The organism is Rhodobacteraceae bacterium D3-12, assembly GCA_025916135.1.
Lineage (GTDB): Bacteria > Pseudomonadota > Alphaproteobacteria > Rhodobacterales > Rhodobacteraceae > JAKGBX01.
On record CP104793.1, the window covers coordinates 1543225 to 1657664 of the forward strand.

The window sequence follows — 114440 nt, forward strand, 5'->3', positions numbered from 1 at the left end:
GGGGGCCTTCGGTTTGCCGATCCTCAAGCGCGCGGGCAAGGCTGCGCGGGCGATCCTGTTTGAGCCTAACCCTGTGATGCTCGAGCGTTTGCAGGTCAATGTTGAGTTGAACGCGTTCACAAACGTGCGGATTTTCGACTGTGCGGTGAGCGATAGCGAAGGCACGTCGGCGATGTTTTTCCCTGCCAATGGCAACCTTGGGCAAGGGCGTGTTGAGCTGACCTATGGTGACGGCGCGCCGGACAACGCGGTTGAAGTGGCGTTGAGACCGCTGCCTGCCTGTTTGAAAAGCGCACGGGTGCGGCGGGTTGATTTTTTGAAGGTTGATGTTGAGGGATTGGAAGACAAGGTGATCGTGCCGCTGCTTGACGCGGATGAGGCGCTTTGGCCGAAGATGATCTATTTCGAGATCGAGCATCAGGATGTTTGGTCGCTTCCTCTTATGGAGCGGCTTGAGGCGTGTGGGTACGTTGAGATTGAAAGTTTCGGCAAGAACCGTTTGATGCGGCGAGGCGGGTGAATTCAGATGAAACTTGCTTTTCTCACAATGGTTTGGCGTGATTACTGGCTGTTGGACAAATGGGTTCGCCACAATGAAAAGAATGTGCCGCGCCGCCAGCTTTATGTGATCAATCATGGCGGCGACCCTGAGGTTGACCGGATCGCGGAGGGCTGTAACGTGATCCATGTCCCCCGCGAGGAGGTGACACCGGATTTGACGCGCCGCCGCTGGGATCTTAAAGGGGCGATGACCAACGGGTTGCTGGCATTTCACGATGTGGTGATCACCACGGATGTTGATGAGCTGTTGGTGTATGTCGGCGAAGAGGACAGCTTGGCGGCGCATCTTGAAAGCGCGGAGCGTGTTGGCAATGCCACGGCGCCTGTGGGGCTGAACCTTATTCCGACGCCGGAGGACAGCACCGATCAAAGCCTGTCGGTTCTGGAACAACATCCCAACGCAATGGTTCACGGCAAATACACCAAGCCCTGTATCGCCCATGACCGGGTGGTTTACACCACCGGCGGGCACGGGCTTCAGCGCGGAGATTTTCGCATCGATCCCGAGATCCTGTTGTTCCATCTGCATTATGTGACGCCGGACTACCAAGAGCGGATGGCGGCGCGTCAGGAGATTGTGCAGCAATCAAAAGAGCACGCCGAGGCGACAGGCGAAGGCGGCAACCAGCCGGGGCGCTTTTGGATCAACTGGGCCAAGCCGGATCAGATTCGCGACAAGGATTTTGGCAATTTTGCCAAGGCCGAGGAAATGGATGTCTCTCACGGCTATGACGCCTGTGCCGAGGTTCTGAGGGCTGCGAAGGCGACCAAGGACCGCAAGACCGTGGTTGATCCGCGGATCGTCAACAAAGCGCCGCGTCGGGTGGTTGTGCCACCGGCGCTGCGCGGTGTGATCTGACACGAAAAAAGGGCGCCCCGAGGGGAGCGCCCTTTCCTTGTCTGGTCAAGCCGGGCTCGGCTTAGCCGTCGAAATCGACCTCTTCGATCAGCTTCAGCGCGTCAGGGCGCAGGCGGGCGAGATCCATCAAGTTGGTTTCGTCCGGGGTGAAGCTGCCCCAGCCGGCAACCAGCGGTGCGGGCGACGAACCGGGCGCGATCGGGTATTCGAAATTGGCTTCGGCATAGATTTCCTGAGCCTTGGGAGAGGTCAGGAATTCCATCATCTTGAGCGCATTGTCGCGGTTGGGGGCGGCTTTGGTCATGGCCACGCCGGAAATGTTCACATGCACGCCTTTGCCTTCGAACGTGGGGAAGACGATGCGCACGGAATCGGCCCAGGCCTTCTGCTCTTCGTTGGCGAGCATTTTGCCCATGTAATACGTGTTGCCGATCGAGATATCGCATTCGCCGGCCCAGATCGCTTTGACCTGAGCGCGGTCGTTACCTTGAGGCTTGCGCGCGAGGTTGGCTTTCACGCCTTCCAGCCAAGTCTTGGTGGCCTCGGCGCCGTGATGGTGCAAATAGGCCGATACCAGTGCTACGTTATAGGCATGGGTGCCCGAGCGGGTGCAGATGCGCCCTTTCCACTTGGGATCAGCCAAGTCTTCATATGTGGTGACGTCACCTTCGGCAACGCGCTCCTTGCTGGCATAGATGATGCGCGCGCGGGTGGTCAGACCCCACCAGTGCCCATCGGGATCGTGATAGTTCGCAGGGACATTCGCGCTCAGCTTATCGCTTTTAACCGGCTGGCTGAGGCCCGCGCCGACAACGGCGCTAAGGCGCGAAATATCAACGGTAAAGACGAGATCCGCAGGAGAGCGGTCGCCCTCGGCTTGAAGGCGCTCGACCATGCCCTTGCTCATATGCGCGACGTTAACTTTGATGCCGGTTTCAGCAGTGAAAGCATCGGTCAGCGGCTTGATCAGCTCAGGCTGCCGATAGGAATAGACGTTAACCTCTTCCGCCAGCGCCGGTGTGGCGGCGAGCATGGCAACAAGGCTTAGGCGCGTAAACATATCGTATCCTCCAGAAAGGGTTAAATTCCGCGTCGTTAAACCTGACAGATTTACTCGGGTCAATCCCCGAATGGTAAATCACTGCGAAAGAAGCAGCCACAACGCGCAAATTACAAAAACGCGCGCTGCTTCATCTGACTAAAAATATCCCGCAAAGAGCGGGGGCTGGCCCCCCGCTCTTTGCGGGTAACGCCGCGCTAGCGGTTGGCTTTTTCTTCGGCTTTGGCGCGGTCCCAAAGGGCGTCCATCTCGGCAAGATCACTGTCGGATGGGGTTTTACCGCGGTCTGCCAGAAAGGCTTCGACGCGTTCGAAACGGCGGGTGAATTTGGCGTTGGCGGCGCGCAGGGCGGCTTCGGGGTCTAACCCGAGGTGGCGGCCGAGATTGGCGATAACAAAAAGGAGATCGCCATATTCTTCGAAAACGTCGGCCTCGGTCAGGGTGTCTTTGGCCTCGTTCAACTCTGCGGCCTCTTCGACGATTTTTTCGATCACCTGATCCGTCGAGGGCCAGTCAAACCCGACGCGAGCGGCCCGTTTTTGCAATTTCAATGCGCGCAGGAGTGCGGGCAGGCCGATGGCGACGCCGTCCAGCGTGCCTTGTTGCGCCTTTTGGGCGCGCTCGGCCGCTTTGATGGTTTCCCAGTCGCGGGTTTGCTGTTCCGCCGATTTGTCGCGGGTCTCGTTGCCAAAGACATGCGGGTGCCGCGCGACCATTTTGTCAGACATGGTGTCCGCCACCTGATCGAAGGTGAAGAGGTTCGCTTCCTCGGCCATTTGCGCATGGAACACCGATTGGAAGAGCAAGTCGCCCAACTCGCCTTTCAGCTCGTCCCAGGCCTCGCGTTCGATGGTGTCGGCAACTTCATAGGCTTCTTCGATGGTATAGGGGGCGATGCTGGCGAAGCTCTGCTCGATGTCCCAGGGGCAGCCGGTGTCGGGATCACGCAGGCGGCGCATGATTTCAAGCAGGCGCGGCATGCCGCCGGTCGGGTTGTGGATCAGATCGTCGCTTTCGGCCATTGCGGTGCTCCTGTTTCTGGGATTGAGTTGTGCAAGCTGTGCGAAAAGGTCCAGAGATGGCTGTGATCAACCGGATTGCCGGGTTTGCCGATGAAATGACCGAATGGCGCAGACATTTGCACCAGCACCCCGAGCTTGGGCTGGAGTGTCACGAGACGGCGGCGTTTGTGGCGTCGCGATTGCGCGACTTTGGTGTGGACGAAATTCACGAAGGCATCGCCACGAGCGGGATTGTTGCGATTATCAACGGCAAGGGGCCGGGGCCGGTGACGGGCTTGCGCGCGGATATGGATGCCTTGCCGATGAGTGAAGAGACCGGGGCGGACTGGGCCAGCACGGTGCCGGGGCGGATGCATGCCTGTGGCCATGACGGGCATACGACCATGCTGTTGGGGGCGGCGAAATACCTTGCTGAGACGCGCAATTTCACCGGGCGGGCGGTTTTGATTTTCCAGCCAGCGGAAGAGACCATCGGCGGCGGGCGGATCATGGTGGAGGAGGGCATCATGGACCGGTTCGGGGTTGAAGAGGTCTATGCGCTGCACACCGATTCCTTTGCCGGATTGGGAGAGTTCCGCACCACGCCGGGGCCGATCATGGCGGCGGTGGATGATTTCGAGGTGCATTTTACCGGCAAGGGCGGGCATGCGGCCTATCCCGACACTTGCGTTGATCCCTTGCCCGCCGCTGCGGCGACCCTGCAGGCGATGCAGACCATCGTGAGCCGCAATCGCCCGCCATTGGAGGCGTTGGTTGTGTCGGTGACGCAGATCCACGGCGGCAGCGCGATGAATATCATCCCCGAGACGGCATATCTTGCCGGAACAGTGCGCAGCTTTGCCCCGGCGATGCGGGACATGGCAGAGCGGCGGATCGGCGAGATCGTCAAGGCGCAGGCCGAAGTCTATGGCGTCGAGGCGGAGCTGGACTATCAGCGCAACTACCCGTCGACGGTGAACCACGCCGCGCAGACCGAAAAAGCCGCCGAGATCGCCCGCGAGGTGGCGGGGGACGACAATGTGCTGACCGCGCTGCCGCCGGAAATGGGGGCGGAGGATTTCTCGTATATGCTTGAGGCGCGACCCGGAGCGTTTCTGTTCCTTGGGCAGGGGGTGGGGCCATCGGTGCATCACCCGGAGTTTGATTTCAACGATGCGGCGGCGCCGATTGGGGCGTCCTTCTTTGCCCGGCTGATCGAGCGGCATCATCCGGCGTGAGGTGCATTGCAAGTGCTGGCGGATTGGGATTGAGTGGGCGCAATTCATGAATCCCAAGGAGTGACCCCATGGCCGTGATCAACCGTATCGCCAGCTTTGCCGAAGACATGACGGCGTGGCGCAGGCATATCCACATGAACCCCGAGTTGGGACGCGACTGTCACCAGACGGCGGCCTTCGTGGTCGAGCGTTTGAAGGAATTCGGGATCACCGAGATTTCGACCGGCTGGGCCGAGAGCGGGGTTGTTGCGGTGATCGAGGGGCAGGGCGAGGGGCCGACGATCGGGTTGCGCGCCGATATGGATGCGCTGCCTATGGATGAAATCACTGGCCTCGAGTATGCCAGCAAAACCCCCGGAAAGATGCACGCCTGTGGCCATGACGGGCATACGGCGATGCTTTTGGGCGCCGCGAAATACCTTGCGGAGACGCGGAATTTCAAAGGGCGCGCCGTGTTGCTGTTTCAGCCCGATGAAGAAGGCGGCGGCGGCGGTGAGGCCATGGTCGAAGAGGGCGTGATGGAAAAATACGCCATCGACGAGGTTTACGCGATTCACAACGGACCCGGTATCGAAACCGGCACGATTGCTTTGCGGGCGGGGCCGGTGATGGCGGCGGTCGACAGCTTTTACATCGACATTCAAGGCAAGGGCGGCCATGGCGCGATGCCGCAGGATTGCGTTGATCCCGTGGTGGCCGCGGTGGCAATGGTGCAGGCGATCCAGACCATTGTGAGCCGCAACAACGACGCGCAAAAGCGGCTGGTTGTGTCGGTGACACAGATCGACACGGGCAGTGCCAGCAACATCGTGCCGGACACGGCATTTATTTGCGGCACGGTGCGCACGTTTGACCCCGAGGTGCGCGACATGGTTGAGCGCCGGATGGGTGAGATCGTCGCCGGGCAGGCGGCCAGTTTCGGTGTCGAGGCGCGGCTGAACTATGACCGGGGCTATCCCGCGACGGTGAATGACGACGCAAAGACCGGCTTTGCCGCCGAGGTGGCACGGGATGTGGTTGGTGGGGCAATGGTGGATGACGAGGCGACACCTTTGATGGCCGCCGAGGATTTCTCTTACATGCTGGAAGCGCGGCCGGGGGCCTATGCGTTTGTTGGCAATGGCGTCGATGGGGCGATGGTGCATCACCCGAAATATGACTTTAACGACGAGATCGCGCCGGTTGGGGCGTCGTTCCTTGCGCGGCTGGTGGAAAAGGCGGCGCCTCTCTAAGAGGGCGCGTTTTTTCTGACTTGGTTGTGGCCTTGCTTGTGAGCTGTCTTCGGGGCGGCTTGATGGCGGGCTTGTTGGACTGTTTGCGGGCCTGCCTTTCGGTGCGTTCCCGCCCACCCACCCCACGCCCCAAAAGGCAGGGGCAGATGTTGGAGGTGCTTTGATGGCGCTGGAAGATTCGAAGAACTTTGTGGATGAGGCCTTTACCCGCACCACGGACCGTGGGGTGAGTTTTGAAAACACGTTTGGCGGGGCGACCTCGTTTTTGCGCCGACGTTACACCAAGGATCTAAGCGGTGTGGATGTGGCCGTGACCGGTGTGCCGTTTGATCAGGCGGTGACGAATCGGCCCGGAACGAGGCTTGGGCCGCGCGCCATACGAGAAGCGAGCGCGTTACAGAGCCCGGATGCGCCTTATGGCTGGGGGTTTAACCCGCTGGATGAGGTCAATGTGGTGGACTACGGCGATCTGGCGTTTGATTACGCCAATGTCGCCGCCTTTCCGGGGACGTTGCAGGCGCATATCAAGGGCATACTTGATGCCGGTGCCGCGAGCATCACCTTGGGGGGGATCACTATATTTCCTTCCCGATTCTAAAGGCTTATGCGGAGAAGTTCGGGCCGATTTCTTTGATCCAAGTGGATGCGCATACCGATACATGGCCAGATGACGACATGAGCCGGGTCGATCATGGCACGATGTTTTACAAGGCGGTAAAATCCGGTGTTGTTGATCCGAAAACGTCGGTTCAGATCGGGATCAGAACGGTGAACGAGCACCCTTTGGGTGTGACCATCATTGATGCGCGCGAGGTCCATGAAAAGGGGGCGGCGGCGGCGGCGGCGAAAGCGCGCGCGATTGTGGGCGACCGGCCTTGCTATCTGAGCTTTGACATTGACGGGCTGGACCCGGCCTTTGCGCCGGGCACGGGCACGCCGGTTTGGGGCGGGTTAAGCTCGGCTCAGGCGGCGGTGTTGTTGCGCGATCTGGCGGGGATCAATTTGGTTGGGGGGGATGTTGTTGAAGTGTCGCCGCCCTTTGACACCACCGGGGCGACGGCGATTGCAGGGGCGCATGTGGCGATGGAGATCCTGTCGCTGTGGGCATGGACGCGGCGCGAGCGCTGAGGCGCTGGTGCTTTGGTCCGGCCAAAAGATCGAGTATTTTTTCCAACAATGAGAGCAGGTTCGAAGATGATCTTCACGTGGATTTTTATCGCGGCATTGGTCGCTTTGGTCGCCTATATCCGGTTTGCACCGAGCGATCCGGGCTATTGGCATGTGATGCCAGAAGAAGTGGTGCACAAGGCGTTTGATGCGGGTGTGATCCGGGTGGTTGAGACCGGATCAGACGGGCTTGCGCGGTTGGACCCGGTCGCGCGGGGTTGGCCGAGAACGCGTGTTCTGGCCGGGTCGGTTGAAGAGGGGATGATCACCTATGTGACGCGGACCGCGCTTTGGGGGTTTCCCGACTATACAACCGTGCGGCAAGCAGGCGGGCAGATGCAGATTTATGCGCGGCTACGATTTGGCCGGAAGGATTTTGGAGTAAACCGGGCGCGGGTTGAGGCGTGGCTTGAGGCGTTGTGAGCTGAGGCAGCCGTCTTCGATCTTGCGCCACATGGGCACGTTGAGCGACATCTGGCATTGCGCCATGAACATTTTGCCATCGACCTGTAGGCAGATTTTCTCGCCCAGCTCGATCCGGCCACCGGATGTGTCGGTGCAATAACAGTCGATGGTTTTGCCGTTATGTTGAATATCGGCAAAGGTGGGCGCGGGCAAAACCGCGAGGGCAAGGCACACGGACAGCTGTTTCATGCGCCGACTCTAACATGTTTTCCGCGTGATTTGTAGCGCGGCGATAGGCAAGGCTCTTGACGCTATGCGGGCAATCGGGGAGAGACAGGCATGGTTCCCATAGACAAACTTGAGCAGATCACCGGGCGATTTCAATTTCTTGAGGCCAAAATGGCCGAGGGCGATGGCGATATTTCGGCGCTCGCCAAGGAGTATTCCGATCTGCGTCCGGTGGTGGAGCAGATTGCGGCCTATCGCCAGTTGCTCGCCGATCTGGGTGACGCCGAGGACATGTTGAGCGATCCCGAGATGAAGGCCTTGGCGGAGGAAGAACTGCCGACCCTCAAGGCGCGTCTGCCGGAGGCGGAGGCGGCGTTGCAGCTGGCGTTATTGCCCAAGGATAAGGCCGATGCGCGGCCTGCTTTGATCGAGATACGCCCCGGAACGGGGGGCGATGAGGCGGCGCTTTTTGCGGCGGATTTGCTGCGGATGTATCAGCGCTATGCCGAAGGGAAGGGCTGGCGGTTTGAGATCATGGAAGAGGCGGCGACCGAGCTTGGCGGGATCAAGGAGGTTGTGGCGCGGATTTCGGGGCGCGATGTGTTTGCGCGGCTGAAGTTCGAGAGCGGCGTGCATCGGGTGCAGCGGGTGCCGGAAACGGAATCGGGCGGGCGTATTCATACCTCGGCGGCGACTGTGGCGGTGCTGCCGGAAGCGGAGGACGTGGATATTGAGGTCGACCCGAACGACATTCGCATTGATACGATGCGGGCGTCCGGTTCGGGCGGGCAGCATGTGAACACAACCGATTCGGCGGTGCGTATCACGCATATTCCCAGCGGAATTGTCGTGACCAGTTCTGAAAAATCTCAGCACCAGAACCGCGCGAATGCGATGCAGGTGCTCAAGACGCGGCTCTATGATCTTGAACGGCAGCGGGCCGATGATGCGCGCGCCGCCGACCGGAAGGCGCAGGTCGGGTCGGGCGACCGGAGCGAGCGGATTCGGACCTATAACTTCCCCCAAGGGCGGATGACCGAGCACCGGATCAACCTGACGCTTTACAAGCTGGACGCGGTGATGGCCGGGGATCTGGACGAGATTATTGACGCGCTGACGGCGGATCATCAGGCGGCCTTGCTGGCGGAGATGGAGGGGTGACGCCTGCCACTTTGCAGATCACCAATGCGGCGCGGGAGTTGAGCAAAGAGGGCGTGCCGGATGCCGGACGCGATGCCCAGAAGCTTATGGCGGTGGCCTTGGGGATCGAGCCGTCGCGGATGGTGCTGCACATGAGTGATGTGCTGACGCTGGAGCAATACGAGGCGTTCTGGATCATGGTGGCACGGCGTCTGGCGAGAGAGCCTTTGTCGCATATCCTCGGGGAGCGAGTTTTTTTCAAGCATCGCTTTAAGGTTGGCCCGCAAGTTCTTGATCCAAGGCCAGAAACCGAAGTTTTAGTCGAGGCGGCTTTGAAGGTGAAAGCCGCGCATATTCTTGACCTTGGCACCGGCTCGGGGGCGATCCTGTTGTCGCTTCTGGCGGAGCGGTCGGGCGTGCGCGGAACCGGCACGGATGTCTCACCCGAGGCGATTGCCTTGGCGCAGGAGAATGCCGAGGCGTTGGCTGTATCCGAGCGGGCAGTTTTTGTGCAGAGCGATTGGTTTGATGCGGTTACCGGTCGATTTGATCTGATCGTGTCAAACCCGCCCTATATCGCCGCAGAGGAAATGGACGGGCTTGCGCCGGAATTGAGCCATGAGCCGCGCGGGGCGTTGACGGATGAGGGCGATGGGCTGAGCGCCTATCGTGCGATCACCGAGGGGGGCAGCGCGCATCTGGAGCCCGGCGGGTGGTTGATGGTCGAGATCGGGCCAACACAGGGTGCGGCGGTGGCCGAGATGTTTTCGCGTGCGGGGCTTGAATCCGTGGCCGTTCACCCCGATCTTGATGGGAGAGACCGCGTGGTTATGGGTAAAATGCCGCGCGAAACCGGCTGAAATGCCACGCGATAAGGTAAAAACTGCACCCTGTCGCGCAGTTAGGTCTTGTTAAACTCTCTGAGGCATGGTTACTCATGCATATCAAGCTGGTGGATGCCAAATTCTGGCGGTCCCGCTTGATGCCAAGCCAGACATAATGCAACCCGGCCAATTCAGGCGCGCAGCGCATCGGTCAGGTAAGCTAAGGGCCCGTTCAACAAGCTGAACCAAGGACAACATGAGATCATCTAAAAACCGCTCGCGGTCGAACAAAAACCGCAACCGCTCGGTCGGCAATATCGTCAATCGTGTTTTTGACAGCTCTGGCCCCGAGGGCAAGGTGCGCGGCACGCCGCAACAGATCATCGACAAATACAACCAGCTGGCGCGGGATGCGCTTCTGGCGGGGGATCGGGTTGCGACCGAGAATTTCCAGCAGCATGCAGAGCATTACATGCGCATGTTGGCCGAAGCGCAGCGCGAGCAGGATGCCAAGCGCGAGCAGCAGGAACAGCAAAACCAGCAGCGTCAGGCCGATCGCGACCGTGAGCGTGATCGTGATCGGGATCGCGCCCAGCGTCAGGAACGCGAATCCAATGGCGGCGGGCAGCAGCAACAGCCGCGTGCCAAGGTTGATCCGGGCGCGTCGCCGCAGCCCGATGTGATTGAGCCCGAGGCGAGCGACGGTGATAGCGGGCTGGTGGAGACACCCGAAGCCGCTGCACCCAAGAAGCCCAAGCCGCGCCGTCCACGCAAGCCCAAGGCACTTGCGCCAGAGGCTGTGGCCGCTGAGACAGCGGCACCAGAGGCAGCAGCACCTAAGGCTGCACCAGCTAAGGCGGCAGCACCTGAGGCGAAGCCACAGAGCGCGCCTAGCGAGACCGACGCCGCGGAGTAAGGGCTGCTTTTAGGGCGGGGTGCTGAGGGCGGCTTGTAAGAGCCGGTTCAGACGGACCGCGCCCTAGGAAACCCCGGTTAAACTCCGGTCAGGCATAATCCGAACAGGATAAAGTGCTTAGGCGCTGGCGACAGAGCGTGCCAGCGCGCAAAACCGCTCAAGCTCGATCGTTTCGGCGCGGGCGGTTGGCGGGATGCCTGCGGCGTTGAGGTGGTCTTCGATATCCGGCGTCAGGCCCTTTAGCGCGGCGCGCATCATTTTGCGCCGCTGGTTGAAGGCCTTGGCAACCACCCGTTCCAGAACCTTGGGATTTGCCGGGTAGCGTGGCTCGGCCAAGGCTTTGAGATGCACCACGGCAGAGGAGACTTTGGGCGGCGGTGTAAAGGCCTGTGGCGGCAGGGAAAGCACGATCTGTGCATCCGAGCGCCAGGCCGCCAGCAAGGCCAGACGACCGTAGGCTTTGGACCCCGGCTGGGCCACGATCCGCTCGGCGACCTCGCGCTGGAACATCAGCGTCAGGCTTTGCCAGTAGGGCGGCCAAGTCGGCGGAGTCAGCCATCTGACCAGCAGCTCTGTACCGACGTTATAAGGCAGGTTCGCAGCCACCCTGATGGGGGGCGTGAGGTGGCTTAACGGGTCGATTTCAAGCGCGTCACCTTCGATCACCTCAAGCTGACCCGGATAGGCGGCAGCGATTTCGGCCAGCGCAGGCAGGCAGCGCGCGTCTTTTTCGATGGCGAGCACTTTGCGCGCGCCTTCGGACAAGAGCCCACGGGTCAGCCCGCCGGGACCGGGGCCGATTTCAAGCACGTCACAGGCAGAAAGATCACCCGCCGCGCGGGCAATTTTGGCCGTGAGGTTGAGATCGAGCAAAAAGTTCTGGCCCAGCGATTTGCGGGCAGAAAGCTCGTGATTGGCGATGACCTCGCGAAGCGGGGGAGGGTGTCGATTGCGCTCATGTCGGTTTCAATTCAGCATCAGGGGCGTGATGGCAAGGGCAGAAATGCGCTGACGGGGGGCTGACGGGTGGCCGACGGGTGCCTGAGCGGGAAGGTCAGGCAGGCGGTCATGCCCGTTTGCTGGCCATAGTGCTGGCCAGTTTGAGCGCCTCGACGGTTGAGGTTTCGCTGGCGATCCCTTGGCCAGCGATGTCAAAGGCGGTGCCATGATCGGGCGAGGTGCGCACAAAAGGCAGGCCGAGCGTGACATTGACGCCGCGATCCATGTCGAGCGTCTTGATCGGGATCAGCGCCTGATCGTGATAGGCGCAGATCGCCACGTCATAGCGCGCCCGCGCGGCAGGGTGGAACATCGTGTCCGAGGGCAGGGGGCCGGTGAGGTCAAACCCTTCGCCGCGCATATCGGCGATGAGGGGGACCATCCAGTCAAGCTCTTCTTGGCCCATCGCGCCGCCTTCGCCCGCGTGGGGGTTTAGCCCGGCGATGGCGATACGCGGCGCTGGAATGGCGAATTGGTCGCTGAGCGCATGTGCGGTGATGGTGATCGTTTCGCGCAGAAGCGCCGGGGTGAAGGCGTCCGGCACATCGCGCAGGGCAATGTGGATTGTGGCCGGCACCACGCGCAGTTGCTCGGAGGCGAGCATCATCACCACGCGGTCAACCCCGCCGAGGTCGGCGAGGAATTCGGTATGGCCGGGATAGGCGAAATTCGCCCCGTCGATCAGCGCCTTTTTGTGGATCGGCAGGGTGCAGATGGCCCCGGCCTGACCGTTCTGAACCAGCGAAACCGCGCGGCGGACCGCGTCGATCACGCCTTGGGCATTGGCCGGGGCGGGCTGTCCGGGTGTGGCGGGGGCTGCAAAGCCGTGGGGCAACACCGGCAGGCCATGAGCCATGGCAAGCGGGGCTTCGGACGGGCTGTTGATGAGCTTGATCGGCGCACCATCGGGCAGATGCGCAGGATCACCGATCCAGAAGAAATCAATCTGGCATTCCAGCGCCTGCCACGCCTTGATTGCCAGTTCGGGCCCGATGCCCGCAGGCTCCCCGCAGGTTAGCGCAATAGGGGCAACGGGGTTCGCCATGGTGTCATTTCTCGATGATACGCGCCTCGGCACGCAGTTGTGAGAGATAGCCGTTGGCAAAGCTTTGCAGGCGGCGGTTTTGAATGCCGAGGGCGACGTTATCGCGCGACAGGTCCTCGGGCAGCACAGGGGTGCGGCCACAGAGCATCAGGAACACCAGCGTTTGCCCGTTCGCACGGGTCAGGTTGGTCGAGACCTCGTGCTTGTCGAGTTTGGCCAGTTCAATCGCGATGTCATTGGGGATTTCACCGGGTTTCTTCGACCCGCGATCCAGCACGCTTTCGGGTTGGCCTTTGGCCACGCCATAAAGATCATCGCAGGTGTCGACGCGGTTGCGCAGCTTTTTGGCGGCGGCAAGCGCAGAGTCGCTACGCCCGCCGTCAATGTAATAGGCGGCGTATTCGATCGCGGCATAGTCGGGCTCTTTGTATTTGCCCTCTTCGATGGCACGCAGTTGGAACAGGGCGATGGCCCCGGGGATCGGCAACGGCTGGGTCACTTGACCGGGCGCGAGGCCGAGGATCTGACCGCGCACGGCCGGGGGCAATTGCGTGATCGGGATCCAGTTGACCTTGCCTCCGCGGCCCCGGCTTCCGGCGGCGGAGTATTTGCGCGCGGCGCGGGCGAAGGCGGTGATCGAGGTGATCTTCGAGATTTCCTCGGCACGTGCTTGGGCTTGTGCTTCGCGGCCTTGGGCCGTGGGCAAATAGATCTCGGACAAGAGCACACGCACGTTCGACGTGGCATTGGCTGCAAGGGCGCGTTCGACGTCGGCGTCACCCACTTCTACGCGCGCGCCGAACTTCGCACGCACCAAGGTGCGCCAGCTTACCCCGGCGATGATGAAATCGCGGTAGGTTTGTTCCGAGACGCCAGCCCCGGCCAGTGCCTTGATGAATTGCTCGGTGGTCATATTGGCGCGACCGGCGAATTCTTCCATCCCGGCTTTGATCTCGTCTTCGGACACGCGCAACCCGAGGGATTCTGCCGCGTCCAGTTTCAGGCGCTCTTCGACAAGCTGTGTGCGGGCCAGCTCTTCGGGGTTGCCGGGTTGGCGGAAGAGTTTGAGCATCCGCGCGCGTTGCTGCAGTTCATAGCGGGTGATGACCTTGTCGTTAACCTTGATCGCCGGGGCGAAGAGGTTTTGCGCCGAGGCGGTTTCCACGCCCGATGCGACAAGGATCAGCAAGGCGCTGACGAAGGTAATCATGTGAAAAAGCGGTGTGGCCTTACGGTTCATTCTGCCTGTCCTGCCCTGTCATTGGTTGGAACGGTTCGGGTTTGCTTGCGACCATATCTGGAATTTTGCGCAGGTGCATCACCGATTCTTGTGCCAAGGCGCGAATTCCTTTGGCGTGGCGATGTCGGGTGAGACGCGGTCACTGGTTGCATTTGCGGGTATAGCTTTTGTCGCCGGCATTGGCCGAGAAGCCGCGCAGGCCGACTGTGAAGCTGAAATCGGTCGAGGGGGTGAGGACGATCGAGGATGTGAAGCTTCGAGAGAGCGACAGTTCGATGTCGATACATTCGTTGGTGTATTGCAGTCCGATCCCGGCTTCGGCGGCGGTTTTGGAGGCCACGTCATAGCGCACATTGGCGCTGCCGCTCCAATGGCGGTTAAAGCGGTAGAGACCGTCGATGGACCATTCCGAAACCGTTGAGGTGCGGTCCTCAAGCGGGTCGGGGCCAAGCCAGACATAGCTTGCTCCCAACCCGTAGCGCGAGGTTTGCCAGCTGCCGCGGGCCTCGGTTTTGGCGAGGTTGAAGCTGGCGTCGATCAGGGCGCGCCCGGTCAGAGACAGGCCATTGTCGGTTTTGATTTGCCCGGCAACGAGGAGATCGGAGCTGATGCCGCGCAGGCCGGAAGTGGGCGAGAAATTGTTGTCTGCCGTCTCGCGCGTGATCTGGCCCAAGGTTAGAGAGGTTTGCATTCCCTTGGGGCCCAGCCGGGTCCAATTGACGCCATAGGCCGCCGACAGCCCACGCTCGCGGCGGTCATAGGCGGGATAGCGCGACAGGGATAGAAGGTTGCCTTCGTCAAATTCAACCCGCGTGCTTTCGTCATTGGCGACATTGGCGGAGGTGCCTCCGGACCAAGCGAGTTGCACCATCGGTTCGATCACATGGATTGCGCCATTGGCCGTGGTCTTTTGCCAAGGCCAGCGCAGGCTGAACGCGGCCATGGGCGTGATGGAGGACGCTTGGCTGGGCAGAGACAAATCATCGCTCGTATAGAATTGATCCATGGCGACACCGAATTGCGCTCCGGCGCGTATCCCCGGACCGACGGTCCAGTTGCGCAGCCACATCGCCTCGGCGTTGAGACGGCTGACATCGCGGCCATCAACGATCAGGTCGGTGTCCACCCCGTCGATCCCGAGGGTCGAATAGCGGTAATGCGAATGCAGCCCCGCCGAGAACCGCAATTCGCCGCCGATGGCGCGCGGAAAGAAGCGGCGTTCATAGGTGATGTCACCGATGACCGAAGGCAGCGTTGCGCTGTCTTCGCCGACGCGCAGGGTATGATAATGCACGATCGCCGCGCTAATGTATTCGTCGCGCCGGGCGCGTGTGATGGCGAGTTCGCTGTCGAGCCTGTCCTTGTCGGAATAGCCGTAATCGTTGAGGTAGGCCTTGTCCGAGACGAGTTCTAGATCGAAGCTGAGCTTGAAATCCCGTTTCAGGTCGAACTGGCCTTCGCCAAAGAGGTAGCCGCGAAACTTGGACGTGGTGAGCGCGTCGTGGCTTCCTGCGCCGGTAAAGGTGATGCGGCCTTTTTTGAACGCCTGCCGATAGCGCAGTTCAAGCGTGCGGGTATTCTGGGCGAGAAACGGGGTGAGCGTCAGGTCGCGGTGATCGCCCATACGAATAAAATAGGGGATCTTGATCCCGGCGCCGGTTTCGGAATTGCCCGAAAACGACGGGATCAGAAAGCCGGTGGCCCGCGCCAGAGTGGGGTCAGGCAAGCGCAGACGCGGCAGGTAGAAGATCGGCACGTCCATCACGCGGATCTGGGCGTTTTCAAAGTAGAGCTGCTTTTCCTGCTGGTCATGGATCACCTGCCGGGCGCGGATTTGCCAGAGCGGCGGGCGGTCGCTGTTGCAGACACGACAGGAGGTGACGGCGGCTTTGTAGAGTTGGGAATAGCGGCCATTGACGCGCGAAAGCTGATGAGCGGCCAATTGCACCTGTTGATTGAGCACCATGCGCGCGCCGATCAGCAGGCCGTTTTGATAGTCGGCATCCATTTCGGCCTGATTGGCAAGGACAACGACGTTGTCGCCTTGGGTTATGGTGATCGGCCCTTGGATGATCATGCGGTCGGCGGTGCGATCATAGCTGATTTCGCGCGCCTTGATGCGCACATCGCCATAGAGCGCCTCGACGTTGCCGGAGGCGACGAGGCGGGTTTTGCCTTCGACCCAGACCTGATCCGCCACCAGCGCGGCGGCGTTGGCTTCGCTTTGTGTGCTCGGGGTGGTTTGGGTCACGGAACTTGTCGGCGCGTTTTGGGCGGTGGCGGGCGCGGTCGCGCACAGAAAGCTGGCCGCGAGGCTTGCGGTGAGCTGGGCGGTGAGCCGGGTCAGCAGAGCTGAGGAGGGGGAGGGCGCGCGCATCATCCGTCCTCGGTATGTAACAAGAGGCCGATGCCCAAGAGGGCGGCCGCGAATGGCGGTGCCCAAGCGGCGAGCATTACTGGAATTTGGCCGTTTTCGCCGAGAATTTGGGCAAAGTTGCGGATGTAATACAGGCTGAACCCCAATAGCAGAGAGGTCAGCACCGCAACCCCGGTGCCGCCTGAGCGCACATGGCGCATGGTAAAGGCGGCCCCGATCAGCACCATCGCGATCAGAAACATCGGGCGGGCCAGCTCCATCTGGAGCCAGACGGAATGGCGCCGAGCGGAAAAGCCTGCCTGCTCCAATTGCCGGATGAAGCGCGGCAAATCCCAGATGGAAATTGCGCCGGGCTTGCCAAAGCTGTCGCGGATACGGTCATTGGTCAGGTTGGTGGGCAGCCGGTATTCGGCGTGCTCGCTTGCGGCCCCTTCGGGGTTGGTGCCGGTTTCGAGCGGCCAGACCTTGGCGCCGCGCAGCACCCATGCGCCGCTGTCGAGTTGGGCCTCGCGGGCTTCGACCCGTTGCAGCGGGCCGCCGGTGGGCGCATAGGACAGGAAGGTCACGTCATAAAACACCGTTGCCTCGGGGTTGGCAGAGGTGGCGCGGATCACGGTTTGACCCTCGGCGCCGCCTTGACGCAGCCAGAGGCCTTCGGCGGAGATCGAGAGCACCTCACCGCCTTCGGATTTGAACCCTTGATAGAGCTCGTTATAGCGCTTGCCGGTGGCCGCGACGATGGGGTTGAACATAGAGACCGCCAGCACCCCAATGGTGAGCGCGACCATGACCGGCGCGATCAGCGCCTTGAGGCCAGAACGCCCGACGGCGCGCACCACAACCAGTTCAGAGCTTCGCGCGAGGCCGAGAAAGAGCGCGACGGTCGACAGGATCATGACCAACGCCAATATCTGGTTCATGCCATCTGGTGCATTCAGCAGGGCCAGCACCATCATGTCGGAAAAGCCAGCCGTGGTTCCATCAAGGCGGCGCACCTGTTCGATGAGGTCGATCAACGCCTGCAGGAGGAAAAAGACCGACAGCAGCCCCATGAAAATCCAGAAGAATTTGCGTGCGAAATAGAAGTGTAGCCTCATGCCGGTGCCACCTTCTGTACCAGCTTGCGCCGGGTGCCTTGGGTGCGTCCTGACCAAGCGAGAAGGGCGGCTGCCGTGGCTATGCCGATCAGCGATGGCAGATAGATCAGCGGCCAGAGCGTTGGGTCGTCACGCACCGGGTCGGCCACGACGCCTTCGATCAGTTTGAGCAGAACGAGGATGATGATCGCGCCGACGATTTGTTTCCAGACGCCAAAGCGGCTGAACCCGCCGACCAGCAGCGACGCAAATCCGATCAGCGCAGCCGCGATGCAGAGAAGCGGTTGTTCGAAACGGCCGTGCAGCTCTTCGGTCAGCGCGCCTTCGCTGCTTCCTGAACGTGCTATCACCCCGGCGCGGTCGGTGAGGATTTCGGGCGTAAAGGCATGCGAGGCGTGGAAGGTGTTGACGTCTTCGACCCCAATGAGCGCGCTGATGTCATAGGAGAAATCCGAGAAGTGCGTGGTAAAGAGCTGCCCGGTTTGACGGTCGTAGCGTTGGCTCAACCCATCGACCATCACCAGTTTCGACGCATCCCCATCGCGCACGATAAAGGCGGTGTCGGCGGTATAGGTCAGGCTTTCGCCCTGACCACGGCGATCGGAGAGGAATACGTCCTCAAGCGCGCCTTGTGGCGTGATTTCGCGGATGTAGAACGTGACACCCGCCGAGGGGTGTAGGAAGGTGCCTTCGGTCAGCAGCTTGGCCGTGACATTGCGCGAAATTTCGATCTCGCGCTCTTTGAGTTGGGCGAGAGACGCGGGCACGAGGAAATGGGTCAGCGCCGCCATCATCGCCGCAACAATCAGCCCGAACACAAACACTGGTCGCGCCAGCCGCCAAGGTGAGAACCCCGTGGCCTGCATCACGGTGAGTTCGCTTTCAGAGCTGAGCCGGTTGGTGACATAAACGGTTGCCGCAAACCCCGCCACAGGCAGAACCAGCGCGATCACATTGGGCAGGAGCAGGGCGGTGAATTCGGCAAAGACCCAAGCCGTTTGACCATCGCCGATGAGGGTGTCGAAAATCTTGACCGCGCGGTTGAGCCAATACACCGAGACCAGCACGAGCGAGAAGAATCCGAACAGAACCATGAGTTGGGACAGCATGTATCTGTCGAACCTTGCCAAACTGCATCCCCCCGGAGCTTCTGAACGCCACGCATTATGGCCGCGTGTTACGGCGACTACATGTTGTGCGCAATCTACTGATTTGTACAAGCGCGGTAAATGGCTAATGCGCCGGGTGGGGCGGGCGCGCCGGTGCGGTGGCGGAGCGCCGCGCACCGGCGGTGTGGCGGTGTGGCGGTGCGGGGACGCAACGCAACGTCTGGTCTTATCGGCGAGGCCGCGCTAGGTCTGTGACAAGCAACATCTCAGGAGCGCAGAACATGACCGCATTGGTGCCTTTTTCCTTTTCCGAAACCGATATCGACAAGCTGTCCGAGGCCACGGGCCGCGTGGCGGTTTTCATTGGCACCGATGCCAAGTTGGATATAGCGGCGCGGCGGGTGAACCGGCTAACCAAAGGGGCGATTGCGCGGCTGATCGAGACGGAAAGCTGGGAAAAAGCCAGTGCCGGAGACGCCACGGCATTGGCCTATCCCGCAGGGATGAAGGCCGAGGCGGTGGATGTGGTCAAGCTCGACAAGCGTCCAAGCGTGAGCGAGGCGCGCAAGGCGGGCGCGACATTGGGCAAGGCGTTGGGCAAGGCGGGCGCGCTTGTGCTGGCCGGGAACAATGCCAAGGCGGCGGAGATCGTGACCGGGATTGCGCTTCGCTCTTACACGTTTGAGACCCATAAAACCGGCGAAGCGACCACAGTGGGCGCGGTCGAGGTGATGGCGTCAAAACCCGATGATTTGAAAGCCGCGAGCGAGGCTGCGCTGGCGGTGGCCGAGGGCGTGCATTTCACCCGCGATCTGGTGAATGAACCGGCCAACCATCTGACCACGACCAGCTTTGCCGAGCGGATTGCCGAGATGAAGAGCCTTGGCCTCAAGGTGGAAGTTCTGGAGGAAAAGGACCTTGAAAAGCTGGGCATGGGCAGCCTGATTTCGGTTGGGCAAGGTAGCGATAGCCCGTCGAAAGTTGTTGTTGCACAATGGCTTGGTGGCAAGAAGGGCGACGCGCCGCTGGCATTGGTCGGCAAGGGCGTGGTGTTTGACACAGGTGGTATATCGCTGAAGCCCGCCGGAGGCATGGAAGAGATGACCATGGATATGGGCGGCGCGGGCGTTGTGGCGGGCACGATGCGCGCGCTGGCGCTGCGCAAGGCGAAGGCCAATGTTGTTGGCCTTGTCGGCTTGGTGGAAAACATGCCTTCGGGCAATGCGACGCGGCCCGGCGATGTTGTGACCTCGATGAAGGGTGACACGATCGAGGTCATCAACACGGATGCCGAGGGGCGGCTCGTTCTGGCGGATGTGATGTGGTATGCGCAGGACCGGTTCAAACCGGCGGCGATGGTTGATCTGGCCACGCTCACCGGCGCGATCATTATCGGGCTGGGGCATGACAAGGCCGGGGTGTTCGCAAATGACGATGATTTCTGCAAGGCGTTCATGAAGGCCGCAGATGCCGAGGGCGAGGGCGCGTGGCGGATGCCGCTGGACCCGGCCTATGACAAGCAGTTGAAATCGCGGATTGCCGATATGAAGAATGTCGGCGGCCGGCCCGCCGGGTCGATCACTGCGGCGCAGTTTTTGCAACGCTTCGTCAAGGACGGCTGCCCATGGATTCACCTTGATATTGCAGGGGTGGCTTTGGTCAAAGGCGGCACCGTGACCGCGCCGGATGGGGCGACGGGATGGGGTGTTATGGCGCTGAACCGCTTGGTCGCGGATTCCTACGAAAGCTGAGCGGGGCCAATGGGCGCGATCTTTTTCTATCACCTGACGCACCGCCCGCTTGAGGCGGTGCTGCCCGATCTGTTGGAGCGCTCGCGCGGGCGGGGATGGAAGGTTCTTGTGCGCGGAGGCGACGCGAGGCTGCTGGACTGGTTGGATCAGAAGCTGTGGACCGGTGCCGAGGACAGCTTCCTTCCGCATGGGATTGCGGGGGGCGCATGATGCGTTGCAGCCTGTTTTGCTGACCACGGGTGTCGAGAATGCGAACAATGCGGCGTGTCTGATGCTGGTTGGGGGCGCAGAGGTGAGCGCAGAGGAGATTCGCGCGTTCGAGCGGTCGTGTTTGTTTTTTGACGGCAACGATCATGCGGCGTTGACGCAGGCGCGGGGCCAGTGGAAGGCGCTGACCAGTGCCGGGGTCGAGGCGCAGTATTGGTCCGAGGAAAGCGGGCGCTGGGAGATGAAGGCGCAGGCGGGCGGCTAGGGCACAGCGCCGTGCTGTGAGAGGCTAGATCCCTAGCCGGTCCCGCGTGGCATACCATGTCATGGCGAGCGCCAGAAGCGGCGTGCGCAGGGACGGGCCACCGGGGAAAGGTCGCGTTGGGATGCGGGCCATTGTGTCAAACCCAGACGCGTCGCCCTCAATCGCTTTGGCCATGAGCATGCCCGCATGGGTGGCGGTGCCGACGCCATGTCCGGAATAGCCCGAAGCGGACAGAATATTCTTGCCCACGCGCGCGAGGTAAGGCAGGCGGCGCAGGGTAATCGCGAGGGTGCCGCCCCATGTGTAGTCAAAGCCTATGTCTTTGAGATGCGGGAAGATTTCCACCATCGGCTTGCGCACGGTGCGGTCGATATCGGGAAAGCGGTAGCCATAGCTTTCGCCGCCACCAAAGAGCAGGCGCTTGTCGGCGGAGAGCCGGAAGTAGTTGACCACGAATTTGCTGTCCGCAACGGCAATATCCTGCGTGAGAACGCGTGCGGCATCTTCGCCGAGGGGTTCTGTGGCGGCGATAAAGTTGTTGATCGGCATAACGCGCGCCGCGACCTTGCGGTTGAGCCCACCGAGATAGCCGTTGGCAGCAAGGATCACATGCGTTGCGTGAAGTTGCCCGGCGTCGGTGCGGATCACGTGGGGCGCACCTTCGTCAATAGTATGCACGTGGCTGCGTTCGTAGATTTTGACGCCTGCTTTGACGGCGGCGGTGGCGAGGCCGAGCGCGTAGTTCAGCGGATGCAAATGGCCCGCGCCCATGTCGAGCGTGCCCCCTTGATAGCGCGGCGAGGGGCAGATCGCCTGCATTTGTGCGGCGTCAAGTGGGGCGATTTGATCATATTTGTAAGCGGTTTGAAGGTGTTCGCCATAGCGGTGCTCATGGGCCGCCTCGCTTTTGGAGAAACAGGCATGGGCCACGCCGGGCTTGAGGGCGCAATCGATATTGTGCCGCGCAATCAATGACTTGACGAGGTCTTTGGCCTCTTCTGCGAGGGTCCAGAGGTGGCGGGCATCATCAAGGCCCATCAGGCGCTCAATCTCGGTTTGCTCCTGTCGCTGACCGCTGCCGAGTTGACCGCCGTTGCGACCAGACGCACCGAAACCGACGCGATGCGCGTCGAGCAAGGTCACATCAAAGCCCGCTTCGGCCAGATGGAGCGCGGCGGAGAGGCCGGTAAAGCCGCCGCCGATCACCGCGACATCGGTGCGTTCCTTGCCCTTGAGTATGGGGTGAGACGGGGCGTCATGCGCCGTCGCCGCATACCAGCTGGGCGCGTGTTGGCCGCGTTTATCGTTTGAAAACAGAAGGTTCATACGTTTAACAGAAGGTGTTCGCGCTCCCACGGGCTGATCACGTGGAGGAACTCTTCGTATTCGGTGCGCTTGACGATGGAGTAAACGCGGGCAAAGTCGGGGCCGATGACCTCATGGAAGGCTTTGGCGGCATCAAACAGGTCGAGGGCGGCGCCCATTTCGCGGGGCACGTCCTCTTCGCCTTCATAGGCGTCGCCTTTGTATTGTTTGTCGGGGCGCAGCTCTTCCTTGAGGCCGAGATAGCCGCAGGCGAGGCTGGCGGCGATGCCGAGGTAGGGGTTGCAGTCCATGCCCGCCAGACGGTTTTCGACACGGCGAGAGTTAGGCCCGGAGAGAGGCACGCGAATGCCCGTTGTGCGGTTGTCACGCCCCCATTCGAGATTGATCGGCGCGGCGTTGTCGCGCACGTAACGGCGATAGGAATTCACATACGGCGCAATCATCGCAATGGCCGAGGACATGTGGTTTTGCAGCCCGGCGATAAAGTGAAAAAATGCATCAGTTTCACCACCTTGCGGGCCGGAGAAGATGTTTTGCCCGGTCTCGGTGTCGAGCACGGAATGGTGCACATGCATCGCGGATCCCGGCTCTTCGGCGATGGGTTTGGCCATGAAAGTTGCATAGCAATTATGGCGCAAAGCGGCTTCGCGAATGAGACGTTTGAAGTAGAAAACTTCGTCGGCCAGTTTGACCGGATCGCCATGCACGAGGTTGATTTCCAACTGGCCGGCGCCGCCCTCTTGGGTGATGCCGTCGATCTCGAATCCTTGGGCCTCGGCGAAGTCGTAGATGTCGTCGATGACGGGGCCGAATTCGTCGACGGCGGTCATGGAATAGGCTTGCCGGGCGGCGGCGGGGCGGCCGGAGCGGCCCATCATCGGTTCGATCGCCTTGGCGGGGTCGGTGTTGCGGGCGACGAGATAGAACTCCATCTCGGGCGCAACGACCGGCTCCCAACCGGCCTCACGATAGAGATTTACCACGCGTTTCAATACGTTACGGGGGGCATATTCAATCGGTTCTTCGTTGCGATCATAGGCGTCATGGATCACTTGAAGGGTCCAGTCGCCAGTCCAGGGGGCGGCGGTGGTGGTGGCCATGTCGGGCTTGAGGATCATATCACGTTCGATAAAGCCTTCCTCGCCAGCGGCTTCGCCCCAATCCCCTGTAATCGTTTGATAAAAAACGGAATCGGGGAGGTGGAAATAGTCTTGGCGTGCGAATTTCGAGGCCGGGACGGCCTTGCCGCGGGCGATGCCGGGCAGGTCGGAAATGATGCACTCAACCTCATCGAGGCGACGCCCCTCAAGGTAGTCTTTCGCCGGTTGAGGAATGCCGTCCAGCCAATTGGATTTGTTGGGTTTTTTCATGTTTGATTCTCCGCCATGCGGGCGCTGAAAAACTGGGCCATCATCGTGGCGAACGCGTGATTATCAAGGGGGGTGGTGAGGGCGGCTTGGGCTTGGTCGAGTTGGGCATCGGGCAGGGTGCCGCGGCCGCGTTTTTCGATCAAACCGCCGACAAAATCGGCCTCAAACTCGGGATGTGGTTGAATTGTAAGGATATTTTCGCCGATCACCAAGGCAGCGTTGGCGCAGAAATCGTTGGAGCCGATGACGCGCGAATCGGGGGGGAGTGTGGTGACCTGATCCTGATGCCATGCCATGAGGGTCATGGGGGTGCCGTTAATCTCATAGGTCTGGGGACCGACCGCCCAACCGCCGGAGAATTTTTCTACTTTGCCGCCAAGGGCTTGGGCGATGATTTGATGGCCAAAGCAGATGCCGACCATGGGCCGGCCAGAGGCTTGGATGTCGCGGATCAGATCTTCGAGAGGGGGATCCAAGCGTGATCCTCATAGGCGCCGTGCCGCGATCCGGTGATGAGCCATGCGTCGCAAGCCATTGCATTTGCAGGGAAAACACCATCCACCACTGCGAAGGTTTCAAAGCTGAACCCGTGGCCGGACAGCAGTTTGGCGAACATTTCATCGTAGTCGCCGCTCTCGGGGGGGAGCATGTTGGGGGCGTGGCCGGTAAGAAGGATGCCGATTTTCATTTTTTCGCTCGGTTTGATCAAATTTCGGGTGGAGGAAGCGCGCCGGGGCGGCGCGGCTCAGACCGTTTCAAGATAGGTTTTCCATTGCTCGTCAGGCGCAATCGTGGCGATCTGTTCTATTTCCTGCCGCTTGGTATAGCACATGTTGCGGATCAGGTCTTGGGGCAAGAGGCGGGCAATAAAGGCGCTGTTTTCAAACGCATCGACAGCGGCGGCCCAATCGGGGGCGAGCTGGGGCAGGTCGAGGGCATAGGCGTTGCCGGTGATCGGTTCCGGCGGTTCTTGGGCGTCTTCGATCCCGGCGAGAGCCGCGCCGAGAATGACCGCGAGCGTGAGGTATGGGTTGTTGTCGCCCCCCGACACGCGATGTTCGATACGGCGCGCAACGGGCGCGCCACCGGGGACGCGAACGGCGGCGGTGCGGTTGTCATAGGCCCAGCAAATGCCGGTGGGGGCATGCGCCTCGGGGACCATCCGCTCGTAGGAGTTTGCGTGCGGCGCAAAGAGCAGCGTGGAGGGGTGCAGCCCCTTGAGACAGCCCGCAATCGCGTGGCGCAAGGTGTCGGTGCCGCGCGCGGTGCCATCGTTGAAGATATTGTTGCCATCCGCATCAAGCACCGAGAAATGCACATGCATGCCGCTGCCGGAATCTTGGGCGAAGGGTTTGGCCATGAAGGTGGCGGCGAAATCGTGACGCCGCGCGAGCCCCTTGACCAACGCTTTGAAAAGCCACGCGTTATCGGCGGCTTCCATGGCGTCGCAATGGGTCAGGTCGATTTCGAACTGGCCAAGGCCTGCTTCGGAGATCGCGCTTTGAGCGGGGATGCCCATTTCGGCGCAGCCATCGTAGAGATCGGTGAAGAACTCATCAAAGGCGTCGAGCTGGCGCAAGGAGAGGATTGCCTGTCCGTGCAAGGGACGCCCGGACAGCGGGTTGATCGGCGGGGCCGGGGATTGGCCGCTGTCATCAACAAGGTAGAATTCCATCTCGGCGGCGGCTTTTACGGTGAGACCACGGTCGGCATAGCGTTTCAAAACGGCGGCGAGCGCATGGCGCGGGTCGCCTTCAAAGGGGCGGCCATCGTCGTGAAACATCCACATGGGTTGCAGCGCCGAGGCATTTTTGAGCCACGGCATCGGCATCGCGGCGCGTTCGGTGGGCCGCAGGGTGGCGTCGGCGTCGCCGGTGGCAAAGACCAGCGGGCTGTTGTCGATGTCGGCGCCCCAGATATCGACGTTGAGCACCGAATAGGGCATGCGCACCGCGCCTGTATCAAGCTTGGAGAAGCTGGAGATTGGCAGGCGTTTGCCGCGCATCTGTCCGTTGAGATCACAGGCGACAGCGCGGAAGGTATGTAAATGTGAATGGTCCATGACGGGCTCTGTGGTTCGGAAATTTGATCAAATTATCAGGGTCGGCTGTCCGAATGTCCAGTCTTTTCGCAGGTCTAAAGGTTAATAGCGCTGTTGGTGCCTAAAAGATGGGGGTGACTCCCGGCTGACATCCGGCTGACTCCCGGCTGCCGGGGGCGCGGGAATGGTTAGCGCGCCGTTAAGGTTTACGGGGCGTTCGGTGGGGGGCGGGAGGCAGGGCATGGGGAGCGGCCCCGGGTTAGCGGGTGAGGGTGAGCGCCCCGTTGGTGATTTCGATCTTGGAGTAGCGTTGCAGATAGCTCATCCCCAAGAGCGACCCGTCCATCGCGCCTTCGTTGACGAAGGCGCGCAGGCGGCGGTCTTCGATCCCTCCGACTGCGAAGCTGTCGAGGCGGATCGGGGCGGTGCGGACCTCGCCATTGGCGGTATAGGCGCGGCCGATATAGGCGAGGTTTTCGGTGTCGATCCCGGCGGAGCGGGCGTCTGCCGCGCTAAGCACGATTTCGGAGGCGCCGGTATCGACGGTGAAGGTGATGGGCGTGCCGTTAACCTCGGCTGTGAGGTAGTAGTGACCATCGCGGGCGCGGGGCAATTCGATGCGCCCTTCGGTGGCAAAGACCGATTGCTGTGCCGTGCTTTGGCCGACCTCGCTCCAGAGACCATAAAGCCCGAGCGCGCCGGTCGCGACGAGCGCCCATGTCAGCGCGGTTTGCGCCAACTGGCCGAGCCGGTCGCGTTTTTGACCCAGCAGCCACGCAAAGGCGGCGCAGGCGAGCAAAAGGGGAAAGGCGAGTTGGCTGAGATCTTGATCCATGCTCAAGATATAGGGTGCGACGCCTTAGCCCGCAAACCCGAAAGCGGTGAGCCCGTCGAGGATGAACTGCACCGCGAGGGCGGCGAGCAGCATGCCGAGCAGGCGGGTGGCGATGTTGATGCCGGTTTTGCCCATCATGCGTTCAAGCAGGCCGGAGGCAAGGAAGAAGGCAAACACCATCAGGATCACGGCGAAGGCAACGCCGATCACCGCCGCAAGGCCGAGCCATTCGTTTTGTTGCGAGGCGAGCAGGATCACCGTGGCGATGGAGCCGGGGCCGGCGATCAGCGGCAGGGCAAGGGGGAAGACGGAAGGGTCGGGGCGGTCGTCTTCGGCCTGCCCCTCGCGGCGGGGGGCGCGGCGTTCAAACAGCATGTCGAGCGCGGTGAGGAACAACAGCGCCCCACCGGCGACGCGGAAGGCGGGCATGGAGATGCCGATAAAGCCGAGCACCGCCTCGCCAAAAATCGCAAACATGGCGAGCAGAACGAAGGCAACGAGGCAGGCGCGAAAGCCGATGGCGCGGCGTTGCTGGGCGTTCATCCCTTGGGTGAGGGTGACGAAAAGAGGGGTCAGCCCGACCGGGTCGATCACCACGAAGAGGGCGACGAAAGAGGTGATGAGGAAGGCAGATTCGATCATGCCTCGGCTTTCTCCAGCTTTTCGAGCGCCCCCATCCAGAGGGCTTCTGCGCGGGTCAGGGCCTCGCGCAGTTCGGCGTATTTCTTTTGCCAGACGGCGGCTTCGTTGGCGTCGTCATAAAGCGCGGGGTCGGCGAGTTTCTTGGCCAGTTTATCGCCCATCGTGTTGAGTTTATCAACGCGCTCTTCGCATTTTCGCACCTCGGCGCGCAGGGCGAGGAGGGTATCGCGGGAGGCGCGTTTGGCTTTGGCGGCTGGCTTGGCTTTGGCCTTGTCTTTGTCCTTGGGGCTGGGTTTGTCACGCGACAAAAGCAGGGCGCGGTAGCTTTCGAGATCGCCCTCATAGGGGGCGACGCCGCCGTTTTTGACCAGCCAGAGCCGGTCGGCGACCAGCGACAGCAGGTGCATGTCGTGAGAGACAAGGATGACCGCGCCGGTATAGGCGGTGAGCGCCTCGACCAGAGCCTCGCGGGATTCGATGTCGAGGTGGTTGGTCGGTTCATCGAGGATCAAGAGGTGCGGCGCGTCGATGGTGGCGAGCATCAGCGAGAGGCGGGCCTTTTGGCCGCCGGAGAGGGCGCTGACCAGCGTGTCGGCCTGCTCGGCGCCGATGCCGAAGGTGCCAAGGCGCGCCCGCAGGCGCGGCGGCGTTTCGGTGGGGCGCAGACGGCGGATGTGGTCGAGCGGGGTTTCATCGGTGTGAAGCTCGTCCACCTGATGCTGGGCAAAGAAGCCGACGCGCAGTTTGGAAGAGGTGGTCATGCGCCCGTCGATCAGATTAAGTCTGCCGGATAACAGTTTGGAAAGAGTGGATTTTCCTTCGCCGTTGCGACCAAGGAGCGCGATGCGGTCGTCTTGGTCAATGCGCAGGTCGAGGCGGTTCAACACCGGTTCACCATCATAGCCGACAGAGCCGTTTTCGACCCGGATGATGGGCGGGGAAAGCTCTTCGGGCGAGGGGAAGGTGAAGGCGCGCAGGGCGGCCTCTTGCGGGGTGGTGATCGGCTTGAGTTTGGCGATCATCTTGAGGCGGGACTGGGCCTGCACCGCTTTTGAGGCCTTGGCGCGGAAGCGGTCGACGAAGCTTTGCAAATGGGCGCGGCGGGCGTCTTGTTTCTTGGCCTCGGATTGGGCGACCAAGAGGCGGGCGGCGCGGGTTTCGGCGAATTTGTCGTAATTGCCCTGATAGAGCGTCAGCTTGCGGTCTTCGAGGTGCAGGATCGCGCCGACGGCGCGGTTCAGGAGGCCGCGGTCGTGGCTGACGATCAGCACGGTGTGGGGATATTTCGCAAGGTAGCTTTCGAGCCACAACGCGCCTTCGAGGTCGAGATAGTTGGTCGGTTCGTCAAGCAGCAAAAGATCGGGTGCGGAGAACAGCACCGCCGCCAGCGCCACGCGCATCCGCCAGCCGCCGGAAAAGGCGGAGCAGGGCATCAGCATTTCTTCGGCGGTAAAGCCAAGGCCGCGCAGGATGGAGGAGGCGCGGGCCTCGGCGCCCCAAGCGTCGATGTCGGCAAGGCGGGTCTGAACCTCGGCGATGCGGTCGGGGTCGGTCGGCTCTTCTGCCATGAGGGCGGCGCGTTCGGTATCGGCGGCAAGCACCGTATCAACGAGCGAGACCTCATTGCCTGGCACCTCTTGGGCGACGCCGCCAATGCGGGCGCGGGAGGGCAGCGAGATCGTGCCGCTTTCCAGCGCGAGTTCCTGCCGGATGAGGCGGAACAGCGTGGTTTTGCCGGTGCCATTACGCCCGACGACGCCGACCTTGTGGCCGGTTGGAATATTGGCTGAGGCGTGCTCGATCAAGAGCCGCCCTGCCACCGAATAGGATATATCATCAAGCCTGAGCATGAGGGGCGGAGTGCCAGAGGGGGCGGGGGGTGTCAATTGGGGCTGATGGGGGACAGGAGGATCGGTTGCGGGCTTGTGCATAATTGCGGCCCGTTGGGCTGGCGCGTGCGGGGGTAATGCGGGGGCAATGCAGGGGGGCAATGCCGGGGGAGTATCTGAAAGCCGCGCTGCGCCGTAACGTCCAGACTTGTTCATCCGTCTGTTGCAGGATACCGATAGACCGTTAGCATGATAACGGATTTCCCGATGGCCCCCGCCCGCACGCCGCCGCACATCACCACGCTGATTCTTTTGACAGCGGTGAGTGTGCTGACGCTGAATATGTTTCTGCCGTCGATGGAGCGCATGGCGCGCGATTTCGAGGTTGATTACGCTCTGATCTCGGTTGCGTTGGGCGGGTTTCTGGCGGTTTCGGCGGTTTTACAGCTTTTCCTAGGGCCAATCAGCGACCGGATCGGGCGACGCCCGGTGATGTTGGGCGGGCTGATGGTGTATACGCTGGCCTCGGTCGGATGTGCGCTGTCGACCGACATTTACGTGTTTCTGGCGTTTCGGATGCTGCAATGCGGGGTCAGCGCGGGGATGGTTTTGAGCCGGGCCATTGTGCGCGACACCTCGCCCCCCGAAGAGGCGGCGCGGCGGTTGGCGGTGATGGGCACGGCGTTTGCGCTGGCGCCTTTGCTGGCACCGGTTGTTGGCGGTTTGCTGGATGAGGCGCTTGGCTGGCGCTCGATTTTCTGGGTGTTTGCGGCGTTGGGTCTTGGGCTGACCATTGTGACGTGGGCGGACCTTGGCGAGACGAACCTGACCCCATCGACGAGCTATCTGGCGCAGTTTCGCGCCTATCCCGACCTTGTGAAATCAGGGCTGTTTTGGGCGTATTGCGTGCTTTTGGTGTGTTCCATCGGCGGGTTTTACGTGTTTTTGGGCGGCGCGCCACAGGTGGGGGCGACGATGTTCGGGCTGACGCCTGGCTGGCTTGGGGTTGGGATGGGATCAACCAGTGGCGGGTTCTTGTTGGGCAATGTTTTCAACCGGGTGATGTCAAAGCGGTTGGGCATGATGCGGATGATGGTTTACGGGCGCGTCGTGGCGTTGGTGGGGCCATTGTTGGCGATGGCGGTGTTTGCGTTTGGCGGTGGCAATGCGGTGGTGTTGTTTGGCGGCGCGTTGTTCATCGGCTTTGGCAATGGCATGACCTTGCCGGGCGCGAATGCCGGGGTGATGTCGGTCGCACCACGCCTTGCGGGGAGCGCATCGGGCTTGGCGGGGGCGTTGACCCTGGCGGGCGGGGCGGCGTCGTCAACATTGATTGGCGCGCTCGTTTCAGGCCCGTATGGGTCGTATATATTGCTGGGCGCGCTGGCAATGATGAGCGGGATCGGTCTTTGCGCGGCGATTGTCGTGGGGCGGTTGGAGGCGGCGCGGGGGGCGCTCTGAAAGAGCCGCTTTTCAAAGCCGTTGGCGCGTGGTAGCAGGGCGCAAATTCTGGACCCAACCAACGCATAGGAGCCTTTAGACATGGCACTTGAACGCACTTTCAGCATTGTTAAACCCGACGCCACCAAACGCAACCTGACCGGCAAGATCGTTGCCAAATTCGAAGAAGGCGGGCTTCGGGTTGTGGCGCAGAAGCGTATCCAACTGACGCTGGCGCAGGCGCAGCAGTTTTACGGTGTTCACAAAGAGCGCCCGTTCTTTGACGAACTTTGCGAATTCATGATTTCCGAGCCGATTGTTGTTCAGGTTCTGGAAGGCGAGAACGCCATCGCGCGCAACCGCGAGATCATGGGCGCAACCAACCCGGCGGACGCCGCAGAGGGCACCATCCGCAAGGAATTCGCGCTGTCGATCGGCGAAAACTCGGTTCACGGTTCGGACGCACCGGAAACGGCCAAGGAAGAGATCGCATATTTCTTCTCGGGTCTTGAGCTGGTCGGCTAAGCCGGTTTCTCGATCACACCGATGGCATTCAGGGCCGCTTCGAGATCGGAGCGGCCCTTGTCATGTCTGCTGGCTTTCATGGCGTCGAAGGTTTTGCGCAGGGCGGCTTTTTCAGCGCCTTTGCAATCGTTCCATGGCCGTCCCTGTAGCCCCATGACAAGCACGTAATATCCAATGAAATGAGGGCGGTGGCCGTTTTCGAGCAGCCGCGCATAGGCCTCATCCGCGCCGAGCGCGCGCAAGCTTTCTGCGCTGGTGATACCGACGCGGGCGAAGGCGGCCTCCATTGCGGGGCCGAGGTTGCGGATGGATGAGATTGGCGTGGTCATGGCGCAAGCGTAGCGCGCTCGCGCAGATCGTACCAGTCCCGAAGCGGCGGCAATAAAGCCGGCTTAGAGGGAGGCGTAGTCCGTGATGATCGGTTTGGAACCGATGATCGGGGGGAGCCCTCTTTGCGGGGTTTAACGGGCGCGGCTTTGACGGGTTTGGGCGGTTGTGCCTTGGCCATTGGTCTGCTCCTTCACACTCAACATCTTTTGCGCTCTTTTTGGGGACCTCTTGGGTCGGGCGGCGCGATGGATACTCGATAAGACAGCAGGATTTGCGCGAAATCGGGTGAGGAGGGGGCGAGAATGTGGCGGAAATGGGGCAGAGGGGGTGGCGTGGCTTATTGGTCACGGGCGGGGCGCGCGACAGGCGTGGGGTGCGGGGTGCAGATTTTCTTGGCCAAGTGGCGAACGGGTGCTTGACCCGCCTCGTGGCCTTGCCTAAATACGGGCGCATCGCGTCGGGCATTGCCCGGCATGCGGCAGTGAGCGGTTGTAGCTCAGATGGTTAGAGTACCGGCCTGTCACGCCGGGGGTCGCGGGTTCGAGCCCCGTCAACCGCGCCACCGCTGCCCGAGATAAAAGCGCCCACCGGCAACGGGGGCGCTTTTTTCGTTGTGGGGCTGTGGGGGGGACCGGCGCAGTTTTATGTTGTGTTCGCCGCGCTGAGCCGCATTGTTGGGCTTATCCACATTGAGGAGGCCGCGAACATGACGGCGAACATGACGGCGCGAAAGCTCTACCTTGGGCCGCTGACGGACAGTCGGCGATGGGATAAAGTGAAAATCCGGCCCGATGATGTGATCGTCGTGACCCCGCCGAAAAGCGGCACCACATGGATGCAGACGATTGTTGCGCTGTTGCTGACCGGTGATCCGTGGGTCGCGCCGGACTTGTCGATTGAGATGCCATGGGTCGATATTCGCATGCGCGATATGGACGAGGTGGGCGACCGGTTGGAGGCGATGCACCATCGCCGGTCGATGAAAAGTCACACGCCGCTGGACGGATTGCCGGTGGGGGGTCGGGCGCAGTATCTGTGCGTGATGCGTCATCCGCTGGATATTCACATCTCGTTTCGCAACCATGTGCGCAACATTCCGATGGGGTGGTTTGATGCGTGGTATCCCGAGGATGACACCGATGGGATTGCGTTCCGCCGGTTTCTGGATGGTGGACCCGAGGGGTTTGACGGCGATTTCGCCCCGCTGGCGCATATCCTGCGCCATTACAAAGCCGCCAAGGCGCAGAGCGACCGGCGCAACGTGTCGCTGTTTCATTACGCGGATATGAAGCGCGATTTGCCGGGCACGTTTGCGCGGGTGGCCGAGCTGTTGGGCGTGTCGCATTCCGCGGCGGTGATGGAGGATCTGATCGCGGCGGCAACTTTTGACAACATGAAAGAGAATGCCGAGCGGTTTTGCCCGTCGGGAGGCAAGGGGTTTTTCAAATCCGACGCGGGGTTCTTTCACGGCGGCAAAAACGGCAGTTGGCGCGCGATTTTGAGCGATGAGGAGGTGGCGGCCTATGACGCGGTGATGGCGGAGGCCTTGCCCACAGAGGCGCGTGAATGGCTGGAAAACGGGGCTTTGGGCGGGGCAGGCGGGTGAAAGCGCGGTGCGAATTTGGATTGCGTGCATTTCCCCCGTATTTCGCGACTTTTCCCCATTGACGCCACGCGATGGCTGCACTATCCAGCCCCTCACGCGCGGTTGTAGCTCAGCTGGTTAGAGTACCGGCCTGTCACGCCGGGGGTCGCGGGTTCGAGCCCCGTCAACCGCGCCACTTTCCCTTATATGTTTGCAGTATCAGGTTCGCTTGGGGCCGGAGTTTGTGGCCGGGGTGCGGTTTGTGTCGTGGGACGTGCTGTTGGCGCAGGCAAGCGCGTCAGGCACGCGCCTTAGACACGCCCGTCAGACACGCTCGTTAACTAGGCGCGTAGTCATAGCCAAGCGCCGCTTCGGCGTCGAGATCTAGCATTTGCATCATATAGGCGTGGTCATCGGCAGAAAGCTCGGACGGGGTTTCGACCGGCACTGAACGGTTGAAGCGATTGCCGAGGCGGTTTGTCACCGGCTTGATCCGCAACCCGTTGAGCGGCAGATCAAGGGTTTCAATCATCCAGGCGGCAAAGCCGACTTGATCGAGCTGCACCAATTCCGCCTTGACGATCAATACGTTACAATCGCGGTTGAGCATGCCGAGATGCCCGGCCATTTTCACATTGCGCAGATCGAACAGGTTGGCAAAGCGTTTCCCGGTGATCGGGTGGCGATCATATTGCAGCTCGGCTCCGGCGATGATCGGGGCGAATTCGGGGTGGATTTCCTCAAAATCACTGGGGCGGTCGACGATGCCGCGCCATTCGGCACGGATGAAATCGGAGAATTCAAGCGCCTGAAGATCGGGGTGGGCGTGCCACGGGCGCTTGTGCATCGACAGCGCCCAATTGACGGCATTGCGAACCACAATGATGGTCAGCACCTGATCCGGGATCGCCACCATATGGGGGGCCGTGTTTCCACCCCAGCCCTTCAGAGCGGTAGATATCGACGTTTTTCTCGATCACCTTGCGCACCATATTGGTGGCGCTGGCGCGTTCGCCGAGCACCTGAAACTGGGTCAGGGGGGCGTCGTTGGCGCGGTGGAAATACCAGCCCTGCGCGGCCATTGCGTCTGAGAATGCCTGATCGGTCATAACACTGCCTTTTGTTGTGGAAGCATTGTGCCCCGAAACACAGGCGCGACAAAAGCCGTTTTTTGGATGTCAGGGCGGTGCAAACCCGTTAAGTTGGCGCGAAAGCCCCGGGGGAATGCGGGGCGGCACGGGCAAGACAAAGGGCAGGGCACGCGATGCAGTCAAAAGTAGCGGCGGTCACCATGGTGCGCGACGATTTGTTTTTCCTGCGCGCATGGTTGCACCACTATGGCGAGGTGCTGGGCCGCGAGAATTGTTACATCGTCAACCACGGGCGCGGCGAGGCGGTGGCCGACCTTGCCACGGGGTGCAATATCATCGGCATTCCGGGCGATCCGCACAAGAATTTCGACATGAAACGCTGGCGGTTTTTGAACAACGTGGTGATGGGGCTTAGGTCGTATTATGACCATGTGGTTGTCGGCGATGTGGATGAATTGGTGGTGGTTGATCCGGCCAGCGGCAAGAGCCTGCTGGAGTATCTCTGGGACGCGCCGATCCGGCGGGTTTTGACGCCGCTGGGATTGGAAGTGATCCACCGGATTGATGTGGAGCCGGAGGCGGTGGAGGGCCGGATTTTGGGGCCACGGCGGCATGTGCGGCTGGCGCCGCATTATTCCAAGCCCTGCGTCGTATCGGTGGGCACCAAGATCGCGCGGGGCGGGCATTACACGCAATATGGCAAGCTGTTTGCGCCGGATGATTTATACCTGTTTCATCTGAAATTCTGTGATTTCCCCGAATATGTGGCGGCGATGAACCGGCGCAATGCAGTGACCCAAGAGATCGGCGGCGGGGTCAAGGAAACCGCCATCGGGCGCCATTGGTTTGCCGAGGCACGGGGCGAGGACCGCGCCGAGTTCGAGGCATTTGCCGAGCTGGATTTCATCGAAGGCTTTGACATGGAGCCTTACCGCGCGCGGATGCGCGACACGTTCGGCAAGCGCGGCGACACCGGGTTTTTCGAGTTCGACCGGCCGGAATACGGCTTGCAATTCGAGCTGCCCGAACGGTTTTACGGTGTGTTCTGAGGGGGGCGGTTTTTCGTGACGAAAAACAGGCCGAAATCCGTGACGGATTTCGGTTGCGCTAGTTCTGACGGACCGGGGCAGGGGCGAGCGGTGTGACCGCGATGTCGGGGGCAAAGCCGAGCTGTCGGGTGAGCGGCGGGCTGTCGAGCGAGAGGTGCAGCATGGCCGCGCCAAGAAAGCCCAATGCGCCGAAGGTGGCGAGCGTGATGAAGAGCGTTTTCATGTGTCTGTCCCTTGCGTGATCGGTTGAGCCGATTTGGGGGACAGGGGCCGTGCAAAACAATAACAGCCCGCGCGTGGCGGGCTGTTATTCGATATCAGGATGCGTAAGGCGCTGATTTACATTGGTTAATCAGGCGAGCATCAGCATCGGATTTTCAAGGTTATCGACGATGGATTGCAACAGTCGCGCGCCCAATGCGCCGTCGATGACGCGGTGATCGACGCTGAGCGTGACGGACATGACCGTGGCAATCGCCAATTCGCCGTCTTCGCCGACGATCGGTTTTTTCACGCCTGCGCCAACGGCGAGGATTGCGCCGTGGGGCGGGTTGATGACCGCGTCGAAATTGTCGATGCCGAACATGCCCAAGTTGGAGATCGCGAAGCTGCCGCCTTGGTATTCATGCGGCGCGAGTTTGCGGTCGCGCGCACGGGTGGCGAGGTCTTTCATCTCGGCGGAGAGGGCCGAGAGGGACTTCATCTCGGCGTCTTTCAGAACCGGTGTGAACAGCCCGCCGTCGATGGCGACGGCCACGGCCACATCCGAGGGTTTGAGTTTGAACATCCGGTCGCCGGCCCAGACGGCGTTGGCGTCTGGCACCTCTTGCAGGGCCAGCGCGGAGGCCTTGATGATGAAGTCATTGACCGAGAGTTTCACGCCGCGCGACTCGAGCTGTTTGTTGAGCTGCGAGCGGAATTTCAGCAGCGCGTCGAGCTTGATGTCGCGGCGCAGGTAGAAATGCGGGATGGTTTGCTTGGCTTCGGTCAGGCGAGCGGCGATGGTTTTGCGCATGCCGTCGAGGGGGATTTCTTCGTACTCGCGGTCGCCATACATCTTGGCCACGGCATCGGCGCTGGCCGATTGGGGCGCGGCGGCGGGGGCCAGTCCTGTGGGCGCGGTGGATTTGGCGGGCGCCGGAGCGTCGCTTGCTTTGGCGCTTTCCACGTCGGCTTTGACGATGCGGCCTTTGGGGCCGGAGCCGGTGATCTGGCTCAGGTCGAGGCCCTTGTCGGCGGCGATGCGGCGTGCCAGTGGCGAGGCGAAGATGCGCGTGCCATCGGCGGATTTCGGGGCTGCGGGGGCTGGCGTGTCGGATTTGGCGGGGGCCGGTGCGGCCTCGGCTGTTTCCTCGTCGTCAGAGGCGCTGTTACTGGCGGGGGCAGCGGCGGGGCTGCTTGTCTCGCCAATGTCATCAGCGCTTTCGCCGTCTTCGAGCAGAACGGCGATGACGGTGTTGACCTTGACGTTCTCAGAGCCTTCGGAAACGAGGATCTTGCCGATCACCCCTTCGTCGACCGCTTCGAATTCCATCGTGGCCTTGTCGGTTTCGATCTCGGCCAGAAGGTCGCCGGATTGCACTGTGTCGCCTTCCTTGACCAACCATTTGGCGAGGGTGCCTTCCTCCATCGTGGGGGAGAGGGCGGGCATGAGGATTTCTGTGGGCATGGCCTTGGTCTCCTTAGCGATAGGTCACTTGTTTCACGGCGGCGATAACCTCGTCCGTGGTGACAAGCGCGTGTTTTTCGAGGTTGGCGGCATAGGGCATTGGCACGTCCGCCACAGCAGTTGATCACCGGCGCGTCGAGGTAGTCAAACGCGCGTTCCATGATCGTGGCCGAGAGGTGGTTGCCGATGGAGGCGACGGGCCAGCCCTCTTCGACGGTGACGCAGCGGTTGGTTTTCATCACGCTGGCGAGCACCGTGTCGTAATCGAGCGGGCGCAGGGTGCGCAGGTCGATGACCTCGGCCGAGATGCCGTCTTCGGCGAGCTTGTCGGCGGCTTCGAGCGCGTATTGCATGCCGATGCCGAAGCTGACGATGGTGACGTCTGAGCCCTCGCGCCAGATGCGGGCCTTGCCGAAGGGCACGGTGAAATCATCCATCACAGGCACGTCGAAGGAACGGCCATAGAGGATTTCGTTTTCAAGGAAAATCACCGGGTTCGGGTCACGGATGGCGGTTTTCATCAGGCCCTTATAGTCGGAGGCCGAATAGGGCATGACCACCTTGAGGCCGGGCACCTGCGCATACCACGCGGCGTAGTCTTGGGAGTGCTGCGCACCGACGCGGGCGGCGGCACCGTTGGGGCCGCGGAACACCATGGGCGCGCCCATCTGGCCGCCGGACATATAGAGCGTCTTGGCGGCGGAGTTGATGATCTGGTCAATCGCCTGCATGGCGAAGTTGAAGGTCATAAACTCGACAATCGGCTTCAACCCGCCAAAGGCCGCGCCGACGCCGATCCCGGCAAATCCGTGTTCGGTGATCGGCGTGTCGATCACGCGTTTGGGGCCGAATTCATCGAGCATCCCTTGGCTGATCTTGTAGGCGCCTTGGTATTCGGCGACTTCCTCGCCCATGATAAAGACGGTGTCGTCGCGGCGCATTTCCTCGGACATGCCATCGCGCAGGGCCTCGCGGACGGTTTGCTGTTTGACCTCGGTGCCTTCGGGCCAGTCGGGTTCGACCGGCTTGGATTCGATCTTGGCGGGAGCGGCGGGGGCCGATGAGGCCGGGGCAGCATCCGCCGCAGGCGCGGGGGCCGAGGCGGGGGCTGCACCGCTGCTGGCGCTGTCGATCGCGGAGGCGTCTTCGCCCTCTTCCAGAAGGATGGCGATGGCGGTGTTCACCTTGACGTTTTCACTGCCTTCTTCGATGAGGATTTTGCCGATGACGCCTTCGTCAACGGCTTCGAATTCCATCGTGGCCTTGTCGGTTTCGATCTCGGCCATGATGTCACCAGAGGCGACGGTGTCACCTTCTTTGACCAGCCATTTGGCGAGCGTGCCTTCTTCCATTGTGGGCGAGAGGGCGGGCATGAGAATTTCGGTTGCCATGGATCAAGCCTCCTGCGGAATTTCGGTTGCGTAAATGTCGGTCCAAAGCACATCAAGATGCGGCTCGGGGCTTTCTTTGGCGAACTCGGCGCTGTCGTTGACGACGCTTTTGATCTCTTTGTCGATCGCCTTGAGGTCGTCTTCGGTGGCGTGTTTGCCGGCCAGAAGCATCTCGCGGACATGTTCGATACAGTCGGATTTCTCGCGGATTTTCTGCACCTCTTCGCGGGTGCGGTATTTGGCCGGGTCCGACATCGAGTGGCCGCGATAGCGGTAGGTCATGACTTCGAGGATGTAGGGGCCTTTGCCGGCGCGGCAATGCGCCACCGCCTTTTCGCCCGCCGCCTTGACCGCCAGCACATCCATGCCGTCAACCGCTTCGCCGGGGATGCCAAAGGCAATGCCGCGGGTGTGGATGTCGGGCGAGGAGGTGGAGCGCTGTTGCGAGGTGCCCATGGCGTATTTGTTGTTCTCGATCACAAAGATCACCGGCAGATCCCAAAGCGCGGCCATGTTGAAGGTTTCATAAACCTGGCCCTGATTGGCAGCGCCATCGCCGAAATAGGTGAAGGTCACGCGCTTGTTGTCGTTATACTTGTCAGCAAAGGCGAGGCCCGCGCCGAGCGGCACCTGTGCGGCGACAATGCCGTGGCCACCGTAGAAATGCTTCTCTTTGCTGAACATATGCATCGAGCCGCCTTTGCCCTTGGAATAGCCCCCCTCACGCCCGGTGAGTTCGGCCATGACGCCGTTCGGGTCCATGCCACAGGCCAGCATATGGCCGTGATCGCGGTAGGAGGTGACGCGTTTGTCGCCCTCTTCGGCGCAGGCTTCGAGGCCGACGACGACCGCTTCCTGACCGATGTAGAGGTGGCAGAACCCGCCGATCAGCCCCATGCCGTAGAGTTGTCCTGCTTTTTCTTCGAATCGCCGGATGAGCAGCATATCGCGATAATGCGCTTTGAGTTCATCACCCGAAGTATTTGATTTCTTGGTGGTTTTCTTAGCGGCCATAGTGTCGCCCCTCCCAGTCGAAGAAAGTGGTTTAACGTTAAACTATTAAATACAACATTCCGTTGCGTCATGCGAGGGGTAATTGTCAGTGGCGGGGTGTCGCACGGGTGCGGTAAAGGAAAACAAGGGGTGTTATGCCCCTGTGTTGTGTCAGGGGTATGATGAAAACACCGTTTGATGGGGAACTCGCCCAGCAGATTGCGGCGGCTTATGGAATGGTGCGCGCGTCGGTGTCGCGCCAGCTTGAGGTGTGCCTGTGCCCGATGTGCATGACCGAGGAGGCCCGGCGCGAGATCATCGCAACGCCGATGCGCGAGATGCCGGCGGCGTTGATCCGCGACTATTCCAATTCAGCGCATGGGGTGCCGCGTGATCTGGATGATCTGGCGGTGTTTTTGCCACGCTACATGGAATTGATCGCCGCGCAGGACGAGGTTGATGATGTGGGCGTCGGTGCGGAGCTGTTGCGATTTGGCGATGCCCGGCGGGCAGGCGGGTTTCCGGCAGAGGCGCTGGCGCAGGTCTATGACCGCTGGGCGCGGCTTGTGGTGTTGGCCTGTGGTTGGGCCGAGGCGCAGGGCGATGAGGAGGCCATGCTGTCGCCGCAATATCTGTTTGCGATGTTGCCTGCCGGGGGTGTTCCGGCGGCGGTGGTCACCGGGGCGCTGGAGGCGTTATTCGCGCTGCCGGATGTGGGCGGCACGGCGATGGCGCAGATGTTGAACGGGTTGGGGCATGCCGCGCGGCGGGGGCGGTTGGACATGTTTGCCATGCGCTATGTCCCGGCGAAAGAGCGCGAGGCGCTGGCGCAGTGGCTTGGCGCTTGGTGTCTGTCGCCTGCGGTTGAGGAATTGTTGAGCGATCCGGGATTTGCGCCGCTGCTGCCGTTGGAGTTCTGGCGTGAGCGTGCCGGGATTATGCGCGGGTTGGTCACGCGCCGGGGCGGGGCGTTGAGCGGCGACGATCTTGGCCCCGTCGAGCGCTAGCGTAAGGGGGGTGGTTTAGCGGATGACAATTTCGTCGGCGCGAATGAGGCCCAGCACATCGCGGGCCTGTTGGTCGAGCAGGTCGAGGTCAAGATAGCTGTCCGAGAGCCGCTGTGTGAGGTTTTCCATGCGCGCGACTTCGGCGTCGAGTTGAGCGAGTTGGGCGGCGAGTTCGGCGCTTTCGGCTTTGATCTCGGCGCGGCGGAAGAGGCCATAGTCGCCTTGGACAGCCGCGAAGGTAAAATAGAGCCCAAGGGCAAACGCCACAGCAAAAAACACCATGCCACCCAATGCGGGTCGATAGGTTCGTGCCAGTTGCAGTTTCATGTGGCGTGCCGTTCCGTTCGTCGCGGGGCGTTTTCGCCCTCGTTTGCCTCAGTGTCACAGGGGGGTGACGTAAAGAAATTAATGCCACAGGTGATTCGCCATGTGAATCCCCCTTTTTAAACCTTTCACAATTTGGTCTGATTACAGGGGGAGCGACGAAAATGACACAATCCAAAGCACGCAGCCATTTGCCAACCCATGAGGTTGAGAACCAGCCAGAGCCGAGGGCGGGGTTTGATCTTTGGTCGAGCGACCCGGTTTTGCGCGAGCATCTGGCCTTGTCGGCGGCCGCGCCCGGCCCGCTGGCCGAGTACGGCGCGACGATGGGCGGCGCCGAGATGCGCGAGGCGGGGCGCGCGGCCAACCGGCATCCGCCGGAATTGGTGAGCTTTGACCGCTCGGGGCGCCGGTTGGACGAGGTGCGCTTTCACCCCGGTTATCACGCATTGATGCGGGCCGGGATCGGCGCGGGGATGTCCGCCGCCGCATGGGATGGCACGCCGGGCGGGCATTCGCAGCACGCCGCCCTGTGTTACATGACAAGCCAGATCGAGCCGGGGGTGACCTGTCCGCTGGTGATGAGCTATGCGGCGGTGCCGGCGTTGGCGGCTGATCCGGGGTTGGCGTCGGTCTGGGGGCCGAAGTTGGTGTCGCGGGACTATGACAGCGCCTGTGCCCCGGTGGGCGACAAGCGCGGCGTGACGCTGGGCATGGCCATGACGGAAAAGCAGGGCGGCTCGGACGTGCGGGCCAACACGACGGTGGCCACGCCAGAGGGCGAGGCGTATCGGCTGCGCGGGCACAAGTGGTTCTGCTCGGCGCCGATGTCGGACGGGTTTTTGACGCTGGCACAGGCGCCGGGGGGCTCACGTGTTTTCTGGTGCCAAGGTGGCTTGAGGGCGAGCGCAATGCGATCCACCTCATGCGGCTGAAATACAAGCTGGGCAATCGCGCGAACGCCAGTTCTGAGATCGAATACCACGACGCGATTGCCTTTCGCTTGGGCGCGGAAGGCGCGGGCGTGAAAACGATCATCGAGATGGTGCATCACACGCGGCTGTCGACGTCGATTGCGCCGGCGGGGTTGATGCGCGGCGCCTTGGCCGAGGCGGTGTGGTGGGTCAAGGGGCGCAGCGCGTTTCAGCGCCGCTTGATAGATCAGCCGATGATGCGCGCGGTTCTGGCGGATCTTGCGCTTGATTTCGAGGGCGCGGCGGCGCTGGCGTTTCGATTGGCGCGGGCGTTTGATGGCGCGAGCGAGGGGGATCGCGCGTTTTCGCGGATCGGCGTGGCCTTGGCGAAATTCCTTGGCAACAAGCTCTGCCCGAATGTGGTTTACGAGGCGATGGAGTGCCTTGGCGGGGTTGGGTACACCGACGACACGCCGCTGCCGATGCTGTTCCGCGAGACGCCGCTGAATTCGATCTGGGAGGGATCGGGCAACGTGATCTGTCTTGACGTGTTGCGCGCCCTGGCCCGGGATGAAGCGGCGGGCGAGGCGTTGCGCACCGAGTTGGTCGAGGCAACCGGGGTCAGCCGGGCGTTTGACGCGGCGCTGGTGGCAAATGAGGCGCGCTGGCCGCGTTTGCCCGAAGAGGGCGAGGCGCGTTGGTTCGTCGAGAGCCTTGCGACCTTGTTGACGGCATCGGTTTTGTTGCGCTTTGCGCCGGCTGCGGTGGGTGAGGCCTATGCCGAGACGCGCCTGCAACGGGGCGGGCGCGGCCGGGTCTACGGCGCGGTGTCGGGTGTGGACACGGGCGCGATTCTGGAAAGGCTGGGATGATGTTTCAGACCTATGGCGATTACGCGGCGCGGGCGCGCGACGGCTTTGCGCGGCAGGCGGCGATGCGCTCGATGGGCATCACGCTTGATGATGTCGCGCCGGGAGAGATGTGGCTGTCGCTGCCGTTTAACCCCGATTTCACCCAACAGCATGGGTTTTTGCACGCAGGCGTGATCACCACGGCGCTGGATACGGCGGCAGGGTTTGCGGCGCTGACGCTGATGCCCGAGGACGCCGGGGTGCTGACGGCAGAGTTGAAAACCTCGCTTATGGCACCGGCGCGGGGGCAGATGTTTACCATTCACGGGCGGGTGGTGAAGCCGGGGCGCACGTTGATGTTCACCGAAGCCGTGGCGCGAGCGATTGACGGCGAAAACACGCGCGAGATCGCGCGGTTGAGCGCGACGATGGTGGTCGTTCAGGGGCGCACGGATGTGAAGGGCTGAAGGCCTAGCTTACTTGCGCCAGTAGTTGCGCGTAATGCGCAGCGCCAGCCAGCGCGGGGTGAAGCGCATGCCAAAGGTGATGAGCTTGTAAAGCAGCCCCGGCACGATCAGCCGCTTGCCCGCCATCGTGGCGCGAAATCCGGTGCGCGCAATCGCCGCCGGATCGGCCATGGGCGCGACTTTGAGCGCCATGGCGCCCTTGGCGTTGCCTGCGTCGAAAAACCCCGTGTCCGTTGGGCCGGGGCACAGCGCGGTCACGGTGACGCCGGTGTTTTCAAGGTCAATCGCGGCGGCCTCGCTCAGCGACAGGAGAAAGGCCTTGGAGGCGTGATAGGTGGCCATGCAGGGCCCCGGCATAAAGGCGGCGGAAGAGGCGACATTGAGAATGCGCCCGCGCCCTTTGACGGCCATATCGCTCGCCGCGGCGCGCATCAATTCGGTCGCGGCCACGATATTAACGGCCAGCACATTGGATTGCGCCCCGGCCAGTGCCGGATCTTGAAATGGGCCGTGAATTCCCAGCCCCGCGTTGTTGATCAACAGGGTGATGTCGCGCCCGGCGCTGGCTTTGTCCCAAAGCGCCGCCGCCGCGCCCGGCTGAGCGAGATCAGCGGGAACCGCAACAACCTCGCGCGCAGTAGTCGCGCGCAACTCTTGCGCGAGGCGCCTCCAACCGGTCGAGGTTGCGCGCGCTCAGGATCAGGTCAAACCCCGCCCCCGCCGCCTCGCGTGCAAGCTCGGTTCCAATCCCGCCGGTGGCGCCGGTAACAAGGCAGTATCCGCTCATCTCAAACTCCGTTCTGACGGGAAGTATGCCTGTGGAGACCCGCCGCGGCCAGCCCCTTCCCTCAGCTTAAAGTCGGGGCCAGCCCCCACACGCAGGTTCAAGTGGGGGCCAGCCCCCACGCGCAGGTTCAAGTGGGGGCCAGCCCCCACGCCCCCGGGATATTTCCAGTCAGATGAAGGGGCGCGTTGTCCCCGGGCTTCATCTGACCGCAAATATCCCCGCCGGAGGCGCATGTTTCTGCGGGCGTTCCCGCTGGTGGGTTAGTGCTCCAGTGCCGCGACGCCGGGAAGGGTTTTACCTTCCATCCATTCCAGAAACGCACCGCCTGCGGTCGAGATATAGGTGAAGTCATCCGCCACGCCGGCGTGTTTGAGGGCCGCGACCGTGTCTCCGCCGCCGGCGATGGCGACGATGTCCTTGGCGAGCAGGCCGATGCGGGTCAGCTGCGCGGCTTTGACAGTGCCAGCGTCGAAGGGCGCGATTTCGAAGGCGCCGAGCGGGCCGTTCCAGACCAGCGTGTTGCAGTCTTCAAGCAGGGCGGCGAAGTCTTTGACGGTGTTTGGCCCGATGTCGAGGATCATCGCGTCCGGCGGGCAGGCATCGGCGGCGACGGTTTCATGCGCGGCACCTGCTTTGAACTCGCGTGCAATGACCACGTCGGAGGGCAGCAGGATTTTGCAGCCGGTGGTTTTGGCTTTGGCCATGATCTCGCGCGCCGTGTCGGCGAGGTCGTGTTCGCAGAGCGATTTGCCGACGTCGATCCCTTGGGCGGCGAGGAAGGTATTGGCCATGCCGCCGCCGATCACCAAGTGGTCGACTTTTTCGACCAGATTGCCGAGCAGGTCGAGTTTGGTCGACACTTTGGCGCCGCCGACCACGGCCATGACCGGGCGTTGCGGCGCGCCGAGGGCGGCTTGTAGCGCTTCGAGTTCGGCCTGCATCAGGCGACCGGCGCAGGCGGGCAGCAGGTGGGCGAGGCCTTCGGTGCTGGCGTGGGCGCGGTGGGCACAGGAGAAGGCATCGTTGACATAGACATCGCCAAGCGCGGCGAGGCGGGCGGCAAAGTCGGGGTCGTTGGCCTCTTCGCCCGGGTGGAAGCGGATGTTTTCGAGCAGCATCACATCGGCGGCCAATGCTTCGGCGGTGAGGTTTTCCGCCGCTTCGAGTGTTTCGACGAAGGCGACAGAGCAGCCGAGTGCCTGTTCGAGCGCTTCAAGCGTCACGCGCAGCGACAGGTCGAGCACGGTTTTGCCCTTGGGGCGGCCGAAGTGGGCGATCAGGATCGGGCGACCGCCAGCTTTGAGGATGTCTTTGACGGTTGGCGCGATACGCTCGATCCGGGTGCTGTCGGTGACGCTTCCATCCCTGACCGGCACGTTGATATCGACCCGCACCAGCACTCGTTTGCCTGTGAGTTCCATGTTATCGAGTGATGTCCAGCCCATCGTGCCCCTCCGGTGTTTTTGCCGAGCCTCTTTAGGCAGGCTGGTGCCAAGAGGTCAACCGCCTGCTTGTCCCTTGGGGCAAGGCGTCATAGGTAGAGGCAACCTGTTTAGATGAGGAGTGCCGAGATGGCCGATATCAAAGACCCCGAGAACACAATTCTGATGCAACTGACCGGTGGCACAGTCACCATCGCGTTGTTGCCCGATGTGGCGCCCAAACATGTTGAGCGGATGAAAGAGCTGGTCCGTGAGGGGGCTTATGACAACGTGGCGTTTCACCGCGTGATTGACGGCTTCATGGCCCAGACCGGCGATGTGCAGCACGCCAACATGGAAAAAGACTACAACCCCGGTCGCGCCGGCACGGGTGGGTCGGACAAGCCGGACCTTCCGGCCGAGTTTTCCAAGGTGCCGCATGCCCGCGGGAGCCTTGGTGCGGCGCGGTCGCAAAACCCGAACAGTGCCAACAGCCAGTTTTTCATCAACTTCAAGGACAATGATTTCCTGAACGGTCAGTACACCGTTTACGGGCAGGTCATTGAGGGGATGGAGCATGTCGACGCCATCACCAAGGGCGAGCCGCCCGCGAACCCTGACCGGATGATCAGCGTCAAGGTGGCTGCTGATGCGTAAATCTGTCTTGGCAGCGGCCATGCTGGCGGGGGCCGTGTTTGGCGCCCCCGTTCTGGCCGCCGATATGATGATCGAGGTTGAGGGCGAGGGCGCAAACGGCACCATCACCATTCAGCTGATGGAAGAATATGCGCCCAAGCATGTGGAGCAGATCAGTGCCTTGGCCAAATCGGGTGCCTATGACGGGGTGGTGTTTCACCGCGTGATCGGTGGCTTCATGGCCCAGACCGGCGATGTGCAATACGGCAAGATGGGCATGGACATGCGCCGCGCGGGCACGGGGAAATCGGACAAGCCGAACCTTCCGGCGGAATTTTCACAGGTGCCGTTTGATCGCGGGATCGTCGGCATGGCCCGGTCGAGCAGCCCGGACAGCGCCAACAGCCAGTTTTTCATCATGTTCGATGAGGGGCATTTCCTGAACGGTCAATACACCGTCGTGGGCCGTGTCACCGACGGCATGGAGGTGGTTGACGCCATCAAGAAAGGCCACAGGGAGACCGGCGCGATCACCGGCAAGCCGGATATGATGAAGACGGTCACGATCAAGGAGTGATCCTTGGCGCGGGTTTGCAAGACGGGGAGGGGCGTTGTGATCACGCTCTTTGCTCGATGTGTTGCAGGGCTGAGTAAACGGCGTTGCGCGATTAGCGTGTAGTTGCGAAACCTCCCCCGCAGGGTGCTGCGGGGGAGGTTTTTTATGGCCGATAAGAGGGAGGGAGTTGTCGTTCGCTTGATGGAAGCCGATGGCTGCGACGGGCACGAAGCGGACCTCTGGCCTGCCGCATATCCACGGCTGGTTCGCATGCAGGTAGGGCGGGAAGCGGACCTTAGCTGCACCTGCAAACCAGTAAGGTTCATGGAATGAAAGCGGACATTTTACTTATTGGCCCTGCGATTAAGACGCAGGGCCAAGGGGATATCAATCCCAATCTGGCGCGAGCGTTTCAGGACTGACCAAGCGCCCTTCGGCATTACCAAGGGTATCAATTCGAGCGATCTCCTCTGCGCTCAGCATGATTTCTGTTGCACGGAGATTGGCGGCAAGCCGGCTCGGGTTGCCTGTGCGGGGTAACGCAATGCTCATTGGGCGTGTGAGGATCCAAGCCAGAGCAATTTGGGCCGGGCTTGCATCGTGTGCGGCGGCAATCTCGCGCAGTGTGGCGTTTTCCATGACCTTGCCTTGTGCCAGCGGCGAATAGGCCTCGACCGGTATCCTCTTGCTGTCGAGGTGAGCGATCATCCGTGTTTGGTCGATCAGCGGATGCAGTTCGATCTGGTTCGCGGCCAATGGCGTGTTTAATGCCGCCTGCGCTTGATCGACCATATCCATGGTGAAATTCGACACGCCACCATAGCGGACCTTGCCCGCTGCAATCAGATCATTCAGCGCACCAATAGTATCTGCAATCGGCACGTCTTTTGACGGCCAATGCAGCAAAAGCAGGTCTACATAGTCCGTCCCCAGTCGTTTCAAAGACGCGTCGGCCGCAGCAGTAAAAGCTTCTGGCGCGAAGTGCTCGGGCAGAATTTTAGTGGTGAGGAACACATCATCACGACGGACATCCGCGCGGCGCAAACCTTCGCCAACTTGCTCTTCGTTCTCATAGGCCTGCGCAGTGTCGATATGGCGGAACCCTTCGGCAAGTGCTGCACTCACCATGCCAGCGACCGTATTTTGCTCAAGCAGGAAGGTGCCAAAGCCGATAGATGGAATTTTTGCGGGTCCGATTAAGGCAGTGCTCATTTTGCTTTCTCCATTGTATATTCTTTAGTGAACTCAGGGATGACGTGCTTGGCCAGCTCAGCCAGAACATCTTCGATTTCGCGCTGCGACTGGCGCAGATTAAAGGCGATGTGGGCGACTCCTGCGGCGTGCAGCGCGCTGACATGAGAAATTAGCCCATTGCGCCCGACACATCCCCCGAACTGGATTGGCCTGAAGGGCGCATCGGGATCAGGATCAAGGTCCAGATGCATGGCGGTCAGAACCGGCGCGGAGGGTAGGCCCGCATCGTTGCGCGACTGACGCCACATCGACAGGCGGCGTTCGGCCTGATCAGGGGGGCCGGGATAGGTGAACCAGCCGTCCAATGTGCGGGCGATCCACTGTAGGCTTTGCTGGCCCATTCCGGCCATGACCATCGGGATGCCTTCCGGCACATAGGGGCGCACGGTAACTGGACCTTGCGGCCCTTGCAGTGCATTGCCTGCCCAGATGTTGCGCATCTGGTCAACGCGATCGCGCAAGGTGGCTCCGCGGGCTACATAGTCCAGCCCCATCAGCGGGTATTCCACCGGACGGTCGCCCGAGGCGATACCAAGGATAAACCTCCCGCCAGACAGATGGTGCAGGCTGGCCGTCATCTTGGCCAGCAGGATCGGATCGCGCAGCGGCAGGACGATACCGGCGGTGCCCAGCGCAATGCGCCGCGTGCGACTTGCAAGAAAGCCGAGATAGGGGAACGGATCGAAGACCTGCCCCGCATCCCCGAAGCTTGGATCATGAACCGGCACGTCCCGCAGCCAGACCGCATCAAAGCCAAGGCTTTCGGCCAGCTCCACGCCCTTGGCGGGGTTTGATGTGTCTGGCACACCAAAGGGACGACCCTCGATATGGGCACGGCGTTGGCCAGCTTCAGACCAGTCGCGGTCCAGTGGCAATTCGATGCCAAAGGTCATCCGGTCTTTGTAAATCAGATCAAGGGCAGACATGATACGAACCTCCGGTCAATTGGTTCGCCCTGCTGCGCTAATGCGCAGCGGGGCGATTTGTTATTCCGCCGCCACAGGGCGTGAAACGGTTGCGTTCAGGCGACCTGAAATGCGCACGAGGACGATCCCGACAACCACCACTCCGGCAGCAATGTAGGGTGCTGCGGCGAGGCCAATGCCTTCGACCACCAGCCCACCGGCCCATGCACCGCCAGCAATGCCGAGATTGAATGCACCGATGTTCAGACCCGAGGCCACATCGACTGCCCCGGGCGAGACTTCACGCGCAATTTGCACAACATAGGATTGTAGCGGCGGCACGTTGGCGAAAGCAAAGCCGCCCCAGAAGGCCGCAACCGCGATGGCCGCAATCGGGCTGGTGAGGAACGCGCCGAGTGCAACAAGCGATACGGCCAGACCTACAAAGATGAAGGTTAGTGCGGGCACGGCACCGATACGATCGGAAAGCTTACCACCCGCGATGTTGCCTACGGCAACAGACGCCCCATATAGCAGCATCACAAGGCTGATAGCACCTGCGGAAAGGCCTGTAACTTCGTTCAGCATCGGCGCAAGGAAGGTGAAGGCGATGAAATTGCCGCCATATCCGATAGCCGTGATCATATAGACCAACATAAGGCGCGGCGAGGTCAGCACCTGCAACTGCGCTTTGAGGCCTGCCGAGGCCGTCTTGGTCAGATTGGCCGGCACCAGCACAGCAGAGGCAATGAAGCCGATCACGCCAAGCGCAACAACGCCAAGAAAAGTCGACTGCCAGCCGAAGTTCTGGCCAATGAACGTCCCCAAAGGCACACCTGTCACCAGCGCGACAGTCAGGCCAAGGAATACCAGTGCAATGGCCGAGCTTTCTTTTTCTGGCTCCACAAGGTCTGTGGCAATGGTCGAGGCGATGGCAAAGAACACACCGTGGGCCAGACCGGTAATAAAGCGCGCAACAACGAGGCTGTTGTAGTCCGGTGCAAAGGCCGCAAAACCGTTGCCGAGGATGAACAGCGCCAACAAGAGCAGCAACAGTGTTTTGCGCGGCAGGCGGTCGGCCAGTGCGGTCAGAACCGGCGCACCAATGGTTACGCCAAGCGCATAAAGGCTGACCAGCAGGCCTGCGGAGGGGGTTGAGACGCCGAGGTCGGCGGCAATGGTGGGAAGCAATCCGACGATCACGAACTCGGTCGTTCCGACGGCGAAAGCGCTGATGGTCAGCGCCCAAAGGGCAAGGGGCATCGGTGTTCTCCAATAAATTTGATGTCGACGCCGTATATGCCAGCCGCTATCTATTGCGAGAACAGACAAGTTTGGAATGGATCATTGCATAAACTGCACGAATTGCTGCGCATGGGGGATTTGGCCGCCTTCGTCGGGATCGTCGATGATGGGGGCTTTGCTGAATCTGCGCGGCGCAGAGGAGTATCGGCCTCTACGCTCAGCCGGTCAGTCACGCGGTTGGAGGAACAGTTGAAAGTTACGCTGCTGCGTCGGACCACGCGGTCCGTCGAAATCACCCCGAAGGTGCCGCTGTTCTGGTTGAGGCGCGCGGAATTCTGGACCGCAGCGAAACCCTGCAAGAGATCGCAACCAGCGGACAGGCCCCCGCAGGACCGCTTCGCGTAAACGCACCGGTGCCTTACGTTCTGCATGTTCTCGCGCCGCGCCTGGCCGAGTTCCACGCGACATACCCCGACATCCAATTATCGATCGATATGACCGACACGCTGGTCGACTTGATTGGTAGCCACGCGGATGTTGCCATCAGGCTTGGAAAATTACCCGACAGCGACATGTTGCACCGGCCTTTGGGGCGCACGGATTGGAAATTGGTGGCTGCGCCGGACTATCTTGATCGCAAAGGCTGGCCAAAATCACCAACTGACCTCTCACAACTGGAGCAAGTTCGGTTCGCGGCACCAGATCATATCAACACATTGCGCTTTGCTGGTCTGTCCACGCCCGTGACGGTGCCCCCGCTCTGACCGCGGGTAATGGAGAGGCTGTGCGCCAGATGGTATTAGGCGGACTGGGAATCGCGCGGTTCTCCGATTTCATGATCGCAGACGATATCCAAGCCGGGCGTTTGATTGAGCTGTTTCCCGGCCAACTCGACGCCGCACCTTTGAATATCTCAGCGCTCTACCTTACCCGCGTATCAGGATTGCGCCGTCTGGGCGTCTTTTTGGATTGGCTGGGGAACATTAGTGGCGGCTAAGTTCTCCAAGGCCCCTTTCAGCAAGCATAACAACTCCGTGCCAAGCGTGGCGTCGAAAGGTTGCTTTTAATCAGTTTTATATCGACATATTTTGGGATGTCCGCTTCCAGGAAGCTGCACTGCAGCGGCGCGGCGCCATGCGAACGGCTGCTAAGGGCCGTTCACGTCTGTAGTATTCTTAGCGAGCCCCGACTTTGCAATGTCCACTATCTCCGCACAGTTGACGTAGGTGCAATGCGCAGCGTCCGTCAGTCTGGGCTCAAACCGGGCATTGTCCTCGGAGTGTTGGTGGGCGCGGCCAAGTGGGGTGGGTAACACATCCGGCAGGGGGCTTGCGTGCGGATGGCGCTCTTTCTTTTGATTGTGAGACGTTCCGGCATAGGACGCAGGCGTGAAAGCAGGAAATGACGAGGGCGTGGCGGGCGCTGGCCATGACATTGCGGGATGGCGATGAGAGGTCACCGGCTGTCACAAGCGCGTGTCGGGGCTAGGCTCATCGCAGGTTTTGCGCCAGTCTGCAGAGGCTTTGGGCGAAACAAGGGCGGAGGGATGCGCGATGGGCGTGCGGGCGTTTGTGACCTGTCTGGCGTTGCTGGGGGGTGGTGCGGCAGAGGCGGATCCGAATTTCTGGCGGCATGAGTGGCCGGAGACGGATTTCTCCATCACAACGGTGCCGAGCTGGACCGAGATCCTGTCGGGCGGGCCGCCCAAGGATGGGATTCCGGCGTTGAGCGATCCCGCGTTTATTGCCGTCAGCGAGGAGCGCCGGATTGCGCCGCGCGAGCCGGTGATCACGCTTGAAATCGCGGGGGCGGAGCCGCGGGCCTATCCGCTGCGCTATCTGACGTGGCATGAGATCGTGAACGACACGGTGGGCGGCGTTCCTGTGCTGGTCACCTTTTGCCCGCTGTGCAATTCGGGGCCGAGTTTTGAGCGCCGGGTGCGGGTGAATGGCGTGGCGCGGGTGTTGCGTTTTGGGGTGAGTGGCAAGCTGCGCAACTCGGACATGGTGATGTATGACCACGAGACGCAAAGCTGGTGGCAACAGGCGATAGGCACCGGGATTGTCGGCGAGATGACCGGCGTTGAGTTGCGCCAGATCCCGAGTTGGATGGAAAGCTGGGAGAGTTTCAAGGCCCGCAATCCGCACGGTTTGGTGATGGATCAGCCGCGCCATGCACGCGCCTATGGGCGCAACCCTTATGAGGGGTATGACAGCGCGGCGCGGCCCTTTCTGTTTTCGGGTGAGATGCCGCCGCATGGCATTGCGCCGCTGGCGCGGGTGGTGCGGGTTGGCGCGGTTGCATGGCCGTTGGAGCGGTTGCGCGGGGCGGGGCGGATTGAGGAGGGCGGTGTAGAGATCACATGGGCCGCTGGGCAAGCCTTGGCCTTGGACAGCGGCGAGATCGGGCAGGGGCGCGACGTGGGCAACATCCGGGTGCGCGACATGGCCGGGCGGGATGTGGCGCATGATGTGATGTTTGCCTTTGCCTTTCACGCGTTTTGGCCCGAGGGGCGTTGGATGCTGGGGCAATAGGCGCGTTCACTGAGCGCGCGTGCGCCGGTGTTTGCCGCGCGGTCCGCTTTCATTTTTGGCCCCCCTAAACGGAAACCGCCCGGCTGAGATGTTTTCTCAACCGGGCGGCGTGGTGTGTTAGGTCAGCTTGATCAGCTACTTCGACAGGTCAGCACCCTGCGTTTATCAGAGGGCACCTTGAGGAAGTTATAGGTTTGCCCGCCTTTGACCTGGAAGGGGTGATCACCGCTCCATTGTCCGCTTTCATGCTTGGCGTAGTAGTAGAAATAGGACCGCTGGGTGCGCTTGAGATACTTGCGCTCATTCGGTTTGACGGTGAACCAGCCGGTGGTGTTCCAGCTGCCATCGACGGTTTCATAGCGCAGGTAAACCTGAGCCGTTTTATCGCAATCATTCACGATGGTGATGAAGTGCAGCGGGTCGAGGCCGAAGGTTTCGGTGCACGACAGGCTTACGGTGTGATCGACGAACTGATTGCCCGAGATTTCCTTGCGGCGGAAGCCATAGGGCACTTTCTCGTCGCGGATCTGGTAGTAGCGGTCTTTGCCGCTCCAGACGCGGCCACGGGCCTGAGCGAAGTAGTAAAACACGGCGTTATAGGAGCGTGCGATGCGCTTCTCTTCACCGGCGTTGATGTTATACCAGCCCTTGGTCACCCAGTTATTGCTGGTGTCTTTATAGCGGATCGACACTTGGATCATGGTCGAACATTTGTTCTTGAAATAGATGCCGTAGTGGTCGCCGGCTGCCGCGGCGGGCAGGGTCAGCAACAAATAGGCAATGAATGTGAAAGCGGCGCGGCGCAACATGAAAACGATCTCCTTATGAAATGTGTTCCGGCTAGAGTGCAAAGCTTCGCCGCTCTTGTCAATTTCGTAGATTAAAAATTTTCGTGTGCTGGCCGGGTTATAGCGGCCAGAACACGAGTATCAGCGGGATCGACACGGCGACAACAAGGATTTCAAGCGGCAGGCCCATACGCCAGTAATCGCCAAAGCGATAGCCGCCGGGACCGAGGATCAGCGTGTTGTTCTTGTGCCCGATCGGGGTGAGAAACGCCGAAGAGGCCGCAATCGCCACGGCCATGAGGAACGGGTCGGGCGATACCTCGAGCGACTGTGCCATCTGGATGCCAATGGGGGCGGCGACAATCGCTGTTGCCGTATTATTGAGCACATCCGAGAGCGTCATCGTCACCACCATCAGCACGGTCAGGATCGCCCATGGCGCCCAGCCTTGGGTGAGGTTGACCAGCGCCCCGGCGATAAGTTCGGTGCCGCCGGAGGTTTCCAGCGCCGCGCCAAGCGGAATCATCGACCCCAAGAGCACCACAACTGGCCATTCGATATGGTCGTAGAGTTCGGAAATCGGGAGGATTTTCAGCAAGACATAGGCCACCACCACGATACCGAGCGCAATCGGCAGGTAGATCAGCCCGAGCGAGGCGGCGGCAACGGCGGCGGCGAAAATACCGATGGCGGCCCATGTTTTGGAGTTCTCGGTCACGGCAAGCCCGCGTTCGGCCAAGGGCAGCGCGCCGAGCCAGTCGGTCACATCCGGGCCAGCGCCTTTGGGGACCAGCAGGAGGAGGATGTCACCGGCTTGGACTTCGGTTTTGCGCAGGCGTTCGGTGATGCGTTTGCCCTGCCGCGAGAGGCCCATGACAACGGCGCGTTGGCGCCAGTGCAGCCCGATGCTTTGTGCTGTTTTGCCAGCGATGCGGGATTCGGCAGGCACCACGACTTCGATCATGTCGAGACCTTCGCCGGTGGCTTTGATGCGCTCTTCGCGGTCGATCTCGGAGAAGGCGAGGTTGAGCGCCGAGCGGAATTCATCAAGCGCGGCGGGGCTGGCTTCGAGGACCAGCGCATCGCCCGCCTGAAGCACCGAGTTGCGGGCCGACCCATAGCGCCGCTTGCCGTCGCGGACCAGCCCGATCACGGCGACATCGGCCGACTCGGCTTCGCTGTCGAGCTCGCTCAGGCGTTTGCCGATGAGTTTGTTGTCCTCGGGCACGGTGAGTTCGGCGATATAGGCGCCAAGGTCCTGCACCGCGCTAAGCGCGTCCTCACGCTGGGGGATGAGACGCCAGCCGACAAGGGCGACAAAGGTGAGGCCGACAAGCGCCGTCAGCCCGCCAACAGGGGCAAAGTCAAACATCGCGAAAGGTTCGCCGAGGCTGTCTTCGCGGATGGCGGCGATGATGATGTTGGGCGGCGTGCCGATCAGCGTGGCCATGCCGCCGAGGATGGTCGCAAAGCTGAGCGGCATAAGCGAAAGCGAGGGCGGGCGGTCGGCCTTGCGCGCGGTTTGCATGTCGACCGGCATAAGGAGGGCGAGCGCGGCGACGTTGTTCATAAAGGCCGAAAGCACTCCGCCGATGCCGCCCATGATGGTGATATGCGCGCCAAGTGCGCGTGAAGAATCAACCAGCGTTCGGGTGATGAGAAACACCGCGCCGGACCGCACCAGCCCGGCCGAGACCACCAGCACCAGCGCCACAACCAGCGTGGCCGGGTGGCCAAAGCCGTCAAAGGCGTTCTTGGTGTCGACCACGCCAAGCACCACCCCGGCCATCAGCGCGGTGAAGGCCACAAGGTCATAGCGCCAGCGGCCCCAGAGAAGCAGGCCGAACACGGCCCCGAACAGCGAAAACAGGATGATTTGATCTTGGCTCATTTCAGCAGGTTATACTCTGTGCGCGCGCGGTGCGATGGGAAAATGCGCGTGGGCGTGACGGGGCTTGGAAGACTGGTGGAGAGGCGGGGCGCGCGTGACGCGCGGGATCGCGGGGCCAGAGGCAGGAGCAGAAGCGGGCGGTGCGCTCAGGTGGCATATGTGATGGGCCGGCGCATGTCCGAGCTTTCGAGCAAGGCGAAATAGTCGGCCCGCAGGGCGGTCGCAACGGGGCCGGGGGTGTCGTTTGAAAACACCCGCTCGTCGACGCGGGTCACCGGGATCGCGCCACCGCCGGAGGAAGAGAGGAAGACCTCGTCTGCCTCCATCAGCTCGGCAAGCGGCAGGGGGCGGGTTTCAACCGTGAGCCCGCGTGCGGTGCAGAGTTCGATCACCGTGCGCCGGGTGATTCCGTGGAGCACACCGTGATCCGAGGTGACGACGCGGTCGCCCTTGAGCGCGAAGATGTTAAAGCCCGGCCCTTCGGTGACATTGCCGTCATGGTCAAGCAGGGCCGTGTTGTCAAAGCCGCGCGATTTGGCGTCGATCAGCCCCGAGGTGAAATCGCCCCAGTGGTAGTTCTTGGCGCGGGGATTGACGCTATCTTGCGGTTTGCGCCGCGAGGTTTTGGAGACCCAGAGGTGGCAGCCGCGTGCCGCGACCTCGGGCAGGATCACATGCACATAAGGCACGCACCACGCATAGAAATGGTTGATACAGTCGCGCGGATCGCGTGAGCCGGGAATGCCGGGCACGCCGCGCGATGCCACCATCGAGACATAGGCCGAGCGCAGGCCGGAGGCGGCGACGATGTCGTGCAGGATGGTTGCGATCTCTTCATCCGTTTGTGGGATATGCAGGAACAACGCGTCGATCGAGGCGCGAAACCGGGCGAGGTAGTCGGGCAGGCGAAAGAAGGCGCCCTCCCACACCGGGACCACGTCATAGGTGATGTCGGAATGGGTCAGCCCCCAGTCGAGCACCGAGAGCTTGGCCTCGGAGATCGGCATGAGGCTGCCGGCCATCTGTGCGGCGCCGTGGGTATAGTCGGACATGTCGGTGGCTCCTTGATACCTGTGTCACGCGGGAGCCTGCATGAGCTTGATCGGGCTGGCAAGGGGCGGGTTTGCGGGCGGCGTTTCGGCTGCCCGGCTTTGGTACGGCCTGTTGGTGTGGTCTGTCGCGCAGGGGCGCTATCCCATCACGTCCTGCGCCGCGAGGATCAGCGTATCGGCGAGCCAGTCACAATCCGCAAGCGTCAGGCGCGCGGGCAGGCGGGCATCGCAGGCACGCATCAGCATGGCGCGGGTCTGTGGCAGTTCGGGCGTGTCGCCGGGGATGAATTGCCAGTTCCAGAAGGCACGCGCATTGTCGGTCGAGAGGCCGAACACCTGCACCTTGACGCCACGCGCGGCGGCGGCTTTGGCGAAGGCTTCGACCGCATCGTCGCTCATGTCGCAGAGGTTGAACTGGATCGAATCCGGTGCGCGATCCTCTGGTGGGAGGGCATCGGGCACAGTCATCCATGGCGAGGTGTTGATCCGGGCGGCAACATGGTCATGGTTGCGCCGCCCGTCGCGCACCCGGCGCGGAATTTCGGGGATTTGCGGGCGGATCACCGCCGCCGACAGGTTGCCCATGCGCAGGTTATAGAGCGGCAGTTGGTTCTGCCAGCGGGCAAAGGCCTGTTCCAGCTCGGCAGAGTTATCGCCGGGCGCAAGGTGCTTGGCCCAGTTATGTTCATACGCGCCGGACATGATAACGGCGCGGGCCACAAGATCGGCGTCATCCGTCACAAGGATGCCGCCTTCGCCCGCGTTCAACAGCTTGTAGGACTGGAACGAGAAACAGCCGATCCGCCCGATGGTGCCGATATTACGCCCGGACCATTGGGTGCCAAGAGAATGGGCTGCGTCTTCGATCACGGGGATGTTGCGGGCGTCACACAGCGCCATGATCGCGTCCATATCCGAGGTATGACCGCGCATATGCGAGATGATCACGGCAGAGATGTCATCGTCGAGCCTCGTGGTAAAATCGGCGATGTCAATGCGATAGTTTGCACCGACCTCGCAGAGGACAGGCACACAATCGGCATGCACCACCGAGGAGGGGACGGCGGCAAATGTGAAACCGGGGATCAACACGCGCGCGTCCCGCGGCAGGCCAAGCGCCTTGATCGAAAGGAAAAGAGCGGCCGAACATGACGACACGGCGAGAACATATTTCGAGCCGAGATGGGCTGCGAACTCGCGCTCTAACAAGGCGACCGGCGCGTCTTGCGACGCGGTATAGCGGAACAGATCGCCAGAGGTGAGCAGGCGCTCGATCTCGTCGCGCGCGGCGGGGGGATCGGTTCAGCGTCATAGACATTGGGAGCGGGGGCGGCAGCCGGAGAGTGGATTGTCATTCTCGTTCAGGTTTCCCGAAAGTTATTTTCGGATTTTCTAAACGATATTGAAGGCTATGGGAAGGGTTCAATAGCGCCATGAGATCGCAGGTGCGCCAGTGCGGGCGCCTCCAAATGAACGCGGCCTTGCAGGCTATCACCCGGCGACAGGTGTTCGCCTTTGGTTAGAGATTTTCCGCCCGCCCCTTCATCTGACTGAAAATATCCCGGGGGGTGTGGGGGGCTGGCCCCCACCTTTGCCTATTTACCTGCGGTGTAGCGGCGGATCAGACCTGCGGCACGATCAGAGTGAGACCGTCGAGATCGTCGGTGGCTTCGATCTGACAGGAAAGGCGCGAGGTGGTTTGGCGTTCGGATTCGGCGACGTCGAGCATGGCGTCTTCGAAATCATCCGCGCCGCCGGTTTTGTCGGCCCAGTCCTGCGCCACATAGACATGGCAGGTGGCACAGGAGAGCGTGCCGCCGCATTCACCGATGATGCCGGGCACATTATTGTCGACTGCGGCCTGCATCATGTTGGTGCCATTTGCGACCTGTGCTGTGTGTTCGGTGCCGTCGGGGAGAATCCAGGTGACGTTCATATCGGGTCTCTTTCTTTCGGGCCGGGGCGCGCGGGGTGAGGGCGGGAGCCTCCGGCGGGAGTATTTCAGGGCAAGATGAAGGGGCGGGCGAAAATTTTAGACAAAGTGGACGTAGAAATCGCGCAGGGCGTCGCCTTCGAGGTCTTTGGTTTTCTTGACCTCTTTTTCCTTCATGAAGATGTGGTTGTCGCACAGGAGTTGTCCTACGGCCTGTGTCAGCGCCGTGTCGGCGGCGAGGTCGGCGGCGGCGCCTTTGAGCGTGCTGGCGGTGCTTTCGGTGGCGTCGGTTTTGTCAAAGCCGTCGCCGGTTTCAATGGGCGGTAGGTCATAGCTGTTTTCAAAACCTAGGCGCGCGGCTTGGAGCACGGCGGCGGTGGCGGTGTAGGGGTTGGACGAGGCATCCGCCATGCGATGTTCGAGCCGCGCCTTGGCGCCGCCTTCCGAGCTTATCCGCGTGGTGACGTTGCGGTGGTCGCCGCCCCAGTTTTTCCAGAAGCCCGAGAGCGAGCCGGGTTGCAGGCGTTGATAGGAGTTGGCGGTTGGCGCGATCAGGCCCGCGAGCCCTTTGTGGTGGTGCAAGAGCCCGGCGAGGCAGCCACGCGCGAGGTCGTTCATGTGATCGGGGCCGCCCTCTGGCCCGGAGGAGAGCGCGTTGCCGCCGCTTTGATCGGCGAAGGAAAAGTTGATGTGCATGCCCGAGCCGCCGGCTTCGGCGATGGGTTTGGGCATGAAGGTGAGCAGGATGCCATGTTCGAGTGCGATTTCACGCGCCATCAGGCGGAACAGCACGATATCATCCACCGCTTTGACCGCGTCATCGAAGGTCAGCACATATTCGAATTGCGGGCTATCATATTCCGCCGTGATCATTTCGAGGCTAAAGCCGAGGTCTTCGGCCGCCTCCCAGATGGCATCATTGAAGCGCAGCGGGTCAGAGAACGGCCCGGTGCCATAGACCACGCCGCCGGGGGTGTCATAGGGCTCTAACCGCCCATCAACGCCGGCCTGAAGCGCGAAACATTCCAGTTCGATCCCGACCTTGGGGGCGAGGCCATGTTTGCCCCAATCGGCCACGGCCCGTTTCAGGGCGGTGCGCGGGCACATCGGCAGGGGGGCGCCTTGGTGGTCATAAAGATCGCCGAGGACGATCTGGGTGTTGTCTTCCCAGCTGTCGCGGATTTCGTCGTGCAGCCAGCGCAGTTCCATATCAGGGAGGCCATCCATCATCATCGCGCCGGGGGCGGGGAGGAGGTCTTTGTCGTAGTGCACGCCGAAGGTCGAGCGGCAGAGCCGCGTCGAGGCGTCGGCGATTTTGGAGCCGGGCAGGTATTTGCCACGCATGATCGACAGGTGGTCGCAATAGAGGGCGCGAAGGCGGGGTTTCATGGGTAGTTCTCCCTTTGGTGTTTTGGCGACCTCTGCTGGGTCTTGGCGGCCATTTTGGGCCTTTTGGTCTTGGGTGCGGTCAGGCGCGCGTGATGCGCACGGGTAGCTTTTTGATCCCGCCGACAAAGTTGGAGCGCAGGAATTCGTGTTCCCCGTCAGCTTGGATGGATTTGAGCCGTTTGGCCAGTTCCTGAAACAACACGCGCACTTCGAGCCGCGCCAGCCACATGCCGAGGCAGACATGCGGGCCGCCCTGACCGAATGACATGTGTTTGTTATTGGTGCGCGCGAGGTTCACGCGGAAGGGGTCGTCGATCACCGTCTCGTCCCGGTTGGCCGAGGCCCACCAGAACAGCACCTTGTCGCCTTCGCGGATGGTTTTGCCGTGCATCTCGTAATCCTGTGTCGCGGTGCGGCGGAAGTAGAGCGCAGGCGTGGCCCAGCGGATGATCTCATCCGGGGCGGTGTCCCAGATATCGGCGTGTTTCATCTGATCGAGGAGTTCGGGCTGGTGGCACATGGCCTGAATGCCCGCGGCGATGGAATAGCGGGTCGTATCATTGCCCGCCGCGACCAGCAGGCAGAAGAAATTGCGGAACTCTTCATCGGTGATGGTCGAGCCGTCCTTGGCCGGTTGCCGGATCAGGTGCAGCACGCCGGAGGTGTCGCCCGAGGCGTCTTTGCGCGCCATCAAATCCTTGGCGTAGCTATAAAGCTCGGCCCCGGCGGGGGAGTTAAAGGGCATCATGCGGAATTCATCGGTCGTCATCTTGTCGAGGACGTGATCGGTGAAATCGGGATCGGTGTTGGCGATGAGCGCGTCGCCCTTTTCCACCAGCCAGGGCAGGTCTTCGTCGGGTAGGCCGACGATGCGGCCCAACATGCGCATGGGCAGTTGGCGGGCGATGGTTTTGGTGGCGTCAAAGCTGTCTTGGGCCAGCGACTCGTCAAGAATTTCGTTGCAAAGTGTGCGGATTTCTTCTTCGAACTGGGCGATCACCGGCTTGGAGAATGCCTTGGCCACCTTGATGCGGGTTTGCATGTGTTCGGGGGGATCGGTTTCCTGAAAGGTGCGGCGGGCGAGGTATTCTTCGTAGGATTGATCCTCCATCCGGATGCCACGGGCCGAGGAAAACACGGCGGTGTTGCGGTTCATCGCGGTGATGTCGGCGTTGCGGGTGATTGACCAGTAATCCTCGCCCTGATCGTATGGTGTCCAATGCACGGGATCGTCGCGGCGCAGACGGGCGAAGGTGTTGTGAGGCGCGCCGGTGGCGAATGTGTCGTGGCTGCTGAGGTCGGCATGGCCGTCATCGGTAGGGGTCCAGACTGTCATCGCGTCGCCTTTCGGGCTGGGATTCGGGTTGTTGTATTGTTAAGTATATTGTAGGTTCCTCAAAATATGCAAAAGGAAAATGCGCAGATGAGAATCGCGGTTCTGATGACCAATACGGATGAAAGCGATTTCGCCCATGGCTGGCCTTTGGACGGAGAGAAGTTTCCGAACATGGTGCGCTTGGCGCGGCCCGATTGGGAGTATGTCGTTTATTCGGTCAAGGATGGGGTGTTTCCGACCAGCCTTGAGGGGATTGATGGCGTGATGATCACTGGATCGCCCGCGTCGGTCAATTCCGGCGCGCCGTGGGTGGCGCAGTTGGAGGCGCTGGTGCGGGATTTGGTGGCCGCGCGTGTGCCGGTGTTTGGCGCTTGTTTCGGGCATCAGGTGATCGCCAAGGCGCTGGGCGGGCGGGTTGAGAAGAACCCCGATGGCTGGGTCTTTGGCAAGGTCGAACAGCGGATGCGCGACGGGCGGGTGATGCCGATCTATGCCAGCCATCTTGAGCAGGTCAGCGTGTTGCCGGAAGGCGCCGATGTGGTTGCCGAGGGGCCGGGCTGTGGCGTGGCGGGTTTTGTGATCGGGGATCACGTTTTGACAACGCAGTATCACCCGGAGATGGAGCCGGAGTTTGTCGAGGCGTTGATTGACGAATTGGCCGAGGAGGTTGGCCCGGAGGTGACCGCGCGGGCGCGAGAATCGCTCGGGAAGGCGCCGGATATGGCGGCTTTGGCGGAGTGGATTGCTGAATTTTTAGAAGGAAAATCAGTGAATTGACGGCGGTTTGTAGTGGGGGCCACCTTAAGGGTGCCTCAATCAAGTGCTGCGAGCAGGTCGAGGGCTGTGACGTGGTCAAAGCTTACGTGGGCGTCCATTGCGGCTTCGGCCTCGGCCGGTTTGCGGGCGGCGATGAGGGTGGCGATCTCGCGGTGTTCGCGGGCTGAGGTGGCGATCACACCGGCGTAGTGATAGCGGGCGCGATAATAGGCCATGAGCTTGCGGGCGTTGGTCTTGATCATCTCAAGCAGGAACGGGTTGCCGGCGGCTTCGGCCACGGCGCGGTGGAAGTCGAGGTTGAGCTGGTAATAGCGGTCCGGCGCCGCGTCGCCATGGGCGGCGGCGTGGGCCTCGCAGGCGGCGGTGGCCGCTTCGAGCGCGGCGGCGTGGGACTTCGACAGGCGGCGGGCAGCGAGAGCGGCGGCCTGACCTTCGAGCTTGGCGTGGACTTCGAGAATGGCGAGGAATTCTTCGAGGGTTGGCTTGAAGACGGTCGCGCCCTTGCGCGGGTTGCGGGTGATGAGGCCCATGGATTCGAGCCGGATCATCGCTTCTCGCACCGGAGTGCGAGACACGTCGTGGGCGTCGATGAGCGCCTGTTCTTCGATGGTGTCACCGGGAGCGTAATGGCCGGTGTCGATTCCGGCGACTATTGCTTCGATAAGGGTGTCGGTTTGTCCTGCCATAGGGGAATTAGGCGCGATTGTGTGTATTTGTAAAGGGGTTACGTATATTTAGCGGCGGGAGGGGTGCGCGCCATGATGGGCGGCAGCCCTGCGCCTGCCTTGCCGGTCTGGGAGGTCTCTGCGCAGAAGGGCGCTCCGGCCTTTCGCGCCGCAACATCTTGTAGTAAGAGGCGCGAAACAACCAAATGAGCGGTGCCCTATGACGGAAATGCCTGATGTGCGCGGGAAGCTAATCGCGGATCGGTTGTTGAGTGAGCTGACGTGGCTGCGCGTGGGTGGGCCGGCGGATTGGCTGTTTATGCCTGCGGATGTTGAGGATCTGGCGGCATTTCTGACAGAGCTTCGGCCGGAGGTGCCGGTGTTTGCGATGGGGGTTGGCTCGAACCTGATTGTGCGCGATGGCGGGATGCGCGCCGTGGTGGTGCGTATGGGGCGCGGGTTCAACAAGATCGAGATTGAGGGCAACCGGGTGCGGGCAGGCGCGGCGGCGCTGGATGCGCATGTGGCGCGGAAGGCTGCGGACGCGGGGCTTGATCTGACGTTCCTGCGCACCATTCCGGGGAGCATTGGCGGCGCGGTGCGGATGAATGCGGGCTGTTACGGGCCCTATGTGGCGGATGTTTTTGTCGACGCGCAGGCCGTCACGCGGGCGGGCGAGATTATCACTCTGACGGCCGAGGATTTGCAGTTTCGCTATCGCCAGACGGACTTGCCCGAGGGCGCTGTGATTGTTGCGGCTACGTTTGAAGCGCCAGGCGGCGATCCGGCGGAATTGAGCGAACGCATGGAGGCGCAGCTTAAGAAACGCGACGAGACCCAGCCGACCAAGGAGCGCAGCGCGGGGAGCACATTTCGCAACCCTGCGGGGTTCTCCTCAACCGGGCGGGCGGATGACAGCCATGAGTTGAAGGCGTGGAAGGTGATCGACGACGCCGGAATGCGCGGCGCGCGCGTTGGCGGCGCGCAAATGAGCGAGAAACATTCCAATTTCCTGATCAATGCCGGGCAGGCATCTGCCGATGATCTGGAAACACTGGGCGAGGCGGTGCGAAAAAAGGTTTACGAAACAAGCGGTATCACGCTAGAATGGGAAATCATGAGGGTCGGCGAACCGGCCCCGGGTGAATGACAGGCACATTCATATAACGACAACAAAAGGGCCACCTTAAAGGCCCGGTGAATCTGAGGCGGTGTATTCGGGATGTCGGGCAGGACAACCCCCAGAGTGGCAATGTTGATGGGCGGCTTTTCGGCCGAACGCGAGGTGTCTTTGTCGACCGGCAAAGAATGCGCCATCGCGCTTCGCGGGGAAGGCTTTGACGTGGTTGAGGTTGACGCAACGCGCGATCTTGCCCAGCAATTGACAGAGGCCGCGCCGGACGTGGTGTTTAACGCGCTACACGGCCGTTGGGGAGAAGATGGATGCGTGCAGGGGCTGCTGGAATGGATGGGCATGCCCTATACCCATTCGGGGGTCTATGCGAGCGCGCTGGCGATGGACAAGCAAAAGGCCAAGGCAGCCTATGTTGCCGCCGGATTGCCGGTGGTCGAGAGCCTGTTGGCGCCCAAAGATGAGGTTATGGCGGGCCATATGATGGCGCCGCCCTATGTTGTGAAGCCGTTCAACGAGGGCTCCTCTGTTGGAGTTTATCTGGTGAACGAGGCCGCCAACGGCCCGCCGCAACTGTCAGCAGACATGCCCGAGATCGTGATGGTCGAGGCCTTTGCTCCGGGCCGCGAGATGACGACATCGGTGATGGGATCGGGCGAGGGCAACCCCGGTGCGCTGACTGTGACCGATATCCTGACCGATGGCTGGTATGATTATGACGCCAAATACAAGGAAGGCGGATCGCGCCATGTATGCCCGGCGGATATCCCCGACGAGATTTTCAGCGCCTGCATAGATTATGCCACCCGTGCGCATGACGTCTTGGGGTGTCGCGGTGTGAGCCGGACCGATTTCCGCTGGGACGAGGCGCGCGGGCTGGACGGGTTGGTTTTGTTGGAGACCAACACCCAGCCGGGCATGACGCCCACGTCTTTGGTGCCCGAACAGGCCGAGGCCTGCGGCATCAGCTTTGGTGAGCTTTGTGCGTGGCTGGTGGAGGATGCGTCATGCAACAGGTGACGATTGATAGCGTCCGGTCAGGCAAGCGGTTGGAGCTGCGCAAGGATCAGCGGGTTGAAGCGGGCAGCGCCCAGCCGGTCGCGGCGAGCGTGTCCAAGGCCGATCCGGCGCCGAGCCGCTGGGCGTATCGGTTGAACCGGTTGTGGCTGACCCCGGCGTTTCGCAAGCTGGTGCGCATTGGCCTGCCGTTCAGCGCGGCGCTGGTTGCGGGAACGATCTATTTCGCGGATCAGGACCGGCGCGATGCGATCACATTGGCGATTGCCGATCTGCGCGAGGAAATTCACACCCGGCCCGAATTCATGGTCAACCTGATGGCCATCGACGGGGCCAGCGTGGGTGTCAACGAAGACATCCGCGAGATTGTGCCGGTCGATTTCCCGATCTCGTCCTTTGATCTTGACCTTGAGCAGATGCGGGTGGATATCGCCGGTCTCGCTGCGGTCAAGGAGGCGAGCCTGCGCATTCGCAACGGCGGCGTGCTTCAGATTGATGTGGTCGAGCGTGAGCCGGTCGCGCTCTGGCGCTCGCCCGATGGGCTGACGCTGGTGGATCGCGACGGGGTGCAGCTTGCCCCGGTGGCGCGGCGCGCGGAGCGGGGGATTTGCCCTTGATCGCGGGCGCGGGGGCCGAGGCCAAGATCGAAGAGGCGTTGCGCCTGTTTGCGGCGGCCAGCCCGTTGAACGACCGGGTGCGCGGGTTTGTGCGCATGGGCGAGCGGCGTTGGGATCTGGTTCTGGATCGGGGCCAGCGGATTATGTTGCCTGAGCAGAATGCGGTGCAGGCGTTGGAACGGGTGATCGCGCTGAGTTTGGCGCAGGATATGCTGGCGCGGGATCTGGTTGCGGTTGATATGCGGCTGGCCCAGCGGCCGACCATAAGAATGAACAAAGCGGCCATCGAGAATTGGTGGAAAATCCGCGAAACATCGGTGGGGAATGACTGAGAGATGATCGAGCTTTATGAATCCCAGCGGGCGATGCGCAACATGCGCAAGGCGGCGATGCAACGCGGTGTTGTGGCCATTCTGGATGTCGGCAGTTCCAAGATTGCCTGTCTGGTTCTGCGCTTTGACGGCGCCGATCCGGCGGGGGGCGATGTTGGGTCGCTGGCCGGGCAGGCGGGGTTCCGGGTGATCGGTGCGGCGACCACGCGGTCGCGCGGGGTTCGTTTTGGCGAGATCGACACGATGGGCGAGACCGAGCGCGCCATTCGCACCGCCGTTCAGGCCGCGCAGAAGATGGCACAGGTCCGGGTTGATCATGTGATCGCTTGTTTTTCGGGGGCCGAGCCGCGCTCTTACGGGTTGGCGGGTGAGGTCGATTTGGACGGCACGGTGGTGACCGAGCAGGACGTCAGCCGGGTGTTGAGCGCCTGTGATGTGCCGGATTACGGCGACGGGCGGGAAGTTTTGCACGCGCAACCGGTGAACTTTGCGCTGGATCATCGCAGCGGCCTGTCCGATCCGCGCGGGCAGATGGGCGCAAAGCTGGCCACAGATATGCATATGGTGACAGTGGATGCAGCGGCGATCCAGAATTTGGCGCATTGCGTGCGCCGCTGTGATCTTGAGCTGGCGGGAATTGCGTCGTCGGCCTATGTGTCGGGTGTTTCGGCGCTGGTTGAGGACGAGCAGGAGCTGGGCGCGGCCTGTATCGACATGGGCGGCGGGTCGACCGGCGTTTCGATTTTCATGAAAAAGCACATGATCTATGCCGATGCGGTGCGCATGGGCGGCGATCACGTGACCAGTGACATTTCGATGGGGCTTCAGGTGCCGCTGACCACGGCGGAGCGGATCAAGACGTTTTATGGCGGCGTGATGGCCACGGGGATGGATGATCGCGAGATGATCGACCTTGAGGGCGAGACCGGCGATTGGGAACATGACCGCCGTCAGGTAAGCCGCGCCGAGTTGATCGGGATCATGCGGCCACGGGTTGAGGAAATGCTGGAAGAGGTGCGCGCGCGCTTGGATGCCGCCGGGTTTGAGCATTTGCCGAGCCAGCAGATCGTTTTGACCGGCGGTGGATCGCAGATACCGGGGCTGGATGGGCTGGCGTCAAAAATTCTCGGCCAGCAGGTGCGGCTGGGACGGCCCTTGCGGGTGCATGGGCTGCCACAGGCGGCGACGGGACCGGGGTTTGCCAGCGCGGTGGGCATGTGCCTGTTTGCGGCGCATCCGCAGGATGAGTGGTGGGATTTCGAGATCCCGGTTGATCGCTACCCCTCGCGATCGCTTCGCCGCGCGGTGAAGTGGTTCAAGGACAACTGGTGAGCCGGAGACGAATTCTTTTGAAGAATTCGGTCAAAAATCCTTGGAGGATTTTTTGGCGTTTTCTTGGAAAGAAAACGGGGCGACGTCTGCTGCGAATTTCGGTTCCCTGTGGAAAAGTTGCGTGTTAGGTTTGAGATAAGCTGCGCAGATGACGCGGTGCGGAGGGTCGAGCAGGGACCCCGCAAATTTGAAGATTCGTTTGAGCCGCATGGGGGCCATCCGTGCGGGGCGAATCTATGATTGTGTTCGCTTCGTGAAAATCCGCAATATCTGCCACGATCGGCGAAATCCCGCGTGAATTGCGACAAATAACCACCATATTTTGTGCAAAACCTGTGTTTTTTGGGTGACGTTGAGGGCCTCATTCGTTAATAATAGCCCAGATTAGGCAGAAAAATCCCGCGAATGCGGGTCTCAGACATCAGGCGGACAGTAACCATGACATTGAACCTCACCATGCCCGGACATGAAGAGTTGAAGCCCCGTATCACCGTGTTTGGTGTCGGCGGCGCAGGCGGTAACGCGGTCAACAACATGATCGCGAAGCAATTGGAAGGCGTGGAATTCGTCGTTGCCAATACCGATGCGCAGGCGCTGCAACAAAGCCAGTCGGCGGCACGTATCCAGATGGGGATCAAGGTTACGGAAGGGCTGGGCGCGGGGGCGAAAGCCACCATCGGCGCCGCCGCCGCAGAAGAGAGCATTGAGCAAATCGTTGACCACCTGGCCGGCGCGCATATGTGCTTTATCACCGCGGGCATGGGCGGAGGCACCGGCACCGGGGCCGCGCCGATCATCGCACAGGCCGCACGCGAGCTGGGTGTTTTGACCGTTGGTGTTGTGACCAAGCCGTTCCAGTTTGAAGGCGGTAAGCGGATGAAGCAGGCCGAGGATGGTGTTGAAGCCCTCCAGAAGGTTGTTGATACGCTGATCATCATTCCCAACCAGAACCTGTTCCGTCTGGCCAACGAAAAAACCACATTTACCGAAGCGTTTTCGCTGGCGGATGATGTTCTGTACCAAGGCGTTAAGGGCGTGACCGACTTGATGGTTCGCCCCGGGTTGATCAACCTCGACTTTGCCGATGTGCGCGCCGTGATGGACGAGATGGGCAAGGCGATGATGGGCACAGGCGAAGCCGATGGCGAAGATCGCGCCACACAGGCTGCCGAGAAGGCAATTGCCAACCCGCTGCTCGACGAAATCTCGCTCAAAGGGGCGAAAGGCGTTCTGATCAACATCACCGGCGGGCATGACCTGACGTTGTTTGAACTCGACGAAGCGGCGAACCGCATTCGTGAGGAAGTGGATCAGGAAGCCAACATCATCGTTGGCAGCACGCTGGACGAAGGCATGGAAGGCGCGATGCGCGTAAGCGTTGTGGCCACCGGCATTGATGCGAGCGAAATGGTGCATGACATTCCGGTGCCGCGCCGCAAGCTGTCCGAGCCGCTGAAGCCGACCGTTTCGGCAGAAGAGGAAGCACCGCGGGATGAGCGCCCGCAAGTGGCCGCTGCTGCTGCCACCGCCGCAGTTGCGGCGACGGCTGAGCCGGAACCGTCGTTGTTTAACGAGCTGGAGCCGCAAGTGGCTGCGCCGGAAGAGCAGGCGGAAGAGTTCTTTCACGAGCAAGCTGCACCTGCTGCGCCTGCCGCACGGGACGACGATGGTCTGCCTGCGCCGGCCTATCGCCCGCAGGTTGCTGCGTTCCAGCCGCAAGCCGATGCAATCGACGCCGACCCGGAAGAGTTTGTGGCGCCGACGGCTCCGGCCCCCGGCACACCGAGCCCGGATGCGATGGCCCGCCTGAAGGCTGCCGTGCAGCGCGCGCCCGGTTCGGCGCAAACTGAGCCGCAACAACAGCAGCCGCACGCCCAAGCCCAAGAGCCCGCCGCGCAGGATGCGGAAAAGCCGCGCTTTGGCATCAACTCGCTGATCAACCGGATGACCGGCCATGGTGCCGATCAACCGCAAGCCCAGCCGCAACAAGCGCCACGTCAGCAGCCGCCGGTTCAGAGCCAACCGCGTGCCCAAGTGGCCCAGCCAAGCGTGCAAGCGCCGAGCCCGGCAGAAGAAGCCGAGCAGGAGCGGATTGAAATTCCCGCCTTCCTGCGCCGTCAGGCGAACTGAAACAAAGGCGCAAAAAGCGCCCTTGACCACGCGTCAGATTGAACAAAGAAGCCCGCCGGAAACGGCGGGTTTTTCTTTTGTTTGCAAGTGCTTGCCGGGAAAGTGGCGAAGTTCTGCCTATGCCGGGGAGGGGTTGTTTCATTGCCGTTACAAAGAGTGAATTGAGGCAGGCTGTGGCGTCTATTATGTTTACGCCAACGGCAAGCATGACTTGCGCAAATCCGAGGTTCTTCGTGCAGACGACGATCAAATCATCCATCACCTTTCACGGCGTAGGCCTGCATTCGGGCAAGCCGGCGCGTTTGGTGATCCATCCGGCTTCGGCCGAGCATGGCATCTGGTTCAAGCGCAGCGATATTCATATCGGTGATACGCTTGTGCCCGCCCGTTGGGACGCCGTGAACCAGACCCCGCTTTGCACGCGGATCGAAAACGCCAAAGGTGCGAGCGTTTCTACGATTGAGCATGTTATGGCCGCTCTTGCCGGATGTGGTGTGCATAATGCGCTGATCGAGATTGATGGGCCGGAAGTGCCGATCCTTGACGGCAGCGCCGCGGCGTTTGTGCGCGGGATCCTGTCGCGCGGCATCGTTCAGCTTCGCGCGCCTGTGCGTGCGATTGAAATTCTGGAGCCGGTTGAGGTGCGCAATGGCGACGCCTGGGCACGGCTTGAGCCGGGTCGGGTTCTGAGCATTGATTTTTCGATCGAGTTTGACGACGCTGCGATTGGCGCACAGCGCAAGTCGTTGAACATGTCGAACGGAACCTTTGTGCGCGAACTTTGCGATAGTCGCACCTTCTGTCGTCAGGCGGATGTGGATGCGATGCGCGAGCAGGGGCTTGCCCTTGGTGGGACGCTGGACAATGCGGTTGTGGTCGATGGTGAAAAAGTGCTGTCGCCCGGTGGTTTGCGCCACGACGACGAAGCCGTGCGCCACAAGATGCTGGATGCTTTGGGCGATTTGTCGCTTGCTGGTGCGCCGATTATCGGGGCGTATACCGGGCACCGCGCGGGGCATGCGTTGACCAATGATTTGCTGCGCAAACTGATGCAGACGCCCGGCGCGTTCAGTATGGTTGTATGTGACCGCGATACGGCTGCACATTTGCCCGGTGTCGGGGCGCATATGGGCGAAATCCCCGCTGTCGCCTAGGCCAAAATACGTGGCGCGGCAGCACCGACTTGCAAAAATAATTTCGACATTGGGGAAATCTGGTCCTGTGAAGGCGTCAAAGGCGTTTTGCACCGGAATTTTCTGTGCTAGGAAGCATTCCAAAGGGGCGAGCAGCCCAAGGGTTTGTTCGAACGAAGGGTAAGATCGGGCATGACAGGCGGTGTAATCCGGGCAAGTCTGCTGAGTGCAGTATTGGCGACGACCATGGTTTCTGGCTGTGGTGGGACCGCTGATGCCGTGCGCCGGGGCGACATTCCGATTGAGACGTTCTCCGCTGAGCAGATTTATGAACGTGGTGAATACGAGCTGAACCGCAATCAGGCGGGCGAAGCGGCGCATTACTTTGGTGAAGTTGAACGGCTTTACCCTTATTCCGATTGGTCCAAACGCAGTCTGATCATGCAGGCCTATGCCTATCATCAGGACAAGGACTATGAGAACAGCCGCGCCAGCGCACAGCGCTATATCGACTTTTACCCGACCGATGATGATGCGGCCTATGCGCAATATCTTCTTGCGCTGAGCTATTACGACCAGATTGACGAAGTTGGCCGCGATCAGGGGCTGACGTTCCAGGCGTTGCAGGCGCTTCGTGTGGTGATCGAGCGCTATCCAGATAGCGAATATGCGCGCTCGTCGGTGTTGAAATTCGATCTGGCCTTTGACCATCTGGCGGCCAAGGAGATGGAGATCGGGCGCTATTACCTGCGCCGTGACCATTACACCGCTGCGATCAACCGTTTCCGCGTTGTGGTTGAGGATTTCCAGACCACGACCCATACCGCCGAGGCGTTGCACCGGCTGGTTGAGGCCTATCTGTTGCTTGGTCTGACGGATCAGGCCCAGACGGCGGGGGCGATTCTGGGCCATAACTTCAAGGGCACCGAATGGTATGAGGACAGCTACAAGCTTCTTACCGGGCGTGGGCTTGAGTTGAAGGCGGCTGGTGATAACTGGTTGCGCCAGATTTATCGTCAGATGATTAAGGGCCGCTGGCTCTAGGCGCGGTGGGGTGAAACCCCACCCTACGGGGTGAACGGGATGCTGCGCAGCCTTGAAATTCGGGACATGTTGATCATTGACCGGTTGGAGCTTGAGTTCCAGCCGGGCTTGAATGTGCTGACCGGTGAGACCGGAGCAGGCAAGTCGATCCTGCTCGATTCGCTGGGGTTTGTTCTGGGCTGGCGCGGGCGGGCGGAATTGGTGCGCGCCGGGGCCGAGCAGGGCGAGGTGATTGCCGAGTTCGCATTGCCCGAGGGGCACGCCGCACATGATATCCTTGAGGAGGCCGGGTTGCCGGGGGGCGAGGAGCTTATCCTTCGGCGGATCAACACACGTGACGGGCGCAAGACCGCTTGGGTGAATGACCGGCGCTGTTCGGGCGATGTGTTGCGGCAATTGTCCGAAGTGTTGGTCGAATTGCACGGCCAGCACGACGACCGGGGCTTGTTGAACCCGCGCGGGCATCGGCTTCTCTTGGATGAATTCGCCGGTGTTGAGGCGCCTTTGAACGCCGTGCGCGTGGCTTGGGCCAAACGGGGCAAGGCGTTGAAGGCGTTGGAGAAAGCCGAGACCGCATTGGCCGAGATGAAGGCCGAGGAAGAGTTTTTGCGGCACGCGGTTGAGGAGTTGGATACGCTTGACCCCCAGCCGGGTGAGGACGGCGAGCTTGATACGCAGCGCCGCCGGATGCAGGCCGCGGAGCGGGTGCGCGAGGATATCCTCAAGGCGCTGGAGATGCTGAGCGGGCCGAGCGGCGGTGCCGAGAGCATGGCGGGCGATGCGCTGCGCTGGCTTGAGCCGGTGACCGGAGAGGTGGACGGTGTTCTGGACGCACCGCTTGAAGCTTTGGGTCGCGGGTTGAACGAATTGGCCGAGGCAAGCGACGGGATAACACGCGCGCTTGAGGTGCTGGAATTCGAACCGCACGCGCTTGAGGCCTGTGAGGAGCGGTTGTTCGCGATCCGCGCCTTGGCACGCAAGCATGAGGTGATCCCCGACGATCTGGGCGCGTTTGCCGAAGAGTTGCGCGGGCGACTGACGGCGCTGGACCGGGGCGATGCGGATCTGGCCGAGCTGAAACGTGCGGCGGAGGCGGCGGAAGCGGGTTATGCCAGTGCCGCCGAAGCGTTGCGCGACAAGCGGGCCAAGGCGGCGGCCAAGCTCGACAAGGCGGTGATGCGCGAGTTGCAACCGCTCAAGATGGAGCGGGCGGTGTTCAGCACCGAAATGGCCGAGGCCCCGGCGGGGCCGGAGGGGATTGATGCGGTGCAATTCACCGTGGCGACCAACCCCGGCGCGCCATCTGGCCCATTGGGCAAGATCGCCTCTGGCGGCGAGTTGAGCCGGTTTCTTCTGGCGTTGAAGGCGAGCCTGTCAGAGCGCAACGCCGGGGTGACGATGATTTTCGACGAGATCGACCGCGGGGTCGGAGGGGCGACGGCTGATGCGGTGGGGCGCAGGTTGTCGGCGCTTGCCGATGGGGCGCAGGTATTGGCGGTGACACATTCGCCGCAGGTGGCGGCGCTGGCCGGGCACCACTGGCGCGTGCAAAAGCGGGTCGAAAAGGGCGTAACACTGTCGACGGTTGTGCCGCTGGACGCCGAAGAACGGGTGGCAGAGATCGCGCGGATGCTGTCGGGGGATGTGATCACCCAAGAGGCACGCGCGGCGGCAGAACGGTTGATGGGCTGAGATTGCTGGGCTGAGGTGGGCGCGGGCCCAATAAACGGGTCGCGCAAATGAAAAAACCCCGCATCCGATACCGCTAATACAATGCAGCAGAGCCGATGCGGGGCCGTAATTTTATGAAAATGCGCGCCATCAACTACACGACAACAACGCCTTGAACAAAGAACCTCTCGCCCGAAGGCCTATTCAATTCCCTTGTTGCGAAGGTGCCGAATTCGGGTCGATCTGTCATACCCCATATGGGGTAAGTTGCCATTATTCAGACAAATTCGTCTAAAATATCAAGCACATCGCTCCACTCTAGGAAGAATATGAGCTGACCCGCTTCCGCATAGGTTTTAAAGCGAATCCACGGGTAGTCCTGTTGAAACTCGGCCAGGGTTTCCGGAGAGGTCTGTGGATCTTGGAGGCCGTTGACAAAGACCACCGGGCAGCGGTTTTCGATTTGTTTGACGACACCGCTCCAATCAGAGGTTTCTTGTTCAATCACCTCGGCGGCAAAAGCGGCGTGGGCGGTGAATTCTTTGGAGAGGCTAACCTCGGAGCCGACAACCATGGCTTCGAACACTTCGGGGTCTTCAAAGGTTTTGATATCGGCGGGGCTGTCGCCATAGACGGCCTGAAGAAAGCGCCGCTTGCCGAGCTTGCGAGCGAGGGCAAAGCCCGCCTTGACCATGAATGGCAAAAGGTGCGGCGTATAGCGCGCGCCGGCGAGGATGAAGCGGTGCCATTTGTGCATCCGTTCATATTGCTCGGGGCGGGTGAGGGGCAGAATCCCGGCGCAGGCGATGATTGCTGTAACCCGATCGGGATAGCGGTTCTGGAAATGGGCGGAAAAATACACGTCGCCGCCCATCGACAGGAACGGGCAGGCGGTGACGCCGAGGTGATCAAGCAGGTGGGCGTAATCATCGGTGATGACATCGGAGAGCACGGCATTGCGCGTCAAAGGGGTGGAGTTGCCGAAACCGGGACGCACCGGCACGATGATCTTGATCCCGCGGCGCGCGGCCTCGGCCTCGGCAGAGGCGGGCCAGCGGGTGAGGCCATAGTCCTGTGGCCCAAACATGCAGGGTTTGCCCGCTGGATCGCCGAGCACAAGATAGTCAAAGCGCCGCCCATCGGGCAGCATCAGCGTGTGGTAGGGGCGCGGTTCGAGAGAGCGGAAGCCTTTGCTTTGCTCTGGTGTGGTGGCGTCTGCGGTGTCTTGGGTAAAGGTCGCCATATCCATCGTCGCAAGGGTCAGACGGATAAGCTCGGCTTGGCTTCTGGTTTCGGTTTTGGCCATCAGCGATTTAAGCTGGGAGCGCACCGTATCGACGGAGCGGCCACGCATTTCGGCGATGTCCTTGATGCCGTGGCATTCGGACAGAGCGCGCAAGACTTCGATTTCCGCCGGGGTCAGGTCGAAGACCGATTTGAGGAAGGCATCAAACCCGGCGGGCCAGATCAGTTCGGACGTGACGGCGATGACAAAGGGGGCGGATTGATCGGTGCGCAGCGCGCGAAGCTGGATCAGGATCAGGCGAGGTTGCCCTTTGAGGCGGGCGCGAAACAGGGTCGGATCATCGCGGTTCGACATGAGCAGGCGGGTGACCTGATCACCGAGCGCAGTAAGGTCATCGGGGTCGAGGGGCAGGTCGGCAAGCGTGCCTGATGCGCTGAGGCCAAGCACGGATCGCGCCGCAGGATTGACGGCGCCAATCGTATGATCGGGGTTGAGCGTAAAGCTGGCGGCGCTGTCAAAGCGGGCGACCAGTTCAACCGGTGAGCCTTTGCTTGCGTCATCCGAGGCGAGGCTGTCGAGCACTTTGGAGGCGCGGCGGAAATGGGTTTCGAAATCAATCGCGGTCAGGGCGATTGGCGTATCGAGCCCCTGCGCCCGGCGATAGGGGCTGATCATGGTTTCCCAGACGTCCAGCAACTCCTCATACCGCTCAGGGTCAATGGCCACCTCATAGAGCCGGTCAATCGCCACTTGGGCCTGTGCGTTCGGAGTGCGCTCTGTCGGCTTGTTGTCGGGCGTCTTGGCATTCATGCCGGTTCCGTCCTAATTTTGACCTTTTGGTCAGAGTAGGTCGAAGACGGTGATATTCAAAGCTCTAAAGAGGTGTGGACGTAAGGAAAATTCGTGGCTTGGCTTTGATTCTGCACATTAATTACGCGGCGGGACCAGTTTGCCGGGGTTCATGAGGTTGTCGGGATCAAGCGCCTGTTTGATCGCGCCCATGACCTGCCAGCCATCACCGTGTTCACGCGACATATAGTCGAGCTTGCCCATGCCGATGCCATGTTCGCCTGTTGCCGTGCCGCCAAGGGCGAGACCGCGTTCGACCATACGGTTCGAGGCGGCCTTGACCCGCGCCATGGCGTCGGCGTCTTGGGGATCAAACATCAGCACCGAATGGTAATTGCCATCGCCGACATGGCCAAGGATCGGGCCGTAGAGGCCGCTTTCGGCCAGATCGGCGGCGGTGTCGTTGATCGCCTGAGCAAGGTTGGAAATTGGCACGCAAACGTCGGTGACCAGCGATTTACACCCCGGCCGCGCGGCATAGATCGCATAGGCGCCATTGTGGCGCATGGTCCAGAGGGCGTTGCGATCTTCGGCGCGGGTGGCCCAGTCAAAGCCGTGGCCGTTGTGATCGGCGATGATCTCGCCAAAGACTTCGGCCATTTCGGCGACGCCGCTGTCCGAGCCGTGGAATTCGACCATCAGGTGCGGGCATTCCGGCATGGAGACCCCGGCGTAGGCGTTGAACGCCCGGACCGTATCAGCATCAAGCAGTTCGATCCGCGCCATCGACAGGCCCATCTGGATCGTGTCGATCACGGCGCGCACGGCGTCATCCACCGTGTCAAAAGCACAGATCGCGGCGGTGATTGCTTCGGGCTGGCCCTGAAGGCGCAGGGTCAGTTCGGTGACAAGGGCGAGGGTGCCTTCGGAGCCGACCAAGAGCCCGGTGAGATCATAGCCCGCCGAAGATTTGCGCGCGCGTGTGCCGGTGCGGATGATACGGCCATCGGCCAGCACCGCTTCGAGGCCAAGGACGTTGTCGCGCATGGTGCCATAGCGCACGGCGGTGGTGCCTGATGCGCGGGTCATGGCCATGCCGCCAATCGAGGCGTTGGCACCGGGGTCGACCGGAAAGAACAGCCCCGTCGCGCGCAGCTCGCTGTTGAGCTCTTCTCGGGTGAGGCCGGGTTGCACGGCGACATCCATGTCGCCCTGACGGACTTCGATCACCTTGTTCATGCGCGCAAAATCGACCACAACGCCGCCCTGTTCGGCCAGCGCCTGCCCCTCAAGCGAGGTGCCAGCGCCCCAGCCGATAATTGGCACGCCATGGCGTGCACAGATTTTCACCAGTTCGGACACTTCGGCCGTTGTCTCTGGATAGGCGACTGCATCTGGCGGCGCGGCGGGAAACCATGTTTCTGAGCGGCCATGTTGCTCCAGATCGGGCTTGGACAGGCTCAGCCGTTGACCTAGGATTGTCGATAACTCATTAAGTGCTTGTTGATGGCGCATCTTTTTCCCCCGAGCGATGCCGTCGCAAGACCTTAAGGCAAGATGCGGGGCTGGGGAAGGGGAGGCAATTTCAATTTGACTAAAATACGGGGCATCTGCGGTTTATGAGCCAATCCACCCGCTCTCTGTTGCGTCAGAAGTCACGTAGCGCATGGAACGAGATGCGTCGGGGCCTTTCTGTGCTGCGCAGCAAGGGCCCGAGTCAGGTGCAGTTCTGGTTTCTGGCGCTGTTGATCGGAGTGGGCGCAGGGTTTGCGGCATTGGTGTTTCGCAAGGGGATCGACGCCTTGCAGGCCTGGGCCTATGGCACCGAGGATGTGCTGTTGCTGCACAGTTTTGCGCAAACGCTGCCTTGGATCTGGATCGTGCTGATCCCGGCGATTGGCGGGCTGGTTGTTGGGCTGATCCTTCATTTTTTCACCGATGATGGGCGGGTCCGCGCGGTGGCCGATGTGATCGAAGGCGCGGCGATGTATCAGGGCCGGGTCGAGCGGCGGGCCGGGGTTGCGTCGGCTGTGGCGTCGCTGATCACGCTTGGCACGGGCGGGTCGAGCGGGCGCGAGGGGCCGGTGGTTCATATCGCCAGCGTGATTTCCAGCTGGGTGAGCGAGCGTATCCACGCCAATGGCATCACCGGGCGCGATTTGCTGGGCTGTGCGGTGGCGGCGGCGGTGTCGGCGTCGTTTAACGCGCCGATCGCGGGGGCGTTGTTCGCGCTGGAGGTGGTGTTGCGCCATTTTGCGGTGCATGCGTTCGCGCCGATTGTGATTGCCAGCGTGGCGGGCACGGTGATCAACCGGTTGGCCTTTGGGGATGTGACGGAATTCACGCTGCCGGTGGCGACGGCGTTGGAGTTTTACGCCGAGTTGCCTGCGTTTCTGATCCTTGGGTTGTTGTGCGGATTGGTGGCGGCGGCCTTGATGCGCGGCGTCTTTCTGGCCGAAGATTTTGCGAGCGTTGTGCAGGAGCGCGCGCATACCCCGCGCTGGCTTCGCCCGGCGCTGACCGGGGTGTTGCTGGGCGGGATCGCGGTGTTTTTCCCGCATATCATCGGCGTTGGCTATGAGACGACAAGCGCGGCGCTGACCGGCAAACTGGTGTTGCATGAGGCGGTGGTGTTTGCCGTGCTCAAGGTGATTGCGGTCTGTATCACCATGGCCGGGCGCATGGGCGGCGGGGTGTTTTCGCCGTCGCTGATGGTGGGTGCGCTGACCGGCTTGGCGTTTGGCCTGATTGCGACGGGGCTGTTCCCCGAGGTGAGCGGCTCGCATACGCTTTATGCGTTGGCGGGCATGGGAGCGGTGGCGGCGGCGGTGTTGGGCGCGCCGATTTCGACCACGTTGATCGTGTTCGAGATGACCGGCGACTGGCAGACCGGCCTTGCCGTGATGGTGGCGGTGAGCATGAGCACGGCCTTGGGGTCGCGTTTGGTGGATCGCTCGTTCTTTTTGACGCAACTGGAGCGGCGGGGCGTCCATCTGGCGGCGGGGCCGCAGGCCTATTTGCTGGCGATGTTCCGCGCCGTGAGCCTGATGAAACCATTGGGGGAGCGGGAATGCCCGGAGGAAGAGGCGCTCTGGCAGATGGTCGAGGAGGGCACCTATGTCGACGCCAACGCCACGCTGGAAACCGCAATGCCGGTGTTTGAGCGCAGCGGCGCGGCCTATCTTTCGGTGCTGAGCATCACTGGCGAGGACCGCAAGCCGGAGCTTTGGGGCGCGCTATGGCATGTAGATGCGCTCAAGGCCTATAACAAGGCGCTGGCGGCGACAGCGGCGGAAGAGCATTCGTGACAGGGTGACGGCAGGTAGGGTGGGGTTAAACCCCACCTTACGGGCGCAAGCGGTTTCAGATCCGCTCAACCGCGACTTCTTCTGTGGCGTAGAACGCCAGGTGATCCTTGATCCGCGCCACGTCTTCGCCGGGGGTTTCATAGCTCCACGCCGCGTTTTCGATGGTTTTTGATTTGGTCACGATCGAGAAATAGCTGGCGTCACCTTTCCAAGGGCAATGGCTTGTGTGGTCGCTGGAATCAAGGAAGGCCATGGCAATGTCACCGCGCGGGAAATAGATCACCGCGGGATAGTCGCCTTCGACCAGTTCAAGCGCGTTTTTGCTTTCGCCCAGAACAGCGCCGCCGGCGCGCACGACCCATGTGCCGGGTGCACTGGTGATGGTGATTTTCGGTGCCATTGGATTGCTTCTCCCAGGATTGGACGATCTTCCGGCGAGCATAGCGGCCGGATGTTGCGAAACTATGTCAGATGGCGACGGGAAAGGACAGGACCTCCTGTCGCAACGTCGCGGCACTGTTCAGAGTGGCTCGGTTGCGGCCATGAGCCATGTCTGTGCCGCAGGGCTAACGCGTTCGAAGAGCGCATCGCGGCAGGCCATATGGTAGCGGTTGAGCCAGTCGATTTCCCCCGCATCCATCATCGCGGGCAGGATCAGCCGCCTGTCGATCGGCACGAAGGTAAGGGTGAGGAACTCATACATCGCCCGCTCGGGATCGGCGGTGGGCAGGTCGGCGGCCTCTTGCACCACGATCAGGTTCTCGATGCGGATGCCAAAAGCGCCTTCGCGGTAATAGCCCGGCTCGTTGGACAGGATCATCCCCGGTTCCAGAGGCACATGCGAGATCCGCGACAGGCGCTGCGGCCCTTCGTGCACACAGAGGTAAACGCCGACGCCGTGGCCGGTGCCATGGTTGAAGTCCTGCCCGGCAAGCCAGAGGTGATAGCGCGCCAGCGGATCAAGGTCGCGCCCGGCGAGGCCTTGTGGAAACCGCGCGCGGGAAATGGCGATCATGCCCTTAAGGACACGGGTAAAGGCGCGGCGTTCCTCTTCGCCCGGCTGACCGACCGAGAGGGTGCGGGTGATGTCTGTGGTGCCGTCGATATATTGTCCGCCACTGTCCAGCACGATCAGGTGGCCGTCTTCGAGCGTGGCATTGGTGTCTTGGGTCACACGGTAGTGGATGACCGCGCCGTTGGGGCCGGTGCCGGCGATGGTCTCGAACGAGATGTCGAGCAGCGCGTTGCTGGCGCGGCGGTGCCCTTCGAGGGCGGTGACCACGTCGATTTCGGTGATGGTGCCGGGGGATTGCGCATCAAACCATGTGAGGAATTCGACCATCGCCGCGCCATCGCGCAGGTGCGCGCCTTGGGTGGCGGCGATTTCGGCCTCGGTCTTGCGCGCTTTCGGGAGCAGGCAGGGGTCTTGGGCGAACACATAGGCGCGCCCGCTTTCCTGAAGCGCGTGAAGCGTGGCGATTGGCGCGGTTTTCGGATCGAGCCGGATGTTTCCGGGAAGCGAATGCAGCGCTGGCAGAAAGGCCGAGGGCGGGCGCAGGGTTACATCCGCGCCAAGGTGGGCCTTGAGGGTGTCATCCAGCTTGGCCGGATCAACAAAGAGCGTGACGCGCCCGTCGTCGTTGAGCACGGCAAAGCAATGTGGCACCGGGTTGCGCGGAATATCTGTGCCGCGAATGTTGAGCAACCACGCGATACTGTCGGGCAGGGTGAGGATGGCGGCCGACTGTCCCGCGTTGCACAGGGTTTCGCCCAGACGCGCGCGTTTGGCGCCATGGGTTTCCCCGGCGAGCTCGGCTGGATAGGGCGTGATGCGCCCCTGTGGTGGCGCGGGCTGATCCGGCCAGACGCGATCGACAAGGTTCTCGCAAGGGTCGAGCGTGATACCATGCGGCGCCGTGCGGAGTTCGATTGTGCTGATTTCATCCGGCGTGTGCAGCCACGCATCATAGCCAACGCGCCCGCCATTTGGCAGCATCTCGACCAGCCAATCGCCAAGCGAGGTTTCAGGCCATGGCACAGGGGTGAAATGCTCAAGATCAACCTGTTGCTTGACCTGGGTGCGATAACGCCCGTCGATAAACACTCCCGCAACATCGCAAAGCGCAGCACAAAAGCCCGCCGAGCCGGTAAACCCGGTGAGCCATGACAGCCGGTCGTCATGCGGGGCGACATATTCGCCCTGATGCGCGTCGGCGCGCGGGATGAGAAAGCCGGCCAAGCCCTCACGTTTCAACTCTTCGCGCACCTGCGCCAGTCTTGGCGGACCCTGATCCGGGCGGGCGGTATCTTCGAAACTTTGAAACATGCGGTCTCCCAAGGAACTATCTTGCGGTTGAGCCATATCGAAGCGCGAAACCCCAGTGATGTGCAAGCACAAACCGCCCCCTCCGCCGTGCTCCCTGCCACTGTTACGTCTGAAGGCAGGGGGGCACTTTGCCCACCCACCCCGCACGGCGGAGGGGGCTCTGGGCATCATCGCAAGGCGCTTGGGTTTTTTGGGTGGAAATGAGTGTTCTTGCCTAAGAAAGAAACGCAAGCTTGCCATGGAGCGCAAGTTTTCAGTTTCTTTCTTGGTAAAAATACGCAGAAAACGAGCAAGCTTGCCGCCCGCGCTGTGCGAGCGAGTGTCACACCACACTCTCTAAATTCTGGGGCCGAGCGAAGCGAGGCCCCCCCGGCGACGCCGTCAGGCGGCGCAAACCCTAGCTGGCTCTGCGGATGCCCACCATGCGCGCACGGGCGCGGGGGTCTGTGTCAAACAAGGCGGCGAGTTGTTCGGTCATCGCGCCGGCCAGTTGCTCGACATCGGTGATCGTCACCGCGCGGTCATAGTAGCGCGTCACGTCATGGCCGATGCCGATCGCCAAAAGCTCAACCGCCTTGCGTTTCTCGATCATCGCGATCACGTCGCGCAGGTGTTTTTCAAGGTAATTGGCCGGGTTCACCGACAGCGTGGAATCATCCACCGGTGCGCCATCGGAGATCACCATCAGGATCTTGCGCGCTTCAGGCCGTTGCCCCATGCGGCGGTGGGCCCATTCAGTGGCTTCGCCGTCGATGTTCTCTTTCAGCAGGCCTTCTTTCATCATCAGCCCGAGGTTGGGCCGTGCCCGCCGCCAAGGCGCGTCGGCGCGCTTGTAGACGATGTGGCGCAAGTCGTTGAGCCGTCCGGGTTGTTGCGGGCGGCCATCGTTGAGCCATTTCTCGCGGCTTTGCCCGCCTTTCCACGCGCGGGTGGTGAAGCCGAGGATCTCGACCTTCACATCGCAACGCTCAAGCGTGCGGGCCAGCACGTCGGCGCAGATCGCTGCGATCGAGATCGGGCGCCCGCGCATCGAGCCGGAGTTGTCCAGCAGCAGCGTCACCACCGTGTCGCGGAATTCCATGTCTTTCTCGCGCTTGAAGCTGAGTGGCGTTGTCGGGTTGGCCACCACGCGCGCCAGTCGCCCGGCGTCGAGAATGCCTTCTTCGAGGTCAAATTCCCACGAGCGGTTCTGCTGGGCCTGCAGGCGGCGTTGCAGCTTGTTGGCAAGGCGCGACACCGCCCCTTTGAGCGGTTCAAGCTGTTGGTCGAGATAGGAGCGCAGCCGCTCAAGCTCGGCCGGTTCGGCGAGGTCTTCGGCGGCGACCTCTTCATCGAACTCGGTCTCAAAGGCGTTGTAATCCGGGTCGGCATCCGAAATCGGTGGTGGCGGGGGTGGGTCGAGCGGGGCTTCGCCATCGGGCATCTCGGCCTCTTCGCCCATTTCCTCGTCGGCCATTTCATCCATCGAAACTTGGGCTTCGGCGGCGTCTTGTTGCTCGTCCTGGCTTTGCTCTGGGTCGGCCTCGCCGTCTTGGTCCTGGCTGTCGTCCTGACCGGTTTCGTCGGGGTTGTCCTCTTCTTCGGAGTCGTCTTCGGCTTGGTCTTCTTGATCTTCGTCGCTGGCGTCGGGGTCTTCACCGAGCTGGTCGCCATAGCCGAGATCGTCGATCACCTGCCGTGCGAAGCGGGCGAATTCGGTCTGATCGGAAAGCTTGTCTTGCAGATCCTCAAGCGTGCCACTGGCCTGTTCTTCGATGAAGCCCTGCCAGAGTTCCATGACATTGCGCGCACCGGCCGGCATGTCGCGCCCGGTGGCGAGGTGACGCACGAGATAGCCCGCCGCCGCCGCAAGCGGCGCTTCGGTACGGTCGGCAATCTGTTCATACCCGAGGCGGGAGCTGTCATTGGCGATCTTGGCGTCGATGTTGCCGGCGGTGCCGGGCATGTCGCGTGCGCCCATGGCTTCGCAGCGGGCGGTTTCCATCGCTTCGTAGATCTCGCGCGCCATGTCGCCGGGGGGGACATAGCGGGAATGGGTTTGCGCATCGTTATACTTGTGCTTCATCGCCAGCGCGTCGGCGGTGCCACGGGCCAGCAGCACCTCGTCGCGGGTCATCCGGCGGCTGACCTGTGGCAGGCGCATGGCATCGCCCGAAAGCCCCGAGGGGTCGACCGTGTAAGAGACCGAAAGCTCGGCATCATCGGCCATCACTTTGGTGGCTTCGGCGAGGGCCTTCTTGAACGGATCGGCGGGGTTTTCGGTCTGCTTTTTCATGAGGTCTGTTATCGGGCCTTGGGCGCGGCGCTGCAAGGTGGAATCACGCGGGGTCGTGGCGTAAATCTATCCCAGCAGCAGCGCGGTGCACTGTGCCATATGGCGGGTTGCAAGGCTTTGGGCGCGCGCGGCCTGTGCGGTATCGCGGCCAAAGGTGGCGCGGGTGAGCAGGGCGGCATGGGCTGCTTTTGCCTCGATCCGCCAGTTGAGCACATGGCGCGCATGGCCGGGTGGCATGACTGCGTCGAGCAGGGCAAGCATCGCTGCGCGCTCATCGCGGGTTGTTTCAGAGGCGGGGCCGTCGACCAGCCATTGATGTTCCATCAAGGCGGACAAGCGCCCCGCACAGTTTGCGAAGCGGTGCAAAAGCGGGTCGGGTGGCGCGGCACGTAGGGCTGTGGCGGGCTGTGCTGCCGTGTCAGTTGATGCCGCAGCCTGTGGCAGGGCCATCGCAAGAAAGCATGAGATGGCGAGGCAATATCCGGCGCGATGCGTTCGTAAACTGCTCATAAAGATGACTTTAGGGCAATTTTATTGCCAATCAATTCATCATTATGAAAACGCGCGCGCGTTGTGGCGCAATTACATGGCGGCGGCGACTTCGGACAGGGGGAGCCTGTCGGTGGCCAACCGAGCCAGCACATCAACATGCACGTCGAGCGCGTCGATCACGCGATAGCCGGGATCCTGCCCGTCGAACGCAAGGTTGAGGTCGGTGCCCGCAAGCACGATGGCGTCGGCGCCGTGGGTGTCGACCAATTGCTGTCCGGCCTCATAGAAGAGGGCGCGTTGGTCCGCGGTGCAATGGCCCGCGACGGCCATGTCCAAATAGGTTTGGCCGATGCTGTCGATCTGATCCTCAAGCGCGACGGCACGGGTTTTCGCAAGCTGGCCGTAGAGCCCGGTGCGCATGACAACGCGGGTGCCCAGAAGACCAACGGTGCCGATCCCTTGGGCGGCGAAATACTCATCAAGCGGAGTAACGCCAGAAACGAGCGGCAGGGGAGAGAGCGGCACGGTTTCCTCAAAGCAAAAATGCCCGCCGAGTGAGGTGATCGCGGCGCAGTCGCAGCCTGCGTCATGCAGGCGGTGGAGCAGGCGGGCATATGTTTTGGCCTGCGTGGCGCGATCATCTGCAAGGTTGGTTTTGATAAGCTCATGCACGTCGGCATGGACGATGGTGAGGTCGAGTTTACCGCCCAAGGCCTCAACCGCGGCGGTCAGGCGTTGATAGTAGACGATGGTTGCGGCGACGCCGATCCCGCCGATAAGGCCGATGTGCATGGGCTTGCTCCTTTGATCGGGAGGAGAGCGCGGATTAGTGGCGAGGTCAAGGGGGAGAGCGGTCAAGCTGTGAGGTCAGGCTGTGCGCCCGGTAGGCGGCTCAGGCGCCGGGGCAGCTTGCCACCCGCTGAAAGACCGAGAATGTTCCGCTCGCTAGATCGGTTGGAAAGGGGGATGCGGGGCCGATGCTCCACGCATCGCACCATTCGGTATAGCTGGTGCCGTCTTCCCAATGCGGTTTGAACACGCCAGAGACAAGGCACATGTCGACTTGGTCGGCTTTGGCCTTTTTGACTTGCCAACAGGTGCCGGCGTAGTCTTTTGCCGGGGTTTGCAAGATGCGGTAACCGCGGCGTCCGGTGATCTTGCCAGAGGCGTCTTTGGTAAATTTGCCCCCGACCATCTGGCGCACGGCGATTGCGTAATCGCCGGGCTTGAGGGGGTTTTCTGCGGCCAGCGCGGAGGGAGAGAGAATGACCCCCACCGCAACGGCCGCAAGACGCAGCATTAGCTCAAGCTCACGCTCGCGGCGCTTTCCGGCAGTTCCTCGTCAAAGCAACGCTGGTAGAATTCCGCCACGGTCTGGCGCTCAAGCTCGTCACATTTGTTGAGGAAGGTCACGCGGAAGGCATAGCCGATATCGCGGAAGATCTCGGCGTTTTGGGCCCAGTTGATGACTGTTCGGGGCGACATAACTGTCGAGAGGTCGCCATTCATAAAGGCGGTCCGGGTGAGGTCGGCCACGGTGACCATCTGACCGATCTGCTTGCGGCCTTTGTCGGTGTTGAAATGCGGGTTCTTGGACAGAACGATCATGGTTTCCGCATCATGGCTGAGATAGTTCAGCGTGGCGACAAGCGACCAGCGGTCCATTTGCGCTTGGTTGATTTGCTGCACACCGTGGTAAAGGCCGGTCGTGTCACCAAGGCCAACGGTGTTGGCGGTGGCGAACAGGCGGAAATACGGGTGGGGTGTGATCACTTCGTTCTGGTCAAGCAGGGTCAGCTTGCCATCATGTTCCAGAATACGCTGGATCACGAACATCACGTCGGCGCGGCCGGCGTCATATTCATCAAACACGATCGCGGTGGGGTGGCGCAGCGCCCAAGGCAGGATGCCTTCGTGGAATTCGGTGACCTGCTTGCCATCGCGCAGTTTAATCGCGTCTTTCCCGATCAGGTCGATCCGGCTGATATGGCTGTCGAGGTTGACCCGCACACAGGGCCAGTTCAGCCGTGCCGCGATCTGTTCGATGTGGGTCGATTTGCCCGTGCCGTGATAGCCCTGAATCATCACCCGGCGATTGTGCGAGAAGCCCGCAAGGATGGCGAGCGTGGTGTCGCGGTCGAATTTATAGGTGCTGTCCAGCTCGGGGACGCGGTCTGTGGCTTCGGCGAAGCCCTTGATTTTCATGTCGGACTCAATGCCGAACACATCGCGCACCGAAATATCCTCGGTTGGTTTCACGTTGCTGTCGATGGTGCCGTCGGCCATGTCCCGAAATCCTTGTCGCGTCTTTTGAAATTATTGTCGGCCTGTGGTGCAATAATTCGCGCCCAAGGGCAAGGGGAAGCGGGCGTGACGCCGGGGCGTTTTCGCTTAAGCCTCAGGATGGGTGGTGACGTTGGGCGGATTTTCTGTTTTGGTGCGCCAATGACAACGCGCGACGACATCGAAGAAATGCTGGCCCGGTGCGCCCTGAAAGACAGGGCGGCCTTTGGCGCATTATATTCTGCGACCTCGGCGAAACTTTTTGGCGTTGCCCTGCGTGTGTTGAAGGACAGGGGCGAAGCAGAGGAAGCGTTGCAGGAGGCTTATGTGCGGATCTGGCACAAGGCCGACAGCTATAGCGTGAATGGGCTGAGCCCGATGACATGGCTGATTACGGTGATGCGCAACCTTGCGATTGACCGCCTGCGTGCCCGTCAGAGGCGCGCGGTGCCAGCCGCCGAAGACGGCGCGGCCGATTTGCTGGCCGATCCGGCACCGGGGCCAGAGGCGCAGGTCATCGCCCAAGAGGGACAGGCCCAGATCGAGGGCTGTCTTGGAGAATTGGACACCGCGCGGGCCGGGGCCGTGCGCGGGGCTTATCTGGATGGGCTCAGCTATGGCGAGCTGTCCGAGCGGTACGACGTGCCGCTCAATACAATGCGAACATGGCTGCGCCGCAGTCTGTTGAAACTTAGGGAGTGTCTGAGCCGATGAGCGTGGGCCGAGATCGCGAAGAGGACCGCCAGCTGGCCGCGGAATACGCGCTTGGCCTGCTGGATTCGGCCGAGGCGCGCGTCTTTGAGGCGCGGCTGGCGGCGGAGCCTGACTTGCGCGAAGACTATGCGCTCTGGGCTGAAAGCTTTGCAGCATTGACGGATAGCATTCCCGATCAGACCCCGCCGCGTGATGCTTTGGCCAAAATCGAGGCGGTGCTGTTTGCACCAGAGCCCAAGCCGCGCTGGAGCTTGTCGCGGTGGCTTGGCCTTGGGGTAACGGCGGCGGCGGGTTTGATGATGCTTGTGCTCTGGCTTGGTCCGATGGGTCCAGCGCCGCGACCGGATATGGTGGCGCTCTTGGCGGCGGATAGCGGTGATCTCAAGGTGAGTGCGGGCTATGTCAGCGATGAAAAGACGCTCTATCTTGATCGCAGTGTGGGGCGCCCGGCCAGCGGGCGTTCGTTCGAGCTGTGGTTGATCGAGGGCGATAACCCGCCGGTATCCTTGGGCGTTTTGCCGGATGTCGATCGGGCGTTGATCGTTGTGCCGGAGGCGCTTTCCGCTCGGATGGCGGGGGGCACGCTGGCGATTTCGGACGAACCCGAAGGCGGGTCGCCCACCGGCGCGCCGACCGGTGCGGTGCTTGCTGTGGCGCCTCTGATCACGTCGTCGTGATCGGCTGAAATCTTTTGAAACTCTTGTCTCTTGGCTGACGTGGTTGCTTGTGACCCGACCGAAAAGCGGTTGGGACCAACTTAGTTTGACAGGAGTTCAACATGACACGTTTCAAAATCACCACCACGGTTCTTGCCCTTGCGATCAGTGCTGGCGTTGCCGGTGCGGCAGGCCAGTCCGGCGACAACCCGATGGTGGGCGGCGCGGCGATGTATGCCGATAAGAACATTGTTGAGAACGCCGTAAACTCAACCGATCACACCACGTTGGTTGCGGCTGTGAAAGCGGCCGGTCTGGTTGAGACGCTGCAGAGCGACGGCCCGTTCACCGTGTTCGCACCGACCAACGACGCTTTTGGCAAACTGCCTGAAGGCACCGTGGAGAAGCTGCTTGAGCCGGGTATGAAGGACACGCTGTCCAAGGTTCTGACCTGTCATGTTGTGTCGGCCAATGCGCTGTCGGATGCCATTCAGGGAATGATCAAGGACGATGGCGGCATGCACCCTGTTCCGACCGTTGGCGGGTGCACTCTGCAAGCCAAGATGATGGGCGATACCATTGTTCTTGCTGATGAAAATGGCCGCGAAGCGAAGGTGACCATCGCCGATGTGAAACAGTCGAACGGTGTGATCCACGTGATCGACACGGTTCTGTTGCCCAAGCAATAAGACCATAGCCGACGCGCGATGACGCACCCCGTCTTGTGCCCTTTGATGGGTCGGGACGGGGTGCAGCGCCTCGGGGCAGATATGCTCAGATCACGCCGGCGCCAGCGCTGGCTGGCGTTTGGCGTGACGGTTTGAAGAGTGCCGTGAGTGCCAGTGTTAACAAGTGCTTCTTGGACCAGTTTGTATGAGTGCATCGTTTTCCAGTTGAGCAGTTTTAACGAGTGAGCCCCCCAGTTTTAACGAGTTCACGACAAGTTGCATCGCCTGTGATTGCAAGGTTGCGGGCGGTGCAGCACAACAATGAGAGCGACGAAAGAGGAGTGTCGATATGTCCAACAAGATGAACCGCCGGTTTCTGGTCGGAACCGCTTTGGCCGGGTCGGCGCTTGCGATGGCAGGGCTTAACCCGCGCCGCGCGGCGGCATTTGAAGTGACGCGTACCGACAAGGAATGGCGCGCGATGCTGACGCCGTTGCAATACAAGGTCATGCGCCGCGAAGGCACGGAACGCGCCGGTTCTTCGCCGCTCGACAAGGTGTACGACAAGGGCGTGTTCCATTGCCGGGGCTGCGATTTGCCGCTCTATTCGTCAAAGCATAAATTCGATAGCGGCACAGGCTGGCCCAGCTTTTGGAAAGCGCTGGCGAAGTCGATTGAGACCAAGCCGGACCGCACGATTTTCGGCACCCACACGGAATGCCATTGCCGCCGCTGCGGCTCGCATTTGGGGCATATTTTCGATGACGGGCCGAAGCCGACCGGCAAGCGCCATTGCATCAACGGTGTGAGTCTGGTGTTCAGGCCCGCATAAAAGGGCCCGCATAAAAGGGTATGCGCCAAAATTCTGAACAAAGATTAACGGGGCCGCGCGGTGAATTGCGCGGCCCGTTTTCGTGTTGGCGAACGGGACGTTGGGGGAGGGCGATTCCCGCCCTCGGGCGCGCCGTTGCTGCAAAGGCTGTCAGCGAGGCACAGGGGCGGGCGTGACGCATGCCCGTCCGGGGGCAGCCTGCAAGGTCAGCCTTACTTGAAGTTGCGGCTGACTTTGATCTGCTCCCAAGCCCAGACGACCTCTTGCAACTGCTCTTCCTGAGAGCGGTCGCCGCCGTTCATGTCCGGGTGCAGCACCTTGATCAGCGCCTTATAGGCCTTGCGCACTTCGACTTTGGTCGCGGTGTCCTTGACCTCAAGAATATCAACGGCGCGGCGTTCGGTCGGGGGTAGGCGGCGGCTTGTCACGCCACCGTTCTTGCCGGGGTTTTGCGTCGCATTGGCGCCCAGCACCTGATGCGGGTCTTCGATGCCAAGGCGTTCCCACGCGCGGGCCTCGGGGTCGCCCAGCGGTTTGGTCTCGCGCTCCCAGACTTTGTCCTTGGACATCTGGGCATTCAATTCCGCCTCGGTGGTGCCGTCAAAGAAGTTCCACTTGAGGTTATATTCCCGCACGTGATCCTTGCAGAACCAGAAGAATTCATCGAGCACGTCCGGCGCTTTTGGCGCACGGTATTTGCCCGGTTCATTGCAACCTTCGTGATGGCACACACGGGTAGAGGTTTCGGATGCGCCCGACATTCCACGGCGGCCACGTGGGTTTTTCTTCTTGGCAGAAGAAACGGACATATCGAAACCGAAGGGATCGGATTTGGTCATGCGCAAGCACCTTTTCGACTCGGACCAGGGAGTTTACCCTTTCCAGCAGAAACCAAAAGAGGTCAGAGGAAAAAAATTGACTAAAGAAGCGGAAATTCGCGCGGCCATTGAGGCGGCGTTTGATGTGCAAGAGATTGAAATTGTGAATGAATCCTCGCGTCATGCGGGGCATTCGGGTGATGATGGGTCGGGCGAGAGCCACTTTGCCATGCGATTGCGTGCGCCGGAACTGGCGGGGTTGAGTCGGGTGGCGCGGCACCGGGCGGTTCACAAGGCGTTGGGCGCGCCGCTGGTGGCGTCAATTCACGCGCTGTCGCTGGACCTTGGCTAGGGGCGCGCGCGCGGTCAGCTTGGGCGGTAGGGGTCACGTGGCAGGCTGTCATCGCCTGAGCCGCCTGTTGCGTCAGCGGTTTGGTCGCTGTGGTCCGGCTCGTAAGCGGCGCTGTCGTATGGGGCGGCGTCATCTGTGACGCCAGTGTCGGTTGTGGTGCCATCTGCGGCGTCGTGAGGCGTGTCGGTGTCATAGAGCGAGTCGGTGGCCGGGGTTGGATCGGGCGCGGGGGTGTCTTCTATCGTTTCTTGGTGAACGGTTTCTTGTGCCTGCGCGCGCGGGCGGCGAAACACCAGCATGTCACGATAGACCGTATGCGAGCCGGTCAGCCCCTGACGTTCGTCGCAAGGCAGGGTTTCGGCGCGTTGGTATTCCCAGCCCTCTGCGCCGTGTTCGTTCATAAGCTCTTGAATTGCAAAGGAAAACCGTGCTTCGTTGGTTTTGAGCCCTTTGCTTTTGACGCCTTTGCGGGGGGCGGGAACAACCTTGTATTCATAAAGCGTCATGGGTGCGGTCCTTTGCGGAAAATCCGCATCGTTCTAGCAAGGGATCGGGCGCAAGGAAAGAGGAGGTTAACGCAGCGTTCCGGCGGGTTAATGGCGGCAGCGGCGGTGTCGGGTGGGGGGGTGACTCCCGGCTGACATCCGGCTGACTCTCGGCTGCCGTCAGAGCCGGTATAGATTAACGCGGCATTAGGTTAACGGGCCGTGCGCTGTGGGTTAGCCGTGCATCCGTTCGGTGATCTGTTGGCGCAGGGCCATAGCGTTGGCGTGGTCCTGACTGGCGTGTTCGGGGTCGTAATGGGCAAGGGCGCTGTCGACATGAGAGAGCGCGGAGGCGAGGTGATTGCTGCCATCCGCAGCGCCGCCCGCCGCCGCAGCGCCGCCCGCCTCACTGTCGCAATGACCGGCCCAGTCGAGGTGCAGATAGGCGAGGTTTTCATGCGCCATTGCCCAGAGCATCGGCTGGCCGCTCTCGTCACAGTGCGCGAGCATGGCGAGATAGGCGTTTTCTGCGCGGGCAAACCCCTCTGCCGCCCCGCCAAGCACGGCCTGAGAGGCGAGCGCATTGCCGAGGTTGTTCTGGATCAGAAGCCAATCCACCGGGTGCTCGGGTTGCGTATAGACATCGAGCGCCGCGTTGAGCGCGGCAATGGCGCGTTCCAGCGTGGCGGATTGCAGAGCGCTGCTCTGGCTTTCGGCCTGAAGGGTGAGGGCGCTGCCGAGGTTGAGTTGAATGGTCGCCCAATCCTCGGGCTGATCGGCGGGGGGCGTGGCGGTGAGTGCGGTTTCAAATGCGGTGACGGAGCGCAGCAGCGAGGCGGCGGCATCGTCGCCCGCCTGCCGCTCGGCCAGCGATTTGAAGGCAACGCCGAGGTTTTGCTGACGCCGCGACCAGTCGAGCGGGTCGCTGTTGCGGTCGGTATGATCGAGCGCTTGGGTAAAGGCGGCGATGGCACGGGTCAAAAGGGTGATGCCACCGGCCCCCGAGGTGCGCCCGCCCGCCGTGTTCAGGGCCGAGCCGAGGTTGAGCTGTGCGGTGGCGTAATCCTCGGGCTCTGTGGCGGGGTCGATCTGAATGAGAGAGGCTTCAAGCAGGGTGATTGCCTCGCTCAGAAGGGCGGCGCTGTCGGGGCCCGAGGACAGGCGCGCCTGATTGTGCAGCGCAAGGCCGCGGTTGCGTTGTAACACGCGGGCAAGCTCGGCTTGATCGGCGGCGCGCGCCTGTTGTGTGGCAATGTCGAGCATGTCAGCGGCCAGCGCAAAGGCCGGGCCACCATAGCGTTGGGCGTGCGCCATGAGCAGGCTGGCGTAGTGGTTGCGCCGCCGCGGTGGCTGGGCGCGATCCACCGCGCCAAACGCATCGGCGGCGGCGGACATCAGGGTAAAGGCCTGTTCGGCGCGCCCCCGCATCAAGGCGTTCTGGGCGCGGGCGAGCGCGGTTTCGGCAAAGATCGTCGCCTCGGTGGTGGTGACCTGTGAGAGGATCTCCTCGACAGCATCGAAATCGAGCCGCTCTGCCGCGCTGAGCGCGTCGCGCTTAAGGTCGGCGACGGCGCTAACGCGGTCATCGAGGCTGTCGATCTGATCGCGGTAATCGGCGTATTCGCGGGCCTTGTCGGTGAGAAAATCAATCAGTGTCGCAGGGTCGGCATCGGGCGGCGCGCCAAACCGATGCGCCAGCGCGATGAGATCGCCGGGGGCGAGGTTGGCAAGGCTGGCCGGGGTTTCAAGGGCCTGTTCAATGCCGCCGAGCCGCGCGAGGATGATCTCGATCTGGCTCGATTGCTCTTGCTGGCGCTGCATCTGGATGCGGGTGAGCGCGGGATCCAGCGCCTCCTTGAGGCGGGGATCATTGCAGACCTGCTCAAGGATCGGCGCCATCAGGCGGCGAAAAGCGCGGATATGTTCGGGGCGATAGTCGGGCGCATCAAGCCGGTCGATCAGATCATCAAGGATGCGCCCCGCATCAAGCCCGTGATGGGCAAACTCCATCCTATCGGCAGAGGCGTCGAGCATTTGCGGCAGCAAAAGCCGGAGATCGGCAGGTTTGTCATAGGCGGGCTTGGCAAGGTCGCGGTGGAAGGCGCGGTCGATGTCGCCCGCAAGCTTGATGAGCGCCGGGTGGCGGTTGGACAACTCATCGCTGAGCAGGCTGAGCGCCGACAGCGCGGCACGCCCGACAAAAACCGATGTCGGGTTAGAGACGGCGGCGGCAATGGCAACGATCAACTGGCCGGTTTTGATGGATTTGGCGAACAAGGGCGTGATCCAATGGTGCGGTGGCGATGCCTTGCCAGCTTAGGGGCGCATCGGCACGGGTCAAGCCCGGCGCAAACCCGCGCGTCGCTCGGAACAGGCCTCGCGCGCCCGCCAGCCCCCCCGAAGTATGTCCCCACAAAGACAGCAGACCCCGCGCCGCGCCCTTCATCTTGCCACCAAATACTCCCGCCGGAGGCGCAGATCACCCCGCGCGATCCCGCTGGTGGGGGGGCGCGTCGCGCTCGGCTCAGCCCTTGCGCCGGATGCCGATGGGTTTGCCGACCGTCGCGGGCACCGGCAGATCTCGGTGTTCGGCCGCCAGCTCCTCGAGCTTGGCAAAGATATCGGCAGGCATGGGCGCCACGCGCGGCCCGGATTGGTCGATATGCAGCATCATGCCTTCGCCCGAAGCCGAGACCCAGCCATCGGTGTGGATCAGCTCTTGATAGAAATGGATGCGCTTTTCGTCGTAATCCAACACCTGAAAGCTGGCGCGGACCTGATCGCCGAGGTGGATTTCGCGCAAATACCGCAGGTGGAATTCACCGCTATAGGTGGTCATGTTGCGCGCCTTGGAATAGGCGGGGCCAAAGCCCAGACGCTGCCAAACCTCATCGACGCCGTGATCGAACAGAACATTGTAATAGGCCATGTTGAGGTGGCCGTTATAGTCGATCCATTCGGGGCGGACGGGCATGGGTTTTGAGATGAAGGGCGCGGTCATATGCTCTCTCCTCAGAAGGGTTTGACGACCACGGCCCAGAGGATGGCAATGGTTGCGAAGACGCTGATTTCGTTGAAAATGCGCAGGAACAGATCGGACTCGCGGAATTCACCGCGGCGTGCCCGGATCACCAGCCGCCCGGTCCAGATGTAATGCAGCGTCAGCAGGGTAACGAGGCCGATCTTGAGATGGGTCCAAGGCGCGAAATCCCACACCGCCCAAGCGAGGTAAAGCCCGGTCGCCACGCCGATCACAGCCAGCATCGCCGAAAAGCGATAGAGCCGCACGGTCAGGTCGCCGGTGGGGCCGAACTCTCCCAATCGGTCGTATTCACGCTTCCAATAGATCAGGGCGCGGGGCACGGCAAAGACGGATGTCATCCAGCCCATGACGCAGAGAATATGTATGATCTTGATCCAATCCATGGCGTGATGAATGGCCGATTGGGGCGAGGGGTGCAAGACCCGTCGGTTGACCCAACCGTTGGCCCAACCGACTGTCTTACCTGCTGAGCCCCTGTCTGTGGCAGGAGGCCTAAACAGGTAGCAAGGCCAGCCTCATTGGCCCTCCGCGCGTTACGGCGAGGTCTGTGCGTTTTCGATTTTCTCGATCAGCGTGGTGAGATCGTGACGGACAGAGCCATCGTCGCAGGGCAAGTTGGCGATGACCTTGTTGTCCTTGTTGACGTTGATGCCGCCGCCGTCGATCTCTCCTCCGCGATGGCCGGTCCAGTAGACTTCGTAGCCATAGCCGTCATCGGTCCAGAAGGTGACGGATTCGCTGACGTAGTTTCCCATGCCATTCCAAGGGGTTGCGGTGACCGAAGCCTTGTCGGTGACGATCTGCTTTTCGACTTTGCCGCCGGGGGTGAAATAGCCGTAAGACACCATGTCGCCGTCGAGCCAGATGGCATCGCAGACCTCGACCGCCTTGGCGCCGTTCTTGAGCGTGCAGGAGAACATCTCGGTTCCGTCGAGTTCACAGAAAGCGCCGGCGTGGGCCGTGGTGGCGGCGCTGAGCGCACCGGCTAGCGTGAGGCCGAGCGTAAGAGCGGGCAGGGTGTAGCGGGTCATTGGGTCGTCCTTGTCGAGCAATTATATTTGAAGCTGCCAGAGGCATATCGCGGGGCAGGGCGGCACCATCGGGGCGCGGAAAAGCCGGTTGTGATCCGGCCCGTGACGCGTCGCAGGTGGTCTGTCCTGATTCCGTTGACGGCGCGATTTTTTGCCGATTGGATCGGGGGGCGCAAGGGGGGCTTTTAGCGCTCTGGCGGGGTCCATTTGGCGGCGTCTTTACGGCCCCGATGCAGCCGCAGGGCAAGGCCAAGGGCAACGCCGACGCCGATTGCAACCGTCAGGTCGCTCAGCACGGTCAGCACGAGGGTCACGAGCAGCAGCGCCTGATCGGCACGCGGTTTGGCCATATGGTCACGCCATTTGTGCGGCTCGGTCATGTTCCACGCCGTGAGGATCAGCAGCGCCGCCAGCGCCGGCAGGGCGAGGTATCCGGCGAGCGGTGCCGCCAACAGCAGCACCAGCAGGATTGTCAGCGCATGCACCAGCCCCGCCACCGGCGTCTGCCCTCCGGCGTTCACATTGGTCGCGGTGCGCGCAATTGCCCCGGTGGCGGGCAGCCCGGCGAACAGGGCAGAGCCGATATTGGCAACGCCTTGGGCCAGTATTTCGGCGTTGGGGCGGTGATTGCCGCCAATCATCCGGTCCGAGACCATCGCCGAGAGCAGCGATTCCACCGCCGCCAGAAAGGCGATGATGAGGGCCGAGGGCAGAAGCTCGATCACGCGCTCGAAGCTGATCCTTGGCAGGGAAGGCGTGGGCAGATGGCTGGGCAGCGCGCCAAAGCGGTCGGCCAGCGTTTCGAGCGGCAGCGAGAGCCAGACCGCCCCGCCCGATATCAGCGCCAGCACAAGGACCAGCCCCGGCAAGCGCGGCGCGGCGCGACGCAGCAGCGTGATCAGCACGATCGTGGCCAGACCGGCAAGCGTTGCAGTCAGGGACAGGCTGTCTCTTGCCTCCCATAGCGCGGGGATTTTCTCAAGAAATTCAGCGGGTTGTTCGGCGATGTTCAACCCAAAGAAATCCTTGAGTTGCGAGCTTGCGATGATGACGCCGATGCCGATTGTAAACCCGTCGATCACCGCTTCGGGGATCAGGCGGATCAGGCTGCCAAAGCGGAAATACCCGGCGATCACAAGGATGATCCCGGCCATGAACGTGGCCAGCACCAGCCCGTCAAACCCGTGTTCGGCAATGACGCCGAACACCACCACGATGAAGGCGCCGGTCGGCCCGCCGATCTGGACCCGGCTGCCGCCGAGGGCAGAGATCAAAAAGCCCGCAACGATGGCGGTGATCAAGCCGGATTCGGGCGTGGCGCCAGAGGCGATGGCAATCGCGATGGACAGCGGGATGGCCACCATTGCCACCGTCACCCCGGCCAACAGGTCGGCGCGGAAAGTGCGGGCATTATAGTTTGCCAACATGGTGATCAGTTTGGGCGTCATCCCGGGTGTCCGGTGCAAAACATGTGATGGTCGAGGCGGGGCGCGTGAAAAATACCTGCGCGGCGGCTCTGATGACAGGGGTAAGGGGCTGTGACGCGAAAGGCAAGACGCGCGGCCTGTGACAAAACGACAGTCGGGTTAAGTCAGGCGGGTAAAGTCAGGCGGGTTAAGTAAATTTTTAGGGACCCCGGCGTAGGTTTGGCAGAGGACATGTGAGAGCGACAGAGGAGCGGGTCATGCAGGCATTGGTGGTAAGCGACGCGCCGGAGGCGCAGGTGGCCTTGGCGCTTGCGCTGCTTGGGCGCGGGTTTGTGGTGGCGACGGCGGGCACGGTCGAACATGCGCTGGCCTATGCCGGAACCGGTGCGATTGACCTTGTGGTGATGGCCGAACGGGTGGGCGGGCGGCTCAGCCATTCGGTCGCGCTTGCCGCAGAGCTGCGCAATCCGGCGGTGACGACGATGATGCTAACCCCGCGCAAGGGGGCGGAGGTTGAGGAGCTTTATCAGCTGCTTCCGTCGCTCTATTGCTTGTTGGAGCCGGATTTGCCGCGTGAGCTTGTGGCGCGTTTGGCGGTTGCGGGTGTGCGCGCGCAAAACGGCGATCCGGCCGGGCCAAACACCGGGGCGGACAGAGCCGGGATCACGGCGAAATCGCGGGGCACCCTTGGGGAAGCGCAAGGCCACAGGGCGGGGCGATGGCGGTTTAGCGCGGGCTGTGTCTGCGCGCGAGACGCGGTGACGCTCATGCCCAGCGTGCCAGCAGGGGTGGGAAACCCCACCCTATGCCGGTGTCGCGTTATAAAATGCCAGGCGGTTTAGCCGCCCAGTTTCAGCTGCCCAGTTTTTGCGCGACCAATTGGTTGACCGCCTTGGGGTTGGCCTTGCCGCCGGTGGCTTTCATCACTTGGCCCACGAACCAGCCCGCCAGCTTGGGGTTGACCTTGGCCTTTTCGACCTGAGCGGGGTTGGCGGCGATGATCTCGTCCAGAGCGGCTTCGATGGCGCCGGTATCGGTGACCTGTTTCAGGCCTTCGGTCTCGACGATCTCATCCGGTGCGCGGCCGGTTGTGTAAGCGATTTCAAAGACATCCTTGGCGATCTTGCCAGAGATCGTGTCGTCTTTGATCAGCGTGATGATGCCGCCGAGATTGGCCGGGGAAAGCGGGCAATCGGTGATGTCTTTCTCGTCCGTTTTGAGACGGCCGAAGAGTTCGTTGATCACCCAGTTGGCGGCAAGTTTGCCGTCATTGCTTGTGGCCACAACCGCTTCGAAATAGCCCGCAGAGTCGGTGTCGGCGGTCAGCACGGAGGCGTCATATTCGGTGAGGCCATAATCGCCCATAAAGCGGGCCTTTTTGGCGTCGGGAAGTTCGGGCAAGCCGGCTTTGATGTCGTCAACCCAAGCCTGTTCGATCTCCAAAGGAAGCAGGTCGGGACAAGGGAAGTAGCGGTAATCATGCGCTTCTTCCTTGCTCCGCATCGAGCGGGTTTCGTTCTTGTCCGGGTCGTACAGGCGGGTTTCCTGATCGACGGTGCCGCCGCCCTCGACGATCTTGATCTGGCGGCGCGCCTCGTATTCGATGGCGGCTTGGATGAAGCGCATGGAGTTCATGTTCTTGATCTCGCACCGGGTGCCGAGGTGCGAGAAATCCTGAGTTTCCATGTATTTCTCATACTGGCCGGGGCGGCAGATCGACACGTTCACATCGGCGCGCAGGCTGCCGTTTTGCATGTTGCCGTCGCAGGTGCCCAAGTAACGCAGGATCTGGCGCAGTTTGACGACATAGGCCGCAGCCTCTTCGGGGCCGCGAATGTCGGGGCGCGAGACGATTTCCATCAGCGCAACGCCGGTGCGGTTGAGATCGACAAAAGACATGTTGGGGTCCATGTCGTGAATGGATTTACCGGCGTCCTGTTCAAGGTGAATCCGTTCGACCCGCACAAGGCGCGCCACGCCGGGGGCCATATCAACAAGGATTTCGCCTTCGCCAACAATCGGTTCGTAAAGCTGGGAAATCTGATAGCCTTGGGGCAGATCAGGATAGAAGTAATTCTTGCGGTCAAACGCCGATTTGAGGTGGATTTCGGCGTTGAGGCCAAGCCCCGTGCGCACCGCCTGTTCGACGCAATATTCGTTGATCACGGGCAACATGCCGGGCATGGCGGCGTCAACAAAGGCGACGTTGGAGTTCGGCTCGGCGCCGAATTGGGTGCTGGCGCCTGAGAACAGTTTGGCATTGGAAGAGACCTGCGCGTGGACTTCCATCCCGATGACCAGTTCCCAGTCATGTTTTGCCCCGGAGATAACCTTGGGCTTGGGGGCTTCATAGGTGAGATCGAGCATGTCGCTGTATCCTGCAAATAGGCGTTGATTTGCGTTCTAGGGCAGGGGCCGAAAAGGGGCAAGGGGGCTGGAGGGGCGAAAACACCGCAGAGCGGGGCAAAACGCGCGAAAACCACCCGAAAAGCGGCGAAAAGGCAGGGAATTCCAGACTATCGCGGCGGCGCGGGGCGTGGTGTGATGGGAACATTATACGAGGGGGTTTTGATTATGCGGTTTTATCACAAGATCATTTTAGTGGCGCTTTGCCTCACATTCCTAGCGGCGGGGATCAAGGGTTTGCCGATCGAGGCAAGCGCGGATCTGGTTGATCCGCGCTATTGGCTGGCGGTGGGACAAGAGATTGTCGGCTCCTCGGAAAATGGCTGGTGCAAGTGTTCGTAGCGAGTGTGTTTAAGGGGTAAACGCAGGCCGCTTTGCGGATGTGTTTTAGCTGCCGGACCGTGTGCGTGTTCCGAATTGCGCCTGTTCCCGTTTCGGGGGCAGGCGCTTTGCTTTGGCTGCGAGGCGCGCGGGCCGGGCGAAAAGGCCGTTAGGGTTGCGGTTCATAGAGCCGCAGGCCGTGGGGTGAAAAGGCGATGGTCTTGCCCGAGCGGATTTCATCTGCGAAATGCCGCGCGATTGTGCGTTTGGCGGTCAGCATTCCGCGCCGCACCAGCGTTTTGCGCATCGGGAGCGGCGCGCTTGGGTCATGACCAAGAGCGGCCTGTGCCCAGACCAGCGGGTGCAATTCACAAAGATAATCCGAGAGGATCCAATCAAGCGTCTCATGCAGGCGGGCGCGGCTGTCGTGGGTCAGGTCGGGCGCGGTTTGGGGCAGCAGGTTGGGGTCCATGGTGATCGCGGCGTAGGCGGCCATCTGGTTGGCATAATACTGGTTCGCGAGAGCAGGGTTTTGGGCCGCTGATTGGGGCTCGGATTGACCAGAGACCTGCACCGGCGTTCGGGCCAGAATGTCGCGCATTCCGTCGATAAAGAAATCAAGGTCAATGACCCGCGCCGCGCCGGGATCAATCGCGATGGCATCCCAGAACACCCATGTATAGCCGCCATTGCCCCATGTCTCAGAACTCAGCGAGGCAATCCGGCGCGCTTCGAGTTCGAGGCGGTCGTAAGAGCCGTGCCAGCGTGGCAAAAGGTGGTGCCCAAGCGCGCGCATGGGCCGTGGGTTGGTTGGATCAAGCGCGATCAGCGCCTCGTATTCATCGGCCAGTTTGCCCACGGGCAGCGGACGCCCGGCCAGCAAGGCACAGCGCGCCGAGGGCAGCAGCGGACCCTTGGGTGACTGGTTGTTGAAGGCGGCCAGAATATCGGCGGCGCGGTCGATATGCGCCTCGAACAGGGCGAGGTTGCGTTCGGGAATTTCATGTGGCCAGTCGCCGCCGCGCCATGCCCATGCAAAATCAATATGGGTTTGGGCCACGATGACAGCGCGGGCATAGTCGCCCGGCTCTTCCATCAGCGCTTCTTCGAGGGCTTCGATCCCTTCGAGCGACGGGTTGGCCCCATCAAGGATCGCGTCTTCGCCGGCCTGCACCACATCGGCGCGCGCGCCATAGCAGAGCAGTTCCGCATGGCTCATTGCGCAGGGGGTTGAGCGGCGCGAGGTGTCGGCCTCGCGGATCAGGTCAGAGAGTTCATCCCAGCGGTCCTGACGGACAAGGTATTGCCCGTGGTCTTGCACGGCGGCGCGCGAGGTTTCCTCGTCCGACTGGTCGGCGGCGGGCAGGATAAGCTGTTTGTCGAGCCGTGCGATCAACTCCTCGTCGAGCCGCTCGCCGGTGACAAGCACACGGGCCAGATCGCGGCGTTGCATTGTCGGCGTCCGCTTGGACCGGTTTGGCAAGGCCTCAAGCGCGGGCTTGAGCGTTTTGGACAGGGTGGTCGAGAGCTTCATCCGGGACTCCGGTTTGGAATTGAGTGCGAGCAGCAGGCAGTGGCGCGGGTCTGGTGGTCTGTGTCTGGTGGTCTGTGTCTTGGGGCCGGGTATCGGGTGGCTTTCAGGCTAAAATCCGGCGCGGTGCGTGGCAATTTAGCGGAATTCCTGTGCCAAGTTGGGGCAGCGCGGCTTGCCGGTGGTGGCTTTCCGCCGAGGTGCGACGCTCTAGGTCATTGCAATCGTGGCAAAAATCGGGTTTGATTGAGGGATGATCCGGGGGGAGCATAAAGGCGGCGTCTTGCTGCCAATTTGGGCGCGCGTTGCTGCGCCTCTTGGCATTTGTGCAGGAAAAACGGCTGCAGGTGGCGTTGTGTCGATTGGCTTTGCCTTGCTGCTCGCTTTGGCGCCGGTTCGAACCGGGGCAGAGGCGATTGCCGCCACTCCGCAGGCTCCGCTGACCCCCGCTATGACAGGTCAGGACGCCAGCGCCGTGATCAGCACCGGCCCTGCGGTAAGTAAAACCCAGAACCCGGCCCAAGATACGGCCCAAGATCCGGCGAAAAACCCGCCCCAAGATAAGGCACCCGCCACGGCCTTGAAACAGCCCGCCGAGGACGCGCCCGCGACCATGCCGCTTTTGCGTTCAGGCGCACCGCGCCCGACATTGCGCCCCAAGGCGCGCAACGAAGTGGTGCCAAACGCGCGTTGGTCGCATCGCCCCGAAGCGATCCTGTGGACCCGCAGCGCGCTTGCGGCGCTCAAATCCCATGGCAAGCCTTTGGTCACCATGACACCACGCGATATTGCCGATTGGTGTCCGGCCTATCCGCTGGCCACGCCGGACGAGCGGGCGGCGTTCTGGGTCGGCTTCCTGTCGGCGCTGACCAAGCACGAGAGCACCTACAAGCCCGGCGCAGTGGGCGGCGGTGGGCTGTGGTATGGGCTGTTGCAAATCCTGCCATCCACCGCGCGGCTTTATAAATGCGAGGCACGCAGCGGGGCGGCGCTCAAGAACGGTTCCGCCAATTTAAGCTGTGCGATCCGCATCATGGCGCGGACGGTGCCGCGCGACGGGGTGATCCACGGCTATTCCCGCACCAAGAACAAGAAGGCGCGCGGGCGGGGCGTGACGGCCGATTGGGGCCCGATGCATTCGGCCAAGAAGCGGCGCGACATGAAGGCGTGGCTCAAGCAGCAGACATATTGCAAGCCGTTGTCCTCGATCCGCCCGCAGCTGCGCCCCGAAGGGTTGCGCGATAACGGGTGAGGGGGGCGGTGGGGTGGAACCCCACCCTACGGCGGGTGGTCATTGTCTGTCGAACTGGACAACGCGCGGTCTACGTGAGAAAGGACGCTCCGAGAAATAAGGAGGCCGCCCATGGTCACGACACGATTTGCCCCGTCGCCCACCGGATACATCCATGTCGGCAACCTGCGCACCGCTTTGATGAATTTTCTGATCGCCCGCAAGGCGGGGAGAGTTCATTTTACGGATCGACGACACCGACCCGGAGCGGTCCAAGGAAGAGTATGTCGATGCGATCAAGCAGGATCTCGACTGGCTCGGCTTGCATTGGGACCGGGTTGAGCGGCAATCCGAGCGGCTTGAGCGTTACGCCGCCGCTGCCGACCGCTTGCTCGAGATCGGGCGGTTTTACGAGTGCTTTGAAAGCCCGACCGAGCTGGATCTCAAGCGCAAGAAACAGCTGAACATGGGCAAGCCGCCGGTTTATGACCGTGCGGCGCTGGCATTGTCGGAGGACGAGAAAGCGGCGCTGCGCGGCGAGCGGGGCGGCTATTGGCGCTTCAAGCTCGATCACGAGCGGATCGAATGGGACGATGGCATTGGCGGCGCGACCTCGATCGACGCGGCAAGCGTGTCTGATCCGGTGCTGATCCGCGCCGACGGGCAGGTGCTCTATACGCTGGCCAGCGTGGTTGACGACACCGAAATGGGCGTGACCCATGTGGTGCGCGGGGCGGACCATGTGACCAATACCGCGACGCAGATTCAGATTATCAAGGCCCTGGGTGGCACTGTGCCGTCGTTTGCGCATCACTCGCTGTTGACCGGTCCGCAGGGCGAGGCGCTGTCCAAACGGCTCGGCACGCTGTCGCTGCGCGATCTGCGCGCGAATGGCGTGGAACCGGCGGCGCTGTTGAGCCTGATGGCGCGGCTTGGGTCAAGCGATCCGGTCGAGGTGCAAACCGATATGGGCGCGCTGATCGACGGCTTCGAGATTGGCCATTTCAGCACCGCTCCGACCAAATTCGACGAGGCCGATTTAGGTCCGCTCTCGGCACGGGTGCTGCATGCGTCCGAGCTGGACGAGGTGGCCGAAGATTTGGCCGCCGCCGCCGTGCCGGACGCGCTTGCGCCCGCCTTCTGGGAGGCGATCCGCCAGAATGTGGAAACCCGCGCCGATATCGCCAAATGGTGGGTGCTCTGCCGTGATGGTGCCGCGCCGGTGATCGACGCAGAGGATGCGGATTTCGTTGCCGAAGCGCTGGCGCTTTTGCCCGACGGGCCGTTTGACGAGACCAGCTGGAGCAGTTGGACCGCCGAGGTCAAAGCCGCCACAGGGCGCAAGGGCCGTGGCCTGTTCATGCCGCTGAGAAAGGCACTGACAGGCATGGAACACGGCCCCGACATGGGCGCGCTTTTGCCGCTCCTACAGGTGATCCGCGCCAAGGCGTAAGCAAAACCCGAGACGTCGCGCCCGCCCCGTGCCTGCGCTGCGTCCCGCCCACCCACCCCCGCAGCGCAGGCACGGGGCTTGAGCCATGTGGCAGATGCGTGTGTTGACCAAGAGGGCCTTGGGCGCTGTAACACTCTGCGGCCCTGTTTCTTTAATGGTGACAAATACCCAAATTCCGCCGCTCGCCCCATAGACCAGCGGTTTGCAGGTGGTCTGCACCGCTGCAGTTTTTCGGTGAAAAGCCGAGCGAAGCGAGGCCCCCCGGCGGCGCGCGCAGCGCGGCGCAACCTCTGCAAGAGGGGTTGCCATTTAGCGGCAAACCTGACCTGCTCAGCTTCGCCGTACAAAGGAGACGCCGATGGCTGGGGAACAGGCCGCCTTTCTTCAGGGTTCACTGATGCGCCATATCACCGTGATGGCCATGACCTCGACCGTGGGGTTGATGGCGGTGTTCATGGTCGATTTGGTCGATATGATCTTTATCTCCATGCTGGGCCACGACGAGCTGGCCGCGGCGGTTGGCTATTCCGGGGCGATCCTGTTCTTCACAACATCCTTCAGCATCGGAATGGCGATCGCTGCGGGCGCTTTGGTGGCGCGCGCGCTTGGCAGTGGCGACGAGGCATTGGCGCGCCAGCGTGCGGCGACCTCGCTGGTGTACGGCGTCGTGATCGGGATCGGGTTCTCGGGTTTGATCTGGTACAACATTCCGGCGCTAGCGGGGTTCATGGGGGCCAGCGGCGAGACGCTTGACTTGGCCACCGGCTATCTGAGGATCATAATTCCGACCTTGCCGGTGCTGATGCTGTCCATGGTCGGCGGTGCCATCCTGCGCGCCCATGGTGATGCGCGACGGGCGATGATGGCCACGGTTTTGGGCGGGGCGGTGAATGCGGTGCTGGACCCGATCCTGATCTTCGGGCTGGACCTTGAATTGACCGGCGCGGCCATGGCCAGCGTTGCCGCGCGTGTGGCTATGGCCGGGGCGGCGCTCTGGCCGATCTTTCGCTTTCACGGCGGCCTTGAACGGCCCGGGCTCAAGGCGTTCGCTGTCGATTTTCCCGGCCTGTTCGCCATCGCGGGCCCTGCGATCCTGACACAGTTGGCGACCCCGGTGGGGCAGGCCTATGTCACGCGCTCCATGGCGCAATACGGTGAAGACGCGGTGGCCGGGATGGCGATTGTCGGGCGGCTGACGCCGGTGGCCTTTGGCGTGCTTTTTGCGCTCTCCGGCGCGATTGGCCCTGTTATCGGACAGAATTTTGGTGCCGGAAAGATGGGCCGCGTCAGGCGCGGTTTCCGCGAGGGGTTGAAATTCTGCGCCGCGGTTGTCGTGCTGGTGACGCTGGCGCTTTTCCTGTTGCGCGCACCGATTGCGGACCTGTTTGGCGCAGAGGGGACCTCGCGACAGTTGGTCTATCTGTTCTGCGGACCTCTGGCGTTGCTGTTTTTCTTTAACGGCGTGATCTTTGTGTCCAATGCGGCATTCAACAACCTTGGGCATCCGTTTTATTCCACTTGGGTCAACTGGGGGCGTCACACGCTGGGCACTATTCCGTTGGTCTTGCTGTGCAGTTGGATCTGGGGCGCGCCCGGTGTGCTGATCGGGCAAGCCATGGGCGGCGTGGTTTTTGGCGCGCTGGCCTATGTTATGGCGCGCCGCGTTATGGCGCGTGGGGGGCGCAAAATGCCTGCGCATCCGTTCTCGCGTCAGGCGCGGTTGCTCGGGTTGTTTGGCGTGCGCCGCTAGCACGCCGCGCTCAGGCGTTCCCGCCCACCCACCCCACGCCTGAGCGCGGCTTATCGCGATTTAGCGGGGGGCAGCGTGGCATAGAGCCGTTGGGAATTTGAGTGTTTTCACCAAGAAAGAGCCACCAAAGCATTTCTTTAATGGTCTAAATACCCAATGCGCCCGATCCGGTGGGCCGTGACTCTGGCGGCGGTGCGCGGTCATTGGCGTTGGGCTGGGCCGAGCGAAGCGAGGCCCCCCCCGCGACGCCGAAGGCGGCGCAATCCCTTTGAACCTGCTGACGCCGAAGGCGGCGCAACCTCTTCAAATCGGTTTCGGATCAATCAAAGTGACGCCAAGCCGTTTCAGCGCGGCATCGACAAAGTCGATTTCATCGCTGGAGAGGTGTTGGTGACGCGGATAGAGCGGGGCTGTGCGGTCGTTCATCACCGGCGCGTCCCAGCCATCTGTGGTTTCGAAAAACCGCTCCGCGCCCTCGGCGCCGAACGCCTTGAGATAGCCTTGGACCACCACGTCAAGATAGCTGAGCAGCACCGGGTGGGCCGTGTCGGGCTGTGCGTGGGCGCCATCGGCGATGGCATAAAGCGCAACCGGGGGCGCGTCTGGCAGCGGGTGGTCGATCGTGTCTTGGGCCGCCACGCGGGCATAGGCGTGTTCGCGCAGATCAAGGGCTGACCAGTTGTCGTCTGGCACATGGGCGATCATGCCGTCGATATTGCAAGAGTTGTCGGGCACCGCCGTCAGGAACGCCACGGGGCGCAACGTGGTGTGGCGCCACGCCCGCCGCCAGCCGCGTGCGCGGGCGGGGTGGGCATCGGCAAAGTCATGGGTCGCGAGGTTCACCAGCGAGCCATATCCAAAGAAATAAGCGCGGTTTTTAGGGTCCATCCGGCCAGATGACCCATGAATTGATCCATGTCAAATCGTCAGCGCCAAAAAACCGGCATAGCAGGTTCACCTTTTTGCAGCCAAAGTCATAGCCCCTTTGAGGAGACCACCGCATGCGCATCACCAAGAGAACGAATATCGCCATTCGCGTGTTGATGTATTGCGAGGTCAATACTGGCCGCTTGGTCACCAAGTCCGAAATCGCCGAACGCTGCAACATCAGCGAGAACCACCTCGCGCAGGTTATCAACCAGTTGGGGCAGCTTGGTTATCTGAAAACGCACCGGGGCCGCAATGGCGGCATTGAACTGGGCCGTCCTGCCGGCGGGATCGTGATTGGCGAGGTGTTTCGCGTGCTGGAGAGCCATGTGCCGCTGACCGAGTGTTTTGCCGATGTCGATAACACCTGTCCGCTGGTGGATGCCTGCCGGTTGCGTCTTGCCATTCAAGACGCGGCCGAGGCGTTTTACAGGCATCTTGATACGGTGACGCTTGATGGCTTGGTCTGTGACAATGATCCGCTCAAAGCGATCATGACCACGGGTGGTTGCGGGCAACGCCCGACGGCGCAGGCGTAGCTGGCTGATCCGGCGACAAGATGGCTGCTAAAGCGCACTGCTGGCCGCAAAATCGCGGCATAAAGGTGTTAGCGCCGACATGAGGCAGGCCACAAGACCATCATGAAAGCTATGAACCGCAAGCCACAGGAAAACCCTTGCCGTGGTGGCGCAGTTTGGACTAGTTTGCCGATAACCGCAGGTTCGGGAGAACCGACATGTTCGGTGCCGAAGGAGCAACCGCCCCGGAAACTCTCAGGCCACAGGGACCGATCCTGCGTTTGACACTCTGGAGAGAGCCCGGTTCAACCGGGACGCCGAAGGGATAGCGATCTCAGGCGACGGGACAGAGGGGGCATCTTGGCGCGGGAGCAACCCCGTGCGCAAAAGGATGCCGGGTGGGGTGCGTAGCTGCAAGAACCGCGATCCGGCCCGCTTTAGGGAGACGGAAATGGCGGATTTGAAACGCACATGCCTATATGATCTACATATCGAGTTGGGTGCCAAGATGGTGCCCTTTGCGGGCTATGAAATGCCCGTTCAATACCCGATGGGGGTGATGAAGGAGCATCTTCACACCCGCGACGCGGCGGGGCTGTTTGATGTCAGCCACATGGGGCAGGTGATTGTCCGTGCCAAGGATGGCGGCAACGGGGCGGACGCGTTCGAGCGGCTTGTGCCACAGAGCCTTGTTGCGCTGGCCGAGGGGCGGCAACGCTATGCGTTTTTTACGGATGACAACGGCGGCATCTTGGATGATCTGATGGTCGCCAATCGCGGCGATCATCTGTTCGTGGTGGTCAATGCCGCCTGCAAGGACGCCGATATCGCCCATATGAAAGCCGCCCTGCCGGAGTGCGAGGTGGAAGAGATCACCGACCGCGCGTTGCTGGCCATTCAAGGGCCGGAGGCCGCCGAGGCCCTGTCCGGGATCATTGCCGACGTAAAGGCGATGCGCTTTATGGATGTGGGCGTGTTCCCGTCGTTTTTTGGCGAACTCTGGATCAGCCGTTCGGGCTATACCGGAGAGGACGGCTTTGAGATTTCGGTCGCCGCAGAGCGGGCGAGCGCGCTGGCCGGGCGGTTGCTGAGCGATCTGAGCGTTGAGCCGATCGGCCTTGGGGCGCGGGATTGCTCAGGCTTGAGGCGGGCTTATGCCTTTATGGCAGCGACATTGACACCACCACCAGCCCGGTCGAGGCCGCGCTGAACTGGGCCATTCAAAAGGTGCGGCGCACGGGTGGCGCGCGGGCGGGCGGTTTTCCCGGGGCCGAGCGTATTCTGGACGAGCTGGACAATGGCGCCGCGCGGCGCCGGGTTGGTCTGCGCCCCGAAGGGCGGGCGCCGATGCGCGCCCACACCCAGATTTTCGAGACCGAAGAGGGCGGTGAGCCGGTGGGCGAAGTGACCTCGGGTGCCTATGGACCGAGCATCGAGGCCCCGATGGCGATGGGATATGTGCCTGTCGCCTTGTCGGCCCCCGGCACCCGGCTTTACGGTGAAGTGCGCGGCAAGCGGCTGCCTGTGGTGGTCGCCGAGATGCCGTTCACCCCTGCCAATTTCAAACGATAACCCAAGTTAACCTGAAAAAAAACCTGAGATAATCCAAGTGGGAGAGACCCTGATGAAATTCACCGAAGAACACGAATGGCTGCGCGAAGAAGACGGGCTTATCGTTGTGGGCATTACCGAACATGCCAGCGAGCAGCTGGGGGATGTGGTGTTTGTGGAGCTGCCCGAGGTTGGCACCGAAGTGACCAAAGACGAGGAGATCTGCGTGATCGAAAGCGTCAAGGCGGCCTCGGATATCCTCGCTCCGCTGGATGGTGAGATTGTCGAAGTCAACGATGCCATTGTCGATGATCCGGGCAAGGTGAACGAAGACCCTCTGGGCAACGCGTGGTTCTTCAAGATCAAGGCGAGCGATCTGTCGCCGATGGAAGATTACATGGAAGAGGCCGCTTACAAAGCCTTTATCGGCTGAGCCTGTCGCCGCGCCGGGGAGCCTCCGGCGGGAGTATTTGTGGAAAGATGAAAGGGCGGGGCGCGCGACGAGCGCGTGTCGTCCGGGGGATATGATATGCCGTTCGAACCGACCGAGTACCTGCCATATGATTTTGCCAATCGCCGCCATATCGGGCCAAGCCCGGCGGAGATGGACGAGATGCTGGGCGTTTTGGGGGTCACATCGCTGGAGGCGTTGATTGACCAGACCGTGCCAAAGGCGATCCGTCAGGTCGAGCCGCTTGAGATCGGGCGGCCCAAGTCGGAGCGCGAGTTGCTTTATCATATGCGGGCGACGGCGGGGAAGAACAAGGTTCTGCGTTCGCTGATCGGGATGGGGTATTACGGCACGGTCACGCCGCCCGCGATCCAGCGCAATATCCTTGAGAACCCGGCGTGGTACACGGCTTACACCCCGTATCAGCCTGAGATTTCGCAGGGGCGTCTTGAGGCGCTGTTGAACTTCCAAACGATGGTGAGCGATCTCACCGGCCTTGAGATCGCCAATGCCTCGCTTCTGGACGAGGCGACGGCCTGTGCCGAGGCGATGACCATGGCGCAGCGGGTGTCGAAATCAAAGGTAAAGGCGTTCTTCGTCGACCGCGATTGCCATCCGCAAAACATTGCCGTGATCCAGACGCGCGCCGCGCCTTTGGGGATCGAGGTGATCGTTGGCAACCCCGAAAAGCTCGACCCTGAAGCGGTGTTCGGGGCGTTGTTTCAGTATCCCGGCACCTATGGCCATGTGCGCGACTTTACCGGCATTATCGAAAAGCTGCATGCGCACAAGGGGATCGCCATTATGGCGGCGGATATCATGGCGCTGACCATGCTCAAAGAGCCGGGCGCGATGGGGGCTGATATTGCCGTTGGCAACACCCAGCGGTTCGGCGTGCCGATGGGCTATGGCGGGCCGCATGCCGCTTATATGGCCTGTAGCGGGGCGCATAAACGGGCGATGCCGGGGCGTTTGGTGGGCGTGTCGATCGACAGCCACGGCAACCGCGCCTATCGCTTGGCGCTTCAGACTCGCGAGCAGCATATCCGCCGCGAAAAGGCGACCAGCAACGTCTGCACGGCGCAGGCTTTGCTGGCTGTGATGGCGGGGATGTATGCGGTGTTTCACGGGCCAGAGGGCCTGCGGGCGATTGCCCAGCGGATCCACCGCAAGACCGTGCGGCTGGCCAAGGGATTGGAAGAAAACGGCTTCAAGGTTGATCCCAAGTCGTTCTTTGACACGATCACGGTGGATGTCGGCCCGCTTCAGGCGGCGGTGATGAAATCGGCCGTTGATGAGGGCGTGAACCTGCGCCCTGTAGGCGAGCGCCGTGTCGGGATTGCGGTGGATGAGACCACGCGCCCCGAAACGCTGGAAGCGGTGTGGCGCGCCTTTGGGATCATCCGCAAGGACGATGATTTCACGCCGGAATACCGCGTGCCAGAGGCGATGCATCGCACGAGCGATTTCCTGACCCATCCGGTGTTCCATATGAACCGCGCCGAGACCGAGATGATGCGCTATATGCGCCGGCTTGCGGATCGTGATCTGGCGCTTGATCGGGCGATGATCCCGCTTGGCTCCTGCACGATGAAGCTGAATGCGGCGGCCGAAATGATTCCGATCAGCTGGCGCGAGTTTGCCAATCTGCACCCCTATTGCCCGGCGGATCAGGCGGCGGGGTATCACGAGCTGATCTCGGATCTGAGCGCCAAGCTGTGCCAGATCACCGGCTATGACGATTTCTCGATGCAGCCCAATTCGGGCGCGCAGGGGGAATATGCCGGATTGCTCACGATCTCGGCCTATCACGCGGCCAATGGCGAGGGGCACCGCAAGACGTGCCTGATCCCGATGAGCGCGCATGGCACCAACCCGGCGAGCGCCCATATGGTCGGCTGGGATGTGGTGCCGGTGCAATCGGCCGACAATGGCGATATTGATCTCGACGATTTCCGCGCCAAGGCCGAGCAGCACGCCGACACGCTGGCCGGTTGTATGATCACCTATCCGTCAACCCATGGCGTGTTCGAAGAGACGGTGATCGAGGTTTGCCGCATCACCCACGAGCACGGCGGGCAGGTCTATATCGACGGGGCGAATATGAACGCCATGGTCGGGCTGAGCCGTCCTGGAGACCTTGGTGGCGATGTGAGCCATTTGAACCTGCACAAGACCTTTGCCATTCCGCATGGCGGCGGCGGCCCCGGCATGGGGCCGATCGGTGTCAAAGCGCATTTGGTGCCGCATCTGCCCGAGAAAACCGGCGCGGTGAGCGCGGCGCCCTTCGGCTCGGGCTCGATCCTGCCGATCTCTTGGGCCTATGTGCTGATGATGGGCGGTGCGGGCCTGACACAGGCGACGCGCGTGGCGATATTGAACGCCAACTACATCGCCAAACGGCTGGAAGGCGCGTTTGAAGTGCTGTTCAAAGGGCCGAACGCACGGGTGGCGCATGAGTGCATTCTTGACACGCGCCCCTTTGCCGATAGCGCCGGGGTGAGCGTTGATGACATTGCCAAGCGGTTGATCGACAACGGGTTTCACGCGCCGACGATGAGCTTCCCGGTGCCCGGCACCTTGATGGTGGAGCCGACGGAGAGCGAAACCAAGGCCGAGCTGGACCGGTTCTGTGACGCGATGCTGAGCATCCGCGAAGAGATCCGCGCCATCGAGGACGGCAAGATGGACGCCGAGAACAACCCGCTCAAAAACGCGCCGCACACGATGGAGGATCTGGTCAAGGATTGGGACCGGCCCTATTCGCGCGAGGAAGGATGTTTCCCTCCGGGGGCGTTCCGGGTCGACAAATACTGGCCACCGGTCAACCGGGTCGATAACGCCTGGGGGGATCGCAACCTTGTGTGCATCTGCCCACCGATGGAAAGCTATAGCGACGCGGCGGAATAGGGGCGCGGTCCGGGCCCTGCCGCACCCCCGCCGGGCGCTACGCCTGACCACAGTTGTGGGACGCTCCGCGGGAGGTATTTTGAAACAGAAGAAGCGCGGGCTGTAAAAAGATAACCCCCGGTGGCGCGAACCGCCGGGGGCTTCTCCTGTTGCGGTCATCGGCTCCTCAGCCTGTACCGCAGGCACGGTGGTAAACGATTAAGGTTAATCAATCGTTACTTCTTCTGTTTGACAAATACCTCGGGGGTTTGGGGGCTGGCCCCCAATTCAACTTGTGCTTCTGGTGGTCTTTTGGCCCCGATGCTCAGCTATCGAGTGCGTCGCCGATGTGGTCGCGCACCGCTTGCCATGTCGCTTCGCTGCCGGCGCAGAGCAGATAGCCGTCGGTGCGCGCGATGTCATAATCGTCACCATCAAGAAAACGCGCGACGCCGCCTGCGCGGGTGGTGATGAACGCTCCGGCGGCGTGATCCCACGGGTTGAGCATGCCCGACAGGGTGAAATCCACCGCGCCCTGCGCCAGAAGGCGGTATTCATGGCACGAGCAGCGCAGCGAATTCACCCGCGCAAATGCGGTTGTCAGCGGCGCGAAGGCAGTTTGATGCTCGGGCGGCATCAGGGAGGTATGTGTGATGCCCGAGAGGGTTGAGAGCACGCCCCCTCAGCCGTTGCAAGCCGTTTGGCGGGTCGCGCGATTTCGGATTGCAGGGCGGGGCCGTCTTCTGCGGCGGTGATCCAGTCGTCGGTGATCGGATCATAGAGCATGCCAAAGATCGGCTTGCCAAACCGCGTCGCCGCGAGGATCACGCCAAACAGCGGCAGGCCGTGGGCGAAGTTCCACGTCCCATCCACCGGGTCGATGATGAAGGCAAGTTCGGCGCTGGCGGCGGCATCGCGGGAATTGGCATCCTTGGCGGCGCTTTCTTCGCCCAGAATGGTGGCGTTGGGAAACAGCCGCAGGATGGCACGCGCGATCTGCGCCTCGGCGGCGGTGTCGGCTTCGGTCACAAGGTCGGCAGGGCCGGATTTGGTGGCAATCTGCCCGGATGTCAGATTGCGAAACCGCGGCATGATCTCGGCGCGGGCGGCGCGGCGGACGATCTGGATCAGGCTTTTTTGCTGCGCATCGGTCAGACGGGTGGCGGGAAGGGGGAGCGTTTCACTGGTCATTAGCACATCTTTGATAGGGAGAGAATCCGGGTTTCCTTGTGGGGATGCCAAACCCTGTGGCACGCCGCAAGGGGAGTTATTCGCGCGCGCGCAAGATCGCGCCGGGGCGCGACGAGAGAGCGCGGGCCGCGAAGCCTGCCTGTGCGGCAAGCGTGGCCAGAACGCCGCCGATGATCACGGCCAGACCGGCCTGCCAGATCACCTCGTAATCGGTTTCAAAGATGAAGTGGCTCACCGCCCATCCCCCGGCCAATCCGGCGCCAAGCGCCACGGTTCCGGCGGCCAGCCCAAGCAGGGCGGCGCGGATCAGAAAGCTGCTTAGAATGCGCGCGCGCGTCGCTCCCAGCGTCTTGAGCACCGCGGCTTCATGCGCGCGCGCCGGTGCCCCGGCGGCGGCTGCGCCGATCAGCACGAGAAAGCCGGTCAGCAGCGCCGCTGACGCGCCCCAAGCGGTGGCCGCAGCAATCGCGCCGAGCATTTCAGAGACCCGCGCGATGGCGTCCTTGACGCGGATCGCGGTGATGTTGGGGAAATCACGGGCCAATTCGCGCAGGATGCGCGATTCTTCGGCCGCGTCGGCATAGACGGTGGCGATGAACCCATGCGGCGCGGCAGCGACCGAAGAGGGTGTCATCACCATCACGAACCCCATGCCCGCGGTCGAGAAATCCACCGCGCGCAGCGACGATATCGTCGCTTTGATGTCGCGGCCCAGTACGTTGACCGTCAGCGTGTCCCCGATCTTGAGCCCCATCTCAAGCGCCTCTTCCTCGGCAAAGCTGACCAATGGCGGGCCGGTATAATCCTCGGGCCACCATTCGCCAGCGGTGAGGCGGGTGTTCTCGGGCAGGGTTGCGGCATAGGTGATGCCACGATCCCCGCGCACGACCCAGTGATCGCCCGCGACCTCGCGGGCGGGGCGGCCGTTGATGCGGGAGATGACACCGCGCAGCATCGGCGCGTTTTCCACCTTGGTCACGGCACTGTCGCCGGTCAAACGCGCCAGAACGCCGGGCATTTGATCCTTTTGGATGTCGATCAGGAAATAGGACGGCGCCTGCGTTGGCAAATCACGCGAAATCGCGCCGCGCAGGTTGCCGTCGATCTGTCCGACAGCCGCCAGAACCGACAGGCCAAGGCCGAGTGACAACACCACAGGCAGCGCCTCGGATCGCGGGCCGGAGATGGCGGCGAGCGCCCAGCGAAGACCGGGGCGGCCACGGGCAAACCGCCGTGCGCGGGCGGTCAGCACACGGGTCAGCCAAGCGGCCAGCGCCAGCGCGGCCAGCGCCGCGATCAACCCGCCCGCCGTCCAAAGCGTGAGCAGCAGCGAGCCAGAGAACCACGCCGCCGCGCCGATCAAGCCGCCAATCAGCACAAGCGTGGCAATGATATAGCGCAGGCGCGGCAGCGACGGCGCACCAGAGAACGCATCGCGAAACAGGGTCGCGGCGCGGATCCGCTCAAGCCGCGACAGCGGCCAGAGCGTGAAGATCGCCGCCGTCAGCGCGCCATATAGCGCCGCCTCGATCAGCGGCGCAGGGTAGAGCGAAAACACCGCCGGCACCGGCAGGCGCGCCTGTAACAGCGGCGCCAACGCCAGCGGGATCAAAGCGCCCAGCACCAGCCCGATCACAATGCCCACCGCCGACAGCGCCGCGATTTGCAACGCATAGGACAAAAAGATCGTCGCGTTGGTTGCGCCAAGGCTGCGCAGGGTCGCGATCGTCGCCGTTTTGCCCGCGAGATAGGCGCGCACCGCCGCCGACACGCCAACCCCGCCCACGGCGAGGCCGGACAGGCCGACAAGGATCAAAAACGCCGAGAGCCGTTTGACGAACTCTGCCACACGCGGCGCGCCGTTACGGGCATCGCGCCAGCGCATGCCAGAGCCGTCAAGAGCTTGTCGGGCCGCGATCTTGAGCTTGGCAAGATCGGTTTCGGGCGCAACGCGCAGGCGGTATTTGGTTTCAAACAACGTGCCGGGAGAGAGCAGCGCAGTCCCGTCCAGCGCCGAGGTTGCCACGATGGTGCGCGGCCCAAGGCCAAAGCCGCCGGTGGTGTTGTCGGGCTCACGCTGAAGGATCGCCGACAGGCGAAAAGGCTCGCCCCCAAGGGTGAATTCCATCCCCTGAGACAGGGCAAGTTGATCGGCCAGCGTGCGCTCCATCACCGCGCCGGGCAGGCCGTTTTGATCGGCGAGCGCCTCGGCCAGCGGCATTGGCGGATCAAGGATCACCGCGCCCAAAAGGGGATAGGCGCCGTCAACGGATTTGACCTGTGTCAGCGCGCGATCTTCGCCCAAAGCAGCCATCGAGCGGAAATCACCCACGGCGGAATAGGCGGTCGAATTGGCGGTGATCCAGTCAAGCTCGGCCGCATTGGCAAAGCGATAGGTGAACTCGATTTCCACGTCGCCACCCAGAAGGGCCGCACCCTCACGCGAGAGCCCTTCTTCGATCGCGGCACGGACCGAACCGATGCCGGCAATCGCCGCCACGCCAAGAGCGAGACAGGCGAGGAAAATGGCGAAACCGCTGAGGCCCCCGCGCAGCTCTCGCCGGGCGATGCGGGCGGATTGGGTCAGGCTCATGCGCGGACCTCATGCTGGGGAAACGTCTGAGCCGGAACGGGGCAGACGGGCGCTTGGCGCGTGGTTTCACCGCTGACTGGGCCGCTCACTGTCCAGTTCACTGGGCCGCCTCGCGCGCCGCCTGTTCGACCACGCGACCATCCTGCAAATGCAGCACCCTGTCACAGCGTGCGGCAAGGGCCGGATCATGGGTGACCAGCACCAATGTGCTGCCATGGGCGGCGCGCAGGGCGAAAAGCTGTTCGATGATCTGCTCGCCCGTGGTGCTGTCAAGGTTGCCTGTCGGCTCATCCGCAAGCAGGATCGCAGGGCGCGGCGCGGCGGCGCGGGCCAGCGCGACGCGCTGCTGCTCTCCGCCCGACAATTGCGCCGGATAATGATCGAGCCGCGCCCCAAGGCCAACGGCCTCAAGCTCGGCCTTGGCGCGGGCGAAGGCATCACGCGCCCCGGCCAGTTCAAGCGGCGTGGCGACATTTTCCAGCGCGGTCATGGTCGGGATCAGGTGAAACGATTGAAACACCACGCCCATGTGATCGCGGCGAAACCGCGCCAGCGCATCCTCGGACAGGGCCGAAAGATCGCGGCCAAGCGCGCTGATCTTGCCGCCGGTGGCGCGTTCCAGCCCGCCCATCAACATCAAAAGCGAGGATTTGCCCGAGCCGGACGGACCGATCAAGGCCAAGGTTTCACCGCTGTTTACTTCAAGGCTGATGGCGTGGAGGATATCGACGCGCCCGGCATTGCCTTCCAGCGATAAAGACACATCTTGTAGGGAAAGCGGCGGCGCGGAAGATGACATTATGAAAGGTCCGTTCAGGATGCGTTCAGTGACATATGGGGGTTTGGGGGCGATGCGCAAGGCGTGGATCGGGCTGATTTTTATGATTTTTCTCGCGAGCGGGGCGG

97 protein-coding genes, 2 tRNA genes, 11 pseudogenes and 1 riboswitch (2 of these 111 only partly in view) are annotated in these 114440 nt (G+C 61.9%); of the genes and pseudogenes, 51 read left to right on the forward strand and 59 right to left on the reverse strand.

All coding sequences use genetic code 11. The features are described from left to right. Both N4R57_07635 and N4R57_07640 read left to right on the forward strand, forming a co-directional pair. Nucleotides 1-520: the 3' portion of an FkbM family methyltransferase gene (locus tag N4R57_07635; GenBank protein UYV39531.1), read on the forward strand. 290 nt of this gene lie to the left of the window's left edge; the window shows 520 of its 810 coding nt (coding positions 291-810); its start codon lies off the left edge, out of view; its stop codon occupies nucleotides 518-520. Between the two features lie 6 nt (nucleotides 521-526). Continuing rightward, nucleotides 527-1420 carry a glycosyltransferase family 2 protein gene (locus N4R57_07640; protein UYV38887.1) on the forward strand — a complete coding sequence of 298 codons (894 nt, stop codon included), beginning with the start codon at nucleotides 527-529 and terminating at the stop codon, nucleotides 1418-1420. Between the two features lie 61 nt (nucleotides 1421-1481). On the opposite strand, the gene N4R57_07645 is transcribed toward N4R57_07640, so the two are convergent. Both N4R57_07645 and mazG read right to left on the reverse strand, forming a co-directional pair. Next, on the reverse strand, nucleotides 1482-2480 hold the full coding sequence (locus N4R57_07645) for a Fe(3+) ABC transporter substrate-binding protein (protein ID UYV38888.1): 999 nt from the start codon (nucleotides 2478-2480) through the stop codon (nucleotides 1482-1484). Nucleotides 2481-2677: 197 nt separating this feature from the next. Further along, nucleotides 2678-3502: a nucleoside triphosphate pyrophosphohydrolase gene (mazG, locus tag N4R57_07650; GenBank protein UYV38889.1), complete on the reverse strand. Its 825-nt coding sequence runs from the start codon at nucleotides 3500-3502 to the stop codon at nucleotides 2678-2680. A 56-nt stretch (nucleotides 3503-3558) separates the two neighbouring features. Here mazG and N4R57_07655 point away from each other — a divergent pair, with 56 nt between their 5' ends. From N4R57_07655 to N4R57_07670, 4 genes and pseudogenes are all read left to right on the forward strand, one after another. Continuing rightward, the gene (locus tag N4R57_07655; protein ID UYV38890.1) at nucleotides 3559-4719 is read left to right on the forward strand and encodes a M20 family metallopeptidase; all 1161 of its coding nucleotides are present in this window, start codon (nucleotides 3559-3561) and stop codon (nucleotides 4717-4719) included. Between the two features lie 68 nt (nucleotides 4720-4787). Continuing rightward, nucleotides 4788-5951, forward strand: coding sequence for a M20 family metallopeptidase (locus tag N4R57_07660; GenBank protein UYV38891.1), 1164 nt, complete (start codon nucleotides 4788-4790; stop codon nucleotides 5949-5951). A 163-nt stretch (nucleotides 5952-6114) separates the two neighbouring features. Next, nucleotides 6115-7079: pseudogene (speB, locus tag N4R57_07665) on the forward strand (agmatinase). Nucleotides 7080-7145: 66 nt separating this feature from the next. Further along, entirely contained in the window at nucleotides 7146-7541 is a 396-nt protein-coding gene (locus N4R57_07670; protein ID UYV38892.1) for a DUF1499 domain-containing protein, read from the forward strand. Here N4R57_07670 and N4R57_07675 read toward each other — a convergent pair. Further along, nucleotides 7473-7772, reverse strand: coding sequence for a hypothetical protein (locus tag N4R57_07675; protein UYV38893.1), 300 nt, complete (start codon nucleotides 7770-7772; stop codon nucleotides 7473-7475). The two genes, N4R57_07670 and N4R57_07675, sit on opposite strands and share 69 nt — an antisense overlap. Nucleotides 7773-7862: 90 nt before the next feature. Between N4R57_07675 and prfA the strand changes: the two genes are divergently transcribed. The 3 genes from prfA to N4R57_07690 all read left to right on the forward strand — a co-directional run bounded on the left by prfA (nucleotide 7863) and on the right by N4R57_07690 (nucleotide 10631). Next, a complete protein-coding gene (gene prfA / locus N4R57_07680; GenBank protein ID UYV38894.1) occupies nucleotides 7863-8912 on the forward strand; it encodes a peptide chain release factor 1 in 1050 nt (349 codons plus the stop codon). Continuing rightward, nucleotides 8909-9751 carry a peptide chain release factor N(5)-glutamine methyltransferase gene (gene prmC, locus N4R57_07685; protein UYV38895.1) on the forward strand — a complete coding sequence of 281 codons (843 nt, stop codon included), beginning with the start codon at nucleotides 8909-8911 and terminating at the stop codon, nucleotides 9749-9751. The genes prfA and prmC overlap by 4 nt, the downstream gene beginning before the upstream one ends. 220 nt (nucleotides 9752-9971) lie before the next feature. Continuing rightward, nucleotides 9972-10631 carry a DUF4167 domain-containing protein gene (locus N4R57_07690; protein ID UYV38896.1) on the forward strand — a complete coding sequence of 220 codons (660 nt, stop codon included), beginning with the start codon at nucleotides 9972-9974 and terminating at the stop codon, nucleotides 10629-10631. A gap of 117 nt (nucleotides 10632-10748) precedes the next feature. Here the strand turns inward: N4R57_07690 and rsmA are convergent. The 6 genes and pseudogenes from rsmA to lptF all read right to left on the reverse strand — a co-directional run bounded on the left by rsmA (nucleotide 10749) and on the right by lptF (nucleotide 18498). Next, a pseudogene (gene rsmA / locus N4R57_07695) lies at nucleotides 10749-11590 on the reverse strand (16S rRNA (adenine(1518)-N(6)/adenine(1519)-N(6))-dimethyltransferase RsmA). 107 nt (nucleotides 11591-11697) lie between these two features. Continuing rightward, complete coding sequence (gene pdxA / locus N4R57_07700) at nucleotides 11698-12675, reverse strand: 4-hydroxythreonine-4-phosphate dehydrogenase PdxA (protein ID UYV38897.1); 978 nt, start codon at nucleotides 12673-12675, stop codon at nucleotides 11698-11700. Between the two features lie 4 nt (nucleotides 12676-12679). Then, a complete protein-coding gene (locus N4R57_07705; GenBank protein ID UYV38898.1) occupies nucleotides 12680-13915 on the reverse strand; it encodes a peptidylprolyl isomerase in 1236 nt (411 codons plus the stop codon). A gap of 139 nt (nucleotides 13916-14054) precedes the next feature. Then, nucleotides 14055-16292, reverse strand: a complete 2238-nt coding sequence (lptD, locus tag N4R57_07710; protein UYV38899.1) for an LPS assembly protein LptD — start codon at nucleotides 16290-16292, stop codon at nucleotides 14055-14057. Then, complete coding sequence (gene lptG / locus N4R57_07715; protein ID UYV38900.1) at nucleotides 16292-17389, reverse strand: LPS export ABC transporter permease LptG; 1098 nt, start codon at nucleotides 17387-17389, stop codon at nucleotides 16292-16294. The genes lptD and lptG overlap by 1 nt, the downstream gene beginning before the upstream one ends. Continuing rightward, on the reverse strand, nucleotides 17386-18498 hold the full coding sequence (gene lptF, locus N4R57_07720) for an LPS export ABC transporter permease LptF (protein UYV38901.1): 1113 nt from the start codon (nucleotides 18496-18498) through the stop codon (nucleotides 17386-17388). The genes lptG and lptF overlap by 4 nt, the downstream gene beginning before the upstream one ends. Nucleotides 18499-18779: 281 nt before the next feature. Between lptF and N4R57_07725 the strand changes: the two genes are divergently transcribed. After that, nucleotides 18780-20249: a leucyl aminopeptidase gene (locus N4R57_07725; protein UYV38902.1), complete on the forward strand. Its 1470-nt coding sequence runs from the start codon at nucleotides 18780-18782 to the stop codon at nucleotides 20247-20249. A 9-nt stretch (nucleotides 20250-20258) separates the two neighbouring features. Continuing rightward, a pseudogene (locus N4R57_07730) lies at nucleotides 20259-20721 on the forward strand (DNA polymerase III subunit chi). A 24-nt stretch (nucleotides 20722-20745) separates the two neighbouring features. Here the strand turns inward: N4R57_07730 and N4R57_07735 are convergent. The 7 genes and pseudogenes from N4R57_07735 to N4R57_07765 all read right to left on the reverse strand — a co-directional run bounded on the left by N4R57_07735 (nucleotide 20746) and on the right by N4R57_07765 (nucleotide 28785). Beyond that, complete coding sequence (locus N4R57_07735; protein UYV38903.1) at nucleotides 20746-22047, reverse strand: FAD-binding oxidoreductase; 1302 nt, start codon at nucleotides 22045-22047, stop codon at nucleotides 20746-20748. Continuing rightward, a complete protein-coding gene (locus N4R57_07740) occupies nucleotides 22044-23417 on the reverse strand; it encodes a glutamine synthetase family protein (protein UYV38904.1) in 1374 nt (457 codons plus the stop codon). Before N4R57_07740 ends, N4R57_07735 begins: the two co-directional genes overlap by 4 nt. Next, a pseudogene (locus N4R57_07745) lies at nucleotides 23414-24105 on the reverse strand (type 1 glutamine amidotransferase). Before N4R57_07745 ends, N4R57_07740 begins: the two are co-directional and overlap by 4 nt. 57 nt (nucleotides 24106-24162) lie before the next feature. Beyond that, nucleotides 24163-25479 (reverse strand): glutamine synthetase family protein, encoded by a 1317-nt coding sequence (locus tag N4R57_07750; GenBank protein UYV38905.1) that lies wholly within the window; start codon nucleotides 25477-25479, stop codon nucleotides 24163-24165. A 238-nt stretch (nucleotides 25480-25717) separates the two neighbouring features. Then, nucleotides 25718-26293, reverse strand: coding sequence for a TIGR02281 family clan AA aspartic protease (locus N4R57_07755; GenBank protein UYV39532.1), 576 nt, complete (start codon nucleotides 26291-26293; stop codon nucleotides 25718-25720). Nucleotides 26294-26317: 24 nt separating this feature from the next. Beyond that, entirely contained in the window at nucleotides 26318-26935 is a 618-nt protein-coding gene (locus N4R57_07760) for a MarC family protein (protein ID UYV38906.1), read from the reverse strand. Beyond that, nucleotides 26932-28785, reverse strand: coding sequence for an ATP-binding cassette domain-containing protein (locus tag N4R57_07765; GenBank protein ID UYV38907.1), 1854 nt, complete (start codon nucleotides 28783-28785; stop codon nucleotides 26932-26934). The genes N4R57_07760 and N4R57_07765 overlap by 4 nt, the downstream gene beginning before the upstream one ends. A 228-nt stretch (nucleotides 28786-29013) precedes the next feature. Here N4R57_07765 and N4R57_07770 point away from each other — a divergent pair, with 228 nt between their 5' ends. Both N4R57_07770 and ndk read left to right on the forward strand, forming a co-directional pair. Continuing rightward, a complete protein-coding gene (locus N4R57_07770; GenBank protein ID UYV38908.1) occupies nucleotides 29014-30225 on the forward strand; it encodes a multidrug effflux MFS transporter in 1212 nt (403 codons plus the stop codon). 81 nt (nucleotides 30226-30306) lie between these two features. Beyond that, a complete protein-coding gene (gene ndk / locus N4R57_07775) occupies nucleotides 30307-30729 on the forward strand; it encodes a nucleoside-diphosphate kinase (GenBank protein UYV38909.1) in 423 nt (140 codons plus the stop codon). Here the strand turns inward: ndk and N4R57_07780 are convergent. Next, entirely contained in the window at nucleotides 30726-31058 is a 333-nt protein-coding gene (locus tag N4R57_07780; GenBank protein ID UYV38910.1) for a TfoX/Sxy family protein, read from the reverse strand. The two genes, ndk and N4R57_07780, sit on opposite strands and share 4 nt — an antisense overlap. 486 nt (nucleotides 31059-31544) lie before the next feature. Here N4R57_07780 and N4R57_07785 point away from each other — a divergent pair. The 3 genes from N4R57_07785 (at nucleotide 31545) to N4R57_07795 (ending at nucleotide 32840) form a co-directional block, all read left to right on the forward strand. After that, nucleotides 31545-31621, forward strand: a tRNA-Asp gene (locus tag N4R57_07785). 144 nt (nucleotides 31622-31765) lie between these two features. Beyond that, complete coding sequence (locus N4R57_07790; protein UYV38911.1) at nucleotides 31766-32665, forward strand: sulfotransferase domain-containing protein; 900 nt, start codon at nucleotides 31766-31768, stop codon at nucleotides 32663-32665. Between the two features lie 98 nt (nucleotides 32666-32763). Then, a tRNA-Asp gene (locus tag N4R57_07795) sits at nucleotides 32764-32840 on the forward strand. A gap of 141 nt (nucleotides 32841-32981) precedes the next feature. On the opposite strand, the gene N4R57_07800 is transcribed toward N4R57_07795, so the two are convergent. Continuing rightward, the gene (locus tag N4R57_07800; GenBank protein ID UYV38912.1) at nucleotides 32982-33560 is read right to left on the reverse strand and encodes a hypothetical protein; all 579 of its coding nucleotides are present in this window, start codon (nucleotides 33558-33560) and stop codon (nucleotides 32982-32984) included. 348 nt (nucleotides 33561-33908) lie between these two features. On the opposite strand from N4R57_07800, the gene N4R57_07805 reads away from it, so the two are divergent. Continuing rightward, entirely contained in the window at nucleotides 33909-34784 is an 876-nt protein-coding gene (locus tag N4R57_07805) for a glycosyltransferase family 2 protein (protein ID UYV38913.1), read from the forward strand. Nucleotides 34785-34842: 58 nt separating this feature from the next. On the opposite strand, the gene N4R57_07810 is transcribed toward N4R57_07805, so the two are convergent. From N4R57_07810 to pdhA, 4 genes and pseudogenes are all read right to left on the reverse strand, one after another. Then, nucleotides 34843-35007 (reverse strand): hypothetical protein, encoded by a 165-nt coding sequence (locus tag N4R57_07810; GenBank protein ID UYV38914.1) that lies wholly within the window; start codon nucleotides 35005-35007, stop codon nucleotides 34843-34845. Nucleotides 35008-35136: 129 nt separating this feature from the next. Next, nucleotides 35137-36453, reverse strand: coding sequence for a pyruvate dehydrogenase complex dihydrolipoamide acetyltransferase (locus N4R57_07815; GenBank protein ID UYV38915.1), 1317 nt, complete (start codon nucleotides 36451-36453; stop codon nucleotides 35137-35139). Nucleotides 36454-36466: 13 nt separating this feature from the next. Then, nucleotides 36467-37844: pseudogene (locus tag N4R57_07820) on the reverse strand (pyruvate dehydrogenase complex E1 component subunit beta). A 3-nt stretch (nucleotides 37845-37847) separates the two neighbouring features. Beyond that, entirely contained in the window at nucleotides 37848-38858 is a 1011-nt protein-coding gene (gene pdhA, locus N4R57_07825; GenBank protein UYV38916.1) for a pyruvate dehydrogenase (acetyl-transferring) E1 component subunit alpha, read from the reverse strand. A gap of 161 nt (nucleotides 38859-39019) precedes the next feature. On the opposite strand from pdhA, the gene N4R57_07830 reads away from it, so the two are divergent. Further along, on the forward strand, nucleotides 39020-39844 hold the full coding sequence (locus tag N4R57_07830) for a hypothetical protein (protein UYV38917.1): 825 nt from the start codon (nucleotides 39020-39022) through the stop codon (nucleotides 39842-39844). 15 nt (nucleotides 39845-39859) lie between these two features. On the opposite strand, the gene N4R57_07835 is transcribed toward N4R57_07830, so the two are convergent. Further along, a complete protein-coding gene (locus N4R57_07835) occupies nucleotides 39860-40171 on the reverse strand; it encodes a septum formation initiator family protein (GenBank protein UYV38918.1) in 312 nt (103 codons plus the stop codon). Nucleotides 40172-40332: 161 nt separating this feature from the next. Here N4R57_07835 and N4R57_07840 point away from each other — a divergent pair. Next, a pseudogene (locus N4R57_07840) lies at nucleotides 40333-41954 on the forward strand (acyl-CoA dehydrogenase family protein). Then, the gene (locus N4R57_07845; protein UYV38919.1) at nucleotides 41954-42400 is read left to right on the forward strand and encodes a PaaI family thioesterase; all 447 of its coding nucleotides are present in this window, start codon (nucleotides 41954-41956) and stop codon (nucleotides 42398-42400) included. Before N4R57_07840 ends, N4R57_07845 begins: the two are co-directional and overlap by 1 nt. Before the next feature lie 9 nt (nucleotides 42401-42409). On the opposite strand, the pseudogene N4R57_07850 reads toward N4R57_07845, so the two are convergent. Together N4R57_07850 and N4R57_07855 are read right to left on the reverse strand one after the other, a co-directional pair. Then, nucleotides 42410-43057, reverse strand: a pseudogene (locus N4R57_07850) (SDR family NAD(P)-dependent oxidoreductase). Between the two features lie 390 nt (nucleotides 43058-43447). Next, nucleotides 43448-44632, reverse strand: coding sequence for a phosphoglycerate kinase (locus N4R57_07855; GenBank protein ID UYV38920.1), 1185 nt, complete (start codon nucleotides 44630-44632; stop codon nucleotides 43448-43450). Nucleotides 44633-44758: 126 nt separating this feature from the next. Here N4R57_07855 and N4R57_07860 point away from each other — a divergent pair, with 126 nt between their 5' ends. Then, a complete protein-coding gene (locus tag N4R57_07860) occupies nucleotides 44759-45265 on the forward strand; it encodes a peptidylprolyl isomerase (protein UYV38921.1) in 507 nt (168 codons plus the stop codon). After that, the gene (locus N4R57_07865; protein ID UYV38922.1) at nucleotides 45258-45821 is read left to right on the forward strand and encodes a peptidylprolyl isomerase; all 564 of its coding nucleotides are present in this window, start codon (nucleotides 45258-45260) and stop codon (nucleotides 45819-45821) included. Before N4R57_07860 ends, N4R57_07865 begins: the two co-directional genes overlap by 8 nt. A gap of 366 nt (nucleotides 45822-46187) precedes the next feature. On the opposite strand, the gene N4R57_07870 is transcribed toward N4R57_07865, so the two are convergent. The 3 genes from N4R57_07870 to N4R57_07880 are packed head-to-tail and all read right to left on the reverse strand — an operon-like array spanning nucleotide 46188 to nucleotide 49222. Continuing rightward, nucleotides 46188-47012, reverse strand: coding sequence for an aldo/keto reductase (locus tag N4R57_07870; protein UYV38923.1), 825 nt, complete (start codon nucleotides 47010-47012; stop codon nucleotides 46188-46190). After that, nucleotides 47009-47980 (reverse strand): TIGR03571 family LLM class oxidoreductase, encoded by a 972-nt coding sequence (locus N4R57_07875; GenBank protein ID UYV38924.1) that lies wholly within the window; start codon nucleotides 47978-47980, stop codon nucleotides 47009-47011. Before N4R57_07875 ends, N4R57_07870 begins: the two co-directional genes overlap by 4 nt. Nucleotides 47981-48040: 60 nt before the next feature. Then, on the reverse strand, nucleotides 48041-49222 hold the full coding sequence (locus N4R57_07880; protein ID UYV38925.1) for an MFS transporter: 1182 nt from the start codon (nucleotides 49220-49222) through the stop codon (nucleotides 48041-48043). An 84-nt stretch (nucleotides 49223-49306) separates the two neighbouring features. On the opposite strand from N4R57_07880, the gene N4R57_07885 reads away from it, so the two are divergent. The 4 genes from N4R57_07885 to N4R57_07900 all read left to right on the forward strand — a co-directional run bounded on the left by N4R57_07885 (nucleotide 49307) and on the right by N4R57_07900 (nucleotide 51738). Continuing rightward, complete coding sequence (locus N4R57_07885; GenBank protein ID UYV38926.1) at nucleotides 49307-49609, forward strand: LysR family transcriptional regulator; 303 nt, start codon at nucleotides 49307-49309, stop codon at nucleotides 49607-49609. An 8-nt stretch (nucleotides 49610-49617) separates the two neighbouring features. Further along, nucleotides 49618-49968, forward strand: a complete 351-nt coding sequence (locus N4R57_07890; protein UYV38927.1) for a LysR substrate-binding domain-containing protein — start codon at nucleotides 49618-49620, stop codon at nucleotides 49966-49968. A 29-nt stretch (nucleotides 49969-49997) separates the two neighbouring features. Next, complete coding sequence (locus tag N4R57_07895) at nucleotides 49998-50201, forward strand: hypothetical protein (protein ID UYV39533.1); 204 nt, start codon at nucleotides 49998-50000, stop codon at nucleotides 50199-50201. Between the two features lie 556 nt (nucleotides 50202-50757). Then, entirely contained in the window at nucleotides 50758-51738 is a 981-nt protein-coding gene (locus tag N4R57_07900; GenBank protein ID UYV38928.1) for a DUF3179 domain-containing protein, read from the forward strand. Between the two features lie 131 nt (nucleotides 51739-51869). On the opposite strand, the gene N4R57_07905 is transcribed toward N4R57_07900, so the two are convergent. The 7 genes and pseudogenes from N4R57_07905 to N4R57_07935 form a co-directional block, all read right to left on the reverse strand. Beyond that, nucleotides 51870-52547 carry a DUF1036 domain-containing protein gene (locus N4R57_07905; GenBank protein UYV38929.1) on the reverse strand — a complete coding sequence of 226 codons (678 nt, stop codon included), beginning with the start codon at nucleotides 52545-52547 and terminating at the stop codon, nucleotides 51870-51872. A 97-nt stretch (nucleotides 52548-52644) separates the two neighbouring features. Then, a complete protein-coding gene (locus tag N4R57_07910; GenBank protein UYV38930.1) occupies nucleotides 52645-54417 on the reverse strand; it encodes an SLC13 family permease in 1773 nt (590 codons plus the stop codon). A 146-nt stretch (nucleotides 54418-54563) separates the two neighbouring features. Next, nucleotides 54564-55469, reverse strand: a complete 906-nt coding sequence (locus tag N4R57_07915; GenBank protein UYV38931.1) for an aminotransferase class IV — start codon at nucleotides 55467-55469, stop codon at nucleotides 54564-54566. A 138-nt stretch (nucleotides 55470-55607) separates the two neighbouring features. Then, a pseudogene (locus tag N4R57_07920) lies at nucleotides 55608-56824 on the reverse strand (aminotransferase class I/II-fold pyridoxal phosphate-dependent enzyme). 266 nt (nucleotides 56825-57090) lie between these two features. Next, nucleotides 57091-57405: a 2Fe-2S iron-sulfur cluster-binding protein gene (locus tag N4R57_07925; protein ID UYV38932.1), complete on the reverse strand. Its 315-nt coding sequence runs from the start codon at nucleotides 57403-57405 to the stop codon at nucleotides 57091-57093. Nucleotides 57406-57501: 96 nt separating this feature from the next. Continuing rightward, nucleotides 57502-58791 carry a glutamine synthetase family protein gene (locus tag N4R57_07930; protein UYV38933.1) on the reverse strand — a complete coding sequence of 430 codons (1290 nt, stop codon included), beginning with the start codon at nucleotides 58789-58791 and terminating at the stop codon, nucleotides 57502-57504. Between the two features lie 79 nt (nucleotides 58792-58870). Further along, nucleotides 58871-60127: a cytochrome P450 gene (locus N4R57_07935; protein UYV38934.1), complete on the reverse strand. Its 1257-nt coding sequence runs from the start codon at nucleotides 60125-60127 to the stop codon at nucleotides 58871-58873. Between the two features lie 87 nt (nucleotides 60128-60214). On the opposite strand from N4R57_07935, the gene N4R57_07940 reads away from it, so the two are divergent. Next, entirely contained in the window at nucleotides 60215-60904 is a 690-nt protein-coding gene (locus tag N4R57_07940; GenBank protein ID UYV38935.1) for a type 1 glutamine amidotransferase, read from the forward strand. A 35-nt stretch (nucleotides 60905-60939) separates the two neighbouring features. Here the strand turns inward: N4R57_07940 and N4R57_07945 are convergent, their stop codons facing one another. Then, nucleotides 60940-61590, reverse strand: coding sequence for a GntR family transcriptional regulator (locus N4R57_07945; GenBank protein UYV38936.1), 651 nt, complete (start codon nucleotides 61588-61590; stop codon nucleotides 60940-60942). Nucleotides 61591-61789: 199 nt separating this feature from the next. On the opposite strand from N4R57_07945, the gene murB reads away from it, so the two are divergent. From murB to recN, 8 genes and pseudogenes are all read left to right on the forward strand, one after another. Next, nucleotides 61790-62719, forward strand: a complete 930-nt coding sequence (gene murB, locus N4R57_07950) for a UDP-N-acetylmuramate dehydrogenase (GenBank protein UYV38937.1) — start codon at nucleotides 61790-61792, stop codon at nucleotides 62717-62719. A gap of 102 nt (nucleotides 62720-62821) precedes the next feature. Beyond that, nucleotides 62822-63721, forward strand: coding sequence for a D-alanine--D-alanine ligase (locus tag N4R57_07955; protein ID UYV39534.1), 900 nt, complete (start codon nucleotides 62822-62824; stop codon nucleotides 63719-63721). 89 nt (nucleotides 63722-63810) lie between these two features. Beyond that, nucleotides 63811-64667: pseudogene (locus tag N4R57_07960) on the forward strand (cell division protein FtsQ/DivIB). A gap of 3 nt (nucleotides 64668-64670) precedes the next feature. Beyond that, nucleotides 64671-65999 (forward strand): cell division protein FtsA, encoded by a 1329-nt coding sequence (gene ftsA / locus N4R57_07965; GenBank protein UYV38938.1) that lies wholly within the window; start codon nucleotides 64671-64673, stop codon nucleotides 65997-65999. Between the two features lie 438 nt (nucleotides 66000-66437). Further along, on the forward strand, nucleotides 66438-68129 hold the full coding sequence (gene ftsZ / locus N4R57_07970; protein ID UYV38939.1) for a cell division protein FtsZ: 1692 nt from the start codon (nucleotides 66438-66440) through the stop codon (nucleotides 68127-68129). A gap of 233 nt (nucleotides 68130-68362) precedes the next feature. After that, nucleotides 68363-69283 (forward strand): UDP-3-O-acyl-N-acetylglucosamine deacetylase, encoded by a 921-nt coding sequence (lpxC, locus tag N4R57_07975; protein ID UYV38940.1) that lies wholly within the window; start codon nucleotides 68363-68365, stop codon nucleotides 69281-69283. A gap of 171 nt (nucleotides 69284-69454) precedes the next feature. Further along, a complete protein-coding gene (locus N4R57_07980; protein ID UYV38941.1) occupies nucleotides 69455-70306 on the forward strand; it encodes an outer membrane protein assembly factor BamD in 852 nt (283 codons plus the stop codon). Nucleotides 70307-70345: 39 nt separating this feature from the next. Further along, nucleotides 70346-71998, forward strand: coding sequence for a DNA repair protein RecN (gene recN / locus N4R57_07985; protein UYV38942.1), 1653 nt, complete (start codon nucleotides 70346-70348; stop codon nucleotides 71996-71998). A 256-nt stretch (nucleotides 71999-72254) separates the two neighbouring features. Here recN and N4R57_07990 read toward each other — a convergent pair whose 3' ends face one another. Next, nucleotides 72255-74033 (reverse strand): LuxR C-terminal-related transcriptional regulator, encoded by a 1779-nt coding sequence (locus N4R57_07990; protein ID UYV38943.1) that lies wholly within the window; start codon nucleotides 74031-74033, stop codon nucleotides 72255-72257. 117 nt (nucleotides 74034-74150) lie between these two features. Further along, the gene (locus N4R57_07995; GenBank protein UYV38944.1) at nucleotides 74151-75527 is read right to left on the reverse strand and encodes an FAD-binding protein; all 1377 of its coding nucleotides are present in this window, start codon (nucleotides 75525-75527) and stop codon (nucleotides 74151-74153) included. 104 nt (nucleotides 75528-75631) lie between these two features. On the opposite strand from N4R57_07995, the gene N4R57_08000 reads away from it, so the two are divergent. Continuing rightward, entirely contained in the window at nucleotides 75632-77320 is a 1689-nt protein-coding gene (locus tag N4R57_08000) for a chloride channel protein (protein UYV38945.1), read from the forward strand. A 55-nt stretch (nucleotides 77321-77375) separates the two neighbouring features. Here the strand turns inward: N4R57_08000 and N4R57_08005 are convergent, their stop codons facing one another. The 7 genes from N4R57_08005 to cobS form a co-directional block, all read right to left on the reverse strand. After that, nucleotides 77376-77720 carry a DUF427 domain-containing protein gene (locus tag N4R57_08005; protein ID UYV38946.1) on the reverse strand — a complete coding sequence of 115 codons (345 nt, stop codon included), beginning with the start codon at nucleotides 77718-77720 and terminating at the stop codon, nucleotides 77376-77378. 120 nt (nucleotides 77721-77840) lie between these two features. Beyond that, a complete protein-coding gene (locus N4R57_08010; protein UYV38947.1) occupies nucleotides 77841-79646 on the reverse strand; it encodes an aminopeptidase P family protein in 1806 nt (601 codons plus the stop codon). Between the two features lie 397 nt (nucleotides 79647-80043). Beyond that, nucleotides 80044-81921, reverse strand: a complete 1878-nt coding sequence (gene cobT / locus N4R57_08015) for a cobaltochelatase subunit CobT (protein ID UYV38948.1) — start codon at nucleotides 81919-81921, stop codon at nucleotides 80044-80046. Between the two features lie 66 nt (nucleotides 81922-81987). Continuing rightward, a complete protein-coding gene (locus N4R57_08020; protein ID UYV38949.1) occupies nucleotides 81988-82431 on the reverse strand; it encodes a hypothetical protein in 444 nt (147 codons plus the stop codon). 72 nt (nucleotides 82432-82503) lie between these two features. Then, nucleotides 82504-83205, reverse strand: coding sequence for an aspartate/glutamate racemase family protein (locus tag N4R57_08025; protein ID UYV38950.1), 702 nt, complete (start codon nucleotides 83203-83205; stop codon nucleotides 82504-82506). Nucleotides 83206-83305: 100 nt separating this feature from the next. Beyond that, on the reverse strand, nucleotides 83306-83713 hold the full coding sequence (locus N4R57_08030) for a hypothetical protein (GenBank protein UYV38951.1): 408 nt from the start codon (nucleotides 83711-83713) through the stop codon (nucleotides 83306-83308). After that, nucleotides 83713-84699 (reverse strand): cobaltochelatase subunit CobS, encoded by a 987-nt coding sequence (gene cobS / locus N4R57_08035; protein ID UYV38952.1) that lies wholly within the window; start codon nucleotides 84697-84699, stop codon nucleotides 83713-83715. The genes N4R57_08030 and cobS overlap by 1 nt, the downstream gene beginning before the upstream one ends. 159 nt (nucleotides 84700-84858) lie before the next feature. Here cobS and N4R57_08040 point away from each other — a divergent pair, with 159 nt between their 5' ends. The 4 genes from N4R57_08040 (at nucleotide 84859) to msrB (ending at nucleotide 87566) form a co-directional block, all read left to right on the forward strand. Further along, nucleotides 84859-85410, forward strand: coding sequence for a sigma-70 family RNA polymerase sigma factor (locus tag N4R57_08040; protein ID UYV38953.1), 552 nt, complete (start codon nucleotides 84859-84861; stop codon nucleotides 85408-85410). Next, nucleotides 85407-86087: an anti-sigma factor gene (locus tag N4R57_08045; GenBank protein UYV38954.1), complete on the forward strand. Its 681-nt coding sequence runs from the start codon at nucleotides 85407-85409 to the stop codon at nucleotides 86085-86087. The genes N4R57_08040 and N4R57_08045 overlap by 4 nt, the downstream gene beginning before the upstream one ends. 101 nt (nucleotides 86088-86188) lie before the next feature. Continuing rightward, the gene (locus N4R57_08050) at nucleotides 86189-86755 is read left to right on the forward strand and encodes a fasciclin domain-containing protein (GenBank protein ID UYV38955.1); all 567 of its coding nucleotides are present in this window, start codon (nucleotides 86189-86191) and stop codon (nucleotides 86753-86755) included. A 340-nt stretch (nucleotides 86756-87095) separates the two neighbouring features. Further along, on the forward strand, nucleotides 87096-87566 hold the full coding sequence (msrB, locus tag N4R57_08055; GenBank protein UYV39535.1) for a peptide-methionine (R)-S-oxide reductase MsrB: 471 nt from the start codon (nucleotides 87096-87098) through the stop codon (nucleotides 87564-87566). Between the two features lie 212 nt (nucleotides 87567-87778). On the opposite strand, the gene N4R57_08060 is transcribed toward msrB, so the two are convergent. Beyond that, nucleotides 87779-88405, reverse strand: coding sequence for a J domain-containing protein (locus tag N4R57_08060; GenBank protein UYV38956.1), 627 nt, complete (start codon nucleotides 88403-88405; stop codon nucleotides 87779-87781). Nucleotides 88406-88481: 76 nt separating this feature from the next. On the opposite strand from N4R57_08060, the gene N4R57_08065 reads away from it, so the two are divergent. After that, nucleotides 88482-88736, forward strand: a complete 255-nt coding sequence (locus N4R57_08065) for a BolA family transcriptional regulator (GenBank protein ID UYV38957.1) — start codon at nucleotides 88482-88484, stop codon at nucleotides 88734-88736. 14 nt (nucleotides 88737-88750) lie between these two features. Here the strand turns inward: N4R57_08065 and N4R57_08070 are convergent, their stop codons facing one another. The 6 genes from N4R57_08070 to N4R57_08095 form a co-directional block, all read right to left on the reverse strand. Then, entirely contained in the window at nucleotides 88751-89242 is a 492-nt protein-coding gene (locus N4R57_08070; GenBank protein ID UYV38958.1) for a DUF4177 domain-containing protein, read from the reverse strand. Between the two features lie 213 nt (nucleotides 89243-89455). Beyond that, nucleotides 89456-91498, reverse strand: a complete 2043-nt coding sequence (locus tag N4R57_08075) for a hypothetical protein (protein UYV38959.1) — start codon at nucleotides 91496-91498, stop codon at nucleotides 89456-89458. 247 nt (nucleotides 91499-91745) lie between these two features. Then, nucleotides 91746-92222: a thioesterase family protein gene (locus N4R57_08080; GenBank protein UYV38960.1), complete on the reverse strand. Its 477-nt coding sequence runs from the start codon at nucleotides 92220-92222 to the stop codon at nucleotides 91746-91748. Between the two features lie 11 nt (nucleotides 92223-92233). Next, nucleotides 92234-92647 (reverse strand): CopD family protein, encoded by a 414-nt coding sequence (locus tag N4R57_08085; GenBank protein ID UYV38961.1) that lies wholly within the window; start codon nucleotides 92645-92647, stop codon nucleotides 92234-92236. A gap of 150 nt (nucleotides 92648-92797) precedes the next feature. Further along, nucleotides 92798-93295, reverse strand: coding sequence for a hypothetical protein (locus N4R57_08090; GenBank protein ID UYV38962.1), 498 nt, complete (start codon nucleotides 93293-93295; stop codon nucleotides 92798-92800). Between the two features lie 185 nt (nucleotides 93296-93480). Then, nucleotides 93481-94743, reverse strand: a complete 1263-nt coding sequence (locus N4R57_08095; GenBank protein UYV38963.1) for a SulP family inorganic anion transporter — start codon at nucleotides 94741-94743, stop codon at nucleotides 93481-93483. Between the two features lie 236 nt (nucleotides 94744-94979). On the opposite strand from N4R57_08095, the gene N4R57_08100 reads away from it, so the two are divergent. Then, a complete protein-coding gene (locus N4R57_08100) occupies nucleotides 94980-95564 on the forward strand; it encodes a hypothetical protein (GenBank protein UYV38964.1) in 585 nt (194 codons plus the stop codon). 10 nt (nucleotides 95565-95574) lie between these two features. Here the strand turns inward: N4R57_08100 and gatB are convergent, their stop codons facing one another. Beyond that, on the reverse strand, nucleotides 95575-97089 hold the full coding sequence (gene gatB / locus N4R57_08105) for an Asp-tRNA(Asn)/Glu-tRNA(Gln) amidotransferase subunit GatB (protein ID UYV38965.1): 1515 nt from the start codon (nucleotides 97087-97089) through the stop codon (nucleotides 95575-95577). 177 nt (nucleotides 97090-97266) lie between these two features. Between gatB and N4R57_08110 the strand changes: the two genes are divergently transcribed. Beyond that, complete coding sequence (locus tag N4R57_08110; protein UYV38966.1) at nucleotides 97267-97470, forward strand: hypothetical protein; 204 nt, start codon at nucleotides 97267-97269, stop codon at nucleotides 97468-97470. Between the two features lie 148 nt (nucleotides 97471-97618). Here N4R57_08110 and N4R57_08115 read toward each other — a convergent pair whose 3' ends face one another. After that, nucleotides 97619-98983 (reverse strand): hypothetical protein, encoded by a 1365-nt coding sequence (locus N4R57_08115; GenBank protein ID UYV38967.1) that lies wholly within the window; start codon nucleotides 98981-98983, stop codon nucleotides 97619-97621. 610 nt (nucleotides 98984-99593) lie between these two features. On the opposite strand from N4R57_08115, the gene N4R57_08120 reads away from it, so the two are divergent. The 3 genes and pseudogenes from N4R57_08120 (at nucleotide 99594) to N4R57_08130 (ending at nucleotide 103414) form a co-directional block, all read left to right on the forward strand. Next, nucleotides 99594-100232, forward strand: a complete 639-nt coding sequence (locus N4R57_08120) for a transglycosylase SLT domain-containing protein (GenBank protein ID UYV39536.1) — start codon at nucleotides 99594-99596, stop codon at nucleotides 100230-100232. 111 nt (nucleotides 100233-100343) lie between these two features. After that, a pseudogene (gene gltX / locus N4R57_08125) lies at nucleotides 100344-101664 on the forward strand (glutamate--tRNA ligase). A gap of 358 nt (nucleotides 101665-102022) precedes the next feature. Continuing rightward, nucleotides 102023-103414 carry an MATE family efflux transporter gene (locus N4R57_08130; GenBank protein UYV38968.1) on the forward strand — a complete coding sequence of 464 codons (1392 nt, stop codon included), beginning with the start codon at nucleotides 102023-102025 and terminating at the stop codon, nucleotides 103412-103414. 303 nt (nucleotides 103415-103717) lie between these two features. Here N4R57_08130 and N4R57_08135 read toward each other — a convergent pair whose 3' ends face one another. Beyond that, a complete protein-coding gene (locus tag N4R57_08135; protein ID UYV38969.1) occupies nucleotides 103718-104302 on the reverse strand; it encodes a gamma-glutamylcyclotransferase in 585 nt (194 codons plus the stop codon). Nucleotides 104303-104415: 113 nt separating this feature from the next. Here N4R57_08135 and N4R57_08140 point away from each other — a divergent pair, with 113 nt between their 5' ends. From N4R57_08140 to gcvP, 4 genes and pseudogenes are all read left to right on the forward strand, one after another. After that, nucleotides 104416-104880, forward strand: coding sequence for an Rrf2 family transcriptional regulator (locus N4R57_08140; protein ID UYV38970.1), 465 nt, complete (start codon nucleotides 104416-104418; stop codon nucleotides 104878-104880). A 174-nt stretch (nucleotides 104881-105054) separates the two neighbouring features. After that, nucleotides 105055-105141, forward strand: a riboswitch (glycine riboswitch). A gap of 169 nt (nucleotides 105142-105310) precedes the next feature. After that, nucleotides 105311-106431: pseudogene (gene gcvT / locus N4R57_08145) on the forward strand (glycine cleavage system aminomethyltransferase GcvT). A 52-nt stretch (nucleotides 106432-106483) separates the two neighbouring features. Then, a complete protein-coding gene (gcvH, locus tag N4R57_08150; GenBank protein ID UYV38971.1) occupies nucleotides 106484-106843 on the forward strand; it encodes a glycine cleavage system protein GcvH in 360 nt (119 codons plus the stop codon). A gap of 96 nt (nucleotides 106844-106939) precedes the next feature. Then, the gene (gene gcvP / locus N4R57_08155; protein ID UYV38972.1) at nucleotides 106940-109771 is read left to right on the forward strand and encodes an aminomethyl-transferring glycine dehydrogenase; all 2832 of its coding nucleotides are present in this window, start codon (nucleotides 106940-106942) and stop codon (nucleotides 109769-109771) included. 304 nt (nucleotides 109772-110075) lie between these two features. Here gcvP and N4R57_08160 read toward each other — a convergent pair whose 3' ends face one another. From N4R57_08160 to N4R57_08175, 4 genes are all read right to left on the reverse strand, one after another. Further along, nucleotides 110076-110426 carry a hypothetical protein gene (locus N4R57_08160; GenBank protein ID UYV38973.1) on the reverse strand — a complete coding sequence of 117 codons (351 nt, stop codon included), beginning with the start codon at nucleotides 110424-110426 and terminating at the stop codon, nucleotides 110076-110078. Then, the gene (locus N4R57_08165; protein UYV38974.1) at nucleotides 110387-110941 is read right to left on the reverse strand and encodes an inositol monophosphatase; all 555 of its coding nucleotides are present in this window, start codon (nucleotides 110939-110941) and stop codon (nucleotides 110387-110389) included. Before N4R57_08165 ends, N4R57_08160 begins: the two co-directional genes overlap by 40 nt. A 76-nt stretch (nucleotides 110942-111017) precedes the next feature. After that, nucleotides 111018-113534: an FtsX-like permease family protein gene (locus tag N4R57_08170; GenBank protein UYV38975.1), complete on the reverse strand. Its 2517-nt coding sequence runs from the start codon at nucleotides 113532-113534 to the stop codon at nucleotides 111018-111020. 97 nt (nucleotides 113535-113631) lie between these two features. Then, the gene (locus N4R57_08175; protein ID UYV38976.1) at nucleotides 113632-114333 is read right to left on the reverse strand and encodes an ATP-binding cassette domain-containing protein; all 702 of its coding nucleotides are present in this window, start codon (nucleotides 114331-114333) and stop codon (nucleotides 113632-113634) included. Nucleotides 114334-114361: 28 nt separating this feature from the next. On the opposite strand from N4R57_08175, the gene N4R57_08180 reads away from it, so the two are divergent. After that, nucleotides 114362-114440: the 5' portion of an arylesterase gene (locus N4R57_08180; GenBank protein UYV38977.1), read on the forward strand. It continues 581 nt past the right edge of the window; 79 of the gene's 660 nt are visible here — the first part of the coding sequence; it begins with the start codon at nucleotides 114362-114364; its stop codon lies off the right edge, out of view.

Bases quoted from the DNA above. Each gene is read 5' to 3' on its own strand.
- N4R57_07800 (UYV38912.1), bottom strand. From the start codon at position 33,560: ATGGTGGCGATCCCGGATCAGGTGCTGACCATCATTGTGGTTCGCAAT.
- prfA (UYV38894.1), top strand. From the start codon at position 7,863: ATGGTTCCCATAGACAAACTTGAGCAGATCACCGGGCGATTTCAATTT.
- N4R57_08060 (UYV38956.1), bottom strand. From the start codon at position 88,405: ATGACCAAATCCGATCCCTTCGGTTTCGATATGTCCGTTTCTTCTGCC.
- N4R57_07955 (UYV39534.1), top strand. From the start codon at position 62,822: ATGTTGATGGGCGGCTTTTCGGCCGAACGCGAGGTGTCTTTGTCGACC.
- N4R57_07980 (UYV38941.1), top strand. From the start codon at position 69,455: ATGACAGGCGGTGTAATCCGGGCAAGTCTGCTGAGTGCAGTATTGGCG.
- N4R57_07805 (UYV38913.1), top strand. From the start codon at position 33,909: ATGCAGTCAAAAGTAGCGGCGGTCACCATGGTGCGCGACGATTTGTTT.
- lptF (UYV38901.1), bottom strand. From the start codon at position 18,498: ATGCTGTCCCAACTCATGGTTCTGTTCGGATTCTTCTCGCTCGTGCTG.
- N4R57_07830 (UYV38917.1), top strand. From the start codon at position 39,020: ATGAAAACACCGTTTGATGGGGAACTCGCCCAGCAGATTGCGGCGGCT.
- N4R57_08080 (UYV38960.1), bottom strand. From the start codon at position 92,222: ATGACCGCGCCCTTCATCTCAAAACCCATGCCCGTCCGCCCCGAATGG.
- N4R57_08010 (UYV38947.1), bottom strand. From the start codon at position 79,646: ATGTTTCAAAGTTTCGAAGATACCGCCCGCCCGGATCAGGGTCCGCCA.
- N4R57_07865 (UYV38922.1), top strand. From the start codon at position 45,258: ATGCGTAAATCTGTCTTGGCAGCGGCCATGCTGGCGGGGGCCGTGTTT.
- N4R57_08135 (UYV38969.1), bottom strand. From the start codon at position 104,302: ATGGACCCTAAAAACCGCGCTTATTTCTTTGGATATGGCTCGCTGGTG.
- N4R57_07790 (UYV38911.1), top strand. From the start codon at position 31,766: ATGACGGCGAACATGACGGCGCGAAAGCTCTACCTTGGGCCGCTGACG.
- ndk (UYV38909.1), top strand. From the start codon at position 30,307: ATGGCACTTGAACGCACTTTCAGCATTGTTAAACCCGACGCCACCAAA.
- N4R57_07905 (UYV38929.1), bottom strand. From the start codon at position 52,547: ATGTTGCGCCGCGCCGCTTTCACATTCATTGCCTATTTGTTGCTGACC.
- N4R57_07735 (UYV38903.1), bottom strand. From the start codon at position 22,047: ATGAACCTTCTGTTTTCAAACGATAAACGCGGCCAACACGCGCCCAGC.
- msrB (UYV39535.1), top strand. From the start codon at position 87,096: ATGAACCGCCGGTTTCTGGTCGGAACCGCTTTGGCCGGGTCGGCGCTT.
- N4R57_07755 (UYV39532.1), bottom strand. From the start codon at position 26,293: ATGGATCAAGATCTCAGCCAACTCGCCTTTCCCCTTTTGCTCGCCTGC.
- N4R57_07640 (UYV38887.1), top strand. From the start codon at position 527: ATGAAACTTGCTTTTCTCACAATGGTTTGGCGTGATTACTGGCTGTTG.
- N4R57_07925 (UYV38932.1), bottom strand. From the start codon at position 57,405: ATGAACGTCACCTGGATTCTCCCCGACGGCACCGAACACACAGCACAG.
- N4R57_07760 (UYV38906.1), bottom strand. From the start codon at position 26,935: ATGATCGAATCTGCCTTCCTCATCACCTCTTTCGTCGCCCTCTTCGTG.
- N4R57_08100 (UYV38964.1), top strand. From the start codon at position 94,980: ATGCAGGCATTGGTGGTAAGCGACGCGCCGGAGGCGCAGGTGGCCTTG.
- N4R57_08005 (UYV38946.1), bottom strand. From the start codon at position 77,720: ATGGCACCGAAAATCACCATCACCAGTGCACCCGGCACATGGGTCGTG.
- N4R57_07860 (UYV38921.1), top strand. From the start codon at position 44,759: ATGGCCGATATCAAAGACCCCGAGAACACAATTCTGATGCAACTGACC.
- N4R57_07855 (UYV38920.1), bottom strand. From the start codon at position 44,632: ATGGGCTGGACATCACTCGATAACATGGAACTCACAGGCAAACGAGTG.
- N4R57_07935 (UYV38934.1), bottom strand. From the start codon at position 60,127: ATGACAGTCTGGACCCCTACCGATGACGGCCATGCCGACCTCAGCAGC.
- gatB (UYV38965.1), bottom strand. From the start codon at position 97,089: ATGCTCGATCTCACCTATGAAGCCCCCAAGCCCAAGGTTATCTCCGGG.
- N4R57_07875 (UYV38924.1), bottom strand. From the start codon at position 47,980: ATGTCTGCCCTTGATCTGATTTACAAAGACCGGATGACCTTTGGCATC.
- N4R57_08130 (UYV38968.1), top strand. From the start codon at position 102,023: ATGGCTGGGGAACAGGCCGCCTTTCTTCAGGGTTCACTGATGCGCCAT.
- N4R57_08070 (UYV38958.1), bottom strand. From the start codon at position 89,242: ATGACGCTTTATGAATACAAGGTTGTTCCCGCCCCCCGCAAAGGCGTC.
- N4R57_07645 (UYV38888.1), bottom strand. From the start codon at position 2,480: ATGTTTACGCGCCTAAGCCTTGTTGCCATGCTCGCCGCCACACCGGCG.
- N4R57_07910 (UYV38930.1), bottom strand. From the start codon at position 54,417: ATGAGCCAAGATCAAATCATCCTGTTTTCGCTGTTCGGGGCCGTGTTC.
- N4R57_08175 (UYV38976.1), bottom strand. From the start codon at position 114,333: ATGTCATCTTCCGCGCCGCCGCTTTCCCTACAAGATGTGTCTTTATCG.
- N4R57_08020 (UYV38949.1), bottom strand. From the start codon at position 82,431: ATGAGCAGTTTACGAACGCATCGCGCCGGATATTGCCTCGCCATCTCA.
- N4R57_07740 (UYV38904.1), bottom strand. From the start codon at position 23,417: ATGAAAAAACCCAACAAATCCAATTGGCTGGACGGCATTCCTCAACCG.
- ftsZ (UYV38939.1), top strand. From the start codon at position 66,438: ATGACATTGAACCTCACCATGCCCGGACATGAAGAGTTGAAGCCCCGT.
- N4R57_07660 (UYV38891.1), top strand. From the start codon at position 4,788: ATGGCCGTGATCAACCGTATCGCCAGCTTTGCCGAAGACATGACGGCG.
- recN (UYV38942.1), top strand. From the start codon at position 70,346: ATGCTGCGCAGCCTTGAAATTCGGGACATGTTGATCATTGACCGGTTG.
- N4R57_07870 (UYV38923.1), bottom strand. From the start codon at position 47,012: ATGAGCACTGCCTTAATCGGACCCGCAAAAATTCCATCTATCGGCTTT.
- N4R57_07765 (UYV38907.1), bottom strand. From the start codon at position 28,785: ATGCTCAGGCTTGATGATATATCCTATTCGGTGGCAGGGCGGCTCTTG.
- N4R57_08095 (UYV38963.1), bottom strand. From the start codon at position 94,743: ATGACGCCCAAACTGATCACCATGTTGGCAAACTATAATGCCCGCACT.
- N4R57_07990 (UYV38943.1), bottom strand. From the start codon at position 74,033: ATGAATGCCAAGACGCCCGACAACAAGCCGACAGAGCGCACTCCGAAC.
- N4R57_07725 (UYV38902.1), top strand. From the start codon at position 18,780: ATGACCGCATTGGTGCCTTTTTCCTTTTCCGAAACCGATATCGACAAG.
- N4R57_08025 (UYV38950.1), bottom strand. From the start codon at position 83,205: ATGCACATCGGCCTTATCGGCGGGATCGGCGTCGCCGCAACCATCGTC.
- lptG (UYV38900.1), bottom strand. From the start codon at position 17,389: ATGAGGCTACACTTCTATTTCGCACGCAAATTCTTCTGGATTTTCATG.
- N4R57_07845 (UYV38919.1), top strand. From the start codon at position 41,954: ATGTTTCAGACCTATGGCGATTACGCGGCGCGGGCGCGCGACGGCTTT.
- N4R57_08000 (UYV38945.1), top strand. From the start codon at position 75,632: ATGAGCCAATCCACCCGCTCTCTGTTGCGTCAGAAGTCACGTAGCGCA.
- N4R57_08050 (UYV38955.1), top strand. From the start codon at position 86,189: ATGACACGTTTCAAAATCACCACCACGGTTCTTGCCCTTGCGATCAGT.
- N4R57_07705 (UYV38898.1), bottom strand. From the start codon at position 13,915: ATGAACCGTAAGGCCACACCGCTTTTTCACATGATTACCTTCGTCAGC.
- N4R57_07880 (UYV38925.1), bottom strand. From the start codon at position 49,222: ATGCCCCTTGCCCTTTGGGCGCTGACCATCAGCGCTTTCGCCGTCGGA.
- N4R57_07815 (UYV38915.1), bottom strand. From the start codon at position 36,453: ATGCCCACAGAAATCCTCATGCCCGCCCTCTCCCCCACGATGGAGGAA.
- N4R57_08120 (UYV39536.1), top strand. From the start codon at position 99,594: ATGCCGCTTTTGCGTTCAGGCGCACCGCGCCCGACATTGCGCCCCAAG.
- pdhA (UYV38916.1), bottom strand. From the start codon at position 38,858: ATGGCCGCTAAGAAAACCACCAAGAAATCAAATACTTCGGGTGATGAA.
- gcvP (UYV38972.1), top strand. From the start codon at position 106,940: ATGCCGTTCGAACCGACCGAGTACCTGCCATATGATTTTGCCAATCGC.
- N4R57_08140 (UYV38970.1), top strand. From the start codon at position 104,416: ATGCGCATCACCAAGAGAACGAATATCGCCATTCGCGTGTTGATGTAT.
- cobT (UYV38948.1), bottom strand. From the start codon at position 81,921: ATGAAAAAGCAGACCGAAAACCCCGCCGATCCGTTCAAGAAGGCCCTC.
- N4R57_07945 (UYV38936.1), bottom strand. From the start codon at position 61,590: ATGGCAGGACAAACCGACACCCTTATCGAAGCAATAGTCGCCGGAATC.
- N4R57_08165 (UYV38974.1), bottom strand. From the start codon at position 110,941: ATGACCAGTGAAACGCTCCCCCTTCCCGCCACCCGTCTGACCGATGCG.
- N4R57_08170 (UYV38975.1), bottom strand. From the start codon at position 113,534: ATGAGCCTGACCCAATCCGCCCGCATCGCCCGGCGAGAGCTGCGCGGG.
- pdxA (UYV38897.1), bottom strand. From the start codon at position 12,675: ATGGCGAACCCCGTTGCCCCTATTGCGCTAACCTGCGGGGAGCCTGCG.
- N4R57_07930 (UYV38933.1), bottom strand. From the start codon at position 58,791: ATGAAACCCCGCCTTCGCGCCCTCTATTGCGACCACCTGTCGATCATG.
- N4R57_07895 (UYV39533.1), top strand. From the start codon at position 49,998: ATGGTATTAGGCGGACTGGGAATCGCGCGGTTCTCCGATTTCATGATC.
- N4R57_07670 (UYV38892.1), top strand. From the start codon at position 7,146: ATGATCTTCACGTGGATTTTTATCGCGGCATTGGTCGCTTTGGTCGCC.
- N4R57_07750 (UYV38905.1), bottom strand. From the start codon at position 25,479: ATGGACCATTCACATTTACATACCTTCCGCGCTGTCGCCTGTGATCTC.
- lptD (UYV38899.1), bottom strand. From the start codon at position 16,292: ATGCGCGCGCCCTCCCCCTCCTCAGCTCTGCTGACCCGGCTCACCGCC.
- ftsA (UYV38938.1), top strand. From the start codon at position 64,671: ATGATCGAGCTTTATGAATCCCAGCGGGCGATGCGCAACATGCGCAAG.
- N4R57_08115 (UYV38967.1), bottom strand. From the start codon at position 98,983: ATGAAGCTCTCGACCACCCTGTCCAAAACGCTCAAGCCCGCGCTTGAG.
- N4R57_07835 (UYV38918.1), bottom strand. From the start codon at position 40,171: ATGAAACTGCAACTGGCACGAACCTATCGACCCGCATTGGGTGGCATG.
- N4R57_07690 (UYV38896.1), top strand. From the start codon at position 9,972: ATGAGATCATCTAAAAACCGCTCGCGGTCGAACAAAAACCGCAACCGC.
- N4R57_07655 (UYV38890.1), top strand. From the start codon at position 3,559: ATGGCTGTGATCAACCGGATTGCCGGGTTTGCCGATGAAATGACCGAA.
- N4R57_07900 (UYV38928.1), top strand. From the start codon at position 50,758: ATGGGCGTGCGGGCGTTTGTGACCTGTCTGGCGTTGCTGGGGGGTGGT.
- murB (UYV38937.1), top strand. From the start codon at position 61,790: ATGACGGAAATGCCTGATGTGCGCGGGAAGCTAATCGCGGATCGGTTG.
- cobS (UYV38952.1), bottom strand. From the start codon at position 84,699: ATGGCCGACGGCACCATCGACAGCAACGTGAAACCAACCGAGGATATT.
- N4R57_08090 (UYV38962.1), bottom strand. From the start codon at position 93,295: ATGACCCGCTACACCCTGCCCGCTCTTACGCTCGGCCTCACGCTAGCC.
- N4R57_07780 (UYV38910.1), bottom strand. From the start codon at position 31,058: ATGACCACGCCAATCTCATCCATCCGCAACCTCGGCCCCGCAATGGAG.
- N4R57_07810 (UYV38914.1), bottom strand. From the start codon at position 35,007: ATGAAAACGCTCTTCATCACGCTCGCCACCTTCGGCGCATTGGGCTTT.
- N4R57_07675 (UYV38893.1), bottom strand. From the start codon at position 7,772: ATGAAACAGCTGTCCGTGTGCCTTGCCCTCGCGGTTTTGCCCGCGCCC.
- gcvH (UYV38971.1), top strand. From the start codon at position 106,484: ATGAAATTCACCGAAGAACACGAATGGCTGCGCGAAGAAGACGGGCTT.
- N4R57_07915 (UYV38931.1), bottom strand. From the start codon at position 55,469: ATGTCCGACTATACCCACGGCGCCGCACAGATGGCCGGCAGCCTCATG.
- N4R57_07940 (UYV38935.1), top strand. From the start codon at position 60,215: ATGAGAATCGCGGTTCTGATGACCAATACGGATGAAAGCGATTTCGCC.
- N4R57_08085 (UYV38961.1), bottom strand. From the start codon at position 92,647: ATGGATTGGATCAAGATCATACATATTCTCTGCGTCATGGGCTGGATG.
- N4R57_07770 (UYV38908.1), top strand. From the start codon at position 29,014: ATGATAACGGATTTCCCGATGGCCCCCGCCCGCACGCCGCCGCACATC.
- mazG (UYV38889.1), bottom strand. From the start codon at position 3,502: ATGGCCGAAAGCGACGATCTGATCCACAACCCGACCGGCGGCATGCCG.
- N4R57_07995 (UYV38944.1), bottom strand. From the start codon at position 75,527: ATGCGCCATCAACAAGCACTTAATGAGTTATCGACAATCCTAGGTCAA.
- N4R57_08040 (UYV38953.1), top strand. From the start codon at position 84,859: ATGACAACGCGCGACGACATCGAAGAAATGCTGGCCCGGTGCGCCCTG.
- N4R57_08030 (UYV38951.1), bottom strand. From the start codon at position 83,713: ATGCTGCGTCTTGCGGCCGTTGCGGTGGGGGTCATTCTCTCTCCCTCC.
- N4R57_08045 (UYV38954.1), top strand. From the start codon at position 85,407: ATGAGCGTGGGCCGAGATCGCGAAGAGGACCGCCAGCTGGCCGCGGAA.
- N4R57_08110 (UYV38966.1), top strand. From the start codon at position 97,267: ATGGGAACATTATACGAGGGGGTTTTGATTATGCGGTTTTATCACAAG.